This window comes from Streptomyces sp. NPDC014894, assembly GCF_043080985.1.
Taxonomy (GTDB): domain Bacteria; phylum Actinomycetota; class Actinomycetes; order Streptomycetales; family Streptomycetaceae; genus Streptomyces.
In genome coordinates this window covers 234,188-349,530 of record NZ_JBIBWD010000006.1, presented here as the reverse complement: position 1 = coordinate 349,530, position 115,343 = coordinate 234,188, and the positions used below count along the sequence as shown (strand labels likewise).

Annotated in this window: 95 protein-coding genes and 1 pseudogene (2 of these 96 running past the window's edge); 47 read left to right on the top strand and 49 right to left on the bottom strand. The window is 73.1% G+C overall.

Annotated features, from left to right (window positions below; all coding sequences use genetic code 11):
- Positions 1 to 549, top strand: the 3' portion of a protein-coding gene (locus ACF089_RS17365) for a GNAT family N-acetyltransferase (RefSeq protein WP_392026922.1). It extends 354 nt beyond the left edge of the window; the window shows 549 of its 903 coding nt (coding positions 355-903); its start codon lies off the left edge, out of view; it ends in the stop codon at positions 547 to 549.
- Between the two features lie 191 nt (positions 550 to 740).
- Positions 741 to 2,486 carry a malto-oligosyltrehalose trehalohydrolase gene (treZ, locus tag ACF089_RS17360; protein WP_392026920.1) on the top strand — a complete coding sequence of 582 codons (1,746 nt, stop codon included), beginning with the start codon at positions 741 to 743 and terminating at the stop codon, positions 2,484 to 2,486.
- Positions 2,487 to 2,558: 72 nt separating this feature from the next.
- Here treZ and ACF089_RS17355 read toward each other — a convergent pair whose 3' ends face one another.
- Positions 2,559 to 3,509 (bottom strand): hypothetical protein, encoded by a 951-nt coding sequence (locus tag ACF089_RS17355; protein WP_392026917.1) that lies wholly within the window; start codon positions 3,507 to 3,509, stop codon positions 2,559 to 2,561.
- A gap of 125 nt (positions 3,510 to 3,634) precedes the next feature.
- A complete protein-coding gene (locus ACF089_RS17350) occupies positions 3,635 to 4,258 on the bottom strand; it encodes a nucleoside/nucleotide kinase family protein (RefSeq protein WP_392026914.1) in 624 nt (207 codons plus the stop codon).
- 227 nt (positions 4,259 to 4,485) lie between these two features.
- Here ACF089_RS17350 and ACF089_RS17345 point away from each other — a divergent pair, with 227 nt between their 5' ends.
- On the top strand, positions 4,486 to 4,881 hold the full coding sequence (locus tag ACF089_RS17345) for a VOC family protein (protein ID WP_392026911.1): 396 nt from the start codon (positions 4,486 to 4,488) through the stop codon (positions 4,879 to 4,881).
- 40 nt (positions 4,882 to 4,921) lie between these two features.
- On the opposite strand, the gene msrB is transcribed toward ACF089_RS17345, so the two are convergent.
- The 4 genes from msrB to ACF089_RS17325 all read right to left on the bottom strand — a co-directional run bounded on the left by msrB (position 4,922) and on the right by ACF089_RS17325 (position 8,179).
- Positions 4,922 to 5,329, bottom strand: coding sequence for a peptide-methionine (R)-S-oxide reductase MsrB (msrB, locus tag ACF089_RS17340; RefSeq protein WP_392026909.1), 408 nt, complete (start codon positions 5,327 to 5,329; stop codon positions 4,922 to 4,924).
- A gap of 13 nt (positions 5,330 to 5,342) precedes the next feature.
- Complete coding sequence (murC, locus tag ACF089_RS17335; protein ID WP_392026907.1) at positions 5,343 to 6,737, bottom strand: UDP-N-acetylmuramate--L-alanine ligase; 1,395 nt, start codon at positions 6,735 to 6,737, stop codon at positions 5,343 to 5,345.
- A gap of 87 nt (positions 6,738 to 6,824) precedes the next feature.
- A complete protein-coding gene (locus tag ACF089_RS17330; RefSeq protein WP_392027216.1) occupies positions 6,825 to 7,277 on the bottom strand; it encodes an indole-3-glycerol phosphate synthase in 453 nt (150 codons plus the stop codon).
- A 122-nt stretch (positions 7,278 to 7,399) separates the two neighbouring features.
- The gene (locus ACF089_RS17325; protein WP_392026906.1) at positions 7,400 to 8,179 is read right to left on the bottom strand and encodes a pyrimidine reductase family protein; all 780 of its coding nucleotides are present in this window, start codon (positions 8,177 to 8,179) and stop codon (positions 7,400 to 7,402) included.
- 36 nt (positions 8,180 to 8,215) lie between these two features.
- On the opposite strand from ACF089_RS17325, the gene zapE reads away from it, so the two are divergent.
- The 3 genes from zapE to ACF089_RS17310 all read left to right on the top strand — a co-directional run bounded on the left by zapE (position 8,216) and on the right by ACF089_RS17310 (position 11,275).
- Positions 8,216 to 9,322, top strand: coding sequence for a cell division protein ZapE (gene zapE / locus ACF089_RS17320; protein WP_392026903.1), 1,107 nt, complete (start codon positions 8,216 to 8,218; stop codon positions 9,320 to 9,322).
- Positions 9,323 to 9,365: 43 nt separating this feature from the next.
- Positions 9,366 to 9,791: an OsmC family protein gene (locus ACF089_RS17315; RefSeq protein WP_392026900.1), complete on the top strand. Its 426-nt coding sequence runs from the start codon at positions 9,366 to 9,368 to the stop codon at positions 9,789 to 9,791.
- A gap of 125 nt (positions 9,792 to 9,916) precedes the next feature.
- Entirely contained in the window at positions 9,917 to 11,275 is a 1,359-nt protein-coding gene (locus ACF089_RS17310) for an alkaline phosphatase PhoX (RefSeq protein WP_392026897.1), read from the top strand.
- Between the two features lie 26 nt (positions 11,276 to 11,301).
- Here ACF089_RS17310 and ACF089_RS17305 read toward each other — a convergent pair whose 3' ends face one another.
- On the bottom strand, positions 11,302 to 12,162 hold the full coding sequence (locus tag ACF089_RS17305; RefSeq protein WP_392026895.1) for a class I SAM-dependent methyltransferase: 861 nt from the start codon (positions 12,160 to 12,162) through the stop codon (positions 11,302 to 11,304).
- A gap of 560 nt (positions 12,163 to 12,722) precedes the next feature.
- Entirely contained in the window at positions 12,723 to 13,205 is a 483-nt protein-coding gene (locus ACF089_RS17300; protein ID WP_392026892.1) for a hypothetical protein, read from the bottom strand.
- A 112-nt stretch (positions 13,206 to 13,317) separates the two neighbouring features.
- On the opposite strand from ACF089_RS17300, the gene ACF089_RS17295 reads away from it, so the two are divergent.
- Positions 13,318 to 14,199: a polysaccharide deacetylase family protein gene (locus ACF089_RS17295; RefSeq protein ID WP_392026889.1), complete on the top strand. Its 882-nt coding sequence runs from the start codon at positions 13,318 to 13,320 to the stop codon at positions 14,197 to 14,199.
- Positions 14,200 to 14,209: 10 nt separating this feature from the next.
- On the opposite strand, the gene ACF089_RS17290 is transcribed toward ACF089_RS17295, so the two are convergent.
- From ACF089_RS17290 to ACF089_RS17275, 4 genes are read right to left on the bottom strand one after another with little or no spacing between them, the layout of a single operon-like run.
- On the bottom strand, positions 14,210 to 14,401 hold the full coding sequence (locus tag ACF089_RS17290; RefSeq protein WP_392026887.1) for a hypothetical protein: 192 nt from the start codon (positions 14,399 to 14,401) through the stop codon (positions 14,210 to 14,212).
- Positions 14,402 to 14,427: 26 nt separating this feature from the next.
- Positions 14,428 to 15,111, bottom strand: a complete 684-nt coding sequence (locus ACF089_RS17285) for an ABC transporter (protein ID WP_392026884.1) — start codon at positions 15,109 to 15,111, stop codon at positions 14,428 to 14,430.
- Positions 15,108 to 16,085: an ATP-binding cassette domain-containing protein gene (locus ACF089_RS17280; protein WP_392027212.1), complete on the bottom strand. Its 978-nt coding sequence runs from the start codon at positions 16,083 to 16,085 to the stop codon at positions 15,108 to 15,110. The genes ACF089_RS17285 and ACF089_RS17280 overlap by 4 nt, the downstream gene beginning before the upstream one ends.
- Entirely contained in the window at positions 16,082 to 16,756 is a 675-nt protein-coding gene (locus ACF089_RS17275; RefSeq protein WP_392026882.1) for an AIM24 family protein, read from the bottom strand. The genes ACF089_RS17280 and ACF089_RS17275 overlap by 4 nt, the downstream gene beginning before the upstream one ends.
- Before the next feature lie 104 nt (positions 16,757 to 16,860).
- On the opposite strand from ACF089_RS17275, the gene ACF089_RS17270 reads away from it, so the two are divergent.
- The 5 genes from ACF089_RS17270 (at position 16,861) to ACF089_RS17250 (ending at position 22,945) form a co-directional block, all read left to right on the top strand.
- The gene (locus tag ACF089_RS17270) at positions 16,861 to 17,649 is read left to right on the top strand and encodes a peptidyl-tRNA hydrolase (RefSeq protein ID WP_392026880.1); all 789 of its coding nucleotides are present in this window, start codon (positions 16,861 to 16,863) and stop codon (positions 17,647 to 17,649) included.
- Positions 17,650 to 17,729: 80 nt separating this feature from the next.
- Entirely contained in the window at positions 17,730 to 18,512 is a 783-nt protein-coding gene (locus tag ACF089_RS17265) for a DUF4142 domain-containing protein (RefSeq protein WP_392026878.1), read from the top strand.
- 219 nt (positions 18,513 to 18,731) lie between these two features.
- Positions 18,732 to 20,054, top strand: coding sequence for a DUF692 domain-containing protein (locus ACF089_RS17260; protein WP_392026876.1), 1,323 nt, complete (start codon positions 18,732 to 18,734; stop codon positions 20,052 to 20,054).
- A gap of 3 nt (positions 20,055 to 20,057) precedes the next feature.
- The gene (locus tag ACF089_RS17255) at positions 20,058 to 20,972 is read left to right on the top strand and encodes a TIGR04222 domain-containing membrane protein (RefSeq protein WP_392026875.1); all 915 of its coding nucleotides are present in this window, start codon (positions 20,058 to 20,060) and stop codon (positions 20,970 to 20,972) included.
- 374 nt (positions 20,973 to 21,346) lie between these two features.
- A complete protein-coding gene (locus ACF089_RS17250) occupies positions 21,347 to 22,945 on the top strand; it encodes an alpha/beta hydrolase (protein WP_392026874.1) in 1,599 nt (532 codons plus the stop codon).
- Positions 22,946 to 23,027: 82 nt separating this feature from the next.
- Here the strand turns inward: ACF089_RS17250 and hemQ are convergent, their stop codons facing one another.
- Together hemQ and hemG are read right to left on the bottom strand one after the other, a co-directional pair.
- Positions 23,028 to 23,741, bottom strand: a complete 714-nt coding sequence (hemQ, locus tag ACF089_RS17245) for a hydrogen peroxide-dependent heme synthase (protein WP_392026872.1) — start codon at positions 23,739 to 23,741, stop codon at positions 23,028 to 23,030.
- A gap of 4 nt (positions 23,742 to 23,745) precedes the next feature.
- On the bottom strand, positions 23,746 to 25,194 hold the full coding sequence (gene hemG / locus ACF089_RS17240) for a protoporphyrinogen oxidase (RefSeq protein ID WP_392026870.1): 1,449 nt from the start codon (positions 25,192 to 25,194) through the stop codon (positions 23,746 to 23,748).
- A gap of 130 nt (positions 25,195 to 25,324) precedes the next feature.
- Here hemG and ACF089_RS17235 point away from each other — a divergent pair, with 130 nt between their 5' ends.
- The 6 genes from ACF089_RS17235 (at position 25,325) to ACF089_RS17210 (ending at position 31,314) form a co-directional block, all read left to right on the top strand.
- Positions 25,325 to 26,278, top strand: a complete 954-nt coding sequence (locus tag ACF089_RS17235) for a DUF4349 domain-containing protein (protein WP_392026869.1) — start codon at positions 25,325 to 25,327, stop codon at positions 26,276 to 26,278.
- 27 nt (positions 26,279 to 26,305) lie between these two features.
- On the top strand, positions 26,306 to 27,685 hold the full coding sequence (locus tag ACF089_RS17230) for an FAD-dependent oxidoreductase (RefSeq protein WP_392026867.1): 1,380 nt from the start codon (positions 26,306 to 26,308) through the stop codon (positions 27,683 to 27,685).
- Between the two features lie 173 nt (positions 27,686 to 27,858).
- Positions 27,859 to 28,014: a hypothetical protein gene (locus ACF089_RS17225; protein ID WP_392026866.1), complete on the top strand. Its 156-nt coding sequence runs from the start codon at positions 27,859 to 27,861 to the stop codon at positions 28,012 to 28,014.
- Between the two features lie 121 nt (positions 28,015 to 28,135).
- Positions 28,136 to 29,374, top strand: a complete 1,239-nt coding sequence (locus tag ACF089_RS17220; protein ID WP_392026864.1) for a hypothetical protein — start codon at positions 28,136 to 28,138, stop codon at positions 29,372 to 29,374.
- Between the two features lie 19 nt (positions 29,375 to 29,393).
- Entirely contained in the window at positions 29,394 to 29,918 is a 525-nt protein-coding gene (locus ACF089_RS17215; RefSeq protein WP_392026862.1) for a hypothetical protein, read from the top strand.
- A gap of 61 nt (positions 29,919 to 29,979) precedes the next feature.
- Positions 29,980 to 31,314, top strand: a complete 1,335-nt coding sequence (locus ACF089_RS17210) for an MFS transporter (protein WP_392026860.1) — start codon at positions 29,980 to 29,982, stop codon at positions 31,312 to 31,314.
- 217 nt (positions 31,315 to 31,531) lie between these two features.
- On the opposite strand, the gene hemE is transcribed toward ACF089_RS17210, so the two are convergent.
- Positions 31,532 to 32,608 (bottom strand): uroporphyrinogen decarboxylase, encoded by a 1,077-nt coding sequence (gene hemE / locus ACF089_RS17205; protein WP_392026858.1) that lies wholly within the window; start codon positions 32,606 to 32,608, stop codon positions 31,532 to 31,534.
- A 90-nt stretch (positions 32,609 to 32,698) separates the two neighbouring features.
- Here hemE and ACF089_RS17200 point away from each other — a divergent pair, with 90 nt between their 5' ends.
- The 6 genes from ACF089_RS17200 (at position 32,699) to ACF089_RS17175 (ending at position 40,198) form a co-directional block, all read left to right on the top strand.
- Positions 32,699 to 33,370 (top strand): DUF3000 domain-containing protein, encoded by a 672-nt coding sequence (locus ACF089_RS17200; protein WP_392026857.1) that lies wholly within the window; start codon positions 32,699 to 32,701, stop codon positions 33,368 to 33,370.
- A 341-nt stretch (positions 33,371 to 33,711) separates the two neighbouring features.
- Entirely contained in the window at positions 33,712 to 34,377 is a 666-nt protein-coding gene (locus ACF089_RS17195) for a LuxR C-terminal-related transcriptional regulator (RefSeq protein WP_392026855.1), read from the top strand.
- Positions 34,378 to 34,453: 76 nt separating this feature from the next.
- Positions 34,454 to 35,737, top strand: a complete 1,284-nt coding sequence (locus ACF089_RS17190) for a ribonuclease D (RefSeq protein WP_392026853.1) — start codon at positions 34,454 to 34,456, stop codon at positions 35,735 to 35,737.
- Positions 35,738 to 36,360: 623 nt separating this feature from the next.
- Positions 36,361 to 37,581: a thiolase family protein gene (locus tag ACF089_RS17185; RefSeq protein WP_392026851.1), complete on the top strand. Its 1,221-nt coding sequence runs from the start codon at positions 36,361 to 36,363 to the stop codon at positions 37,579 to 37,581.
- Positions 37,578 to 39,707, top strand: a complete 2,130-nt coding sequence (locus tag ACF089_RS17180) for a 3-hydroxyacyl-CoA dehydrogenase NAD-binding domain-containing protein (protein ID WP_392026849.1) — start codon at positions 37,578 to 37,580, stop codon at positions 39,705 to 39,707. Before ACF089_RS17185 ends, ACF089_RS17180 begins: the two co-directional genes overlap by 4 nt.
- Positions 39,708 to 39,784: 77 nt before the next feature.
- Positions 39,785 to 40,198 carry an NTP pyrophosphohydrolase gene (locus tag ACF089_RS17175; RefSeq protein ID WP_392026847.1) on the top strand — a complete coding sequence of 138 codons (414 nt, stop codon included), beginning with the start codon at positions 39,785 to 39,787 and terminating at the stop codon, positions 40,196 to 40,198.
- Between the two features lie 38 nt (positions 40,199 to 40,236).
- On the opposite strand, the gene ACF089_RS17170 is transcribed toward ACF089_RS17175, so the two are convergent.
- From ACF089_RS17170 to ACF089_RS17120, 11 genes are all read right to left on the bottom strand, one after another.
- Positions 40,237 to 41,766: an amino acid permease gene (locus tag ACF089_RS17170; protein ID WP_392026845.1), complete on the bottom strand. Its 1,530-nt coding sequence runs from the start codon at positions 41,764 to 41,766 to the stop codon at positions 40,237 to 40,239.
- Positions 41,767 to 41,910: 144 nt separating this feature from the next.
- Positions 41,911 to 43,854 carry a 1-deoxy-D-xylulose-5-phosphate synthase gene (gene dxs, locus ACF089_RS17165; RefSeq protein WP_392027209.1) on the bottom strand — a complete coding sequence of 648 codons (1,944 nt, stop codon included), beginning with the start codon at positions 43,852 to 43,854 and terminating at the stop codon, positions 41,911 to 41,913.
- Positions 43,855 to 44,201: 347 nt separating this feature from the next.
- The gene (locus tag ACF089_RS17160; protein WP_392026843.1) at positions 44,202 to 45,482 is read right to left on the bottom strand and encodes an ROK family protein; all 1,281 of its coding nucleotides are present in this window, start codon (positions 45,480 to 45,482) and stop codon (positions 44,202 to 44,204) included.
- Positions 45,483 to 45,798: 316 nt separating this feature from the next.
- On the bottom strand, positions 45,799 to 46,728 hold the full coding sequence (locus ACF089_RS17155; protein ID WP_392026841.1) for a carbohydrate ABC transporter permease: 930 nt from the start codon (positions 46,726 to 46,728) through the stop codon (positions 45,799 to 45,801).
- A gap of 11 nt (positions 46,729 to 46,739) precedes the next feature.
- Complete coding sequence (locus tag ACF089_RS17150; protein ID WP_392026839.1) at positions 46,740 to 47,663, bottom strand: carbohydrate ABC transporter permease; 924 nt, start codon at positions 47,661 to 47,663, stop codon at positions 46,740 to 46,742.
- Positions 47,664 to 47,712: 49 nt separating this feature from the next.
- Positions 47,713 to 49,161 (bottom strand): N-acetylglucosamine/diacetylchitobiose ABC transporter substrate-binding protein, encoded by a 1,449-nt coding sequence (gene ngcE, locus ACF089_RS17145; RefSeq protein WP_392026837.1) that lies wholly within the window; start codon positions 49,159 to 49,161, stop codon positions 47,713 to 47,715.
- A 1,365-nt stretch (positions 49,162 to 50,526) separates the two neighbouring features.
- A complete protein-coding gene (gene acnA / locus ACF089_RS17140; protein ID WP_392026835.1) occupies positions 50,527 to 53,241 on the bottom strand; it encodes an aconitate hydratase AcnA in 2,715 nt (904 codons plus the stop codon).
- A 276-nt stretch (positions 53,242 to 53,517) separates the two neighbouring features.
- Positions 53,518 to 54,525: an aminoglycoside phosphotransferase family protein gene (locus ACF089_RS17135; RefSeq protein ID WP_392026833.1), complete on the bottom strand. Its 1,008-nt coding sequence runs from the start codon at positions 54,523 to 54,525 to the stop codon at positions 53,518 to 53,520.
- A 127-nt stretch (positions 54,526 to 54,652) separates the two neighbouring features.
- Positions 54,653 to 56,095, bottom strand: coding sequence for an endonuclease/exonuclease/phosphatase family protein (locus tag ACF089_RS17130; protein ID WP_392026832.1), 1,443 nt, complete (start codon positions 56,093 to 56,095; stop codon positions 54,653 to 54,655).
- Positions 56,096 to 56,172: 77 nt separating this feature from the next.
- The gene (locus tag ACF089_RS17125; protein WP_392026830.1) at positions 56,173 to 57,771 is read right to left on the bottom strand and encodes a phytoene desaturase family protein; all 1,599 of its coding nucleotides are present in this window, start codon (positions 57,769 to 57,771) and stop codon (positions 56,173 to 56,175) included.
- A gap of 88 nt (positions 57,772 to 57,859) precedes the next feature.
- Positions 57,860 to 59,692 (bottom strand): NAD-binding protein, encoded by a 1,833-nt coding sequence (locus ACF089_RS17120; RefSeq protein ID WP_392026828.1) that lies wholly within the window; start codon positions 59,690 to 59,692, stop codon positions 57,860 to 57,862.
- A gap of 429 nt (positions 59,693 to 60,121) precedes the next feature.
- On the opposite strand from ACF089_RS17120, the gene ACF089_RS17115 reads away from it, so the two are divergent.
- Complete coding sequence (locus ACF089_RS17115) at positions 60,122 to 61,651, top strand: helix-turn-helix domain-containing protein (RefSeq protein ID WP_392026826.1); 1,530 nt, start codon at positions 60,122 to 60,124, stop codon at positions 61,649 to 61,651.
- Positions 61,652 to 61,774: 123 nt separating this feature from the next.
- Here the strand turns inward: ACF089_RS17115 and ACF089_RS17110 are convergent, their stop codons facing one another.
- From ACF089_RS17110 to ACF089_RS17095, 4 genes are all read right to left on the bottom strand, one after another.
- The gene (locus tag ACF089_RS17110) at positions 61,775 to 62,935 is read right to left on the bottom strand and encodes an MFS transporter (RefSeq protein ID WP_392026824.1); all 1,161 of its coding nucleotides are present in this window, start codon (positions 62,933 to 62,935) and stop codon (positions 61,775 to 61,777) included.
- Positions 62,932 to 64,743 carry a tripartite tricarboxylate transporter permease gene (locus ACF089_RS17105; protein WP_392026823.1) on the bottom strand — a complete coding sequence of 604 codons (1,812 nt, stop codon included), beginning with the start codon at positions 64,741 to 64,743 and terminating at the stop codon, positions 62,932 to 62,934. The genes ACF089_RS17110 and ACF089_RS17105 overlap by 4 nt, the downstream gene beginning before the upstream one ends.
- On the bottom strand, positions 64,743 to 65,279 hold the full coding sequence (locus ACF089_RS17100) for a tripartite tricarboxylate transporter TctB family protein (protein ID WP_392026822.1): 537 nt from the start codon (positions 65,277 to 65,279) through the stop codon (positions 64,743 to 64,745). The genes ACF089_RS17105 and ACF089_RS17100 overlap by 1 nt, the downstream gene beginning before the upstream one ends.
- 67 nt (positions 65,280 to 65,346) lie before the next feature.
- A complete protein-coding gene (locus ACF089_RS17095) occupies positions 65,347 to 66,357 on the bottom strand; it encodes a Bug family tripartite tricarboxylate transporter substrate binding protein (RefSeq protein WP_392026821.1) in 1,011 nt (336 codons plus the stop codon).
- A 136-nt stretch (positions 66,358 to 66,493) separates the two neighbouring features.
- Between ACF089_RS17095 and ACF089_RS17090 the strand changes: the two genes are divergently transcribed.
- The 3 genes from ACF089_RS17090 to prpB are packed head-to-tail and all read left to right on the top strand — an operon-like array spanning position 66,494 to position 69,639.
- On the top strand, positions 66,494 to 67,213 hold the full coding sequence (locus ACF089_RS17090; protein ID WP_392026819.1) for a GntR family transcriptional regulator: 720 nt from the start codon (positions 66,494 to 66,496) through the stop codon (positions 67,211 to 67,213).
- Positions 67,210 to 68,727, top strand: coding sequence for an MmgE/PrpD family protein (locus ACF089_RS17085; RefSeq protein ID WP_392026817.1), 1,518 nt, complete (start codon positions 67,210 to 67,212; stop codon positions 68,725 to 68,727). Before ACF089_RS17090 ends, ACF089_RS17085 begins: the two co-directional genes overlap by 4 nt.
- A 9-nt stretch (positions 68,728 to 68,736) precedes the next feature.
- Positions 68,737 to 69,639 (top strand): methylisocitrate lyase, encoded by a 903-nt coding sequence (gene prpB / locus ACF089_RS17080; protein ID WP_392026815.1) that lies wholly within the window; start codon positions 68,737 to 68,739, stop codon positions 69,637 to 69,639.
- A gap of 106 nt (positions 69,640 to 69,745) precedes the next feature.
- On the opposite strand, the gene ACF089_RS17075 is transcribed toward prpB, so the two are convergent.
- The 3 genes from ACF089_RS17075 to ACF089_RS17065 all read right to left on the bottom strand — a co-directional run bounded on the left by ACF089_RS17075 (position 69,746) and on the right by ACF089_RS17065 (position 72,241).
- The gene (locus tag ACF089_RS17075) at positions 69,746 to 71,293 is read right to left on the bottom strand and encodes an MFS transporter (RefSeq protein WP_392026814.1); all 1,548 of its coding nucleotides are present in this window, start codon (positions 71,291 to 71,293) and stop codon (positions 69,746 to 69,748) included.
- A 229-nt stretch (positions 71,294 to 71,522) separates the two neighbouring features.
- Positions 71,523 to 71,921, bottom strand: a complete 399-nt coding sequence (locus ACF089_RS17070) for a RidA family protein (RefSeq protein WP_392026813.1) — start codon at positions 71,919 to 71,921, stop codon at positions 71,523 to 71,525.
- Positions 71,918 to 72,241 (bottom strand): acyl-CoA dehydrogenase family protein, encoded by a 324-nt coding sequence (locus tag ACF089_RS17065; RefSeq protein WP_392026811.1) that lies wholly within the window; start codon positions 72,239 to 72,241, stop codon positions 71,918 to 71,920. Before ACF089_RS17065 ends, ACF089_RS17070 begins: the two co-directional genes overlap by 4 nt.
- Positions 72,242 to 72,379: 138 nt before the next feature.
- On the opposite strand from ACF089_RS17065, the gene ACF089_RS17060 reads away from it, so the two are divergent.
- Positions 72,380 to 73,186 carry a PaaX family transcriptional regulator C-terminal domain-containing protein gene (locus ACF089_RS17060; RefSeq protein WP_392026809.1) on the top strand — a complete coding sequence of 269 codons (807 nt, stop codon included), beginning with the start codon at positions 72,380 to 72,382 and terminating at the stop codon, positions 73,184 to 73,186.
- Positions 73,187 to 73,283: 97 nt separating this feature from the next.
- Here ACF089_RS17060 and argF read toward each other — a convergent pair whose 3' ends face one another.
- The 11 genes and pseudogenes from argF to ACF089_RS17005 form a co-directional block, all read right to left on the bottom strand.
- Entirely contained in the window at positions 73,284 to 74,291 is a 1,008-nt protein-coding gene (gene argF, locus ACF089_RS17055) for an ornithine carbamoyltransferase (protein ID WP_392026808.1), read from the bottom strand.
- A gap of 95 nt (positions 74,292 to 74,386) precedes the next feature.
- Complete coding sequence (locus ACF089_RS17050; RefSeq protein WP_392026807.1) at positions 74,387 to 75,619, bottom strand: arginine deiminase; 1,233 nt, start codon at positions 75,617 to 75,619, stop codon at positions 74,387 to 74,389.
- A gap of 137 nt (positions 75,620 to 75,756) precedes the next feature.
- Positions 75,757 to 78,339, bottom strand: a complete 2,583-nt coding sequence (locus ACF089_RS17045) for a polynucleotide kinase-phosphatase (protein WP_392026806.1) — start codon at positions 78,337 to 78,339, stop codon at positions 75,757 to 75,759.
- Positions 78,336 to 80,006 carry a 3' terminal RNA ribose 2'-O-methyltransferase Hen1 gene (locus ACF089_RS17040; RefSeq protein ID WP_392026804.1) on the bottom strand — a complete coding sequence of 557 codons (1,671 nt, stop codon included), beginning with the start codon at positions 80,004 to 80,006 and terminating at the stop codon, positions 78,336 to 78,338. The genes ACF089_RS17045 and ACF089_RS17040 overlap by 4 nt, the downstream gene beginning before the upstream one ends.
- Before the next feature lie 300 nt (positions 80,007 to 80,306).
- Positions 80,307 to 81,233, bottom strand: coding sequence for a homocysteine S-methyltransferase (gene mmuM, locus ACF089_RS17035; protein WP_392026803.1), 927 nt, complete (start codon positions 81,231 to 81,233; stop codon positions 80,307 to 80,309).
- A 5-nt stretch (positions 81,234 to 81,238) separates the two neighbouring features.
- Entirely contained in the window at positions 81,239 to 82,162 is a 924-nt protein-coding gene (locus tag ACF089_RS17030; protein ID WP_392026802.1) for an LLM class F420-dependent oxidoreductase, read from the bottom strand.
- Between the two features lie 522 nt (positions 82,163 to 82,684).
- A pseudogene (locus ACF089_RS17025) lies at positions 82,685 to 83,185 on the bottom strand (DUF6099 family protein); the annotation flags it as partial.
- Positions 83,186 to 83,383: 198 nt separating this feature from the next.
- Entirely contained in the window at positions 83,384 to 83,692 is a 309-nt protein-coding gene (locus ACF089_RS17020; RefSeq protein WP_392026801.1) for a nucleotide pyrophosphohydrolase, read from the bottom strand.
- A 266-nt stretch (positions 83,693 to 83,958) separates the two neighbouring features.
- The gene (locus ACF089_RS17015) at positions 83,959 to 85,155 is read right to left on the bottom strand and encodes an ATP-binding protein (protein WP_392026800.1); all 1,197 of its coding nucleotides are present in this window, start codon (positions 85,153 to 85,155) and stop codon (positions 83,959 to 83,961) included.
- Positions 85,156 to 85,211: 56 nt separating this feature from the next.
- Positions 85,212 to 85,625 (bottom strand): cell division protein SepF, encoded by a 414-nt coding sequence (locus tag ACF089_RS17010; protein WP_392026799.1) that lies wholly within the window; start codon positions 85,623 to 85,625, stop codon positions 85,212 to 85,214.
- A gap of 174 nt (positions 85,626 to 85,799) precedes the next feature.
- Entirely contained in the window at positions 85,800 to 89,510 is a 3,711-nt protein-coding gene (locus tag ACF089_RS17005; protein WP_392026798.1) for a BTAD domain-containing putative transcriptional regulator, read from the bottom strand.
- Between the two features lie 172 nt (positions 89,511 to 89,682).
- Between ACF089_RS17005 and ACF089_RS17000 the strand changes: the two genes are divergently transcribed.
- The gene (locus ACF089_RS17000; protein WP_392026796.1) at positions 89,683 to 90,570 is read left to right on the top strand and encodes a ParB/RepB/Spo0J family partition protein; all 888 of its coding nucleotides are present in this window, start codon (positions 89,683 to 89,685) and stop codon (positions 90,568 to 90,570) included.
- 326 nt (positions 90,571 to 90,896) lie between these two features.
- Here ACF089_RS17000 and sepH read toward each other — a convergent pair whose 3' ends face one another.
- A complete protein-coding gene (sepH, locus tag ACF089_RS16995; RefSeq protein ID WP_392026795.1) occupies positions 90,897 to 91,985 on the bottom strand; it encodes a septation protein SepH in 1,089 nt (362 codons plus the stop codon).
- Positions 91,986 to 92,438: 453 nt separating this feature from the next.
- Between sepH and ACF089_RS16990 the strand changes: the two genes are divergently transcribed.
- Positions 92,439 to 93,398, top strand: a complete 960-nt coding sequence (locus ACF089_RS16990) for a hypothetical protein (RefSeq protein WP_392026794.1) — start codon at positions 92,439 to 92,441, stop codon at positions 93,396 to 93,398.
- A 7-nt stretch (positions 93,399 to 93,405) separates the two neighbouring features.
- On the opposite strand, the gene ACF089_RS16985 is transcribed toward ACF089_RS16990, so the two are convergent.
- Together ACF089_RS16985 and ACF089_RS16980 are read right to left on the bottom strand one after the other, a co-directional pair.
- On the bottom strand, positions 93,406 to 94,728 hold the full coding sequence (locus ACF089_RS16985) for a D-arabinono-1,4-lactone oxidase (protein WP_392026793.1): 1,323 nt from the start codon (positions 94,726 to 94,728) through the stop codon (positions 93,406 to 93,408).
- Entirely contained in the window at positions 94,685 to 95,935 is a 1,251-nt protein-coding gene (locus ACF089_RS16980; protein WP_392026791.1) for an MFS transporter, read from the bottom strand. The genes ACF089_RS16985 and ACF089_RS16980 overlap by 44 nt, the downstream gene beginning before the upstream one ends.
- Before the next feature lie 184 nt (positions 95,936 to 96,119).
- Here ACF089_RS16980 and ACF089_RS16975 point away from each other — a divergent pair, with 184 nt between their 5' ends.
- On the top strand, positions 96,120 to 97,247 hold the full coding sequence (locus ACF089_RS16975) for a ferrochelatase (protein WP_392026789.1): 1,128 nt from the start codon (positions 96,120 to 96,122) through the stop codon (positions 97,245 to 97,247).
- A gap of 9 nt (positions 97,248 to 97,256) precedes the next feature.
- Positions 97,257 to 98,066, top strand: a complete 810-nt coding sequence (locus ACF089_RS16970; RefSeq protein ID WP_392026788.1) for an inositol monophosphatase family protein — start codon at positions 97,257 to 97,259, stop codon at positions 98,064 to 98,066.
- 173 nt (positions 98,067 to 98,239) lie between these two features.
- Here the strand turns inward: ACF089_RS16970 and ACF089_RS16965 are convergent, their stop codons facing one another.
- A complete protein-coding gene (locus tag ACF089_RS16965) occupies positions 98,240 to 98,437 on the bottom strand; it encodes a hypothetical protein (RefSeq protein ID WP_392027241.1) in 198 nt (65 codons plus the stop codon).
- Between the two features lie 303 nt (positions 98,438 to 98,740).
- Here ACF089_RS16965 and ACF089_RS16960 point away from each other — a divergent pair, with 303 nt between their 5' ends.
- From ACF089_RS16960 to ACF089_RS16945, 4 genes are all read left to right on the top strand, one after another.
- Positions 98,741 to 99,394, top strand: coding sequence for a response regulator transcription factor (locus ACF089_RS16960; protein WP_392026787.1), 654 nt, complete (start codon positions 98,741 to 98,743; stop codon positions 99,392 to 99,394).
- 4 nt (positions 99,395 to 99,398) lie between these two features.
- A complete protein-coding gene (locus ACF089_RS16955) occupies positions 99,399 to 100,637 on the top strand; it encodes a sensor histidine kinase (RefSeq protein WP_392026785.1) in 1,239 nt (412 codons plus the stop codon).
- A gap of 397 nt (positions 100,638 to 101,034) precedes the next feature.
- Positions 101,035 to 101,331, top strand: a complete 297-nt coding sequence (locus tag ACF089_RS16950; protein WP_005310959.1) for a DUF4193 domain-containing protein — start codon at positions 101,035 to 101,037, stop codon at positions 101,329 to 101,331.
- Between the two features lie 13 nt (positions 101,332 to 101,344).
- A complete protein-coding gene (locus tag ACF089_RS16945; protein WP_392026783.1) occupies positions 101,345 to 102,334 on the top strand; it encodes a hypothetical protein in 990 nt (329 codons plus the stop codon).
- A 101-nt stretch (positions 102,335 to 102,435) separates the two neighbouring features.
- Here ACF089_RS16945 and ACF089_RS16940 read toward each other — a convergent pair whose 3' ends face one another.
- Positions 102,436 to 102,882 carry a DUF3093 domain-containing protein gene (locus tag ACF089_RS16940; protein WP_392026782.1) on the bottom strand — a complete coding sequence of 149 codons (447 nt, stop codon included), beginning with the start codon at positions 102,880 to 102,882 and terminating at the stop codon, positions 102,436 to 102,438.
- 179 nt (positions 102,883 to 103,061) lie between these two features.
- On the opposite strand from ACF089_RS16940, the gene ACF089_RS16935 reads away from it, so the two are divergent.
- From ACF089_RS16935 to ACF089_RS16890, 10 genes are all read left to right on the top strand, one after another.
- Positions 103,062 to 103,604 (top strand): PaaI family thioesterase, encoded by a 543-nt coding sequence (locus ACF089_RS16935; RefSeq protein WP_392027206.1) that lies wholly within the window; start codon positions 103,062 to 103,064, stop codon positions 103,602 to 103,604.
- On the top strand, positions 103,604 to 104,119 hold the full coding sequence (gene dut / locus ACF089_RS16930) for a dUTP diphosphatase (RefSeq protein WP_392026780.1): 516 nt from the start codon (positions 103,604 to 103,606) through the stop codon (positions 104,117 to 104,119). Before ACF089_RS16935 ends, dut begins: the two co-directional genes overlap by 1 nt.
- 1 nt (position 104,120) lies before the next feature.
- Positions 104,121 to 104,915 (top strand): DUF3710 domain-containing protein, encoded by a 795-nt coding sequence (locus ACF089_RS16925; protein WP_392026778.1) that lies wholly within the window; start codon positions 104,121 to 104,123, stop codon positions 104,913 to 104,915.
- A gap of 111 nt (positions 104,916 to 105,026) precedes the next feature.
- On the top strand, positions 105,027 to 105,758 hold the full coding sequence (locus ACF089_RS16920) for an ABC transporter ATP-binding protein (RefSeq protein ID WP_392026776.1): 732 nt from the start codon (positions 105,027 to 105,029) through the stop codon (positions 105,756 to 105,758).
- A 336-nt stretch (positions 105,759 to 106,094) separates the two neighbouring features.
- Positions 106,095 to 108,638, top strand: coding sequence for an ATP-binding protein (locus ACF089_RS16915; RefSeq protein WP_392026775.1), 2,544 nt, complete (start codon positions 106,095 to 106,097; stop codon positions 108,636 to 108,638).
- A 142-nt stretch (positions 108,639 to 108,780) separates the two neighbouring features.
- The gene (locus tag ACF089_RS16910; RefSeq protein WP_190123740.1) at positions 108,781 to 109,470 is read left to right on the top strand and encodes a response regulator; all 690 of its coding nucleotides are present in this window, start codon (positions 108,781 to 108,783) and stop codon (positions 109,468 to 109,470) included.
- A 141-nt stretch (positions 109,471 to 109,611) separates the two neighbouring features.
- A complete protein-coding gene (locus ACF089_RS16905) occupies positions 109,612 to 109,965 on the top strand; it encodes an OB-fold nucleic acid binding domain-containing protein (RefSeq protein WP_392027202.1) in 354 nt (117 codons plus the stop codon).
- Between the two features lie 3 nt (positions 109,966 to 109,968).
- Complete coding sequence (locus ACF089_RS16900; RefSeq protein WP_392026774.1) at positions 109,969 to 110,730, top strand: DUF3159 domain-containing protein; 762 nt, start codon at positions 109,969 to 109,971, stop codon at positions 110,728 to 110,730.
- Between the two features lie 357 nt (positions 110,731 to 111,087).
- A complete protein-coding gene (locus ACF089_RS16895) occupies positions 111,088 to 114,552 on the top strand; it encodes an FtsX-like permease family protein (RefSeq protein ID WP_392026773.1) in 3,465 nt (1,154 codons plus the stop codon).
- A 1-nt stretch (position 114,553) separates the two neighbouring features.
- Positions 114,554 to 115,343, top strand: the start of a protein-coding gene (locus tag ACF089_RS16890) for an FtsX-like permease family protein (RefSeq protein ID WP_392026772.1). Its footprint extends 1,958 nt past the window's final position; the window shows 790 of its 2,748 coding nt (coding positions 1-790); the start codon lies at positions 114,554 to 114,556; its stop codon lies off the right edge, out of view.

The window sequence follows — 115,343 nt, the reverse complement described above, 5'->3', positions numbered from 1 at the left end:
GAGGCGGCCGGGATGCGGCTGCTGGTGGAGCGCTACCAGTACCGGTGGACGCCCGAGTGCGGGCTGCCCCGGCGGCCGGGCCGGCTGGTCTTCCGGCCCGAGCCCGACGACGGCGTCGTCTTCCGCATGCTCCGGGAGATCCACTCGGCGACGCTCGACGCGCACGCGCTCCTCGACATCGAGGAGGGCGGACTCGACCGGGCGGCCCAGGCGGAGCTGGACTACTTCCACGCGTGCGACTCGCCGCGCGAGTGGTGGCAGGTGGCCCGCACCGCCGACGGCGAGCCGGTCGGGCTGCACGTCCCGGCGCGCATCCACTCGGGCCCGTGCGTCGGGTTCATCGGCGTCCTGCCGGAGCGGCGCGGCCACGGCTACGCGTACGACCTGCTCGCCGAGTGCACGCATGTGCTGGCCGAGCACGGCGCGCGGCACATCCTGGCCGCCACCGACCAGGGCAACTTCCCGATGGCGGCGCAGTTCGCCCGCGCCGGGTATCCGATCGTCGACGAACGCGTCCATCTGGTGCCCGGCCCGGCCGGCGAACGGTAACCCGGCGGCCGCTCGCCCGGCGGCGGTGTGCGCGGGGCCGCCGGGCGGGCGTGCGGCGGCCCCGCGCGGCGCGCCCGGTGACCCCAATGGCGCAAGGACACCCGTTCCGGGGGCCGGAGTTGCCAGGATGGCCCCGCCGGGGCGCGGGCACGCGCCCCGGAGCCGTCCGGCCGACGACGAAGGGACCGCCAGTGCTGTTCGAGGTGTGGGCCCCGAGGGCCGTGGACCGGGTCGAGCTGTGGCTGGACGGCGCGCGGCGCCCGATGGCCCCGGACGGGGACCGGCCCGGCTGGTGGAGCGCCGAGGCTCCCGCGACCGGGGGCGCGCGATACGGCTTCGTCCTGGACGGCGGCCCGGTGCGGCCCGACCCGCGCTCCCGCCGTCAGCCGGACGGCCCCGAGGGCCCCAGCGCGGTGGTCCTCCCGGACGCGTACGTCTGGCGCGCCGACTGGCCGGGCCGGGATCTGCGCGGCGCGGTCCTCTACGAGCTGCATGTGGGCACCTTCACCCCGGAAGGCACCCTGGACGCGGCGGCCGCGCGGCTGGCCGACCTGGCCGGGCTCGGGATCTCGCACATCGAGCTGATGCCGGTCTGCCCCTTCCCGGGGGTGCACGGCTGGGGGTACGACGGCGTGTCGCCGTGGGCGGTCCACGAGCCGTACGGCGGACCCGAGGCGCTCAAGCGCTTTGTCGACACCGCGCACGGTCATGGGCTGGGGGTGGTGCTGGACGTGGTGCACAATCACCTCGGCCCGTCGGGCAATCATCTGCCCGCCTTCGGGCCGTACTTCACCGAGACCCACCGCACCCCGTGGGGGGCCGCCGTCAATCTCGACGCGCCGGGCTCCGACGAGGTACGCGCCTATCTGCTGGGCAGCGCGCTGACCTGGCTGCGGGAGTACCGGTTCGACGGGCTGCGGCTGGACGCGGTCCACGCGCTCGCCGACACCCGGGCGCTGACCTTCCTGGAGGAGCTGGCGGCGGCCGTCGACGCGCTCTCCGGCGAGCTGGGGCGGCCGCTGTTCCTGATCGCCGAGTCGGATCTGTGCGACCCGCGGACGACGACGCCGAGGAAGGCGGGCGGACTCGGGCTGCACGCACAGTGGAACGACGACTTCCACCACGCCCTGCACACCGCCCTGACCGGCGAGTCCCAGGGGTACTACGCGGATTTCGCGCGGGCCCCGCTCGCGGCCCTCGCCAAGACGCTCACCCGGGTCTTCTTCCACGACGGCACGTACTCCTCCTTCCGGGGCCGCGTCCACGGCCGTCCGGTGGATGTGACGGCCGTCCCCGCCCACCGCTTCCTCGGCTACGCGCAGACCCACGACCAGATCGGCAACCGGGCGCTCGGCGACCGGCTCTCCCAGAGCCTGGATCCCGGGCTGCTGGCGTGCGCGGCGGCGCTGGTGCTGACGGGCCCGTACCTTCCGATGCTGTTCATGGGCGAGGAGTGGGGGGCCCGCACGCCCTGGCGGTACTTCACCGACCACACCGATCCCCGGCTGGCGGACGCGGTGCGCGAGGGGCGGCGCGAGGAGTTCGCCGCGCACGGCTGGGACGCGCGGGAGGTGCCCGACCCGCAGGACCCGGCGACCCGCGACCGCTCCTGTCTGGACCGCTCGGAGCGCGACCGTGAGCCGCACGCCCGGCTGCTGGCCTGGCACCGCGAGCTGATCGCCCTGCGGCGGACCCACCCCGATCTGGCCGATCCGGACCTGTCGTCGGTGCGGACCGCCCACGACGAACGGGAGCGCTGGCTGGCGGTGCGCCGGGGCGAGCTGCGGATCGCCGTCAATCTGTCGGACGGGCCGGTCGCGATCCCGCTCGGCGGGTCCGGCCGGGTGCTGGCCTCCTGGGACCCGGTGACGGCCCCCGGGGCGGACGGCGTGCTGCGGCTGGGGGCCCGCTCGTGCGCGGTCCTGGCGGAGGACTGAGCCGGGGTACGCGGGCGGGGCGGGCGGCGAGCCGGGCCGGGCCCGGGGACGCCGGCGGGCCGGACGGGCGGGTCAGTTCCCGTCGCCGACCAGGCGCTGCAACAGGGCCTGGAACTCCTCGCCGACCACGATCCGCAGTCCGTCGCCCTCCTCCTCGCGATCGCTGAGCTGGGTCAGCGTGCCCGAGCGCCACCAGTAGACGTAGGGGCTGACGGCTCCGGGGGTGTCGACGAATCCGGAGGCGGCGAACGAGGCCATGGCGTTGAGCGCGGGGATCACTCCGGCGTCCCGGATGACATGGAAGGCGAGCTGGTGCCGGAAGGGCATCGCGACCAGCGCGCCGTCGGCGGTGAGCTGCTCCCCGGTGGTCTCCCGGACAACGCTCTCCAGGGTGAGCACCCGGCTCGCGGTGTAGAAGGAGTCGCCGAGGACCACCTCGAAGCGCATCCCGCCGTCGCCCTTGACGGTCTCGTGTCCCTCGATGGGCAGGCCGCGCAGATTGTAGAGCGACTGTTCCCGCAGGTAGGGAAGGTCTCCGAGGGGTGCGAGGGCGTCGTCGGTGAGCATCATGACGCTCTCGGGGAGGTCGAGCGCGATGATCTCGTGCAGTCCGGGCGCGGGCGAGCGGGCGTAGTCGAAGTTCTCCGGGTCGAAGCCCTCCGCGCCGAGGATCCGGGGGTAGAGCTGGGAGCGGATCTGCTCGGTGGAGAGGGTTTCGAGCGCGGAGGGGGCGTCCATGGTCCGCAGCACCATGCCGACATGGCGGCGGACCAGCTCGGGCCAGGCGCGAGGTCCCCGGTCGTCGTTGTGGAGGACGGCGGCGAGATTGGCGAGGCCGAACCGGCGGCCCGCGTTGTCGGAGACGACGTCGGCGTGGAGGAGCACCTCGATGCCCTGCTCGGCGAAGGCCTCGCGCACCAGGGCGCGGAACCGGGCGCCCTCGTCGGCGGAGAAGTAGGCGAACTCGGGGTCGCGGGGAGCGTCGCGCCCGTCGCGCTTCGGCCTTCGCCGGAACAGCCCCACGTCATCCGCCTTTCGTCTCCCCTCCCCGGCCGTCGCCCGGGAGATGTCGCCCGGGAGGTCCGCCCGCCTCGGCCCGCGCCTGTGAGAGTACCCACCCGGCGTCGTCCCACCCCGGGCAGGGCAGGTCAGGGCAGGGATACGACGAGGTCGGCGCGGTGTCTGCCGAGGACCGTCAGCCGGGCGTTGGGCTCGTCGGAGTGCTCCGCCCAGTGCTCGGCGCGGGCCCGTTCCCTGCCGTGCCGCACCTGGCGCTCGACGAGGCGGCGCATCCGCACGGCGCGGTCCAGCTCCAGGAACCAGACCTCGTCGAGGAGCGGCCGGACCGCCGCCCAGGGGCCGTCGTCGTGGAGGAGGTAGTTCCCCTCGGTGATCACCAGGGGGATCTCCGGCGGTACGGCGACGCTGCCCGCGACGGGCTCCTCCAGGGCGCGGTCGAAGGCGGGGGCGTAGACGGTGACGCCCGGCGCGGGGGTGCGCAGCCGGGCGAGCAGCGCGGTGTAGCCGTCGGGGTCGAAGGTGTCGGGGGCGCCCTTGCGCCCGGCCCTGCCGAGGCGCTCCAGGACCGCTCCGGCCAGGTGGAAGCCGTCCATGGGGACCTGTACGGCGCGGCCGTCCAGCGCCTCGCACAGCCGCGCCGCGAGGGTGGACTTGCCCGCGCCGGGGGCTCCGGCGATCCCCAGGATCCGGCGGCGGCCGGGGGCCGCGAGGGCGGCGGCACGGGCCAGCAGTCCGGGCGGGAGAGCGGTCATGAGCCCATTGTCCCAGGCCGGGCCCGCGCCCGGGAAGGGCCGGCGCTCCCGACCCGCGCCCGGGAGGGACCCGAGCCCCGGCCCGCACCCGGGAAGGGACCCGAGCCCCGACCCGCACCCGGGAAGGGACCCGTGCCCCCGGCCCGCACCCGGGAGGGACCCGCGCCCCCGGCCCGCACCCGGGAGGGACCCGTGCCCGGGGCTCGGGCGCGGCCTAGGGTGACCCCATGTCTCATATCCCCCTGGTCTCCCTCGTCGTCCGCGAGTACGACGAAGCCATCGCCTTCTACACCGGCGCGCTCGGATTCGAGCTGGTCGAGGACACCCCTCGCCCGGACGGCTCACGCTGGGCGGTGGTCCGCCCCTCGGGACCGGCCGGGGGCGCCGGGCTGGTGCTGGTCAGGGCGGCCGACGAGGCGCAGCGGGCGGGCGTGGGCGCGCAGACGCCCGGCCGGGTCGGCTTCTTCCTGCACACCGGCGACTTCGCGGGCGATCACGCCCGGATGACCGCGGCGGGCGTCCGCTTCCTGGAGCCGCCGAGGCATGAGCCGTACGGCACGGTCGCGGTCTTCGAGGATCTGTACGGAAACCGCTGGGACCTGCTGGAGCCGGCGGCCGGATAGGCGCGCCGGGCGGGGGCGGGCCCGCGGGCCCGCCCCGCGCTCAGCTCTCGTCGGGCGTCAGCCGCAGCGAGATGGAGTTGATGCAGTAGCGCTGGTCGGTCGGGGTCGGATATCCCTCGCCCGCGAAGACGTGCCCCAGGTGCGATCCGCAGCGCGCGCACCGGACCTCCGTGCGGAGCATCCCGTGCGAGCGGTCCTCGATCAGCTCGACCGCGTCGCTGTCCTTCGGGTCGTAGAAGGACGGCCAGCCGCAGTGCGACGGGAATTTGGTGTCCGAGCGGAACAGCTCGGAGCCGCACGCCCGGCAGGAGTACACGCCCTCGGTGGTGGTGTCGGTGTACTCGCCCCGGAACGCGGGCTCGGTCCCGGCCTGCCGCAGCACCTGGTACTCGGCGGGGTTCAGCTCCGCGCGCCACTGCTCGTCCGGCTTCTCGATGTCGTACGCCATGAAAACCGCTTCCTCAGCTCGACAGGCGGGCGAGGATCTCCGGACCGAGGTCCGTGACGTCGCCCGCGCCCATGGTGAGAACGAGATCGCCGGGCTTCGTCATTCCCGCGACCGTCTCGGCGATCCGCGCCGGCTCGGCGACGGCGGTGACGTCCGCGCCCGCCGCGCGCGCCGCGTCGATGATCAGTTCGCTGGTGACGCCGGGGATCGGGTCCTCGCGCGCCGGATAGATCTCCAGGACCAGGGAGGCGTCGGCGAGCGCGAGGGCGCGTCCCATCTCGGCGCCCAGCTCCTGGGTGCGGGAGAACAGATGCGGCTGGAAGACGACCAGCAGGCGGGCGTCGGCGGCCGCGCCGCGCATGGCCTCCAGGTCGGCGGTCATCTCGGTGGGGTGGTGCGCGTAGGAGTCGATCACCTGCACGCCGGCGGCCTCGCCCTTGAGCTGGAGGCGGCGCTTGACCCCGGTGTACTTGCCGAGCGCGGAGGCCAGATTGTGCGCCGGGATGCCGAGGGCGACTCCGGCGGCGAGCGCGGCGACCGCGTTGTGCGCGTAGTGCCGGCCGGGGACGGAGACGGTGAAGGTCAGGAAGCGGCCGTCGATGACGACGGTGACCTCGCTGGTCAGACCGCGCGGGGTGACCTTGTGGACGCGTACGTCCGCGTCCGCGGACTCGCCGTAGGTGACGATCGTGAGATCGGACCGGTCGCGGACCCGGGAGGTCAGCTCGGCCGCGCCCTCCTGGTCGGCGGCGATCACCAGGGTGCCGCCGGGGACGATCTTGCGGGTGAAGATCTCGAAGGACTCGTAGATCTCGTCCATCGAGGCGTAGTTCGCGTGGTGGTCCAGCTCCACATTGAGGACGATCGCGACCTCGGGGTCGTACTTCTGGAAGCTGCGGTCGCTCTCGTCCGCCTCGGCGACGAAGATCTCGCCCTCGCCGTGGCGGGCGTTGGTGCCGGGCCCCTCCAGGTCGCCGCCGATGGCGTACGAGGGATCGAGGCCGAGCGCGGAGAGCGCGACGGCCAGCATGGAGGTGGTGGTGGTCTTGCCGTGGGTGCCCGCCACCGCGATCGGGCGCAGCCCGGTCATCAGGGAGGCGAGCGCGTCGGAGCGGTGGACGACCGGGACGCCCAGCTCGGCGGCGCGCAGCAGCTCGGGGTTGTCGGCGCGGATCGCGCTGGAGACCACGACGGAGCTGGCGTCGTCGGCGAGGTGTCCGGCGCTGTGGCCGATGTGCACGGTCGCGCCCAGCTCGCGCAGGGCGTCCGCGGTCGGGGACTCCTTGGCGTCGCTGCCGGCAACCAGCGCGCCGCGCCGGGCGAGGATCTTCGCGATGCCGGACATCCCGGCGCCCCCGATGCCGATGAAGTGCGGGCGTTCCATGGCGCTGGGGATGGCGGGTGCCATGCGTGTGTCTCCAAGGGTGTACGACGATCGGTGCGGCCCGCTCCATGGCGTAGGGCCATAGCGATACGTCATGGAGCGGGGCCCAGCCTATTCGCTGTGCGCGAAGAGTTTGAGCACCGGTACGCCGACCTTGTGGCGGGCCCTGGAGGCCCAGTCCCGGTGGAAGAACTCCTCCACGTAGTGGGGCGCGGTCAGCACGATCACCTCGTCGGCGCCCTTCTCGGCCACGGCCGCGGTGAGCGCGTCCAGCGGGTGGTCCTCGACCACCCGCCCCTCGGCGGGGGAGCCCGCCGCGCGCAGGGCGGCCAGGGAGTGGGCGAGGCCGCGCTCGGCGGGGGCCTTGGCGTCGCCGCCCTCGGGTTCCTCGCCCTCGTGGACGGCGTCCTTCAGTTCGCCGAGCGCCACGTCGTCGATGGCGCGGAGCAGTACGTCGGCCTGGTCCCCCCGGGGCTGAAGCAGCACGACGAACGAGACCGCCTCGTCCCCGTGCAGGGTGGTGACGAAGTCCACGTCCTCGGGCGTGAGGGGCTTCTCGATCATCAGTACGCTTGTGAACACGTCAGGGCCCTTCTGCGGAAACCATCCTTCCCCGTGCCCGCACGGGGTGTGCAGAGTAAGTGTGCCCAGCCGAAGCTAACCGGAACGGCAAATTCCGCTGATTGTCAGATGCGACGGTAGCGGGTGAAAAGGAACCCCGCCTCCTCAAGGACGGAAGACAGCGCGAACCGCTCCGGAACGGCCGGCCCCGGGCCGCCCGCGATCCGCTGGGCGTCCCCGGCGGTCATCGTGGGCGAGACGGTCAGACACAGCTCGTCCAGGACGCCCGAGGCCACGAACTGCGCCAGCAGCCTCGGCCCGCCCTCGGTGAGCAGCCGCCGCAGCCCCTGCTCCGCGAGCGCCCGCAGCGCCTCGGCCGGGTCCGCGCCGGGGCCGTCCCCGGCGATCACCACCCGGGCGCCCGCCCGCTCGGCGGCCCGGACCCGGTCCTTCGGGGCGGCGGCCCCGGTGAGCACCACCGTCTCCACCAGCGGCTCGGTGAACAGCGGCAGCGAGAAGTCCAGCCGGAGCGAGGCGCTGACCACGACGATCGCGGGCGCCGGGCCCTGGCCGGCCGCCTTTCTGCGCGCGGCGAAGGCCTCCCGGGCGCGGGCCGGGCGGTACCCCTCCAGACGTACCGTTTCCGCACCCACGACCACCGCGTCGGCGAGCCCGCGCAGGGTGCCGAAGATCCGCATGTCGGCGTCGCAGGACAGCGGCTGCGAGCGGCCGTCGTGCTGGGCCGCGCCGTCGAGCGAGGAGACCATGTTGGCCCGCAGCCACACCCCCGGGCCCGGGCCGCCCTCGGCGGCGGCCGGATACGCGTAGGCGTCGGCCAGCTCGTCGAGGGACCACTCGCGGTCGTCGGCGGGTGTCTGGTCGGTCACAGGGAGCAGGCGTCGCATGGGGGCAGTGTGGCACGCCCCTTACAGTGGGGAATTGTGCCCTCCCGTACCTCAGGCCCCACCCCCGACGTCGTGCCGCAGTCGCTGTGCGAGCGCGAGCCCCGTGTCGCCGCCGACCGGCTGATCTACGAGATGGAGCCGCCGCCGCGCTTCGACTCCGTCAGTTTCGACAGCTATGTCCCGGATCCCAACCAGCCCAGCCAGATCGCCGCGGTCGCCGCCCTGCGCGAGTTCGCGGCCGGTCTGGGCGGGGCGCACGCCGTCGGCGGCGGCCGTTCGGGGTCCTCGGGGCTGCGCCGCTGGTTCGGCGGGGGCGCGCGGAGACCCGCCGCGCCCGCCGGCCCCCGGGGCGTCTATCTCGACGGCGGCTACGGCGTGGGCAAGACCCATCTGCTGGCGTCCCTCTGGCACGCCGCCCCGGCCGATCCCTCCCTCAAGGCCTTCGGCACCTTCGTGGAGCTGACGAATCTGGTGGGAGCGCTCGGCTTCCAGGAGACCGTACGGCTGCTGAGCGGGCACCGGCTGCTGTGCATCGACGAGTTCGAGCTGGACGACCCGGGCGACACCGTTCTCGTCTCCAGCCTGCTGCGGAAGCTGGTCGAGGCGGGCGTGGCGCTGGCGGCCACCTCCAACACCCTGCCCGGGAAGCTCGGCGAGGGCAGATTCGCCGCGGCCGACTTCCTCCGCGAGATCCAGGGGCTGTCCGCGCACTTCAAGCCGCTGCGGATCGACGGCGAGGACTACCGCCACCGAGGTCTGCCCGAGGCCCCCGCGCCCTACTCCGACGAGACGGTCGCGAAGACGGCGTACGCGGTCCCCGGCGCCTCCCTGGACGCCTTCCCCGCGCTGCTGGAGCATCTCGCGCGGGTGCACCCCAGCCGGTACGGGGCGCTCACCGAGGGGCTCACCGCCGTCTGTCTGACCGATGTGGGGCCGGTCCCGGACCAGTCCACGGCCCTGCGGCTGGTCGTGCTGGCCGACCGGCTGTACGACCACGAGGTGCCGGTGCTCGCCTCCGGCCTCCCCTTCGACCGGCTCTTCAGCGACGAGATGCTGAACGGCGGCTACCGGAAGAAGTACTTCCGTGCCATCTCCCGTCTCACCGCGCTGGCCCGTGACGCGAAGGAGCTGGCGGGGCAGTAGGTTCGGGTGCGTAACAGCTTTTCCGTCTGAAGGGATTCACACCATGGCCACCACGCGCACGGCACACACGGTCTGGGAAGGCGAACTGCTCAAGGGTTCGGGCACCGTCACCTTCGACTCCTCCGGCATCGGTTCGCAGCCGGTCTCCTGGCCGTCCCGCGCCGAGCAGGCCAATGGCAAGACCAGCCCGGAGGAGCTGATCGCGGCGGCTCACTCCTCGTGCTTCTCGATGGCCCTCTCGCACGGTCTGACCGGCGCGGGCAACCCGCCCACCCGGCTGGAGACCAAGGCCGACGTCACCTTCCAGCCGGGCGAGGGCATCACCGGCATCCACCTCAGCGTGCGCGGCGAGGTGCCCGGCCTGGACGCCGAGGCCTTCGGCGAGGCCGCCGAGAACGCCAAGAAGAACTGCCCGGTGAGCCAGGCGCTGACCGGCACGACGATCACGCTCTCGGCCGAGCTGGTCTGACCGCGGTGACGGCGGGATCCCGCCGTACCGCGTGAGGCGCCGTGGCCCGCACCTGTTCACGTACCGAGGGGTACGTACTACACACGTGCGGGTCACATCCCTCTCCGCCGGCAGGGAGTCGCCTCATGGCCACGACACGACGTCAACTGCTCGCGAGCACCGGCGCGCTGGGCGCCGGAATCGCTTTCACGGGCGCGTTCTCCGAACTCTTCGCCGGGACCGCCGCCGCGCGCGGCCGCCACGGCCACGGTCCGCTCGTCCCCGACCCGGCCGGTCTGCTCGATCTGCCGCAGGGCTTCTCGTACACCGTCCTCTCCCGCGAGGGCGAACCGCTGCTCTCGGGCGAGGGACCGGTGCCCGGCCGCCCCGACGGCATGGCCGCCCTGCCGGGACGCCACGGCCGGGTGCACCTCGTACGCAATCACGAGAACCGGCACACCTCCCCGCTCGGCGTGCCCGCCGTCGAGGGCCTGACCTACGACCCGGCCGCCCGGGGCGGCTGCACCGCCCTGGAGCTGGACGCCCGCGGCCGGGTCCGGGGCGAGCGGGTCGCCGTCGCCGGGACCGCCGTCAACTGCGCGGGCGGACCCACCCCCTGGCACACCTGGCTGACCTGCGAGGAGAACGAGGACAGGGCCGGGACCAACGGCTACACCAAGGACCACGGCTTCGTCTTCGAGGTGGACGGCGCCGATCCACGCCGCACCGGGGCCGTCCCGCTGACCGCGCTCGGCCGCTTCCAGCACGAGGCGGTCGCGGTCGATCCGCGCAGCGGGACCGTCTACGAGACGGAGGACGCCTTCCAGCGGCCGTTCGGGCTCTTCTACCGCTTCCTCCCGAACCGCCCGCTCGGCGGCACGGGCTCGCTGCGGGCCGGCGGGGAGCTTCAGGCGATGCGGGTCCCCGGGGTGCCGGACCTGTCGGCGGTCGACGAACCGGGCGTCCGCTTCGAGGACGTCCGCTGGATCCCCGTCCCGGACCCCAGGGCCGCGCGGACCCCGATCCGGCTCCAGGACTTCGGCCCGGGCGGCGTCACCCACGCCCAGAAGCTGGAGGGCTGCTACTGGGGCGGGCGCTCGGTGTACTTCGTCTCCAGCTACGCCCGCAGCGGCGAGGGCTCGGCGGGCGACCACTCCGGCCAGGTGTGGAAGTACGAGCCGGAGCTCCGCCGGCTCACGCTGGTGATCGTCTTCGGGCCGGACACGGACGTCGATCTGCCCGGGGAGTCCCCCGACAACATCTGCCTCGCCCCCGGCGGCGGACTCATGGTCTGCGAGGACGGCGGCGGCGCCCAGCACGTCTACGGGCTGACCCGGCACGGCGAGGTCTACCCGGTGGCCCGCAACCGCCAGAACACCGGGACGCCCGAGGCCCCCGAGTGGGGGGAGTTCGCCGGGGTCGAGTTCTCGCCGGACGGGACGACGATGTACGTCAATGTGTACCGGCCCGGGACGACCTTCGCGGTCACCGGGCCGTGGGACTGAGACGCCCTCGGCCCGGCGCCTCCGCCCTAGCTCCGCGCGCTCGCGAGCAGGGCGAAGAGGTGCGGGATCCGGGGGGAGGCGTCGGGCAGCCGCCACCAGCCGCTCGCGGTGCGTTCCATCTCCGGCCAGCGCGGCCAGGGAAGCTCGTCGTACTCCCGTAGCCGTTCGATCCCCAGACCCGCCCCGATCAGCGCGTTGACCACCTCGTCCAGGCCGTGCATCCACTCGTAGCAGTCGGTCTCGCCCTCGACGGGCGGGCCGTCGGTGTACGTGTGCGTCGCGTCCCGGAGCACCGCGCCCCGGCCGCCGAGGTAGTCGTGGCGCAGCAGGAGTTCGGAGGTGTCGCCGGGGGCGGGGGTGGGGCCGAAGGAGTTGAGGAGGGGGTGGAACTCCACGATGTAGAGCCGTCCGCCGGGGCGGAGCAGCCCGGCGACGGTCTCGGCCCACCTCGGCAGATCGGGGAGGTAGCAGAGCGCGCCCTTGCCGGTGTAGATCAGATCGAACCGGCGGTCGCCCAGGGCCTCGGCCGCGTCGTACACATTGGCGTGCACATAGTCGACGTCCAGGCCCGCCCCGGCGGCGATGTCCCGGGCCGCGGTCACCGCGGCGCCGGAGAGATCGAGGCCGGTGGCGCGTGCTCCGCGCTGGGCGAAGGCCAGGGTCTCGGTGCCCAGATGGCACTGGAGGTGCAGGACGTCCCGGCCGGGCAGCTCGCCCATGTCGGCCCACTCGAAGGGCGCGAACCAGCGGGCGGGGTCCGGGTCTTCGTCCAGCCCGTAGAACCGGCTGGCCAGGTGGATGGGGGTGCGGGCATCCCAATTGGCCTCGTTGGTGCGCATCTTGTGGGAGAGGTCGGCGGCGGCGGCTGGTTCCGTTGAGTCGCTCATGGGGCCATCCAACCGCGTGTCGGCCCGTCCCGGCACTGCCCAACACCCCCGGCGGTGCGCGCTCCCCCCTCCCGGCCCGCCCGACGCTTGATGCCGGACCCGCGCCACAGGGGCCCCGACCAGGCAAGGCCCGAACACCAGGAGACGGGCACACCCGGGGCTCCGCCCCGCCCCCGCGCCTCAAACGCCGGCGAGGCTGAACTTGCACACCGCACCGCAGACGGAGGCGCAGCCGGGATTGCACACCGCACCCGGCGACCGAAAACAGACCCGCACACCCAGCCCGTCCGGCGATTGAGGACGAACCCGCACCACCAGGCCCCGTACAGGAACAAGCACCGGCCCACCCAGCCCGTCCGGCGATTGAGGACGAACCCGCACCACCAGGCCCCGCACCGGAACAAGCACCGGCACACCCAGCCCGTCCGGCGATTGAGGACAAACCCGCACCGCAGGGGCCCCGACCAGGCAAGGTCCAAGCACCATGAGACGGGCACTCCCGGGGCTCAAGCGCCGGAGAGGCTGAGAGGCTGAGATTGGAACAGGGGCCGTGCGTGGGGTCAGGTGGGGAGGGGGGTGGCGCAGTGGGAGCAGAAGAGGGCGGAGGGGGTGTCGGCGGGGCGGTCGCAGGCGGGGCAGACGAGGTTGAGGAGGCAGGCGGGCTCGCCGCCCTCGGCGGGGGCGGCGGGCCGGATGCCGAGCCCCGGCCGCCGCCGGTGCGCGGTGACGTACGCCAGCCCCGCATCCCCCGCCCTCACCCCCCTCCGCACCCCCCGCGGCAGCCACACCACGCTCCCCGCCTCCAGCCGCTCCCACCCCGCCCCCGCCTCCAGCTCCCCGCCCCCGGCGACCACGCACAACAGCACATCGAGATCGGGCTCGACATGCCCGGCCACCTCCTCCCCCGCCGGGATCCGGATGAGATTGGCGTCCAGCTGCCGACCCTGTGCCGTCAGCCGCCACAGCGCGCCGCCCCGGTCCGCGGGCGCGGCGTCCACCTCCGCCGTCCCCGCCCGAACTGCGGCGGTCGAGGGCCTCTCCATGTGATTCCTCCTGGGCGCGGGTCCGATCGGGGCATCCTCCCAGACCCCGACACCACCCCAACGCCGATCAATATGTCCATTAAATTATGGAATGATCGTATATTTTCGCTCCGTGATCATTCCTGTGCGAAGACTGACCGCTATGGCCGTCCTGGGATCCCTGCTCGTCGCCTGCGGCGGTGAGCGAGGCGCCGGCAAGGATTCCCCCGGCCCCAAAACCTCCAGCCCCGCGGCGGCGGCCGGCCCGCGCGCCGCCAAGCTCCCGGCCGTGACCCCGGTGTTCAAGCGCGGCGCTCTCCCGAAGGACGCCGACGGCGACGAGTACAGCGAGGAGACGGACGAGAGCGAGATCGAGAACAAGACGGTCGCCCTCACCTTCGACGCCGACATGACCGCCGACCAGGGCCGGCGGGCCGTGCGCGGCGAACGCTTCGACAACCCCACCCTCATCGACACGCTGCGGAGGCTGAAGGTCCCCTCGACGGTCTTCATGACCGGCCGCTGGGCCGAGGAGTACCCCGACCAGGCCAGGGAGATCGGCGCCGATCCGCTCTTCGAGGTCGCCAACCACTCCTACAGCCACTACGCGTTCACCTCGAAGTGCTACGGACTCCCGCAGGTCGCGAAGAGCCGGATGCTCGGCGATGTGAACCGCGGCCTCGCCGCGATCCGCAGGACCGGGGCGCGCAATGTGGTGCCGTACTTCCGCTTCCCCGGCGGCTGCTACGACGAGAGCGCGCTGCGCGCCGTCGCCCCGGCCGGGGTGACGGCGGTCCAGTGGGACGTGGTCGGCGGGGACGCCTTCGCGACCGACGCGGAGGCCGTCGCCGAGCAGGTGCTGGAGGAGGTGCGGCCGGGCTCCGTGGTCGTGCTGCACTGCACCCGCAGCGCGGCCCCGGTCACCGAGGAGGCCATCCGCCTGATCGTGCCCGAACTGCGCGACCGCGGCTATCGCACGGTCAAGGTGTCCGAGCTGATGAAGCGCGAGCGCTGAACGGGCCCGCTCACCCGGAGCAGGCCGTGCGCTGGGCCTCCTGCCACTCGCAGACCGGGCAGAGCGTCACACCCTTGACCGACTCCGGATACTCGGTGGGCTCGCGGCAGAGCACGCATTCCGCGAACGGCCCCTCCCGGTCCGCCGGAGGACGCCCGGCGCCGCCGTCGGCGCCGGGCGTCTCGCAGTACGCATCGTCCATGTGTACGAGATTAGCGCGGGGCCCGGTCAGTCCGGGGCGGCCGAGCCGCGCCGGGACGTCAGCGCGCAGGCCGCCGCGACGGCGGCGGCCGCGAGCAGCAGCGCCCCGGCGAGGGCCGGCCAGGCGAACCGTACGCTCCCCGTCCGGGAGCCGGTGACCAGCGCGGTCACGGCGTGCTTGGCGGGGGATCCGGTGGTCACCAGGGCGAGCAGGGCGGCGAGCGCGGTGGCCGCGAGGGACCAGCCCCGGCCGTGCAGCAGGGGCCGGGTGCAGAGCGCGCCGACCGCCGCCCCGGTCAGTACGCAGACGGCGACGGCGAGCAGCCCGGCGGCGACGGCCTCCGGCAGCGGCACCGGGGTCCGGTCGTCGGCGCTCCGGGCCGTGCTGACGAGGGCGACCACCGCCGTCCCCGCGACCCCGAGCCCGGTCGCGCAGACCGCGGCCGCGCCGAGGGCGGCCAGATGGGCCCGGGGCGGTCCGGCCGCGGCGGCGACGACGGCGCGGGCGGCGGCGGGCTCCTGGGTCGCGCAGATCCGCACCAGCCAGGCGGTGACCGGGAGGAGTACGGCGGCGGCGTAGCCGAGGGAGTCCAGCACCGGGCGGCCCGTCTGGACGCCGATGGCGAGGAGCACCGCGTACAGCAGGAAGGGCGGCAGCCAGCGCTGTGAGCGCGCGAGCAGGGCGGTCTGATAGCCGATGAGGGCGGTCACACGGGCCTCGCCGGGGTCGAGTCGTTCGTCGGGACGGTCGCGGCGTTCGTCGTGGCGGCCGACGCGTTCGTCGGGACGTCGGTCGTGACGTCGGTCGTGACGTCGGTCGTGACGTCGGTCGTGACGGCCGGGGTTTTGGGGGCGCGGCGCTCGACCGCGTGGATGTGCCAGGGCGGCTCGGCGGCGAGCAGCGCGCGCAGCAGCGCGTCGGAGTGGGCGCCGGCCACGGTCAGCTCGGTGCCGCCGTCCGGTCGCGCGGTGTGCGCGGGCGAGCCGGGCAGTCCGTCCGGCGGGGGCGCGCCGGGCGGTCCGACGGCCACGATCCGTACTCGGCCGGCGGGCCGGTCCCGATCGGGTGCGGGAGCGGGCGCGGTGGTCAGGGCGCCGGCGGTCACCGCGTACACCGCGTCCTCGGACCCGCGCAGCCGCAGCGGGTCGTGGTCCACGAAGACCACCGTCCCCCCGGCGGCGACCCGTTCGGCGACGGCGCGGTCGAGTTCGCGGCGGGCGGCGGCGTCCAGGCCCGTCCACGCCTCGTCCAGGACCAGCAGCTCCGGCTCGGCGAGCAGCGCCTGGGCGACCGCGACCTTCTGCGCGCCGCCCTTGGAGAGTTCGGACAGGGGGGTACGGGCGTGGGCGGCGGCCCCGAAGCGCTCCAGCCGCTCGACGGCCCGCGCCCGGGCCTCCCGGCGGCCGAGTCCGTGCACCCGGCCCAGCCGGGTCAGATAGCCGAGCGCGGTGAACGGCAGGGCGACGGGGAAGCGCTCCGGGACGTACGCCGTGCGCGGCCGGCCCTCGATCCGGCCCTCGCTGGGCGCGTCGATGCCCGCGAGCAGGCGTAACAGGGTCGACTTCCCCGATCCGTTGGTCCCGGCGATCCGGACCAGTCCGCGGGGGGCGAGATCGAGGTCGATCCCGCGCAGCACCCACGGCCCGCGCAGACCGTAGCGGCGGCCGACCCGGTGGAGCCTCAGCTCGACGCCTTCTGCGGGACCAGCTCGCTGGGCCGCACGATGACGAAGCCCTCGCCCTGGAGCATCAGCTGCACGGCCTCGCCGGAGCCGCCGCGCACCATCGAGCCGAAGGACTGCGAGCGGTTCAGCGAGGTCTCCAGATGGGCGCTCCAGCCGACGACCGCGTCGGTGTCGACGCAGACCGGCTGCTGGGCGGTGACCGGGATCACGATGGGGTTGCCCTCGCAGATGATCGCGAGCTTGCCGTAGCCGGTGAAGACGCTGTTGAAGAGGCCGCCGCCGGCCGCGCCCGCGCCCTTCACCGTCTTGATCTCGTAGTTGAGGCTGGAGTCGAAACAGAGGACGTTGCGGCCGTTGACGGTGAGCGCGTCGCCCTGCTCGATGTCGATGATGAAGCAGTTCGCCGCCTCGTGCGCGAACCAGGCCTCGCCCTGTCCGCGTACGGTCATCACGGGCAGGCCCTCACCGGTGACGGCGCGCTTGAGCATGCCTCCTATGCCCTGGCTCTTCCGCTCGAACTGCAGATTGCCGCGGAAGGCGATCATCGACCCCTGCCGGGCCTGCATCTCGCCGTTGACGGCGTACTTGATCGACTTGGCGTTCTGCTGGGTCATTCCGGGAGCGGCGGCCTGCTGGGCCATGTTCTCCGAGGAGAAGAGATCGCTTTTCATGAGGTGCATATTTACCCGGAGCCGCTCGTTCCGACAAGAAAGCGCCGTGATCGCGGCATTCGGCGCAGCCCGGGCGGGCGGGCGCGGGCTGGCACACTGGCCGGGTGAGCAGCGACTTCCCCAGCACCGACAGCACTGACAGCACCCAGGGCCCCGAGGGCACCGCCGGCACCGCCGACGCCCCGGAGACCCCGAGCACCCCGGAGACCCCGGACACCCCGGGCGACGATCGCGACCGGGCTCCGCAGTTCGTGCTGCCGCTGGTGGTGCGCATCGAGAAGGACGCGCCCCCGGCCCGTACGGACGCGCTGGAGACGGCCGCCCGCGCCGTGCTCACCCTGCTCGCCGACGAACGCTCGCTCGGCGACGGGGAGTGGGCCGGGGCCGTACGGGACTGGCAGGACGCCCGGATCCGCAAGGTGGTGCGCCGGGCGCGCGGCGCGGAGTGGCGCAAGGCCTCGCTGCTGCCGGGGATCACCGTGACCGGCGCGGAGGCGGAGGTGCGGGTCTTCCCGCCCGTACCGCTGGACGGCTGGCCCAAGGAGCTGGCCAAGCTCCAGGTCTCGGGCACCGATCTGGACGATCCGAAGGACCCCGGCGAGCCCGCCGCCGGCGCTCCGGTGCTGTGGATGAGCCCCGCGGCGGCGATGTCGGCCGGCAAGGCGATGGCCCAGGCGGGCCACGGCGCGCAGCTGGCCTGGTGGGAGCTGTCGGACGCGGAGCGCGCGGCCTGGGCCGGCTCCGGTTTCGCGCTCGCGGTGCGGACGGCGGAGCCCGGGCGCTTCGACGGGCTCGCCGCGAGCGGGCTGCCGGTCGTCCGCGACGCGGGTTTCACGGAGATCGCGCCGAACACGGCGACGGTGGTCGCCGACCACCCCGCTCTGCGCCGCTGAGCCCCGGCGGGCGCTGAACGGCTGAACGGCGCGGGCCCGCGGCACGTATCTCTCGGCGGGACATCGGCTCGGGAGGCGCATTGCCGCGGTACGTCAACGGAACAGCCCTCGTCATCGCGGCGCTGGTGGCCACCGTGGGGGCGCTGGCGTTCCCCGTGTGGTCGTACGCGGACCGCTCCGGCACCGGCCGGGACCGGCTGGAGGCGGCGACGGCGGCCACCCCGTGGGGCCCGCTGTCCGCGACCGACCGCGACTTCCTGGTGAAGGTGCGGCTGGCCGGGCTGTGGGAGCTGCCGGCCGGACAGCAGGCCGTCGAGCGCGCGCCGACGCGGGCGATCCGGGACGCGGGCGACCATCTGGTGGTGGGTCACGCGGATCTCGACCGGCGGGCCCGCGAGGTGGCCGCGAAGCTCTCGGTGCCGCTGCCGAACCAGCCGAACGAACAGCAGCGGGGCTGGCTGCGGGAGCTGTCGGCGGCGAGCGGCGAGGAGTACGAGCGCCGGTTCGCGAATCTGCTGCGCGCCGCGCACGGAAAGGTCTTCGCGCTGATCGCCCAGGTGCGGCACACCACCCGGAACACGCTGATCCGGCAGCTGGCGACCGACGCCAATCAGACGGTGCTCGACCACATCACCATGCTGGAGGCGACCGGGAGGGTCGACTTCGACGCGCTCGCGCACGAGGCGGCCGAGGGGACGACGGCGAGCCCGACCGGCCCGCCCCCGCCGGACGGCGCGGCGCCGCCCGTCCCGGAGCCCGTCGAACCGGCGGCCGGCCACGCGCTGACGTCGAGGCCGTCGGCCGCGCCGACCGGGCACGCGCCGGTGAACACGGACCGGCCGGAGCCCGGTGTCAGCCCGTAGCCCGGGGCCGTGTCCCGTGGCCGTGGCCCGTGACGAGGGGGCTCGCCGCAGGCCCCCGGACGGCCCCGCACCGGCCCCTCGGGCGCGCTGCTCGCCCGCCTTCGCCGTTCGCGGGAACCTCAAATCATCCTCTGAACGTCCACCCTGTGGGTTCGGCAGCGGCCTGACGGGGTCATGACCCTTGCAGCCCGTGCCGCCCGGCGGGCGGAGGAGGGGGACATGGAGCAGCTCGGTATCGGAATCGGCTGGCGGCCGGAGATCGCGGAGGCGGTGGAGGCGCTCCCGGGCGTCGACTGGGTCGAGGTCGTCGCGGAGAACGTCTGCCCCGGCCGGCTGCCCGACTCGCTGGCCCGGCTGCGCTCGCGCGGGGTCACCGTCGTCCCGCACGGGGTGTCCCTGGGGCTCGGCGGCGCGGACCGGCCCTCGGAGCGCGGGCTCGCTGAGCTGGCGGAACGGGCCCTGGCGCTGGGGTCGCCGCTGGTGACGGAGCACATAGCGTTCGTCCGCGCCGGGGGCGCGCTCACCGCGTCGCCGCGGCTGGAGGCGGGCCATCTGCTGCCGGTCCCGCGCACCCGGGAGGCGCTCGACGTGCTCTGCGAGAACGTCCGGATCGCCCAGGACTCGCTGCCGGTCCCGCTCGCCCTGGAGAACATCGCGGCGCTGATCTCCTGGCCCGGCCAGGAGCTGACCGAGGGGCAGTTCCTGGCGGAGCTGGTGGAGCGCACGGGCGTGCGGCTGCTGATCGACGTGGCCAATCTCCACACCAACCGGGTGAACCACGACGAGGACCCGGCCGCCGCCCTGGACGCCCTGCCGCTGGAGGCGATCGCGTACGTCCATGTCGCGGGCGGCGTGGAGCGCGACGGCGTCTGGCACGACACCCACGCCCACCCGGTCGCCGAACCGGTCCTCGCGATCCTGCGGGAGCTGCGGTCACGGGTCTGCCCGCCGGGGGTGCTGCTGGAGCGGGACGACGACTTCCCGGCCGCCGGGGAACTCGCCGGGGCACTGGGCGGGGAGCTGACGGCGATCCGCGCGGCGGTCGCCGAGGGACCGCCCCCGGCGCGGGCGCGGGCGCGGGGCGGGCGCCCGGGCGGCCCCCGGAGCGGCCCCGGCCCGCGCGACGGCGTGGATCCGGCCCGGGAGCGGCTCGGGATCGCCCAGGCCGCGCTGCTCTCCTCGCTGGTCGCGGGCACTCCCGCCCCCGAGGGCTTCGACCACCGGCGGCTGGGGGTGCAGAGCCGGGCGCTCGCCGCCAAACGGGCCTCGATCGTCGCCCGGGTCGCCCCCGAGCTGCCCGGGATCCTCGGGGACGGCTACCGGCCCGCGTTCCTCGCGTACGCCCGGACCCGGCCGCTGCGCTCCGGATACCGGCGCGACGCCCTCGACTTCGCCGAACAGCTGCTGCTCGCGGGACAGCCCTCCGACGACAACGCCCGGCGTCTGCTCACCCGTTGGTGGGAGGATCGGGTCGCTCCCCGCCCGCCGCGGCGGGCCGGCCGGATCATGCGCGCCGCGCGCGCCGCTCTCGTACGGAGGTAACGCATGGTCGTCACACTCGTGTACATCCATCTCGTCGCCGTCTCCTGGTCGTTCGTACTGCTCCGGTGGCGACGGGCGATCCTGCGCGCCGAGCTGGCGGCGGCCCGCGGCGAGAGCGTCGAGGACGTGTACGAGGCGGCCTTCCTCAAGGGCGGGCCCGCGCGGGTGGTGGACACCGCGCTCGCCGTCATGCATCTGGAGGAGCGGCTGCGGATAGGCGGTCCGGGGATCGTCGCGGCGGGGACCGGGGAGCCGCGCGACGCCGTGGAGCGGGCGGTGCTCGACCGGCTGGCCGTCGCGCCGAACGGTTCGCTCGGCCAGGTGCGCGGAGCGGTGATGCGCGCTCCCGCCGTCCAGGGCATCGGGGACGCGCTCGCCGCCCGGGGGCTCATGAGACCGCCGGGGAAGCGGCCTACTGCGCTGCCCTTCCTCGGGCGGCTGCTGGCGACGCTCTCCGTGCTGGGCGTGCCCGTCGGCATCGTGCTCTCCGTCGTCCGGCCCTTCGACGAGTCGTTCGAGGTTCCGTTCGCCGTGCTGACGCTGCCCGCCGTCATCCTCGGCATCGGCGTCGGCGCCTCCGTGTCCGGCTTCGCCGACCTGAGGACCACCAAGGCCGGACGCCGGGCGCTGAAGGCCCACGAGGCGCGGCACACGAAGACGGAGGTCCCGGGCCTGCTCGTGGCCCTGAAGGGGCCGGGCGCGGTGTCGGACACGGCGCTGAGGACGGTGCTGGCGGCCGCCGCGCTCGCGCCCGTGGCGTTCGTCGCCGCGACGGCCGGCGGCGGTTCGCCGGACACCGCCGCCGCCCAGTGGTGCGGCGCGGCGCCGGGCACGAGCTGCGGTTCGGGCGACGGCGGCTCGGGCGGCGGGGACGGGGGCGGCTGCGGGGGCTGCGGCGGTTGCGGCTGCGGGGGCTGACCGCCCGGGGGACCTCCCGCTGCCGTACACCCGAAGCCCGGACCGCACCGGACCGCGCCGGACCGCCTGCCTCCGTACACCCGAACGCGCGGAACGCCGGCCCGCCGGCCCGCCGGCCCGCCTGCCCGCCTGCCGAACGCCCCCGCCGCGAGCGGCGTTCCCCGCACGGCGCGACAGCACCGCCGTACGCCCCCTGACGCACGCCGCGCGGGCGCACCGGCACGCGGCAGGGGCGCGGGGCGGGCGGAGAGGGCGTGCGGGGTGCGGGGAGGGCGCATCGGGGGCATGGGGCGCGACACCCTACGGCGGTGCTTTACACGCCCCGGCGCGCCGCGAAAGATCCTCTGACTGCCGTCGGCTCAGAGGGGAACGGGATGAGAGCAGTCGCGAGGTACGGGGCAGCGGCGGCGATCGGTCCGCTGCTCGCCGGGACGCTCGCCGCGGCCCCGGCCGCGGGCACGCCGGCGAACGCCGAGTCGCGCGGCACCGCGATCGCCGCCCGCCGGGCCGCGGCCGCGGGCGTCGGCTTCGGGAGCTGCCCCGCGTCGGAGCGGCTGCCGTCCTCCGTCGCCTGCGGCACCGTCGAGGTGCCGCTGGACTACGCGGAACCGGACGGGAGGCGGATCTCCCTGACGGTCAGCCGGATCCGGGCGACCGGCGAGCCCGGCCAGTACCAGGGCGCGTTCGTCTACAACCCCGGCGGCCCCGGGGCCTCCAGCATGTACTTCCCGCTCGCCGGCGGCCTGCCCGAGTGGAAGCGGATCGCCCGCGCCTACGACCTGGTGGGCTACGCCCCGCGCGGGGTGGGCCGGTCCGCGCCGCTGTCCTGCCAGGACCCGTCGACGTATCTCAAGGCCCCCACCCAGGCCCCGGTGCACCCCTCCCCCGCCGAGAAGCGGGAGCGGATCGCGGCGGCGAAGGCGTACGCGGCGGGCTGCGCCCGGCTGACGGGACCGGCGCTGCGCCACTACACCTCGCTCAACAACGCGCGCGACCTCGATGTGCTGCGGGCGGCGCTCGGCCAGCCCCGGCTGACGTTCATGGGGGCCTCGTACGGCACCTACTTCGGCGCGCTGTACGCGACGCTCTTCCCGTCCCATGTGCGCCGGATGGTCTTCGACTCGGCGGTCGACCCGTCGCGCGAGAAGATCTGGTACCGCAGCAATCTCGCCCAGTCGCTGGCGTTCGAGGGCCGCTGGGCCGACTTCCGCGCCTGGGCCGCCCGCCACGACGGGACCTTCGGGCTCGGCGGCACCCCCGAGGCGGTCGCCGAGAGCTACGAGCGGGCGCGGCTGCGGCTGGCGGCGAAGCCCGCGGGCGGTGTGGTGGGCCCCGGGCAGCTCCAGTCGGCGTTCCTGGGGACCGCCTACTACGACGACTACTGGGCGCCGCGCGCGAAGGCGCTGTCGGAGTATCTGCGGGGCAATGAGGAGCCGCTGATCGCGCAGGCCGCGCCCCGGCCGGAGAGCGCGAAGGGCGCGGAGAACGCCAACGCCGTCTACACCGCCGTGGAGTGCAACGACGCGCCCTGGCCGACCGATTTCGCGGTGTGGGACCGCGACAACACCGAACTCGCCCGCCGGGCCCCCTTCGAGACCTGGGACAACGTCTGGACAAATCTGCCGTGCGCCTACTGGACGGGGCCCCGGCAGCGGCCGCTGGAGGTGCGCACCAAGCGGGGCGCGCTGCCGCCGGTGCTGATCCTCGCGGCCGAGCGGGACGCGGCGACGCCGTACGCGGGGGCGAAGGAGCTGGCGCGGCGGCTGAAGGGCGCGGTGCTGATCACCGAGCGGGACGCGGGGACGCATGGCGTCGGCGGCGGCCCCAACGGCTGTGTCAACGCGCATCTGGAGAACTACCTGCTGCGCGGACAGACGCCGGTGCGGCGCGCTTCGTGCGCGCCGCACCCGGAGCCGGACCCGGTGTCGCTGGACCGGAGCGCGGCGCAGCCGAGGCTGCCGCACACCGTCTGATCTTCCGGGTCTGAGAGGCCGGGCCCGCTGGGTGCGCACCGGCCTTCGTTCTGTGAGGTGTCGCGTGGAGCGGTGTACGGGCTCAGGCGAGCCCGGCCACCAGCTCCGTGACCGACTTGCGGCGGCCCGTGTAGAACGGGACCTCCTCGCGGACGTGCATACGGGCCTCGGACGCGCGCAGATGGCGCATCAGGTCGACGATACGGTGCAGCTCGTCCGCTTCGAAAGCGAGGATCCACTCGTAGTCGCCGAGGGAGAACGACGCCACGGTGTTGGCGCGGACGTCGGGGTAGCCGCGGGCCATCTTGCCGTGGTCCGCGAGCATCCGGCGGCGGTCCTCGTCGGGCAGCAGATACCAGTCGTAGGAGCGGACGAACGGGTAGACGCTGACGTAGTCGCGGGCGTTCTCGTCGGCGAGGAACGCCGGGATGTGCGACTTGTTGAACTCGGCGGGGCGGTGCAGCGCCATGTTCGACCAGACCGGCTCCAGCGCGCGGCCGAGGCGGGTGCGGCGGAAGAGGCTGTAGGCGCTCTGCAGCTCGTCCGCGGTCTCCGCGTGCCACCAGATCATCACATCGGCGTCCGCGCGCAGCCCGGAGAGATCGTAGACGCCGCGGATCTTCACATCCCCGGCGGTGAGCCGGTCGAACAGCTCCTGGACCTCCTCGGCGTAACCGGAACGGTCCTCGGGCAGCACATCGCGCAGCTTGAAGACGGACCACAGCGTGTACCGGATGACCTCGTTGAGGTCCTTGGCCTTCTTGCCTGCGTTCGGGATCTTTTCGGGCGCACTCATACGGCTATTGTCCCGCGCCCTGATCAGTGCCCCGCGCCAGGGTCGGCGTGGCGAGAATCTCGTCGGCCGCGCGCTGCCCGTCGGCGATGCAGGCGGGGATGCCGACCCCGTCGTACACGGCCCCGCAGACCCGCAGTCCGGGCAGGAGCGCGATCTCCTCGCGGATGCGGTCGACCCGGTCGAGATGGCCCACCGGGTACTGCGGGAGCCCGTCGATCCAGCGGGTGACGCCGGTGGCGACGGGCCGGGCGGCCAGTCCCGCGGCCGCGCCGAGATCGCGCAGGGAGGCGGCGACGAGTTCGGCGTCGTCCCGGTGGAGCTGTTCCTCCTCGCCGTATCTGCCCAGCGAGGTCCGCAGCACGAAGAGGTCCGGGGCGGATTTCTCCACCCAGCTCCACTTCTGGCCGGAGAAGGTGGCGGCCTTGATGGCGCGGCCGTCGGCGGGCGGGACGAGGAATCCGCTGCCGGCGGGGATGCCGGGCAGGTCGGCGCGGCGGAAGGCGAGGGTGACCAGGGCCATGGAGGCGTACTCGACCCGGCCGAGCGCGGCCGCGGCGGCGGGCGACTCGGCGGCGAGCAGATCGGCGGCGGCCCAGGCGGGGGTGGCGACGACGACGGCGTCGGCGTTGATCAGCCGGCGGTCGGTGCGGACCTGCCAGCCGCGCTCGGTGCGGCCGAGTCCGAGGACGGGGGTGCCGGTGCGGATCTCGCCGCCCAGGGCGCGTACGGCGTCGGCGACCGCGCCGGGCAGGGTTCCGACGCCGCCCTCGATGCCCAGGAAGACGGGTCCCGAGCCCTGTTCCTCGCGGGTCTGCCGCTGGACCTCGTGGACCGCGTCGAGCAGATGGCCGTGCTTCCGCGCGGCCTCGAAGAGCCGGGGCACGGCCGCGCGCAGCGAGATGCGGTGGGCGTTGCCCGCGTACACCCCGCCGAGCAGCGGTTCCACCAGCCGGTCGACGACCTCGTGGCCGAGGCGTTCGGAGACGTACGCGCCGATGGCGACGTCGTCGCCGAGTTCGGCGGGGGGCAGCTCGCGCTCCTGGGCGATCCGGGCGACGCCCTCGGGGGTGAGCAGCCCGGCGAGGGCGTCCGGGGTGCCGGGGACGCCCATCACATGGCCCTTGGGCATCGGGCGCAGGGCGTCGCGGGTCCAGATGGAGGCGGTGGCGGTGGCGGGCGGCCGGAGCCGGTCGCCGAGGCCGGCGGCGCGGGCGAGGGCGATCGCCTCGGGGCGGCGGGCGAGCAGGGACTCCGCGCCGAGATCGACGGTGACTCCGGCGATCTCGCCCGTCCGCAGCTTGCCGCCGAGGTGCTCGGTGGACTCCAGCAGGGTCACCCGGGCTCCGGCGGACGCGAGCCGGTGGGCGGCGGCGAGTCCGGAGATCCCGCCGCCCACGACGACGACATGGCCGGCGGCGGGCGGGACGGGGTCCGTGGTCGAGGAAGACTGCATGGGCCCACTCTCTCAAACGCCGTACCGAGTCCCGACCGTGACCTGTTCGGGACCGGGTACGGGGATCCGGCGCGCGCCTCGGTTCGTCCAAGCGGCGGAATGGTCCGACGGTCGAGAAGGGGGGCTCGCCATGCGTGCACGGCGCGCGTTCACGGCAGTGGTGCTCATCGGTTCGTTCGCTCTCGCCGGCTGCGGGGCCGGCGGCGACGCGGGCGACGGGTCGATGGCGAAACCGGTTCAGGACGAGAGGCGGGCCGCCGCGGACGACCGGGGCAGCGGCTCCGCCGCCTCGCGGACGGAGGAGGAGGCAAGCGCCGGGAAGGGGGCGAAGGCGGACCGGGCGGCGCTGCCGGCGGACCACGTGATCCGCACCGTCGAGCTGGAGCTGGAGGTCGGTGACGCGGTGAAGAGCCTGGCCGGGGCCCGGCGGGCGGCGGTGGACGCGGGGGGCCATGTCGCGGACGAGTCCACCGAGCGGCTGGACGAGGGGCGGATGACGTCGCGGGCGGTGCTGCGGGTGCCCCGGCGGGAGTACGACAGGGTGCTGGCCGGGCTGGCGGGCGGCGGGAAGCTGTTGTCGCGGAAGGCCGACGCCAAGGACGTCACCGATCAGGTGGTCGATGTGCGGAGCCGGGTCGCCACCCAGCGGGCGAGTGTGGCGAGGGTGCGGGAGCTGATGGACCGGGCGGAGAAGCTGTCCGACGTGGTCACGCTGGAGGAGCAGCTCAGCGAACGGCAGGCGGAGCTGGAGTCGCTGCTCGCCAAGGAGGCCTCGCTGAAGGACCGTACGGCGCTGGCGACGATCACCCTCACGCTCACGGAGCCGGAGGCCGAGGTGAAGGAGCGGGAGGACGGCGCGCCGGGCTTCGCGGACGCGCTGGGCGGCGGCTGGGACGCGCTGGCGGCGACCGGGCGGTGGACGGCGGTGGTGCTCGGCGCGGTCGCTCCGTTCGCGGCGCTGCTGGGGCTGCTGTTCGGGGTGTGGCGGTGGGGGGTGCGGCCCCGGCTGCGCGGGCGGGGGCCCCGGGCGGTCGCGGCGGCGTCGGCGACCGGGCCGGCGGCGGACGGCCCCGGCCGGGAGTAGGCGGGGCGGCCCCGTAGCGTGGACCCCATGTCAGCTGAACGACTGGTGGTCATCGGGGGCGACGCGGCGGGCATGTCCGCCGCCTCGCAGGCACGCAGGTTCCAGGGGCCGGACGAGCTGGAGATCGTCGCGTTCGAGCGCGGCCACTTCAGCTCGTACTCGGCGTGCGGGATTCCGTACTGGGTGGGCGGTCAGGTCGGCGGGCGGGACGAGCTGATCGCGCGTACGCCCGCCGAGCACCGGGAGCGGGCGATCGAGCTGCGGACGCGCACCGAGGTCGTGGAGATCGACGTCGGGGGCGGCCGGGTGCGCTCCCGTGATCTGGAGAGCGGCGCCGAGGCGTGGACGGGCTACGACAAGCTGGTCGTGGCGACCGGCGCGCGGCCGGTGCGGCCCCGGCTGCCGGGGATCGACGCGCCGGGGGTGCACGGTGTGCAGACCCTGGACGACGGGCAGGCGCTGCTGGACACGCTCGCGGGCGTCGCGGACGGCGGGCGCGCGGTGGTGGTCGGCGCCGGGTACATCGGCGTGGAGATGGCCGAGGCGCTGCTGAACCGGGGTTTCGCGGTGACGGTGCTCAACCGGGGTGAGCAGCCGATGGCGACGCTCGATCCGGACATGGGCCGGCTGGTGCACTCGGCGATGGACGGTCTGGGCATCACCACGGTGAACGGGGCCGAGGTCACCGAGGTCCGCACGGGCGAGGACGGCCGGGTGCGGGCGGTGGTGACGCGGGAGGACGAGTATCCGGCGGATGTGGTGGTCCTCGGGATGGGCGTCGAGCCGGAGACGCGGCTGGCGCGGGAGGCGGGGCTGCCGCTGGGGGCGCACGGCGGGCTGCTGACGGATCTCGCGATGCGGGTGCGCGGCCACGAGAACATCTGGGCGGGCGGGGACTGTGTGGAGGTGCTGGATCTGGTCTCGGGCCGGGAGCGGCACATTCCGCTGGGTACGCACGCGAACAAGCACGGCCAGGTCATCGGGGCGAACGTCGGCGGCGGCTACGGCACCTTCCCGGGGGTGGTGGGCACGGCGGTCAGCAAGGTGTGCGAGCTGGAGATCGCCCGCACCGGGCTGCGGGAGAAGGACGCGGCCGAGGTGGGGCTGCGGTACGTCACGGTCACGGTGGAGTCCACGAGCCGGGCGGGCTATTACCCGGACGCCGCGCCGATGACGGTGAAGATGCTCGCGGAGCGCGGCACGGGGCGGCTGCTCGGCGTGCAGATCGTGGGCCGGGAGGGCGCGGCGAAGCGGGTGGACGTCGCGGCGGTGGCGCTGACGGCGGGGATGACGGTGGAGGCGATGACGGCGCTGGACCTGGGGTACGCGCCGCCGTTCTCCCCCGTCTGGGACCCGGTGCTGGTGGCCGCGCGCAAGGCGGTGGCGGCGGTACGGGCCGCGGGCTGACTTCTGGCTTGTACGGATATTTCGGACCGCCCGGCGGGGCTATACCGCCGGGCGGTCATTTTCATGAACGTTCTCTCATTCGAGAATCCATTGACATGAGCAAGCGATACTCCTAACTTCCAGTAAACGGAAGTGCGGCCACCGCCGCAGACCCGGATTAGCGGAGGTCCGATATGGAACAGCTCATCAAGAAGATGGCCCAGGACGACGTCTGGCGGGCCTGGAACTCCGCCAACTCGGCAGATGCCGCCGCCAAGTCCGGCTGTATCAGCGCCACACCCAAGACGGGCTGTATCAGTGCCACGCCCAAGGCCGGCTGTATCTCCTGACCGGCTGACCGGAAGGCCGGCCGGGTGGTTTTCACGGATACCGCCCGGCCGCTGCGGGAACTCCTCGCCCGTCTGATTCATCCGCTGCACAGCCGATTCAACCGTGGATTGAAGGTCAATCGTGGACGGCCAGCCCCATTCCGACATCATCGATCAGATCCGGGACATCCCCATCTATCGGACGTCGGTCGAGCAGGGGTACTTCCCCATTCTGGAGAAGCCGGAAATCGCCCGTGGATTTCCGGAGAACTGGATGACGCCCCGGCTCGCGAGGGCGCTGGAGGCGGGCGAGGCGGAGTTCGTGCTCTCCACCGGCACGAACCACGCGCGTATGCAGATCATCCGGCCGCCGTACTTTCTGCTGAAGTCCTACTACCGGCTGTGGAGCGAGCACCCCGACATCGCGGAGACCTGGCACCAGGGCTGTCGCCGCATCTCGCTGACGACCGTGCTGGCCACCGAGCACGTGGCCCGGGTCAACGCGAAGAAGCGGGACGGGGCCCCGGAGGCCGTCCCCGCCCTCGGCGACCGCCGGCTGGACGAGCGGACCGTCTATCTCAATCTGCGGCTCGACCCGGCGCTGTGGGACCGCGCGGACGTCGAGCGGATGCTCGGGGAGATCCGGGCGGAGCGAAACGCCCATCCGCTGGGCTGGTACCACCTCGACTGCTCCGGATACCACCTGGCGCATCTGGTGCGCAAAGCCCTCGCCTGGGGCCTTTGGGACGATTTCCCGCCCCCGGCGAGTGTCATCACCGCCTACGAGTACACCCCGGCCAATGTCCGCGAGTATCTGGAGCGGCATCTCGGCTGCCCGGTGGTGGATCTCTTCGGCAGCACCGAGCTGGGGTATCTGTACTACAGCGACCGCGGCGGCCGGTACCACCCGTATCTGGACCGGATGAGCCTGGAGCTGATCCCCGTCGCCCCCGGCAGCGGGATCCACCACCTCATCGTGACCAGTGTGCGCAATCCGCACATGCCGCTGATCCGCTACCGCTCCGGCGACTGTGTGCGCACCGTCGACGGCAGCGCCGACCCGACGAGGGTCTCGCGGTTCTGCGGCCGGGTGAAGGAACTCCTCCCGACGCCGAACGGCCCGGTCGCGCAGGGCGATGTGGACGGCTGTGTGACGGCCGGCTCGCCGGATGTGTTCCTCTACCAGCTGCACGCCTCGGGGCAGGAGGGCGTCCGGCTGCTGTACACGACCTTCGACCGGCGCCCACTGGCGCTGTCCGAGAGCGAGGCGACGGCCAAACTCATCGGCGAACTGACCGGACTGCCGTGCGAGACCGAGTACCGCACGCATATCCCCGTCGGGGCCTCCGGAAAGCACACCTGGCTTGTGACCGAGAGCTGAGACCCGTGTCTGGAGCACCATGAAGACTGAGCAGCAGCCGCAGCAGCTGATTTCGCCCGGCGATCTCAGGGAATTGCTCGGGGAAGAGCTTCACGCCGAAGTCGTCGAGTATTTCGTCAAGGAGACCGAGGACACTCCCGAGGATGTCAGCCGCCAGGTCACCGAATGCCTTCGCTATCTCTATCTGATCTCGCGTCATCCCACACAGCTCGGCGGTCTGTTCCTTCCGGTGGAACAGCACATCGACGAAATCTGGCACTATCTCATCCTGCAGACCCGGGAGTACCGGGCGCTGTGCGAGGAGCGGCTGCCGGGCGGGTTCTTCATCCAGCACCGGAGCATCGGCTATGCCGCGTATCAGCAGGAGCCGGGCCGGGAGCGGTCGATCGAGGAGGCGCTGCGCTGGATTCCGCTGTACTGCCGGGAGTTCGGCCCCTTCGACGAGGGCGCGCTGCCGCACTGGACTATTGTTCGCTTCCTGCATGAGCGCATGGACATGACACTGGCGGAGATCTCCCGTCTCCAGCCGGCGGACATGGGCTGACCGGCGACCGGCGGGCGGGCCGCCGGAACCCGTACCGCGGCGACGGCGAGGAGCGAACTGGATGAAGCCCCCGACACCGGAGACGGCGACGGAGCCGGAACACCCCGCGCAGCGGCGGATCCTCACCGTGCTGGTGGTGGCCCAGATGCTCAGCGGCGCGGCGCTGGCCGCCGGCATCACCATCGGCGCGCTGCTCGCCGAGGAGATGCTCGGCGCGACCGGTCTGGCCGGGGTGCCCAGCGCGCTGTTCGCCGCGGGGGCCGCGGGCGGCGCGGTGACCATCGGCCGGGCCTGCCGCCGCTGGGGCCGCCGGCCGGGACTCGCCCTGGGGTACGGGGCCGGGGCCCTCGGCAGTCTGGGCGTGGTCGCGGCGACCGCGTTCGACAGCGTCGCCCTGCTCTTCCTGGGGCTGCTGGCCTACGGCGCGGGGACGGCGTCCATCATGCTCGCCCGGTACGCGGGCGCCGATCTCGCCTCGCCCGCGCGCCGGGCCCGCGCCGTGAGCACCGTGCTGTTCGCCACCGCCGCCGGGGCGATCGCCGGGCCCGCCCTGGCCGGGGTCTCCGGCGATCTGGCCGAGTCCTGGGGCATCGACCGTCTGGCGGGGCCGTTTCTGCTGGCCCTGGCGGCGTTCGCGGCCGCCGCGCTGGTCGTGGCGGTCTTTCTGCGGCCCGACCCGCTGCTGCTGTCACGCCCGGCGGCCGCGGCGGATCTCGGGCAGGCGGCGGGTTCCGGTCGCCCGGCGGCGACCGGAACCGCGTCCGCCGACCGGCGGGGGCTGTTCATCGGCACCACGGTCATGGTCCTCAGCCAGCTGGTGATGATCGGGATCATGACGATGACGCCGGTGCACATGACCGGGCACGGGCACAGCACCGGGACCGCCGGGCTGGTCATCGGGGTGCATCTGGGGGCGATGTATCTGTCGTCGCCGCTCTCCGGGGCGCTCGCCGACCGGGTCGGCAGGCTGTTCACCGCGGCCCTGGCGGCCCTCACCCTCTTCGCCGCGGGGATGCTCGCCTCGTTCGCGCCGGGCGACTCCGCCCTCGCGCTGGCGGCGGCGCTCGTCCTGCTGGGCGTGGGCTGGAATCTGGGATTCGTCGCGGGTACGGCGATGATCACCGACGCGCTCCCGGCCGAGGGGAGGGCCTCGGCGCAGGGGCTGGTGGACGTCGGGATCTCGGTCGCGGGGGCCGCCGGCGGTCTGGCCTCGGGGCTGGTGGTCGCCGTGAGCGGCTATCCCGTGCTGGCGCTCTGCGGCGGGCTGCTGGTGCTGGCGCTGCTGCCGGTCTCCGCGCTGGCGGCGGCGCTGCCCCAGCCCCCGTCTCCGCCCCTGTCGCCCGCGCGGGCTCCGGCGGCGGCGGACGAGCCGCTGCCCGACCGCCGGGCGGGCTGAGCGACGGCCCGCGCCCTCTCCCGTACGACCGGGGGCGGCGACGGGCCGGGACCGTCACAGCGAGACCGAGAGACCGCAAGACCGAGAGGCAGCGAGACCGCGGAACCACAGTCCGCCATCGACCTCCGGCCCGGCCAACGGACAGCCCGGGCCGGACAGCGCCGGATCCCGCCGGGCCAGGCGGGGTCCGGCGCGAGCCCGCGCCTTGGGAAAGGATCTAGCGGGCCGTGCGCTCGTGGACGGAGGCGACCAGACGGGTCAGCGTGTCCGGGTCGGTGGTCGGCAGCACCCCGTGGCCCAGATTGAACACATGTCCCTCCAGGCCCTCCGCGGCGGCCAGGACCTCGGCGGTCTTCGCCTCGATCGCCTCGGGTCCCGCGAAGAGCACCGCCGGGTCGAGATTGCCCTGGAGCGCCTTGCCCGGGCCCACCCGGCGCGCGGCCTCGTCCAGCGGCACCCGCCAGTCGACGCCGACGACGTCCGCGCCGGCCTCGCCGAGGAGCCCGAGCAGCTCTCCCGTACCGACGCCGAAGTGGATCCGGGGCACTCCGTAGGAGGCCACCGACGAGAAGACCTTCGCGGAGGCGGGCATCACCGAGCGGCGGTAGTCCGCCGGGGAGAGCGCGCCGACCCAGGAGTCGAAGAGCTGTACGGCGCTCGCGCCGGCCTCGATCTGCACCCGGAGGAAGGCCGAGGTGATCTCGGCGAGCCGGTCCAGCAGATCCGCCCACAGCTGCGGGTCGCCGTACATCAGCGCCTTGGTGTGCTCGTGGTTGCGCGAGGGGCCGCCCTCCACGAGATAGCTGGCGAGGGTGAAGGGCGCGCCCGCGAATCCGATCAGCGGGGTGGCGCCCAGCTCGTCGGTGAGCAGCCCGATCGCCTCGGTGACGTACCAGACGTCCTCGGGGGTGAGGTCCCGCAGCCGGGCGAGGTCCGCGCGGGTGCGGATCGGCTCGGCGACGACCGGTCCGACGCCGGGCTTGATGTCGAGGTCGACGCCGATGGCCTTCAGCGGCACCACGATGTCGCTGAAGTAGATCGCCGCGTCGACCTTGTGCCGCCGCACGGGCTGGAGCGTGATCTCCTTGACCAGCTCCGGCCGCATGCACGACTCCAGCATCGCGGTGCCCTCGCGGACCTTGAGGTACTCGGGGAGCGAACGGCCCGCCTGGCGCATGAACCAGACCGGGGTGTGCGGCACGGGCTCACGCCTGCACGCCTTGAGGAAGGCGGAGTCGTACGGCTTTGGCTGCTGGCCCGTGGGGCGGCCCGAGGGGCGGTCGTTGGCGCTCACGCCCCAAATCTTCGCACGGACAAAGGAAGTGCCCGCGCCCCCGGGTGTCCTTCCCTGCGCGAGGGGCCCATTCCGCCTACTCTTCCCCGCATGGCTGCGGCTCAGGGACATTTTTCCGATCATTCCAACGGCGCCGACGACAAGGACGGCACGGAGAGCGATGGCGTCCCCCGGGCGTTCCGGCTCGCGGTCGACGCACTGGGGGCGGCTCGGCTGCGCCCCGGGATCGAGGTGGATCCGGCGCGCCCGCCGCAGCGCCTCGCGCCGCACGCGTACGCGCTGGAGGCGGCCGTCGTCGACGGCGAGGAGGATCTCGCCGACGGCCGGCTGGTGCTCCTGCACGACCCGGACGGGCACGAGGCCTGGCAGGGCACCTTCCGGCTGGTGACGCTGGTGCGCGCGGAGCTGGAGCCGGAGATGGCGGCCGACCCGCTGCTGCCGGAGGTGTCCTGGTCCTGGCTGACGGGCGCGCTGGAGGCGCGGGGGCTGTCCTACGGGGAGCCGAGCGGGACCGTCACCCGCGCGGGGTCTCACTATTTCGGTGGACTTGCCGAGCGGCGGCCGGCGACCCAGATCGAGATCCGGGCGTCCTGGACGCCGAAGGAGGGCCCGGGCGGGGTCCCGGACACCGCCGCGCACCTGGTGGCCTGGTGCGATCTGCTCTGCCAGATCGCGGGGCTGCCGCCGGCGCCGGCCGGTGCGGCGGACCCGGGGGCGGGTGTGGTGTCGCTGCCGCAGCGCCGGGGGCCGCAGCACCGGTGAGGCGGGCGGGCTCCGCGGGTCCCCGGGCCCGGGGAGACTGTGCGCGAGCCCGCTCCCCCCACGCCCCCGCACCTCCCCAGCTCCCTCGCGCGCGCCTCCGGGCCGCCCGTTCTCCCGTTCGCCGCGGCGCTCCCGTACGGCCTCATCGGTAACGCTGCGTCAGATTGATCACAAGATGATCGATCATTCGTCCGAATTGCACCAATTGTCACTCACTAAATCGTGATCTTTCTCTAAAGGCGATCAGGTTTGGTGCCGAAGAGGTCAGTGACCCTAACTGATCGGTTCGCCCCGGCCGCATCCCCGAGCCGGCCCGTCCCGCACCTTCCCCAGGAGGCCTGGTGTCCGTTCTTCTCGAGCAGCCCGCAAGCCTGGTCACCTACCGCCCGAACAAGCCGACGGCCATGGTCGTCGTGGCCGACCCACGCGTCCGCTCCACGGTCACCCGCCATCTGTGGGCCCTCGGAGTGCGCGACGTGATCGAGGCGTCGTCGATCGCGGAGGCCCGCCCCCGGGTCGGCAATCCGCGCGACATCTGTGTCGCCGACGTCCACCTGCCCGACGGTTCCGGACTGACCCTGCTGTCCGAAACCCGTGCCGCGGGGTGGCCCAACGGCCTCGCCCTCTCCGCGGCCGATGACATCGGCGCCGTACGCAACGCACTCGCGGGCGGCGTCAAGGGCTATGTCGTGACCGGAACCCGTACCAACATCGGACACCCCACCCGCCCCGGCGCCGCCCCCATCGGCGCCGCGGCGGCACGTCTCGGCCACCGCCGCCCCCCGGGCGCCCCGAGCCACCCGGGCGGCTACCGAGAGCTGTCCGGCCGAGAGGTGGAGGTGCTGCGACTGGTGGCGGAGGGCCAGTCGAACAAGGCGATCGGCGTCTCCATGGGGCTCTCGGCACTGACCGTGAAGAGCCATCTCGCCCGGATCGCGCGCAAGCTCGGCACCGGCGACCGGGCCGGAATGGTCGCCGTGGCCCTGCGCACCGGCATCATCCACTGACCGTATCCCCACCGCGCGCCTGTCGACGGAACGTTTCCGTCGACAGGCGCGCTCCGTTCACGGATACCCTTGACACGTGACCGACGCCCAAGACACCGCAGCAGAGACCGCACTGCGAACCGCCGGGGGCGCTCCCCCGGACGACGGCGTCGCAGCCGAAGAGGCTCCCACCCCGCTGTTGGAACCGCGCGAGGGCATCCCCCCGGTGGTCGCCGACGCCGAAGGGCTGGCTGAAGTGATCGCCGCCTTCGCGGCGGGCACCGGCCCGGTCGCCGTGGACGCCGAGCGCGCCTCCGGCTACCGCTACGGCCAGCGCGCCTACCTCGTCCAGCTGCGCCGCGAGGGCGCGGGCAGCGCCCTGATCGACCCCGTGGGCTGCCCCGACCTCTCCGAGCTCGGCGAGGCCCTCGCCGACGCCGAGTGGATCCTCCACGCGGCCACCCAGGACCTGCCCTGCCTGCGGGAAATAGGCATGGTGCCCACCAGCCTCTTCGACACCGAGCTGGCCGGACGGCTCGCCGGATTCCCCCGGGTCGGACTCGGCGCCATGGTCGAGTCGGTCCTCGGCTACGCCCTGGAGAAGGGCCACTCCGCCGTAGACTGGTCCACCCGCCCGCTCCCGGAGCCGTGGCTGCGCTACGCCGCGCTCGACGTGGAGCTGCTGGTCGATCTCCGGGACGCGCTGGAGAAGGAGCTGGACCGGCAGGGGAAGCTGGAGTGGGCGCACCAGGAGTTCGAGGCGATCGTCGCCGCGCCCCCCGCGCCCCCGCGCAAGGACCCGTGGCGGCGGACCTCCGGTATGCACAAGGTGCGCCGGCGGCGGCAGATGGCCGTCGTACGGGAGCTGTGGAACGCCCGGGACAAGGTCGCGCAGCGGCGCGACGTCTCCCCGGGGAAGGTGCTGAGCGACGGCGCGATCATCGAGGCCGCGCTCGCGCTTCCGCTGAATGTGCACGCGCTGACCGCGCTGCCCGGCTTCGGGCACCGGGCGGGGCGGCGGCAGCTGGAGCAGTGGCAGGCGGCGGTGGACCGGGCGCGGGCGCTGCCCGACGCGGAGCTGCCGCAGCCGGGTCAGCCGCTGAACGGTCCGCCGCCGCCGAGGGCGTGGGCGGACAAGGATCCGGTCGCCGCGGCGAGGCTGTCGGCGGCGCGGACGGCGGTGTCCGCGCTGGCGGAGGAGTTGAATCTGCCGCAGGAGAATCTGATGACGCCGGACACGGTGCGGCGGGTGTGCTGGGAGCCGCCGGCGGATCGGTCGGTGGCGGGTGTGGGGGCGGTGCTGGGCGCGCTGGGGGCGCGCCGCTGGCAGATCGACCTCGTCGCCCCCCTCCTCTCCCAAGCCCTCTCCGCCACCCCCTGACGCCCCCCGCCAGCCCCACTCCGGCCCGCCCGTCGATCGACGACGGCCCCGCACCCCGACACCCGAACCGAACGCCCCTCCCAGCGGCCGAGCCCCGCTCCTCAAACGCCGGAGAGGCTGAGAATCACAACCCAGCCCGCCCCGCAAACGACAACCCAGCCCGCCCGGCGATCGAGGACGAACCCGCACCCCGGGCACCCGAACCGAACGACCCGCTCGGGACTCCGCCCCGAACCCCGCTCCTCAAACGCCGGAGGGGCTGAGAATCACAACCCGGCCCGCGCCGCAAACGACAACCCAGCCCGTCCGGCGATTGAGAACGGACCCGCACCCCGGGCACCCGAGCCGAACGACCCGCCCTACGGCCGAGCCCCCGTCGGGGCTCCGCCCCGAACCCCGCTCCTCAAACGCCGGAGAGGCTGAAAGTCACAACCCAGCCCGTCCGGCGATCGAGGACGGACCCGCACCACGGGCGGACGGCGCGCGCCCCGGTGTGACCTTCACCGCTCCCCGGCGCGGGGCTGTGCACGATGGTTACTCGCAAGTAGCATGAGGGGCAGCAAGCGCGCGCTCATGGGCGTGCCCCGCGGCAGTGCCACCCTGCACCCTGGAGGAGAGCCATCGTGCCTCGTACCGTCAGGGACGTCGTCTTCGTCGACGGCGTCCGCACCCCGTTCGGCAAGGCGGGTCCGAAGGGCATCTACCACGAGACCCGGGCCGACGATCTCGTCGTGAAGGCCGTGCGGGAGCTGCTGCGCCGCAATCCCGGCCTCGATCCGGCTTTGATCGACGAGGTCGCGATCGCCGCGACGACGCAGATCGGCGACCAGGGGCTGACCCTCGGACGGACCGCCGGGATCCTCGCCGGGCTGCCGCAGTCCGTGCCGGGCTACTCGATCGACCGGATGTGCGCGGGCGCGATGACCGCGGTGACCGCGACCGCCGGGTCGATCGCGTTCGGCGCGTACGACGTGGTCGTCGCCGGCGGCGTGGAGCACATGGGCCGCCATCCGATGGGCGAGGGCGTCGACCCGAACCCGCGGTTCGTCAGCGAGAAGCTGGTGGACGAGTCCGCCCTGTTCATGGGGATGACGGCGGAGAATCTGCACGACCGCTACCCGTCCATCACCAAGCGGCGCGCCGACGAGTACGCGGTCCGCTCCCAGGAGAAGGCCGCCAAGGCGTACGCCGACGGCAAGATCCAGCAGGACCTGGTCCCGATCTCGGTGCGCCGCACCACGCCCGAGGGCGGGGAGACGGGCTGGGGGCTCGCCACCGAGGACGAGCCCATGCGCCCGGGCACCACGCTGGAGAACCTCGCGGGCCTGAAGACGCCGTTCCGCCCGCACGGCCGGGTCACCGCGGGCAACGCCGCCGGTCTGAACGACGGCGCCACGGCCTCCCTGATCGCCTCCGAGGAGTTCGCCCGCGAGGCGGGCCTGCCGGTGCGGATGCGGCTGGTCTCCTTCGCGTACACCGGGGTCGAGCCGGAGGTGATGGGCTACGGCCCCATCCCGGCCACCGAGAAGGCCCTCGCCAAGGCCGGGCTGTCCATCGGCGACATCGGTCTGTTCGAGATCAACGAGGCCTTCGCCGTCCAGGTGCTGGCCTTCCTGGAGCACTACGGCATCGCCGACGACGACGCCCGCGTCAACCAGTACGGCGGGGCCATCGCGTTCGGCCACCCGCTGGCCTCCTCCGGCGTACGGCTGATGACTCAGCTGGCCCGTCAGTTCGAGGAGCAGCCTCAGGTCCGTTACGGCCTGACCACCATGTGCGTCGGCTTCGGCATGGGCGCGTCGGTCATCTGGGAGAACCCGCACTTCGCCGGAGGCGCCAAGTGAGCACCACCACCGAACTCCTCCAGGGCGCGGCGCGGCTGTTCCCCGACGAGGTCGTCACCAGCGCGCACGTACGCCATCTCGACCTCCCCGCCGGGGCCGGCCGATTCGCGCTGATCACCCTGGACAACGGCCTGGACCACACCAAGCCGACCACCTTCGGACCGCAGTCGCTGGCGAATCTGGACGCGGCGATCGACCAGGTCGAGCGGGAGGCCGCGGAGGGCGCGATCACCGGCGTCGGTCTCACCGGCAAGCCGTTCATCTTCGCCGTCGGCGCCGACCTCAAGGGCGTCGAGCTGCTGCGCACCCATGACCAGGCCCTCGCCATCGGCCGGGGCGGTCACGAGGTGTTCAAGCGGCTGTCCGGGCTCGCCGTGCCGACGTTCGCGTACTACAACGGCGCGGCGATGGGCGGCGGCGTCGAGGCCGGGCTGCACTGCTCGTACCGTACGGTCTCCCGGGCCGTCCCCGCGTTCTCGCTGCCCGAGGTCTTCCTCGGGCTGGTCCCCGGCTGGGGCGGCTGCGCGCTGCTGCCGAATCTGATCGGCGCGGACCGCGCGGTCACGGTCATCATCGAGAACTCGCTCAATCAGAACCGCCAGCTCAAGGGCGCCCAGGTGTTCGAGCTGGGGATCGCCGACGCGGTCTTCGACGGCGCGGACTTCCTGGAGCGGTCCCTGGTGTGGACCGCGTCGGTGCTCAACGGCGAGACGGCGGTCGAGCGCACCACGGTCGACCGCGGCGACGCCTGGGACGCGGCCGTGGCGCGGGGCCGGTCCGTCGCCGACTCCAAGGTGCACGGCGCGGCCCCGGCCGCCTACCGCGCGCTGGAGATCATCGAGGCCGCCAAGGACGGCGACCTCCAGGCCGGTTTCGACGCGGAGGACCGGGCGCTCGCCGATCTGATCATGGGCGGGGAGCTGCGCAGCGGCATCTACGCCTTCAATCTGGTGCAGAAGCGGGCCAAGCGCCCGGCCGGGGCCCCGGACCGGAATCTGGCCCGTCCCGTCACCAAGGTCGGCGTCGTGGGCGCCGGTCTGATGGCCTCGCAGCTGGCGCTGCTGTTCCTGCGCCGGCTGGAGGTGCCGGTGGTGCTCACCGACATCGATCAGGAGCGCGTCGACAAGGGCGTGGGCTATGTCCACGCCGAGATCGACAAGCTGCTCGGCAAGGGCCGGATCCACCAGGACAAGGCCAATCGCCTCAAGGCCCTGGTGACCGGGGTGCTGGACAAGGCGGAGGGCTTCTCGGACGCCGACTTCGTGATCGAGGCCGTCTTCGAGGAGATGGGCGTCAAGCAGAAGGTGTTCGCGGAGGTGGAGGCCGTCGCCCCGGCGCACGCCATCCTCGCCACCAACACCTCCTCGCTGTCGGTCACCGAGATGGCGTCGCAGCTGAAGCACCCCGAGCGCGTCGTGGGCTTCCACTTCTTCAACCCGGTGGCCGTGCTGCCGCTGCTGGAGATCGTCCGCGGCGAGCGCACGGACGACGCCTCGCTCGCCACCGCGTTCGGGGTGGCGAAGAAGCTGCGGAAGACCGCCGTGCTGGTCAAGGACGCCCCGGCGTTCGTGGTGAACCGGATCCTGACCCGTTTCATGGGCGAGATCCAGAACGTCATCGACGAGGGCACCCCGGTCGAGGTCGCCGAGCGGGCGGTGGAGCCGCTGGGCCTGCCGATGTCGCCCCTGGTGCTGCTGGAGCTGGTCGGCCCCGCCATCGGCCTCCATGTCTCGGAGACCCTCAACCGGTCCTTCCCGGACCGTTTCACCGTCTCCCCGAATCTGGCGGCGGTCGTCGCGGCGGGCAAGCGCGGCTTCTACGTGTACGACTCCGGCAGGCCGGAGCTGGACCCGGAGGTCGCCGCCCTGCTCCGGCAGGGCGACACGGTCCTGACCGAGGAGGCGACCCGGGCGCGCGTCCTGGACGCGGTGGCCCAGGAGATCGGTCTGATGCTCGACGAGGGCGTCGTGGCCGAGGCCCAGGACATTGACCTCTGTCTGATCACGGGCGCGGGCTGGCCCTTCCACCTGGGCGGAATCACTCCGTACCTGGACCGGGAGGGCGTCTCCGAGCGGGTGAACGGCAAGCGGTTCCTCGCGCCGGGCGCGGCGAGCGTTCCCGCGTAACGGCGGATCCGCGGACGGGGCCGTACGGGATGTTCCCGTACGGCCCCGTCCCGCGTCCGCGGGTAGGCTCGCCGCCGATGACGGAAGAGCCGCGGACCACCCTGCTGATCGTCGACGGCGCGAATGTCGTCGGCTCCGTGCCCGACGGCTGGTGGCGCGACCGGCGCGGGGCCGCCGGACGGCTGAGGGACCGGCTGGCGCGGTACGCGGCCGAGGGCGTCGAGGGGGCTCCCGGGCCGCTGGACGTGGTGCTGGTGGTGGAGGGCGCGGCGCGCGGTCTCGCCCCGGTGCCGGGGGTGCGGGTCGAGGAGGCCGCGGGCAGCGGGGACGATCTGATCGCGGAGTTGGCGGCCGGGGCGGCGGGCCGGCCGTGTCTGGTGGTCACGGCCGACCGCGAGCTGCGCCGCAGGGTCGTCGCGGCGGGCGCCCGGACGGCCGGTCCGCGCACGGTGTACGGCCCGGGGGCCCCGGAGCCTCCCCAGGGGCCCTGACGCCCCCGGGGAGCCGCTCCGGGGCCCCTCCGGCGCTCTCAGGGGCTCTGAGGGCCCTTGTGGGGCACCTCGGCCCCGGGCTCCAGCCGGCTGTGGCGGCGGCCGTAGACGACGTACACGACCACGCCGAGGGCCATCCAGAGGCCGAATCGCAGCCAGGTCTCGCTCGGCAGATTGAGCATCAGCCAGAGCGAGGCGGCAACCGACACGATCGGCAGCAGCGGGACGAGCGGGGTGCGGAAGGCGCGCGGCAGATCGGGGCGGGTGCGGCGCAGGATGACGACGCCGAGCGCGACGACGACGAAGGCGAAGAGGGTGCCGATGTTCACCAGGGCGGCCAGCTCCTCGATGTTGGTCAGTCCGGCGACGATCGCGATGACCACCCCGAGGAGGAGGGTGGCCCGGTAGGGGGTGCGGTAGCGCGGGTGGGTCCGGGAGAAGAATCGCGGCAGCAGCCCGTCCCGGCTCATCGCGAAGAACACCCGGGTCTGCCCCAGCAGCAGGATCATGCAGACCGAGGTGAGCCCGACGACCGCGCCGAAGCTGATGACGCCGGCGTACCAGGGGTGGCCGGTGGACTTGAAGGCGTCGGCGAGCGGGGCGTCGACGGTCAGCTCGGTGTACTTCTGCATACCGGTGACGACGATCGAGACCGCGACGTACAGCACCGTGCAGATGAACAGGGAGCCGAGGATGCCCCGGGGCATGTCGCGCTGCGGCAGTCTGGTCTCCTCGGCGGCCGTGGCCACCACGTCGAAGCCGATGAAGGCGAAGAAGACCACGGAGGCGGCGGTGAAGATCCCCATCACGCCGAAGCTCGTCGGCGCGTAGCCGAACATCAGCTGGATCAGCGGCTGCTGGAGCCCCGAGTCGCCGGGCACATGCTCCGAGGGCGGGATGAAGGGGCTGTAGTTGGAGGCCTTGACGAAGAACGACCCGGCGACGATCACCAGCAGGACCACGCCCACCTTGATGGCGACGACCACCGTGGTGACCCGGGCGGAGAGCTTCATCCCGAGGACGAGGATGCCGGTGAGCAGCAGGACCAGCAGGAAGGCCAGCAGGTCGAAGCCGAAGCCGCTGACCGAGTTGGTCCCGGCGAGGGCCTCGGGCAGATGCCAGCCGGCGTTGTCCAGCAGGGAGCGGAGATAGCCGGACCAGCCGACCGCGACCACCGCCGTGCCCACGGCGAACTCCAGCACGAGGTCCCAGCCGATGATCCAGGCGGGCAGCTCGCCGAGGGAGGCGTAGGCGAAGGTGTACGCGGATCCCGCGACCGGGACCGTGGAGGCGAACTCCGCGTAGCACAGGGCCGCGAGGCCGCAGACGACGCCCGCGACGACGAAGGCGAGCGCGGTGGCGGGGCCGGCGGTCTCCTTGGCGACCGCGCCGGTGAGGACGAAGATGCCGGTGCCGATGATGACGCCGACCCCGAAGACGGTCAGGTCCAGCGCGGACAGGGAGCGTTTGAGCGCGTGCTCGGGTTCCTCGGTGTCGCTGATGGACTGTTCGACGGACTTGGTCCGGAAGACTCCCGCCCTGCTCGCGGGGTCTGTCTCTGTGCTCACCGTGCACCTCCACGCTGTGTCGTCCCCGTCATGATCGGGACGGCGGAGGGCTCACGGGCGGCCGTACGGACGGCATTCACACGAATGGCCGGGAGGGTCGCCCTTCATGGGTGACCCTCCCGGCCGGGGGCGCTCGCGCCGGCGTCAGTCGCGGACGGGCTCGACCGCCTCGCCGGGCGCGTCGGCCGCCGTGCCGAACCCGCCGCCGAGCTTGGCCACGAGACCGGTGACCTGGCGGGCGATGTCCGGGGCGGTCAGACCGATCTCGGCCATGACCTCCTTGCGGGTGGCGTGGTCGAGGAAGCGCGGCGGGATGCCGAAGTCGCGCAGCGGCATGTCGACGCCCGCGTCGCGCAGCGCCTGGGCGACCGCGGAGCCGACGCCGCCGACCCGGCTGTTGTCCTCGACGGTGACGACGACCCGGTGGCGCTCGGCGAGCGGGGGCAGGGCCTCGTCGACCGGCTTGACCCAGCGGGGGTCGACGACGGTGGTGGAGATGCCCTGCGCGTCGAGGAGATCGGCGATCTCCAGGCACATCGGGGCGAGCGCGCCGACGGAGACGAGCAGCACGTCGGGCCGCTCGGCGTCCGGGCGGCGCAGGACGTCCATGCCGCCGACCCGGCCGACGGCCTTGACGGAGGGGCCGACCGCGCCCTTGGAGAAGCGGACCACGGTGGGCGCGTCGTCGACGGCGACGGCCTCGCGCAGCTGGGCCCGCACCTGGTCGGCGTCGCGCGGGGCGGCGATCCGCAGACCGGGGACGACCTGGAGGATCGACATGTCCCACATGCCGTTGTGGGACGCGCCGTCGGTGCCGGTGACGCCGGCCCGGTCCAGGACGAACGTCACTCCGCACTTGTGCAGGGCCACGTCCATGAGCACCTGGTCGAAGGCGCGGTTGAGGAAGGTGGCGTACACCGCGAAGACGGGGTGGACCCCGCCGGTCGCGAGACCGGCGGCGGAGACCGCGCCGTGCTGCTCGGCGATGCCGACGTCGTAGACCCGGTCGGGGTAGGCCTTGGCGAATTTGTCGAGGCCGACCGGCTGGAGCATGGCCGCGGTGATCGCGACGACGTCCTCGCGCTCGGCGCCGAGCTCGACCATCTCCTCGCCGAAGACGGAGGTCCAGTCGAGGCCGGAGCTGGCGATCGGCAGACCGGTGTCCGGGTGGATCTTGCCGACGGCGTGGAAGCGGTCGGCCTCGTCCTGGAGGGCGGGCTGATAGCCGCGGCCCTTCTCGGTGAGACAGTGGACGATCACGGGTCCGCCGAACCGCTTGGCGCGGGCCAGCGCGGACTCCAGGGCCTCGATGTCGTGGCCGTCGATGGGGCCGACGTACTTGAGGCCGAGGTCCTCGAACATGCCCTGCGGGGCGATGAAGTCCTTGAGGCCCTTCTTGGCGCCGTGGAGCGTCTCGTACAGCGGCTTCCCGACGACGGGGGTGCGGCCGAGGATGTCCTTGCCGCGGGCGAGGAAGCGCTCGTACCCGTCGGTGGTGCGCAGGGTGGCGAGGTGGTTGGCGAGGCCGCCGATCGTCGGCGCGTAGGAGCGCTCGTTGTCATTGACCACGATCACCAGGGGGCGGTCCTTGGCGGCGGCGATGTTGTTCAGCGCCTCCCAGGCCATACCGCCGGTGAGCGCGCCGTCGCCGATCACCGCGACGACGTGGTCGTCCTTCCTGAGCACCTCATTGGCCTTGGCGAGGCCGTCCGCCCAGCCGAGGACGGTGGAGGCGTGGGAGTTCTCGATGCAGTCGTGCTCGGACTCGGCGCGCGCCGGGTAGCCGGAGAGGCCGCCCTTCATCTTGAGGCGCGAGAAGTCCTGGCGGCCGGTGAGCAGCTTGTGCACATAGCTCTGGTGACCGGTGTCCCAGAGGACCTTGTCCTTCGGGGAGTCGAAGACCCGGTGCAGGGCGATGGTGAGCTCGACGACGCCGAGGTTGGGCCCGAGGTGGCCGCCGGTCTTGGAGACCGCGTCCACGAGGAAGGTCCGGATCTCCGCGGCCAGCCGCTCGAGCTGCTCCGGGCTGAGCCGGTCCAGATCGCGCGGTCCCTCGATGCGGGTCAGCAGGTCCCACCCGTCGCCCACCACCACCCTTGAACGACGCGCTTCGCGCTGATCCTTCACTCTGCCTCCTTGCGTGTCGGGCTGGGCGTACTGAGCTGGGTCGGGACGCTGACGATGTTGACGATCTGGATGAGTCTAATGTTCCCCTGTCGGACATGGTCTTCGGGCGGGCGGTCCGGACTCGCGCGATTGGCGGATTACCCGGCGCACGGGCTCCGGATCCGGGAAAATGCCCCGGTCCAAGCGGTGAGCTGCGGATATCCGCGCCGGGCGGGGCGGGCGCGGCCGGTGGGCGGGCCGGGGCCGGTGATGGTTCCGGCGCGGGCCGTGGCGATGAGCACACCTATCGCCGGGGGATGGGCCCGGGTTCAAGGAGTGAAGGATCGGCCCGGGAGCGAGGCGCCGCGCCGGCCCCCGGCGAACCCGGCACTCCCGGCGAACCCGGCGCGCGCTCCCCCGGCCGCGCCCGCTCCCCCGGCTCTCCCGCCGATGAGGGGGGCGTCCCCCATCTCGCTGAGCACCAGGGCGAGCGCGCCCAGCACCTCGGCCCGGGGGCCGAGCGAGGCGGCGGCCACCGTGAGGCGCCGGGCGGCGCTCGGGATGGCGTAGCGCGAGACGGAGTCCCGGACGGGGCCGAGGACCAGCTCGCCCGCCTCGGCGAGGTCGCCGCCGAGGAGGACCCGGCTCGGGTTGAGCAGATTGCACAGACCGGCCACCGCGCTGCCGAGGTGGCGGCCGACGTCGGCGACGACCCGGCGGCAGCCCGGATCGCCGCCGCGGGCCAGCGCCACCACGCGCTCCATGGTGAGCCCGGGCCCGTGGGCGGGCGTCAGCAGCGGGAGGACGTGGCGGGCGGCGGCGAAGGTCTCCAGGCAGCCCCGGTTGCCGCAGCGGCAGACCGGGCCGGACTCGTCCAGGGTGATGTGTCCGATCTCGCCGGCGGTGCCCCCGGGGCCCCGGAAGATCCGGCCGTCGATCACCAGGCCGGCGCCGACGCCCGCCGCGACCTTGATGTAGGCGAGATCGCCCACGCCCCGGCCGCCGCCCCAGATCAGCTCGCCCAGGGCGCCGAGATTGGCGTCGTTGTCCACGAGGACGGGCACGCCGAGCCGGTCGGCCATCTCCTTGCCGGGGTCGGCCCCGGTCCAGCCCGGCAGCATCGAGGCGGGGCCGAGGGCGCCGGACTCGGCGTCGAGGGGGCCGGGGACGCCGAGCCCGGCGCCGATCACCTTGCCGGGGCCGATCCCGGCCGCCGCGAGCAGTCGGCCCACCAGGACCTCCGCCCGGTCGAAGCCCTGCTCGGCCGAGGCGTCCACATCGAGCGGCACGGCCTCCTCGGCCAGCACCCGGTGGGCGAGGTCGGCGACGGCGACCCGCAGATGGGTGTGGCCGAAGTCGATGCCGACGACCATGCCCGCGTCGGCGCTGAGCGAGATGCTGCGGGCCCGGCGGCCGCCGACGGAGGTCGGGGTGACGTCGACCGCGCCGCTCTCCTTCAGTTCGCGGACGATGTTGGAGACGGTGGCCGCCGAGAGGCCGGTGCTCCGGGCGATCTCGGCCTGGGTGAGCGCGCCCGCCATCCGGACGGCGCGCACCACCCGCTCCAGATTGGCCCGGTGCAGCGACGTCTGCGATCCCGGAGTCTCCATCGGCTCACTCACTCCCGCGCCCGGGGGACGCGAACGGCCCCCTCCGGCCGGGGACCCTGAACGGGAATCCCGGCGCTTCTCCAACTTGTGAAGCCCAAGCTCCACGGCGGGAGGTCATGGCGTCAAGAGCTGTGGACGGTCCGGGCATGACGGCGGCCCCCGGTGGAGTTCCACCGGGGGCCGCCGGACGCCGTGGCCGGACGCCGCTGTCGGAAACCGCTGCCCGACGCCGCTTCCGGAGACCGCCGCTCGACGCAGCCGGTGCCGCTGCCGGTCGCGCTGTCCCGACGCCGCCGCCGGGCGTCGCTTCCGGGCGTTACTTGATCGCGCCGGCGGTGAGGCCCGCCTGGACCTGGCGCTGGAAGATCGCGTACACGATGAGGACCGGGAGCATGGCGATCATCATGCCCGCCATCAGCGCTCCCCAGTCGTTCTCGTAGCCCTGCTGGAGGGCGATCATCGCCAGGCCCTGGGTGAGGACGTACTTCTCCTCCTGCTGGTTGAGGACCATCGGCAGCAGATACTGATTCCACTGGCCCAGGAAGTTGAAGATGCCGATGCTGATCAGGCCGGGCTTGGCCATCGGCAGCATCACCTGGAAGAACGTCCGGGTGTGCGAGGCCCCGTCGATCATCGCCGCCTCCGCCACCGAGTTCGGCAGGGTGCGGAAGAACGAGGTCATGAAGAAGACGGTGAAGGGCAGCGAGTAGGCGATGTAGACCAGGATCAGTCCGTGGTACGACGCCAGCAGCGAGCTGCCCGGGAAGTCCCTCAGCACGAAGAAGAGGGGGATCACCAGCATGAACACCGGGAAGGACATTCCGGCCACGAACAGGTAGTAGATAAACCTGTTCCCGGGGAAGGTGAAGCGGGCCAGCACATAGGCGGCCATGGAGCCCAGCACCATGGTGCCGACGACGGATCCGCCCACCACGATGGCGGTGTTGATGAAGTACTGGCCCATGTTCGCGTCGTTCCACGCGTTGGACCAGTTCTCCCAGTGCAGGGTGGTCGGCAGCCCCCACGGGTCGGTCAGGATGCCGTTGCTGTCCTTGAAGGCGCTCCACAGCACCCACAGCAGGGGAACGCCGACCATCAGCGCCCAGACGACGAGGATGCCGTGGGAGAAGACGTTCAGCACCCCGCCCTCCTCGCGGGAGCGTTTGCCGGCGGCCGGGGCGTTCGTTCCGGCGGCCCGGGCGGGCGCGTCCTGCTTCGCCGCCACTTCGATCTCTTCGGTCGTCATCCGCCGTACCCCTAGAACTCGATCCGCTCACGCCGCGCGAAGCGCATGGTGAGCAGTGCGAACGTCATCGTGACAATGAGCATCGCGATTCCCATCGCGGAGGCGTAGCCGAACTGGCTGTCGCGGAAGGCCGTGAGGTAGAGCCTCAGCGGCATGACGTCGGTCGCTCCGTCCGGTCCGCCCATGTTCACCGACATGATCTGGACCAGGGCGAAGGCGTCCAGGGCGATGATGCCCATGTACACCCAGCCGGTCTGCACCGTGTCCCACAGGAGCGGGAGGGTGATCCTGAAGAAGGTGTGGAAGCGGTTGGCCCCGTCCAGCAGCGCCGCCTCGTAGATGTCCCGGGGGATGGAGGCCATCGCCGCGGAGAACAGGACCACGTAGAAGCCGACATGGCTCCAGACCATCACCGCGCTGATGCACCACAGGGCGAGGTTCTTCTCGCCGAGCCAGGCGTTCTGGAGGCTGTCGAGCCCCACCGCGCCGAGCAGGGAGTTGAGCATGCCGTCGTCGGGGTCGGGGTTGTAGATGTTGAACCAGATGACCGCGACGATGGTGATCGAGATGACCTGCGGGAAGAAGAAGACGAACTTGTAGAACTTCGACCCGGTCACGCCCGTGACCACTTCGTTCTTCTTGCGCCGGCCGCCCACGTTGAGCATGAAGGCGAAGAAGAGGCCCAGTCCGAGGGTGATCACCGGAACCAGCGCCAGCATGTAGACGTTGTGCCGCAGCGCGTTCCAGAAGTCGTCGCTGTCCCAGAGCCGCTGGAAGTTCTCCAGTCCGATGAACTCGGCGCTGCCGACCAGTCCCGACCAGTCGGTCAGCGAGATCTGGAAGGCCTGGACGAACGGCGAGAGTACGAAGACGCCGTAGACGATCAAAGGTAGGGCCAGGAAGCCCACGATGAATCGGTATTTGCCGTGTTGCATGTGCTTCCCGGCCCTTCCCCTCTTCCTTCGGACTGATGCCGTGTCAGTGTCAGCTGGAGCGCTTGAACTTGGTGACGGAACTGTCCTTGGCCACCTTGTCGGCCTCCGCCTGGGTCTTCTTGATCCAGTCGGACGCCTTGAGGTCACCGGTGAGCAGCTGGCCGGTCAGGCCGCCGATCTTCTCGTCGGTGAGCGCCGGGTACCACTCCTGGAGCTGGAGGCTGATGAGGTTCTCACCGGCCGCCTCGACCGCCGCGCTCGCCGAGGCGAGGCCCGGGGAGAGGGTCATGCCCTCGGTGGCGTCGAGCACGCAGGTCAGCGACTTGACCTTGGTGGCGAAGTTCTGGGCGTGCTTCTTCGAGAGCATGATGCGGAGCAGCTCCATGCCCCCGATCGGGTTCTTGCCCTTGGCGGAGACGATGTACGGCTCGCTCGGCTCACCGCGCAGGGTGCCGCTCGGGAGCTTGTCGCCGGTGCCGTCGAGAAGGGCGCCGACGGACATCCCGAAGTCCTTCGGGGTGGTGGGGGCGGCCTCGTTCTCCACCCAGGAGCCGTTGGGGATGAAGACGGCCTTGCCCTTGGTCCAGGAGGTCTGGGACTGGATGTGGGTCAGGCCCTGGCTGCCCTCCAGGAAGTACTTCTTGGCGGCCAGCTCCTCGTAGTGCTCGATGACCTCCTTGACGGCGTCGTTCTTGGTCCAGGCGTTGGGCTCGAGGTTGTCGATCTCGATCCAGCCGGGCATGCCGCCGATCTTGGCGATCTGGGCGAACAGGTTGAAGTGGACGTAGTACGGGTACTTGCCGGCGTACGTCCAGGGCGCGATCTTCTCCTTCTTGATCTCGCCGCAGAGCTTGACCATCTCGTCGAGGGTCTTGGGGTACGTCCACCCCTTGCTCTCCATCAGCTTCTGGGAGTACCAGGTGCCGTAGATGGTGAAGGCGTAGTACAGCACGTCGAACTTGTCGCCGTGCTTGCCCTTCTCCAGCGTGCTGGGGTGGATGATGTCGCGGACCTTCTTGTTCGGGTCGTCCAGCGACGCCGCGTCCAGCAGCACGCCCAGGTCCTGGAGCTGCCCCTGGCTGGAGAGCTTGTTCATGTCCAGGTGGTTGGCGCCGGAGTTGTCGATGACGTCCGGCGGGTTGCCGCCCGCGAAGCGCGGGGTGAGCTTGGGGCCGACCTCCTGGGTGCCGGTGTGCTTGACCTCGGCCTGGTAGGTCGTCTTGTAATCGGCCTCCGCGTCCTTGGCGTACTGGTCGCCGAGGCCGCCCTTGAAGATGAACGCCTCCAGCGCGGTGCCGTTCTTCACACCGAGCGGGTTCTTCGCCGAGGTCTCGGCCTTGGGCTTGTCGCTCGCTTTGCCATCGTCGCCGCCGCCGCCGGTGGCGCAGCCGGACAGAAAGCCCATCGTGGGCACCGCGATCAGACCGAGCGCCGCGGAGCGCTTGATCAGATTACGACGGCCGAGACCCTCATTGTTGTGGGCGGAGGTGGATCCCATGCTCAAGTCCTCGCCTTCATCAGGACTCAGGCGGTGAACAAGTCGCCCGTACATATCGCCTCAGGCGAAGGGCCCCGCCACCGCAGTCAGTTGCTGTGTTTCCCCAGGGGGAAATCAGTGAAGCTTGGTTTGTACAGGGTGAGATGAGAAAAGATCGCGGGCAGAGTTGAGTACGCACACGGCTGTCCGTCTCCCTTGCCCCCGACCCGCGGCACTGTGTGCAACAGCCCTGCGGGGTGCCGACAGGTATAGTCCACTTCACATCAACGGAGCAAGATCGAAAGCATGGTTGGACGGCAGTCTTTCCCGAGTTGAGACCTCCCGGATATCTGAGCACTGTCCGTGCGCATTCGACCACATCGATCGTCGCGGAACGCATGGTTCCAGCCGAGACGCCCCGTCGAAACCCTTGACACCACTGGGCACTTGCCCCACCGGGACGTGCTGCGGCACTCCTCTGGCAACGTTGTCCGACGCCTCGGGGCGTACCGAAAAGGGGCGCGACTCGGTGTTCGGCGCGGCTGATTGGCCGCACTTCGCGCACAGTTGGCGAGGCGGTCGGCAATCAGAGCAATAGCGCCGACATCGGAGCAGAAGGCCGGAAAGGGGCTTCCGGTGTCGATGACGTCTCCGTACGGGGAATATCGGGCCATGTCGGGGACAAGGTCACGCGGATGCCCGCCGGGGGTGAAATCCCCGTCCGGGGAGGTTGGGGAGGTCCGGCCGGTCTCCGGTGACCGGGGATTCCGGTTCGTTCTGCGGTATGCCTTCGACCCGATATCGGTTGGCCGGAATTCCCTGACCGGGAGGCGGACCGGGTTTCGAACGCGGAATTGCGGGGAATGGGGAGCCGGCTTGGGCGTCGCGGGACCGGGCGTCGCGGGACCGGGCGTCGCGGGACCGGGCGTCGCGGGACCGGGCGTCGCGGGACCGGGCGTCGCGGGACCGGGCGCCGCGGGACCGGGCGCCGCGGGACCGGGCGCCGCGGGACCGGGCGCCGCGGGACCGGGCGCCGCGGGACCGGGCGCCGCGGGACCGGGGCGGCTCTGTGGGAGGCGTCGGCTGTTCGGCGGTGGGCGGTGGGGCGGGTGCGCGGCGCTCGGGCGGGCCGGGGGGCGCGCGGCGTATCCCGTCCGTCCTTCACGGTCCCGGAGCCGGGCACGGGTCCCCGCAGGCCGCCGGAGCCCGGCGCGTCCGCAGCCGTACGGCCGGGCTCCTCGGCGTGCCCCGGGCGGCTCCGCGCGGCCCTCACGGCACCGGGGAGAGCGGCCCGGGGGCGGGGGGCCGCCGGGAGGTCGTCGTCCGGCCCGGGAACGCCGAAGGGCCGCGCCCCCCTGCGGGGAGCGCGGCCCTCTGCGGCTCGGGTCAGCCGCGGATGAGGTTGCGGAGGACGTACTGCATGATGCCGCCGTTGCGGTAGTAGTCGGCCTCGCCGGGGGTGTCGATGCGGACGACCGCGTCGAACTCCACACCGGTGTCGGTGGTGACCTTGACCGTGCGGGGCGTGGTGCCGTTGTTCAGCTCGGTGACACCGGAGAAGGAGAAGGTCTCCTCGCCGGTGAGGCCGAGGGCCTCGGCGGAAGCGCCCTCCGGGTACTGGAGCGGGAGGACGCCCATGCCGATGAGGTTGGAGCGGTGGATCCGCTCGTAGGACTCGGCGATGACGGCCTTGACGCCCAGCAGCGCGGTGCCCTTGGCGGCCCAGTCGCGGGACGAGCCGGAGCCGTACTCCTTGCCCGCCAGGATGACCAGCGGAACGCCCTGGTCGATGTAGTTGCGCGAGGCGTCGTAGATGAACGACACGGGCGCGTCGGCCTGGGTGAAGTCGCGGGTGAAGCCGCCCTCGGTGCCCGGCGCGATCTGGTTCCGCAGCCGGATGTTGGCGAAGGTGCCCCGGATCATGACCTCGTGGTTGCCTCGGCGCGAGCCGTAGGAGTTGAAGTCGCGGCGCTCGACGCCGTGCTCCGTGAGGTACTTGCCCGCCGGGGTGTCGGCCTTGATCGCGCCGGCCGGGGAGATGTGGTCGGTGGTGACCGAGTCGCCGAGCTTGGCGAGCACCCGGGCGTCGGCGATGTCGCTGACCGGGGTGGTCTCCATCTGCATGCCCTCGAAGTAAGGGGGCTTGCGGACGTAGGTGGACTCGGTGTCCCACTCGAAGGTGTTGCCGGTCGGGATCGGCAGCGCCTTCCACTGGGCGTCGCCCGCGAAGACGTCCTGGTAGGACTTGTTGAACATGTCCTCGCCGATGGAGTTGGCGACGACGTCGTTGACCTCGGCCTCGGTGGGCCAGATGTCCTGGAGGTAGACCGGCTTGCCGTCCTGGTCGACGCCGAGGGCGTCGCGGGTGATGTCCACCTTCATGGAGCCCGCGATGGCGTACGCGACGACCAGCGGCGGGGAGGCCAGGTAGTTCATCTTGACGTCGGGGTTGATCCGGCCCTCGAAGTTGCGGTTGCCGGAGAGCACCGAGGTCACGGCCAGGTCGTTCTCGTTGACCGCCTTGGAGACCTCCTCCGGCAGCGGGCCGGAGTTGCCGATGCAGGTGGTGCAGCCGTAGCCGACGAGGTTGAAGCCGACCTTGTCGAGGTAGGGGGTGAGCCCGGCCTTGTCGAAGTAGTCGGTGACGACCTTGGAGCCCGGGGCGAGGGTGGTCTTGACCCACGGCTTGCGGGTCAGGCCCTTCTCGACCGCCTTCTTGGCCACCAGCGCGGCGGCGACCATGACGTACGGGTTCGAGGTGTTGGTGCAGGAGGTGATCGCGGCGACGGTGACCGCGCCGTGGTCGATCTCGTACGTGGACCCGTCGGGGGCCGTGACCGTGGTCGGACGCGACGGCACGCCGTTGGCCGAGGCCGGGGAGTCGGAGGCCGGGAAGGACTCCTTGCCCGCCTCCTCGTCGTCCGAGACGTAGTTGCGCACGTCGACGGCGAACTGCTGGGAGGCGTTGGCGAGGACGATCCGGTCCTGCGGGCGCTTCGGTCCGGCGATGGAGGGGACGACGGTGGCGAGGTCCAGCTCCAGCTTCTCGGAGAAGTCGGGCTCGGCGGCCGGGTCGAGCCAGAGGCCCTGCTCCTTGGCGTACGCCTCGACCAGCGCGACCTGCTGCTCGTCGCGGCCGGTGAGGCGCAGGTACTTCAGCGTCTCGTCGTCGATCGGGAACATGGCCGCGGTGGAGCCGAACTCCGGCGACATGTTGCCGATGGTGGCGCGGTTGGCGAGCGAGGTGGCGGCGACGCCCTCGCCGTAGAACTCCACGAACTTGCCGACGACGCCGTGCTTGCGCAGCATCTCGGTGATGGTGAGCACCAGGTCGGTGGCGGTGGTGCCGGCGGGCAGTTCACCGGTCAGCTTGAAGCCGACGACGCGCGGGATGAGCATGGAGACCGGCTGGCCGAGCATCGCGGCCTCGGCCTCGATGCCGCCGACGCCCCAGCCGAGCACACCGAGGCCGTTGACCATGGTGGTGTGGGAGTCGGTGCCGACGAGGGTGTCGGGGTACGCCTGGCCGTTCCGGACCATGACCGTACGGGCCAGGTGCTCGATGTTGACCTGGTGGACGATGCCGGTGCCGGGCGGGACGACCTTGAACTCGTCGAACGCCGTCTGGCCCCAGCGCAGGAACTGGTAGCGCTCCCGGTTGCGGCCGTACTCCAGCTCGACGTTCTGCGCGAAGGCGGCGTTGGTGCCGAACTTGTCGGCGATGACGGAGTGATCGATGACCAGCTCGGCCGGGGCCAGCGGGTTGATCTTCGCCGGATCGCCGCCCAGCTCCTTGACGGCCTCGCGCATGGTGGCGAGGTCGACGACACACGGAACACCGGTGAAGTCCTGCATGATCACGCGAGCCGGCGTGAACTGGATCTCCTGGCTGGGCTGTGCCTGGGAGTCCCAGCCGCCGAGCGCCCGGATGTGGTCGGCGGTGATGTTCGCGCCGTCCTCGGTGCGGAGCAGGTTCTCCAGGAGAACCTTCAGGCTGTACGGGAGGCGTGCGGAGCCCTCGACCTTGTCCAGCTTGAAGATCTCGTACGACTCGTCGCCCACGCGCAGCGTGCTGCGGGCGTCGAAGCTGTTCGCCGACACGACAGTCTCCTTCATCAATGTGCGCGTACTACGTCCATGCTGCCGCCACGACTCCTCGCCGATCCGCTAAGGTAGGGCTTAGTTAGGTTGCCCTTACCGAGGCGGCGGCCGCGGCACGTCTTCGGCAGATATCTCGATGTCGAGATAACTCTAGTACATCGGTGCGGATCGGTCATGCCCGGGCGGCCCATGTCCTTGATCAGCCGTGGTGCGCGCCGAGTGCCGCCGCCCTCGGACCGGCCGTGACGCGTGCGCCGGCGAGGCCGCTCCCCCGCTCTAGATCCATGGCTCGGTGAACAGTTCCCGCAGCCAGTCGGCGCTCTGCGCGGGGCCCGTGGCGGCCGCCTCCGGGGAGGCGCCGGGGAAGAGGCGGCCCCAGGAGCAGGCCCGGCCCAGCGCGGCGAGCCGCCACGCCAAGGACAGGGCGCGGCGCAGATCGGCGGTGGTGCGGCCCATTCCTGTCCACGGTTCGAGATAGGCGTCCCGGAGCCGTGGCAGCACATCGGGCCCGTACCGTTCACAGGCTCCGCGGGCCGGGACCAGGAAGCTGCAGAAGGGGTGGGAGACGGAGGCGTCGCCCCAGTCGAAGAAGGTGAACCGGCCCGGCGCCGGGTTGAACAGCTGACCGTCGTGCAGGTCGGAGTGGTCGAGCGAGTCCGCGACGCCCACGGCGGCCAGCTCCGCGCACCAGTCGGCGAGGCGCGGCCGGAGCGCGCGCAGCCGGTGGAGATCGTCCGCGCGGAGCGCGGTGTTCTCCGCGACGATCCGGTCGAAGACGGCGGGGAGCGCGGCGGTCCGCGCCCCGGGCACGCCGAGCCGCTCGATCTCGTCGGCGTACGGGGTCAGCGTGTGCTGCATTCGCGCGTAGCGGCGCAGCGGCTCCTCCCAGTCGCGCGGGTCGGCCGGGGTCCGGTCGAGTACGTCCCTGAACAGCTCGCCGCCGTCGGGGAGGAGCGACCAGCCCCGGCCGGCGTCGACGGCGAGTGGTTCCAGTACGTGTTCCGGAACCCAGCGGGCGAGGGCCGCGGTCAGCCCCGCCTCGAAGGCGCCGGCGGCCGGGTTGGCCTTGAGCCATACGGCTCCGTGCCCTTCGACCGGCATTCGCACCAGGACGGACCAGGGGCGCAGCCGCACGCTCCGCCGCCCGTTCTCGCGCAGGCCGCGGGCGGCCAGCTCGCCCCCGGCCCAGCCGAGGGCGGCGGCCCGCCAGGCCGGATCCTCCCAGGGCGTCGTCGCGTCGGGGTACTGGCCTCGGTCGACGGCCGTGGTCGTGTCATGTCCCATCGCGCCATCCCAGCACGGGGCCCATGGGGGCTCCAGCGGATTTCGGGGTCGGTGACGGGAGCGGTTCGGCGACCCGCCGGACGGGACGCCGAACCGCTTCCACCCTCCCCTTCCGGTTCCGGTTCCGCTAAGGCAGCGTGACCTTGCCGCGCACCGAGTGGTGGTCGGAGTGCGCGGAGGGCTTCACCGCACAGGCGCTCCAGACGCCGTCCGCCGGGCCGAAGACGTAGTCGATCTTCGCCGTCGAGGCGTCGGTGGTGCCGGTGGGCGTGGACGCGCTCTGGTCGCACTCCCGGTGGCCGGCGTCGTAGAAGGACACCGCCCCCGGCTGACCGGGGGTCGCGTTGAGGTCGCCGCCGAAGATCGTCCGATAGCCCTGGCCGGCCGCCGCCTCGATCTCGGTCCGCAGTTCGGCGGCCTGCGCCGTGCGGATCGCCGTGTCGGCGGTCCCGGAGCCGGGGCTGAAGTGCGTGGTGCAGGCGTGGACCGACCAGGACGGGACGGTGGCGCACAGCGCGGTGCGCTGCTCCACGTCGATCGCGGCGGGGGAGGTCAGCCGGTGGGCCTCGTAGAAGGTGTTCTCCTCCGGCACGGCGATCGCCACCCCGTACGCGCCCCGGTCACCGCCCGCGCTGTCCTGGACGCACGGCTTCTGGACCGTGAGGTCGCCGAGGGCCTGGTCGACCTCGGCGCGGTACTCGATGGGCGCGAACCGGACGTCCCACTTGGGGCCGCCGCCCGCCTCCAGCGCGTTCTCCAGCGGTCTCGCGTACTTCTCGCAGAACTCCTGGAGCAGGACGGCGTCGGGCCTGACCGTCCCGATGTGGCTCATGAACCGCTCGGTGAAGAGGGCGGGGGTGTCCTGGTAGAACGAGCACCGCTCGGTGCCGTCCGCCTCCCGTGCGCCGTTGTTGGCGCAGACGTTCCACGACATCACATCGAGGGTGCGCGGGGTGGCCGCCGGGGCCCGGACGAGGCTCCCGGGCCCGGCCACGGGCTCCAGGACGAAGGTCTCCCACCCCTTGACGTCCGCCTCGGGCACCATCGCCCGCAGCAGCCCGTCCTGGCTGTCGCGCGCGGACAGATAGGTCCCGGTCGCCGCGGACTTCAGCGCGTACGCGCCGTTCGGCCGGGCTTTGAGGGTGAAGCGCTCCCATCCGCCGACCGGGCCGTCGGTCCGGGCCCGGAGCATCCCCGTGTCCGGGTCCGGGTGGTCCCGTTCCGCGGTCACGAAGAGACCGTTCTGCGCGGACCGCAGCGAGATCGTCTCGCCGTAGTCGTGGGCCGAGGCGGCGCGCGAGGTGTGCAGCGTGAAGACGTACGGAAGTCCCGCCTTCCCGGCGGCGGGGGCGCCGGCGCGCGCCCGGAGGGCTCCTTCCCGCGCGCCCTGGTCTGTGCCCGAGAGCGTGACGTACTTGCCGGTGCCCACGACCTTCAGACGGAACTTCTGTCCGGCGCTCTTGGACAGTTCCGAGGGCTCCGGGAAGGGATCGGCCGCGGCGGCGGTCGGCGCGAGCAGTCCCAGCAGCGCCGCGCAGACGGCGAGCGTGCCGCGTATTCGGCTCTTCATACGAGTCCTCTCCTCGGTGGACCCGGTCGTGCCGAGGGCTGTCCGCCCAAGATCGTCGGCCGGGCCGGACGCGCACGCTACGCGGCGATCGGCCCCTGCGCGTCGATCAGCGCGGTGGCGACGATGTGCCCGGACACCCCGCCGAGGCCGGGCCCGGGATGGGTGGAGGCCCCGATGTGCCACAGCCCCGGCACCGGGGTCGCGTGCCGCCCGGAGCCGGGGAGCGGCCGCCACAGAAAGCTCTGGTCCAGTTCGGCGGAGCCGCCGTACGGATCTCCCCGCAGCGCGTTGGGGTTGTGGGCGGCGAGCTGTACGGGGGTGATGACGTCCACGGCGAGGATCAGCTCCCGCAGCCCCGGCGCGTGCGCGGCGACCCGGTCCAGGACGCGGTCGGCGTATCCGCGGGCCAGCTCCCCGGTCCAGCCGCGGGTGGTGTCCAGCTCCCCGGCCGCGTCCCCGGCCGGGGCGTACGGGACCTCCTGGAGCTGGAGCCAGAGGGCCGCCGCGCCGTCCGGGACCCGGGAGGGATCGAGGACGTACTGCCGGCCGACGGCGACCGTGGGACGCCGGGGCAGCAGTCCGGCCTCCGCCTCCGCGCAGGCGATGCCGGTGCCGCCGGACCCGTCGGAGAGATGGATCAGCGGGACCGCGCCGAGCCGCTCGTCCCGCCAGACGGGCGGGGCGGACAGGGCGACATGGATCTGCAGCGCGGCCCGGCCGGGGCGGAACCGGGCCGCCTCCTCGCGCAGGCCGCCGACGGGCACGTCCTCGGGCAGCAGCGTGCCGTAGAGCGCGGCGGGAGTGACGGAGGCGAGCACGGCGCGGCGGGCGCGGACGATCCGGCCGCCGACCGCCACGCCGACGGCCCGCCCCCGCTCCACGACGACGCGATCGACCTCGGCGCCGGTCTCCACCCGTACCCCGAGGGAGTCCAGCAGGGAGCGGAAGGCCGCCAGGAACCGGCCCGCTCCCCCGGCCGGCACGGGCAGTCCGCAGCCGTGCAGGGCAGCGGCGAACAGCTGCGTCATCAGGCCGCCGGAGGCGTGGTCCGGCGACAGCCCGGCGTGCAGCAGCCAGGGGGCGTAGAGATGGTCCACCTCGCCGCCCCGGTAGGCCGAGCGCGCGTACCCCCGCCCTCCGGCGGCCATCGAGCGCAGCCATCCCTCCAGTCCGGCGCGGCCGCCGTCGCGGGCGAGCCGGGCGAGGTGGCGCAGGGCCGTGAGCGAGCGCGGTTCGCCGCCGAGGAGTCCGCCGATCGGGCCCATGGCGTCCTGGAGGCGGCGGAGCGCGGCGAGGTAGGCGGTGCGGTCGGCGTCGTGGGCGAAGCCGGCGGCGGTGCGTTCGGGGTCGCGGTGGGCGAGGGTGGTCCGGCCGTCGTCGGCGACGCTCGCGGTGACCCACTCCTCGGTGTTGCGGTAGGTCAGACCGTGCTGTCGCAGCTGTTCGCCCAGGGCGGCGTGGGCCGGGCCGGAGACGAAGAGGGGATGCCAGGCGGAGTAGGTGTCGTGGAGATAGCCGGGCAGGGTGCGCTCCTCGGCGGCGATGAATCCGCCGATGTCGCGGGCGCGTTCCAGGAGGGCGACCGACCAGCCGGCGGACGCCAGCTCGGCGGCGGCCACCAGTCCGTTGATCCCGGATCCCACGACGACCGCGTCGACGTCTTCCCTCGGACGCATCGGATGCTCCTCGCTCGTGCCGCCGGGCCGGCGCCTGCCGGCCCTGGTGCCAACGTACGGCGCGGCGGGGCCGGTTCCGCGGATCCGCTCAACGCGCGGCCGGGCGGCGCGCCGCCGGGTCGGATCCGCTCCCGGACCGGGTGCTGAGCAGGTCGGCGAGGCCCTGGCGGGTGGTGGCGAGGACCATCCGGTCGTCGTGGCGCAGCACGTATCCGGGGTGGAGGTCGAAGAGCAGGCCGGAGGTGTGGCCGCCCTCGCCCTCGGGGTGTCCGGCGGAGAGGTCGGGGCGTCGGTCGTGGGGCTCGGCGGTGTCCAGGGCGAGCACCCGCCAGGCTCCCGGCCGGGTGGCCTCCTGGATGGTGCGGCCCTCGAATCGGGGCAGTTCGGCGACGTCGAAGGCGGCGAAGACCAGGACGCGGCGTTCGACCGGTATGGCCCCGAGGATCTGGCGGCCCATCATCGCTCCGGCGAAGGCGGGGGCGGCGAGGGAGGTCACACTGCGGCTGCGGGTGAGCGCGTCGGGGTGGGCGGCCCGCAGGGTGCGGTAGACGGCGGTGGCGAACTCGTCGTCGTACAGGCGCAGCGCCACGCGCAGCCGGGGGGAGACGGTGCGGGCGCACAGGGCCGCTTCGAGGTTGGTGGTGTCGGAGCTGGTGAGGGCGAGGAGGGCGTGGGCGCGGTGGATCCGGGCGGCTTCGAGGACGCCGTCCTGGGTGACGTCGCCGAGGACGACGGGGACGCGCAGGCCGCGGGCGAGGGCGATGCCCCGGGCCTCGGGGTCCTCCTCGACGCAGACGACGGGTATGCCCAGTTCGCGGAGGCGGGCGAGGACGCGGGTGCCCACCTTGCCGAGGCCGAGCAGCACGACATGGTCGTCGAGGCCCCGGGGCGGGCGGCGCAGGGTGGTGGCGGAGCGGAAGGAGCCGAGGGCCTCCAGGACGGCGGCGACCATGACCGGGAGCAGGAGGAGTCCGGCGAGACCGGCGAGGAGTTGCAGGACCTGGCGGTCGGTGGGGCCGTCGACGGCGGGTTCGTTGATGGCGAACAGGTCGAGGAGGGTGATGTAGGCGGCGTTCAGGGGGTGGGTGTCCTGGGTGATCCAGGCGGTGACGGCGAGGGCGGTCACGGCGAGCGCGAAGCCCGCGAGCGACCAGCGGACGCGTCGGGAGAAGAGTTCGCCGACGGGGAGCGCCGCGGCGCTGAGCCGCCGGGGCGGGCCGGTGGGTCCGGTCGGGGAGACCGTCTCCAGGACGATCGCGCCGCGGCCGGAGGCGGCGGCGACCTCCTCGTCGTCCGGCAGCAGCCTCGGTCCCTGGACGCCGCTGGCGTCGGTGCCCTCGGCGCCCGCCGGGTCGGTGGTGGTGGAGGAGAGCAGGGCGAGGGTGCACAGGCCCGGTTCGGCGCTCTCGCCCGGGGCCGGCGGGGGCCGCTCGGCGGCGCGCAGGAGCAGTCCGTCCGCCTGGACGATCTTGCTGGTGCCGGCGGCGGCGGTGGCGGCCAGCGCGGGGGCCGCGGTGTCGGCGTCGGAGAGGACGACGGTGAGCGATTGGGCGTCGGCCGGGCCGACCCCGGCCACCTGCGCCGCCTGGTCCAGCAGATCGGCCAGGTACTGCCCCAGTTTGCGGTTGTAGAGCCGGATCACCAGGCGCAGCCGGGGGTTGAGCCGGCGGGCCGCCATCGCCGCCCGGATATTGGTCTCGTCGTCCTCGTGGACCAGCGCGAGCGCGTCGGCCCGCTCCACTCCCGCGCCGCGCAGCGCGCCGGAGTCGGGCGTCTCGCACTCCACCACGCGCAGTGCGCCCGGCCGGGGTTCGGGCGCGAGGCCCGCGTCCGGGGTGAGGAGGGTCACCCGCTGCCGGTAGAGGCTGTGCAGTTCGGCGGCGAGACGGAGCGCGAGGGCGTCGTCGCCGCTGACGACCATCCGACCGGCGGTGGGCGGGACTTGGTGATGTCGCGTCGGGGAATCCACTGGGACAGCATGCCGTGCGGGGGTGGCCGGGGGGCGCGTGATCACGGGCGGGGGCGGGGCCCGGTCGCGGGTGGTGCTGTTGCGAGGGCCGGGGCGCACGGTCGCGCGCCGGGCCGGCGCGAGGCGGGCCGACGTGCGAGGCGGGCGAATGGGTGACGCTTTGTCCGATTTGCGGGGCGCTCGGGGCGGCGGCCCGACGGGGAGGCCGTACGGGGCCCGCCCCCGCCGGGACAGTGCCCGACACCCGTACGGCGGCCTCCCGTTTGACGGGCCGAACCCCCCGACGGATCGTCAAAGGGCGGCGCGAGGGAGTACGAGGTCTTCACCCGAACGCCACCCCCGGCGCGCAACTCATCTCATATCTGAGATAGCCTCAACCGCATGGCAGACGACTACCTCGAACGCATCGGCAAGCTCATCCGTGACGCCCGGCAGCATCGCGGCTGGACTCAGACGCAACTGGCCGAAGCTCTCGGCACCAGTCAGAGCGCAGTCAACCGCATCGAACGCGGTAACCAGAACATCAGCCTTGAGATGATCGCACGCATCGGCGAAGCGCTCGACAGCGAGATCGTGTCCCTCGGCTACGCCGGTCCCATGCATCTGCGCGTGGTCGGCGGACGCCGCCTCTCGGGTGCGATCGACGTCAAGACGAGCAAGAACGCGTGTGTGGCGCTGCTCTGCGGCACGCTCCTCAACAAGGGGCGTACGGTCCTGCGCCGGGTCGCGCGCATCGAGGAGGTCTTCCGTCTGCTGGAGGTCCTCAACTCCATCGGCGTCCGGACCCGCTGGATCAACGAGGGCGTCGACCTGGAGATCGTGCCGCCGGCCGAACTCGACATGGACGCCATCGACGCCGAGGCCGCGCGCCGGACCCGGTCGATCATCATGTTCCTCGGGCCGCTGCTGCACCGGCTGGACGTCTTCAAGCTGCCGTACGCGGGCGGCTGCGACCTCGGCACCCGCACCATCGAGCCGCACATGATCGCGCTGCGCCGCTTCGGTCTGGACATCACCGCGACCGAGGGACTCTACCACGCCGAGGTCGAGCGGGACACCGCCCCGGACCGGCCCATCGTCCTGACCGAGCGCGGCGACACGGTGACCGAGAACGCGCTGCTGGCCGCCGCCCGCCACGACGGCGTCACGGTGATCCGCAACGCGTCGTCCAACTACATGGTCCAGGACCTGTGCTTCTTCCTGGAGGCCCTGGGCGTACGGGTGGAGGGCGTCGGCACCACCACCCTGACCGTGCACGGCGTGCCCACCATCGACGTCGATGTGGACTACTCCCCCTCCGAGGACCCGGTCGAGGCGATGAGCCTGCTGGCCGCCGCCGTCGTGACGGAGTCCGAGCTGACCATCCGGCGGGTGCCGATCGAGTTCCTGGAGATCGAGCTGGCGGTCCTGGAGGAGATGGGCCTCGACCACGACCGCTCCTCGGAGTACACCGCCGACAACGGCCGCACCCGGCTGGTCGATCTGACCGTGCGCCCCTCCAAGCTGGAGGCGCCCATCGACAAGATCCACCCCATGCCGTTCCCCGGTCTGAACATCGACAACGTCCCGTTCTTCGCGGCGATCGCGGCGGTGGCCCAGGGCCAGACCCTCATCCACGACTGGGTCTACGACAACCGCGCCATCTATCTCACCGACCTCAACCGCCTCGGCGGCCGGCTCCAGCTGCTCGACCCCCACCGCGTCCTCGTCGAGGGCCCCACCCGCTGGCGCGCCGCCGAGATGATGTGCCCGCCCGCCCTCCGCCCCGCCGTGGTGGTCCTGCTGGCGATGATGGCCGCGGAGGGCACCTCCGTCCTGCGCAATGTGTACGTCATCAACCGGGGTTACGAGGAGCTGGCCGAGCGGCTGAACTCGGTGGGCGCGCAGATCGAGATCTTCCGCGACATCTAGCGTCCGGACGCCGCCGCACTCCTTCCGACCCGCCGGAAACGGGCTGGCCGGGGGTGCGGCGGCGTCTGCGTGACCTCTCCGGCGACTTCGCTCCCGGGCCCCGCCCCGTACCCCCGCGATCGCTCAGGGATCGTCGGCGATCAGGATCCGGGCCGTGGCCGCCGTGCCCAGGAGTCCGATTCCCGTGATCACGAAGATCCCGCTCGTCCCGATGCTGGCCGTGAACGCGCTGAGGACGGCCGGGATCACCGACTGGCCGACGCGATTGCCGCTCAGTCGCAGGGCGAGCCAGGTGGAGGTGGTGCCGGCGGGGGCCGCCGCGGTCACGATCGTCATCGAGAGGGGCTGGCCGATCCCGAGGGCGAATCCGGCGACGGCGAGAAGGATCCCCGCGACCGCCACCGGTCCCGGAAGGGCGAGGGCGGCCACGGCCAGACCGGCGGCGATCGTGGAGAGATGGGCGAGCCGGTTCCGTCCGACCCGGGCGGTCAGCCGTGCCAGGCCCAGTCGGGAGGCCATCGTCGCGGCAGCCCGCACGGCGAGCAGCACACCGATGGTCGCGGACGGGATCTCCCGTTCCACCCCGAGGGCGGGGAGATAGACCTGGATCAGGTCGACCGCCGCCAGTACGAGCATGCTGAGCAGCATGGCCCCCGTCATGGTGCGCCGGGTCGCCCGGGGCACGCGGAGGGCGGACCGCAGGGTACCCCCGTCGCCGGGGCGGCGGTCCGCCTTCCGCGCCGACGGCAGCAGACCGGTCACGGCGAGCAGGACCGCGCAGGTGACGGTGTAGATGACGAAGAGGAGCCCGGTGTCCGGGAGGACCGCGCTCCCCCCGACGACCGACAGCACCAGCGGGGCCGCCGCCTGGCCCAGGGATCCCACGAAGGTGTACGTGCCGAAGGCGGAGTCCAGCCGTTCCCGCCCCAGCTCGGCCACGAGCGTCTGCTGGCCGACGATCGCGAGCAGATGCCCGAGACCGACGACGGCGTTCCAGATCAGCAGACTCGCCAGGCTCCCCGACCACAGATGGATCCCCAGGCCCGCCCCGGTCATCAGCGCGCCGCCGATGAGAAGGCTCGGCAGCACATGTCCGCGGTCGTTCCAGCGGCCGACGGACACGGCGACGACGAGCGGTATGAGGGCGAAGCTCGCGGCGATCAGGCCCACCAGCTCCGGATCCACCCCCAGCTCGATCGCGCGATAGGCCGACGTGGGCCGGACGATGTACGCGGCGAGCTGGAGGAGGAACGCGTGGCAGAGGAGGGCGGCGGGGGATTTCAACGGTCCGAGGGCTCCCGGACGCCGGAGACCCCGTCGTCACGGTGACCGTCACCCCGGGTGTCGCCACCGCTGTCGCCACCGCTGTCGCGGCCGGTCCCGGCGCGCGCCCGGTCGTCCGGGCCCGTCCCGTTCCCGCCCCGTTCCGACCCCGCCCCGGCGGCGGACCGTTCGGCGCCCGCCCCCACGAGGGAGTCGTCCCGGCCGGTCCCGGCGGAGTCCTGACCCGTCCCGGCCGGGGACTCGCCGTGCCCGGACCCGCCGGGCGTACCGTCGTGGCCCGCCCCGCCGGCCGGGTCGGCGGGCCCGGATCCGCCCGTCGCGCCGTTCGCCGCCGACCTGCGCAGCAGAAACCCTCCGAGGAGGACGACGGCCAGCGTCAGGTACACGACGATCGTGAACGGCGTCGACACGAGGGTCGAGATGTCGCCGCCGGCGATGTCGAGCGCCCGGCGCAGCTGGACCTCCGCGAGGGGGCCGAGAATCGCGCCCACGATCATCGGAGAGACGGGGAAGCCGAACCGGCGCATGAGATAGCCCGCGACGCCGAAGAAGAGCAGTACTCCGACATCGAACGCGCTGCCGTTCACGGCGTAGGTGCCGAGCAGCGCGAAGACCATGATCCCGGCGAAGAGATAGGGCTTCGGGATCTTGAGGATCTTCACCCAGAGGCCGATGAGCGGCAGATTCAGACCGAGCAGGATGACGTTCGCGATGAGCAGGCTGGCGATGAGTCCCCAGACCAGCGCCGACTGGGTGTCCAGCAGCTGCGGGCCGGGCTGGATGCCGTACTGCTGGAAGGCGACGAGGATGACGGCCGCCGTCGCGGAGGTCGGGATGCCGAGGGTCAGCAGGGGGACGAGGGTGCCGGCGGCGTTGGCGTTGTTCGCCGCCTCCGGTCCCGCCACTCCCTCGATCGCGCCCTGTCCGAACTCCTTCGGGCGCTTCGACAGCTTCCGTTCGAGGGTGTACGAGAGGAAGGTCGGTATCTCGGAGCCGCCGGCGGGGATGACGCCGAGCGGGAAGCCGATGGAGGTGCCGCGCAGCCAGGGCCGCCAGGCGCGCCGCCAGTCGTCGCGCGTCATCCAGTGCTTGCCCTTGCGGACGGGCATGATGTCGAAGCGGCTCGACGTCTGGTGGGCGGCGACGTACAGCACCTCGCCCAGCGCGAAGAGCGCGACGATGAGCACGACCGTGTCGATGCCGTCGAGGAGGGCGACCTGTTCGAAGGTCAGCCGCTGCTGGCCGCTCTGGAAGTCGAGTCCGACGAGTCCGACGGTCAGACCGAGCGCCATCGAGACGAGTCCGCGCAGCGGTGAGCTGCCGACGAGGGCGCTGACGGTGAGGAAGGCGACCACCATGAGCGCGAAGTAGTCCTGGGCGCCGAGCTGGATCGCCACCTTGACCATCCAGGGCGCGAAGAACGCCAGCAGCAGGGTGGCGATGGTGCCCGCGATGAACGATCCGATGGCGGCGGTGGCCAGGGCGGCGGCGCCCCGGCCCTTGCGGGCCATCTTGTTGCCGTCGATGGCGGTGATGACCGAACCGGACTCACCGGGGGTCTTCAGCAGGATCGCCGTGGTCGATCCGCCGTACATGGCGCCGTAGTAGATGCCGGCGAACATGATGAACGCGCCGGCCGGCTCCAGCCCGTAGGTCATCGGCAGGAGCAGGGCGATGGTGAGCGCCGGGCCGATGCCGGGCAGTACGCCGATGAGCGTGCCGACGACGGTGCCGATCAGCGCGAAGAGCAGGTTCTCGGGGGTGATCGCGAGCGAGAGCCCGTGCAGAAGTCCTTCCCAGCCCGACATCAGAGGACCCCTTCCAGGACACCGGCGGCCAGCGAGATGCCGAGGGCGCGCGTGAAGACGAGATAGACCACGATCGACAGGACGACCGCGATCGCGGCGGACTTGAGGTGGCTCCGGGCCCCGCAGGCCCAGGCCGTGAGCCAGAACGCCAGCGCGGAGACGATGACGTAGCCGAGGGTGTCGACTCCGGCGATGAAGATCAGCACCGCGCCCGCGCAGACGGCGAGGGGGACCCACCGGGTGCTGCGGACGTCGACGTCGCCCTCCGCCTCATCGGCCTCTCCGCGTCTGCCGCGCGCCACCTGCACGCCGAGCGCCAGGGAGAGCGTGATGAGCAGGACGCCGACCACTTTGGGCATGAAGCCGGCTCCGACTCCCGACGCGGACGTCGAGGTGGCCTGTCCCAGGCCGTCGAGCAGCGTGACCACCCCGATGGTGAGGAGTCCGGCCGTCACGCCCCACTCGCCCAGCGCCACGCCTCGGTGGTCGCGGGGCCCGGGAGAGGCGGGTTCGGGCGGTGTCGGGTGGGTGCTCATGGGTGTGCCTTTCTCACGCCGGGCGGTGGGCGCCCGCGTACGGCGGGCGCCCACAACGGGTTTCAGTTCACTTCTTGGAGAGGCCGAGGCCGTCGAGAACCCCCTTGACCCGGGTGTTCTCCTCCTTCAGCCAGGTCGCGAACTCGTCGCCGGCGATGAAGTTGTCGTTCCAGGCGTTCTTCTGGAGGGTGTCCTTCCAGCCCTGCGAGGCGTGCATCTTCTTGAGCGCCTCGACCTGCTGGGTCTTGAGCGCCTCGTCCATCCCGCCCGGGGCCATCATCGAGCGCCAGTTCTGGAATTCGAGGGACTTGTCGACGTCGGCGGCGGTCTGGGCGAACTCGACCCCGTCGACGGGCTGCGGCGACGACACGAGGAGGCCGTTCATCGTGCCCTCCTTGATCTGCGCGGAGAACTCGCTGAGGCCCGAGACGCCCGCCTGGACCTTGCCGCCGAGGATCGCCGTGGTGGCCTCGCCGCCGCCGCTGTACGGGACGTAGTTGACGTCGGCGGGCTTGACGCCGTAGTGCTCGGCGAGCAGTCCGATGAAGATGTGGTCGGCGCTGCCGGCGGAGCCGCCCGCGATCGAGACCGACTTGGGGTCCTTCTTGATCGCCTTGAAGAGGTCCTCGACCGACTTGTAGGGCGAGTCCTTGGGCGTGACGATGACCTCGTACTCGCCCATGAGACGGGCGAGCGGGGTGAGGTCGTCGAGAGTGACGTCGGTGCCGTTGCTGATGACACCGCTCATCATGGCCAGACCCGAGGCTATCCACAGGTCCTTCTTGCCCTTCTGGGGCGCGACCTGGGCGAGAGCGACGGTGCCCGAGGCGCCGGGGACGTTCTTGACCTCGGGCGACTTCGCGAGCTTGGCGGATCTGAGCGAGTCCTGCACCGCGCGGGCGGCCTGGTCCCAGCCGCTGCCGGGCGCGGCGGGGGCGATGATCTCGATCCGGTCGAGCGTCTGAAGCTGCTTGCCCCCCTTGGGCTTGTCGCCCGAGGAGGAGTCGTTGCCGCTGCCGCATGCGCTGAGGGCAAGGACAGCGGCCGCTGAGGCAGCGACGATGCGGGTGATCTTCATGGAGACGGCCTTGTCTCTGAGGACGGAGTGTCTTTGGGAGACGGAATGTATACAGACCAGGGGGTGCCCACAAGAGTCTGTACGGATACAAGGTGATCTCGTGACCGAGAGGCCAACTCATGTATACACTCCGCCTATGTCGACCACTTCTCCCACAGCCGCGGAACGGGCCTACGAGCAACTGCGGTCGGAAATACTCGATGGCTCCCTGGCCCCCGGCGCGCCTCTGTTAGAAGTCGAACAGTCGGAACGTCTCGGGGTCTCCCGCACTCCGGTACGCGAGGCCCTGCGCCGGCTCGGCGCGGAGGGGCTCGTCGAGCCGTCGGGAAAACGGGGCCTCGTGGTCACCCAGATCGACCACCACGATCTGCGCAGCCTCTTCGAACTGCGCGCCTGCCTGGAGTCCCAGGCCGCCCAGCTCGCCGCCGTCCGCGGCGAACCCGCCGTCTTCGCCTCGTTCGGGGACGAGTTCACCCGGTGGCACGGCCTCTTCCGGGGCCCCGCCGTCTCCGAGGAGCAGGTGAGCGACTACTTCACGCTCATCCGCCGCTTCGACAGCGCGATCGGCGCGGCCACGGACAACTCCTTCCTCTCCGACGCGATCGAGAACCTGCGGACCCATGTCGCCCGGGTGCGCAGGATGGCCGGGCACTCCCGGGCCCGGCTGGAGGCCTCCGCCTCCGAGCACTCGCTGATCGCGCGGGCCATCGCCCGCGGCGACGCGGCGCTCGCCCTCCACGCCACGCACGTCCATCTGCACAACAGCGTCGAACACTTCCGGCAGTCCTGGCGCCCCGCCGAGCGGGACGCGCCCGAGGGACCCCGCCCGACCACAGCAACGGAGTCGCCCCGATGAAGAACCATCTCGTCCGATCCCACCGCAGTGAGGAGAACCTCCCCCGCGAGGAGCAGCTGGCCTGGAAGATGGCGCAGGTGGCGACGGACCCGGTCGAGGTCACCGAGCCCGTCGTCGAGATGATCGTCAATCGATTCATCGACAACGCCGCCGTGGCGGCCGCCTCCATAGGCCGCTCGGCCCCGTCGTCGGCGCGCGCCCAGGCGCTCTCGCACCCGCCGAGCCACGGCGGCGCGGGGGCGACGGTCCTCGGACTGGCGCCGGGCACGCGCACGAGCCCCGAGTGGGCCGCGTACGCCAACGGGGTCGCCGTCCGCGAACTCGACTACCACGACACCTTCCTCGCCGCGGACTACTCGCACCCCGGCGACAACATCCCGCCGGTCCTCGCCGTCGCGCAGCACACCGGCCGGGACGGGCGCGCGCTCGTACGCGGCATCGCGACGGGGTACGAGCTGCAGATCGACCTGGTGCGCGCGATCAGCCTGCACCGGCACAAGATCGACCACATCGCGCACCTCGGCCCGTCGGCCGCGGCGGGCGTCGGAACGCTGCTCGGTCTGCCCGCCGAGGTGATCCACCAGGCCATCGGCCAGGCGCTGCACACCACGACGACGACCCGGCAGTCCCGCAAGGGCGAGATCTCGTCGTGGAAGGCGTACGCGCCCGGCTTCGCGGGCAAGCTGGCGGTCGAGGCCGTGGACCGCGCGATGCGCGGAGAGACCAGCCCGGCCCCGGTCTACGAGGGCGAGGACGGCGTCATCGCCTGGCTGCTCGACGGTCCGGAGGGGCGTTACGAGGTGCCGCTGCCCGGCGCGGGGGAGCCCAAGGAGGCGATTCTGCTCAGCTACACGAAGGAGCACTCCGCGGAGTACCAGGCCCAGGCCTGGATCGATCTGGCGCGGAAGCTGCTGCGCGAGCACCCGGACGCGGCGGATCCGGCCAAGGTCGAGAGCATCGTCGTCCACACCTCGCACCACACGCACTACGTCATCGGCTCGGGCGCGAACGACCCGCAGAAGTACGACCCGGCCGCCTCGCGCGAGACGCTCGACCACTCGCTGCCCTACATCCTCGCCGTCGCCCTCCAGGACGGGCGCTGGCACCATGTCGACTCGTACGCCCCCGAGCGGGCCTCGCGCCCCGACACCGTCGCGCTGTGGCAGAAGATCACCACGGTCGAGGACCCGGTGTGGACGGACCGGTACCACGCGGGCGGCGACAGCCAGTCGTACGGCGGCCGTATCGTCGTGACGCTCAAGGACGGCCGTACCGTCGAGGACGAGATCGCCGTCGCGGACGCGCACCCCGCCGGGGCCCGCCCCTTCGCGCGGGAGGACTACGTCGAGAAGTTCCGCACCCTCGCGACGCCCGTGCTGGGCGAGGTCGAGGTGAAGCGGTTCCTCGATCTGGCGCTGCGGCTGCCGGAACTCGGGGCGGACGAGGTCCGGGAGCTGACCTTCGTCGCCCTGGCGGGGCAGGCGCCGGCCACGGGCCGGCCCGGAATCTTCTGAGGAGACGCGATGCTCTACACGACGCGAACCGACACCGACAAGCGCCGGGCCTTTCGCCGGCGGCTGGACTCCGGCGAACTGCTGCGCCTGCCGGGCGCCTTCAATCCGCTCTCGGCACGGCTGATCGAGCGCCGCGGCTTCGACGGCGTCTATGTGTCGGGCGCGGTGCTCAGCGCCGACCTCGGCCTTCCGGACGTCGGGCTGACCACGCTCACCGAGGTCGCCGGGCGTACGCGCCAGATCACCCGGGTCACCGATCTCCCCGCGCTCGTGGACGCCGACACCGGGTTCGGGGAGCCGATGAACGTCGCGCGCACCGTCCAGGAGTTCGAGGACGCGGGTCTCGCGGGTCTGCACATCGAGGACCAGGTGAATCCGAAGCGCTGCGGCCATCTCGACGGCAAGCAGGTCGTCGACGCCGGGACGGCCGTACGCCGGATCCGGGCGGCCGTCGACGCCCGGCGCGACCCCGACTTCCTCATCGTGGCGCGTACCGATGTGCGCGCGTCCGAGGGTCTGGAGGCGACGATCGAGCGGTCGCGGCGGCTGGTGGACGCCGGGGCGGACGCGGTCTTCCCGGAGGCGCTGCGGACGCTGGAGGAGTTCTCCCGGGTGCGCGCCGCGCTCGATGTGCCGCTGCTCGCGAACATGACCGAGTTCGGCAAGAGCGATCTCTTCACCGTCGACCAGCTCAGGGACGTCGGGGTCAACATCGTGATCTGGCCGGTCTCGCTGCTGCGGATGGCCATGGGGGCCGCGGACCGGGGTCTGAGCACCCTGCTGGACCAGGGTTCGCTGACGAACCGGCTCGACGAGATGCAGCACCGGCGCGATCTGTACGACCTCGTGGACTACGAGGGGTACAACCGCTTCGACTCCTCCGTCTTCGACTTCCGGCTGGACGCGAGCTGATCGTCGTCGAGTCCGTGCCGCCGGTCACGGGTTCGGACGGGCCTCGTCCGGACCGGTGGCGGCGGCGCGGGCGCGGCGTCCGCCGCGGCCGGGAGCGCCTCGGCGCTCAGCCGTCCGGCGCGGGATCGCCCCGCAGCCGTTCCAGGTCGGAGGGTCTGACCTGGATGACCACCAGGGCGATCACCGCCGCGACCACCGTGAAGATCGCGGCCACGATGAACGCCGCCGAGATGCCGCTCGCGAGCACCTGATCGCCCCACGGCGGCGGCAGCAGCCCGGTCCGCCGGAATTCGAGCCGCTCCGCCGGGGTCGCCCGCAGCAGGAACCTCGGGATCTCCTCCTGGGCGGAGTTGCGGCTCGCCGTGCCGAACACCGTCACCAGGATGGACAGTCCCAGCGAGCCGCCGATCTGCTGCATGGCGGCGAGCAGACCGGAGGCCGCGCCGGACTCCCGGCGGGCCACCCCGGAGAGCGCCGTCAGGGTCAGCGAGACGAACTGCATGCCCATGCCCAGGCTGAAGACCAGCATCGGCCCGAGGATGCTGCCCAGATAGGTGGAGTGCACATCGGTCAGGGTCAGCCAGCTGAGCCCGGCGGCGGCCAGCAGCGCCCCGCTCACCATGAAGGGCTTGGGGCCGTAGCGCGGCAGCAGCCGGGAGGTGACGGTGGCCCCCAGCGCGATGATGACGCTCACCGGCAGAAACGCGAGTCCGGCCTCCAGCGGGCTGAAGCCCAGCACGTCCTGGACGAACAGGGTCAGGAAGAAGAACATGCCGAAGATCGCGGCGGCCAGGCTCAGCATGATCCCGTAGGTGCCCGCCCGGTTGCGGTCGCGGAACATGTGCAGCGGCGTGATCGGCTGCCGGGAGCGCCGCTCGATCAGCACGAAGAAGCTGAGCAGCACCGCGGCGGCGGCGAACGAGGCGAGGGTCGTCCGGTCGCCCCAGCCGTGCTGGCCGGCCCGGATGAAGCCGTAGACGAGCGAGACCATGCCGAGGGTGGAGGTGAGCGCGCCGGCCAGGTCGAAGCGTCCGGGGTGGCGCTCGGACTCCTCGATGTGGCGCGGGGTCGCCAGCAGGATCAGCGCGGCGAAGGGGACGTTGACGAAGAACACCCAGCGCCAGTCGAGCCACTCGACCAGCACCCCGCCCGCCAGCAGTCCGATCGCGCCGCCGCCCGCGGAGACCGCGGCGAAGACCCCGAACGCCCGGTTGCGCTCGGGCCCTTCCCTGAAGGTGGTGGTGATCAGGGCCAGCGAGGTCGGCGAGGCGATCGCGCCGCCCACGCCCTGGAGGGCGCGCGCGGCCAGCAGCTGGCCGGAGGACTGGGAGAGCCCGCCGAGCAGGGACGCGATCGCGAAGAGCGCCACGCCGAACATGAAGACCCGGCGGCGGCCCAGGATGTCGCCGGCCCGGCCGCCCAGGAGCAGCAGTCCGCCGAAGGTGAGGGTGTAGGCGCTGACCACCCACGACAGGCTGGTGGTGGAGAAGTCCAGCGCGGTCTGGATGTGCGGGAGCGCGATGTTCACGATGGTGATGTCGAGGACCACCATCAGCTGCGAGGCCGCGATGACCAGGAGTGCGACGCCATGGCCGCCGCCCGGGGCCGGGGCGGCGACCGGGGCGGTGGCCGGGTCCGGTCGTGGAGTCGTCATGGCGGTTCGCACACAGGCGTCGGGGCGGGCGGACGAGGGTGTCCGCCGCCGTCCCGTCCTTCGACCGTAGACCCAGGCGGAACGGGCCACCAGTCGATCTCCCGGCGGTCCGAGCGGCACGGGCGCGGTACGAGCGATACCGGCGCGGTACGAGGGGTTCGGCCCGGGTACGAGCGATACCGGCGCGGTACGAGGGGTTCGGCCCCGGTACGAGCGGCGCGGGCGGCCGTCAGGGCAGCACGGCCGTGCCGTCCAGTTCGACCAGGGCCCGTTCGTCCCAGAGCCGGGCCACGCCGACGACGGCCATCGCGGGATAGTCGCGGCCCGCCAGCCGCCGCCAGATCCGGCCGAGTTCACCGGCGTGGGCGCGGTAGTCGGCGACATCGGCGGCGTACACCGTGACCCGGGCCAGGTCGTGCGGGGCCCCGCCCGCCGCCGCGAGGGCGGTGAGCAGATTGGCCAGGGCCGTTTCGAACTGTTCGGGCAGCGTCTCCCCGACCACCTCGCCCGCCATGTCCAGCGCGGTCTGCCCGGCGAGGAACACCAGCCGTGAGCCGGTGGCCGTGACCGCGTGGGAGAAACCGGAAGGGGGTGAGAGTTCGGCGGGGTTGAGGCGGTGCAGGCTCATACGACCTTCCCGTCCGGCTGGATGGCGTCCTCTGTGTTCTGGGCGTTCTGGGCGTCCTGGGCGTGCGGCCCTTCCGCGTACAGCCGCTCGGCGATGATCGGGCGCTGCGCGTCGGTCGCGCCCTCGTGGATCCGCGGGGCGCGCACCTCACGGTACAGACGCTCCGGCGGATGACCGCGTCGCAGCGCGCGGGCGCCGTGCGGCCGGACCGCGGTGTCCACCGCGTACCGCGCGGTCCCGGTGGCGGAGGGCTCGGCCGTCGCAAAGCGCCCGGGGACGTCCGCGGCCCCCGCGTCGCAGGCCGTCGCCGCCGTACACACGGCGGCCGGCGCACACCGACCGGCACCCCGTGCGGTCTGTTCCGGATCCGCCGTCCCGCACCCGCTCGCGGAAGGTCCCGGGGCGGTCGCCGCACGGCGGGCGGCCGGATTCCCGGGCGTACGACCTATGGTGATCACGTGGCCGACCAGCACTCTCCCCGCTCTCTGATCGTCACCCTCTACGGCGCGTACGGCCGCGAGCGGCCGGGGCCGCTGCCCGTCGCCGAACTCATCCGGCTGCTGGGCGCGCTGGGCGTGGACGCCCCGTCCGTACGGTCGGCGGTGTCCCGGCTGAAGCGGCGCGGGCTGCTGGAGCCCGCCCGCGCCGGGGACGGGACCGCCGGATACGCCCTCTCCCCCGACGCGCGCCAGCTGCTGGAGGACGGCGACCGGCGCGTCTACGACCGGCGGACCCCGCTGATGTCCGACGGCTGGGTCCTCGCGGTCTTCTCGGTGCCGGAGGCGGAGCGCGGCAAGCGCCATCTGCTGCGCTCCCGGCTGGGGCGGCTGGGCTTCGGCTCGGCCGCGCCGGGGGTGTGGATCGCCCCGGCGCGGCTGTACGAGGAGACCCGCCACACCCTGCGCCGGCTCCGGCTCGATCCCTATGTGGAGCTGTTCCGGGGGGAGCATCTGGGCTTCGCGGCGACGGCGGAGGCGGTGGCGGCCTGGTGGGACCTGGGCGCGATCGCCAAGCGGCACGAGGAGTTCCTGGACGCGCAGGAGCCGGTGCTGAGGGAGTGGACGTCGGGGCGGGAGCCCGAGCCGGAGGAGGCGTACCGGGACTATCTGCTCGCGCTGGACTCCTGGCGGCGGCTGCCGTACACGGATCCGGGGCTGCCGATGGAGCTGCTGCCCGAGGGGTGGCCCGGCGGGCGTTCGGCGGTGGTCTTCGGGGCGCTCCACGCCCTGCTGCGGGATCCGGGGGCGCGCTTCGCCCGGCTGTGAGCCGGGGCGGGCGGGACGGGCCCGGCGGATCCGGCCGGCCGCCGCCGCCCCGCCGCGAGTCCTCGGCGGGGCCGGCGGCGACCGCCCGGCGGGGCGCTCACCCGACGCGGGCGAGCGTCGCGACCAGCACCGCCTTGATGGTGTGCATCCGGTTCTCCGCCTCGTCGAAGACCACCGAGTGCTCGGACTCGAAGACCTCGTCCGTGACCTCCAGCTCGGTCAGCCCGTGCCGCTCGTGGATCCCGCGCGCCACGCTGGTGCCCAGATCGTGGAAGGCCGGCAGGCAGTGCAGGAACCGCACCCCCGGGTTCTCGGCGGCCCGGAGCACGTCCATGGTCACGGTGTACGGGCGGAGCGCCGCGATCCGCTCGTCCCAGACCTCCTTGGGCTCCCCCATCGACACCCAGACGTCCGTGGCGACGAAGTCCGCGCCCCGGACGCCCTCGGCGATGTCCTCGGTGAGGGTCAGCCGCGCGCCGCTGACCTCGGCGAGCGCGCGGGCCCGCGCCACGACCTCCTCGGCCGGCCAGTACGCGCGGGGGCCGACGATCCGTACGTCCATCCCGAGCAGCGCCCCGGTGACCAGATAGGAGTTGCCCATGTTGAGACGGGCGTCGCCGAGGTAGGCGTAGGCGATCTCCTGGAGGGGCTTGTCGCTGTGCTCGGTCATGGTGAGCATGTCGGCGAGCATCTGGGTGGGGTGCCAGTCGTCGGTGAGGCCGTTGTAGACCGGCACCCCGGCGAACTCCGCCAGCTCCTCGACCGTGGCCTGGGCGTCACCGCGGAACTCGATCGCGTCGAACATCCGGCCGAGCACCCGCGCGGTGTCCTTGGCGGACTCCTTGGTGCCGATGTGCGAGCCGGAGGGATCGATGTACGTGGTCGACGCGCCCTGGTCGGCCGCGGCGACCTCGAAGGCGCAGCGGGTGCGCGTCGAGGCCTTCTCGAAGATCAGCGCGATGTTCCGGCCGCGCAGCAGCGGGACCTCGGCGCCGGCCCGCTTGGCGGCCTTCAGGCGCGCGGCGAGATCGATCAGGCCGCGGAACTCCTCGGCCGTGAAATCCAGCTCCTTGAGGAAGTGGCGGCCTTCGAGATGTATCGCCATGGTGGCTGCTCCTGCGGTCGCGGATGCGGTGACCCGTGGAAGTCTATACGAGCACCCGCATCGATATACAGGCAATAGGCGAGATCCCTCCCTGGTCAGACCGCGTCCCGCTGCACCGGACAGCTCATGCAGCGCGGACCGCCCCGGCCCCGGCCCAGCTCGCTCCCGGGGATCTCGATCACCTCGACGCCCTGCTTCCGCAGATGCGTATTGGTAGTGACATTACGCTCATAGGCCACCACAACGCCGGGCTCGACGGCGAGCACGTTGCAGCCGTCGTCCCACTGCTCCCGCTCCGCCGCGTGCACGTCCTGGGTCGGGGTCAGCACCCGGATCTCCTTCAGCCCCAGCGCGGCGGCGATCGCGCTGTGCATCCGCTCCGGCGGATGGTCGCTCACCCGCAGCCCCCGCACCCCCTCGGCGGGCTCGATCGTGTACGAGCGGAGCATGCCAAGACCCGCGTACTGGGTGAAGGTGTCCGGGCCGACCATCGTCATCACCGTGTCGAGATGCATGAACGCCCGCCGCTTCGGCATGTCCAGGGCCACGATGGTGCGCGCCGACCCGGCCGCGAAGAGCCCCCGGGCGAGCATCTCCACCGCCTGCGGCGTGGTCCGCTCGCTCATGCCGATCAGCACCGCGCCGTGCCCGATCACCAGCACATCGCCGCCCTCGATGGTGGAGGGGTAGTCGTCCTGCCCCTCCGACCAGTGGTGGAACTCCCCGGCGAGCGGGCCGGTGAAGAGCGGATGGTGCTTGTAGATCGCCTCGAAGTGGACCGTCTCGCGCTGCCGGGCGGGCCAGCGCATCGCGTTGATGGAGACGCCGTCGTAGATCCAGGCGGAGGTGTCGCGGGTGAAGATGTGATTGGGGAGCGGGTCGAGCAGGAAGTCGTCCAGGTCCATCACATGGAAGCGGACCGAGGTCGGCTCGGGGTGCCGGGCGAGGAACTCGCGCTTGGTCATCCCGCCGACCAGCGCCTCCACCAGATCCGCGGTGGGCAGTTCGTCGAAGGCGGATCGGAGGTGGTCGGTGGCGAGCGGCCCGTACTCCTTCTCGTCGAAGACCCGGTCCAGCACGAGTCTTCGCGCGACCGGGACCTCCAGCGACTCACGGAGCAGATCGCCGAAGAGATGGACCTCGACGCCCCGGTCGCGCAGGACGTCCGCGAAACCGTCGTGCTCCTGCCGGGCGCGCCGCACCCAGAGCACATCGTCGAAGAGCAGAGCGTCCTTGTTGGTCGGCGTGAGGCGCTTCAGCTCCAGATCGGGCCGGTGCAGTATGACCCGGCGCAGCCGCCCGGTCTCGGAGTCGACGTGGAATCCCATGTCCCCATCCTCACCGCGCGGCACGCCCTTCACCCGGCGAACCGCGAGAGCGTCCCGCCCCGGCGCGGCCGGACCGGCCGCGCCCCCGCCCGTACGCGGCCCCCGGCCGGGGCGCGCCGCGCGGGCGGGGCGGCGGCTCACAGCCGGGGGTCGACCGGCTCCGACTCCAGGGCCAGCACGGCGAAGACCGCTTCGTGGACCCGCCACAGCGGCTCCTCGTCGGCCAGCCGGTCCAGCGCCTCCAGGCCGAGCGCGTACTCCCGCAGCGCCAGCGACCGCTTGTGGTGGAGATACCGGTCGCGCAGCCGCTCCAGCCGGTCCGGGCGGGTGTACTCGGGGCCGTAGACGATCCGCAGATACTCCCGGCCCCGGACCTTGACGCCCGGCTGCACCAGCCGGCCCTTCCCGTCCCGGGCGAGCGCCTGGAGGGGTTTGACGACCATGCCCTCGCCGCCCCGGGCGGTCATCTCCAGCCACCAGTCGACCCCGGACCGCACGGACTCCTCGTCGCCGGTGTCCACCACCAGCCGGCGGGTGACCCGGAGCAGACCGGTGGGGTCGTGCTCCACCAGCCGGTCCAGCCAGGCGAGCTGCCGGTCGTGCGGCTCGGCGGCGAGCGAGCGCCCCGGCGCGGCGAGGATCTGGAAGGGCGCGAGCCGCACCCCGTCCAGGCCCTCGGTGGGCCAGCAGTAGCGCCGGTACGCCTCGGTGAAGGCGGCGGCGTCGGCGGCCCGCTCCCGCTGCTCGGCGAGGAGTCCCTCGACCTCCACACCGCGCGCGACGGCGGCTTCGAGGGCCGCGGCGGCCTCCGGGAGGACGGCTCCCGCGGCGGCGCCGACCGCCGCGTACTGCGAGCGGAGCAGCCCGGACGCCTTCAGGGACCACGGCATCAGCTCGGCGTCGAGCAGCAGCCAGCCGCCCGTCCCGGAGCCGGGCGCGGCGAGTTCGTCCCAGAGCCCGGCGGCGGTGACGGCCGCCCTGAGCCGGCCGAGGATCTCCTCGGTGACGCTCTCGTCGTCGAAGAACGGCCGGCCGGTACGGGTGTAGAGCGCGCCGGTGGGTCCGTCGACGCCGAAGCGCTCACGGGCCGCGTCGGCGTCGCGGCACACCAGCGCCACCGCCCGCGAGCCCATGTGCTTCTCCTCGCAGACGACACGGGCGACGCCGTCCGCGCGGTACTGCGCGAACGCCTCCGCCGGGTGCTCCAGATAGCCGTCCTCCTTCGAGGCGGCGGTGGGGGCCATCGTCGGCGGCAGATAGGGCAGCAGCCGGGGGTCGACCGCGAACCGGCTCATGACCTCCAGCGCGGCCGCCGCGTTCTCCTCGCGGACGGCGACCCGGGCCAGGTGCCGGGTCTCCACGACCCGCCGGCCCCGTACGTCGGCGAGGTCCAGCGGGCGTCCCTCCCGGCTGCCCGGGGCCTCGGTGAGCAGCGGTCGGACCGGCTCGTACCAGACCTTCTCGGCGGGTACGTCGACCAGCTCGCGCTCGGGCCAGCGCAGGGCGGTCATCCGGCCGCCGAAGACGGCTCCGGTGTCCAGGCAGATGGTGTTGTTGATCCAGGAGGTGCTGGGCACGGGGGTGTGGCCGTAGACCACGGCGGCGCGTCCCCGGTACTCCTCGGCCCAGGGATAGCGCACGGGCAGGCCGAACTCGTCGGTCTCGCCGGTGGTGTCGCCGTAGAGCGCGTGGGAGCGGACCCGGCCGGAGGTGCGGCCGTGGTACTTCTCGGGCAGCCCGGCGTGGCAGACGACCAGTCTGCCGCCGTCCAGGACGTAGTGGCTGACGAGTCCGTCGATGAACTCGGCCACCCGCTCGCGGAAGACGGCGTCCTCCCGCTCCAGCTGCTCGACGGTCTCGGCCAGTCCGTGCGTCAGACGGACGTTGCGGCCCTTGAGATGACGGCCGAGCTTGTTCTCGTGGTTCCCCGGGACGCAGAGCGCGTGGCCCGCGGCCACCATGGACATCACCCGGCGCAGGACGCCGGGGCTGTCGGGGCCCCGGTCCACGAGGTCGCCGACGAAGACCGCCGTACGGCCCTCGGGGTGCACGCCGCCGCGGTAGCCCAGCTTGACGAGCAGGGTCTCCAGCTCGGAGCTGCAGCCGTGGACGTCGCCGATGATGTCGAAGGGGCCGGTCAGATGGGTGAGGTCGTTGTAGCGGCGCTCCAGGACGACCTCGGCCGACTCCGCTTCCTCCGCCCCGCGCAGGATGTGGACCTTGCGGAAGCCCTCGCGCTCCAGGCCGCGCAGGGAGCGGTGGAGTTCGCGCCGGTGGCGCTGGATGACATGGCGCGGCAGACCGGCCCGGTCGGGGCGGGCCGCGTTGCGCTCGGCGCACACCGCCTCCGGCAGGTCGAGCACGATGGCGATGGGCAGCACGTCGTGCTCACGGGCGAGGCGCACCAGCTGACGGCGGCTCTCGGGCTGCACATTGGTGGCGTCGACGACGGTGAGCCGTCCCGCCGCGAGCCGCTTGCCCGCGATGTAGTGCAGGACGTCGAAGGCGTCGCCGCTCGCGCCCTGGTCGTTCTCGTCGTCGGCGACGAGCCCCCGGCAGAAGTCGGAGGAGAGGATCTCGGTGGGCTTGAAATGACGGCGGGCGAAGGTGGACTTGCCGGATCCGGTCGCGCCGACGAGGACGACGAGGGACAGATCGGTCACCGGGAGCACGCGCTTCGCCGGAGCGGTGGTGGTGGTCGTGTTCGTGGTCCCGGTCATGCGGCCTTCGCCTGCTTCTTCTGCTCGGTGTGCCGGGTGCGCCCGGTGTGGTCGGTACGCCCTGTGTGCTCGCTGTGGCCGGTGCGGCTGGCGTGGTCGGTACGACCCGTGTGCTCGCTGTGGCCGGTGTGCTCGCCCCGGGCGTCCTCGGGGGCTCTGTCCTGGGGCCGGGCGTCCTCGTGCTGTCGGGCGTCCTCGGGGGCCGGTCCGCCGCGCGCGCCGTCCACGCGGGTGAACACGCCCATCTGGGTGGGCGGTCCCACCTCGGGGTCGTCCGGGCCCACGGGCTCGAACACGACGGTGTACCCGTGCCGCCCGGCCACGGCGGACGCCCAGCCGCGGAACTCCGCCCGGGTCCACTCGAACCGGTGGTCGCCGTGGCGGGCGCGGCCCGCGGGCAGGGTCTCCCAGCGGACGTTGTACTCGACGTTCGGCGTGGTCACGATCACCGTGCCCGGCCGGGCGGACCCGAAGACGGCGTACTCCAGCGCGGGCAGCCGGGGCGGGTCGACATGTTCGACGACCTCGCTCAGCACGGCCGCGTCATAGCCCGTCAGCCGCTTGTCGGTATAGGTCAGCGAGCCCTGGGTCAGCGAGACCCGGGCCGCCTGGCGCGCGCCCAGTCCGCCGAGTCCCAGCCTCCGCTCGGCGGCGGCCAGCGCCCGCGCGGACACGTCGACGCCGACGATCTCGCCGAACCGGACGTCCTTGAGGAGCGCCTGCACCAGCTGGCCCTGTCCGCAGCCCAGGTCCAGGACCCGGCTCGCGCCGCTCTCGCGCAGCACCCGGAGAATCGCCTCGCGCCGCCGCACGGCGAGCGGGACGGGCGTCTCCTCGGTGTCGGCGCTCTCGTCGACGGCGTTGTCCACGTCCTCGACGACGAGATCGTCCGCCTCGGCCAGCCGGACCAGTTCGAGCCGTTCCGCGGCCTGCCGGGTCAGCACCCGGCGGCGGGCCAGATAGCGGCTGGTGATCAGCTCCTGCTCGGGGTGGCCGGCGAGCCAGCCCTCGCCCGCGCGGAGGAGTTTGTCGACCTCGTCGGGCGAGACCCAGTAGTGCTTGCTGTCGTCGAGGACCGGCAGCAGGACGTAGAGCTGGCGCAGGGCGTCGGCGAGCCGCAGCTCGCCCTCCAGCGCCAGCCGGACGTAGCGGGAGTCGCCCCACTCGGGGAATCGCTCGTCCAGCGGCACCGGGAGCGCCTCGACCGTGCTCCAGCCCAGCGGCCCGAACAGCCTCCGCACCAGATCGGCGCCGCCGCGCGCGGGCATCGCCGGGACCTCGATCCGCAGCGGCAGCGCGGCCTCGGCCCGGTCGGGGCGGGCGGCGCAGACACCGCGCAGGGCGGAGCCGAAGACGCTGCCGAGCGCGACGGAGAGCAGCGAGGAGGCCGCGTAGGGCCGGTCGTTGACGTACTGCGCGAGCGCCGCGTCGGGCGCGCCGCCCCTGCCCTTGGCCCTGCCCTTGGCGCGCCGCGCCAGCGCCACCGGATCGACCTCCAGGAGCAGCGCGGCGGTGCAGCGCTCCGCGGTCGCCTCGGGGTAGAAGACGTGCGCCGTTCCGTGCGCCGTGGAGAACCGCTGCGCCTTCTCGGGATGCTTGTGCAGCAGGAAGCCGAGGTCGGTGGCGGGCAGTTCGGGGGTGCCGGTCGTACTGATCGTCAAGAACACCGTTCGATTATGGCCGGATTCACCCACTCCGCCCAGGGATTTTCCGGTACGGACCGAGCGGGGCCCTTCGGGCGGATCGGGCCGGGCAGCCGGCGCCCCGGCGGGATCCGGCGGGACGGAGCCGGAGCGCCCGGCCGGATCAGGCGGGCGGAGGTGGAGCGCCAGGCCGGATCAGGCGGGCGGAGGTGGAGCGTCCGATCGGATCAAGCCGGGCAGGGATGGAGCGCCCGATCGGATCAAGCCGGGCGGGGGTGGAGCGCCCGGCCCAACGGCGGGGCAGGGGTGGTGCGCCCGATCGGATCAAGCCGGGTGGGGCGGGGCGGTGCCCTTCGGGCGGATCCGGGCGGCCAGCGCGGCGGTCTCCCGGGGGCCCACCCGGCAGCAGCCGCCGATCAGCCGGGTGCCCGCCGCCGCCCAGCGGGGTCCCGCGCCGGGGTCGAAGACGGACCCGCCCCGCCAGCGGCGCGCGGACTCGTCCCAGCGCTCCCCGCTGTTGGGGTAGACCACCACGGGTCCGGCGGTCACGGCCGCCGCGAGGGCGACGGCTCGCTCCGCCTCCGCCGGGTCGCAGCAGTTCACCCCGACGGCGATCACCTGATCGCGGCCCGCGGCCAGTTCGAAGGCGGCCGTCAGCGGCTGTCCCGCCCGGGTGCGCCCGCCGGCGACGGTGTACGAGAGCCACACCGGCACCCCGCAGCCCTCGGCCGCCGCGAGCATCGCCTCGGCCTCGTCGACGTCGGGGACCGTCTCCAGCGCGAGGACGTCGGGGCCCGCCGAGGCCAGCGCCTCGATCCTGGGCCGGTGGAACCGTTCCAGCTCGCGCGCCGAGAGCCCGTACCGGCCCCGGTACTCACTGCCGTCGGCGAGCATCGCGCCGTACGGTCCCACGGAGGCCGCGACCCACACCTCCGCCGGGCCCTCCCCGGCGGCGCGCGCCAGTCCGACGCCCCGGGCGAGGAGCGCGGCCGCCTCGGCGCGCCCGGCGCCCGCGCGGGCGAAGCCCTCGAAGGTGGCCTGGTAGGTGGCGGTGGTAAGGACCTGGGCGCCCGCCCGCGCGAAGGCCCGGTGCGCCCTCTCGATCTGTCCGGGGTCCTCCCTCAGCGGCCGGGCCGACCACAGACCGCCGGAGAGGTCGCAGCCCTGCGCCTCCAGCTGTCCGGAGAGCCCTCCGTCCAGGACGAGGGGGCCCTCGGCGAGGGCGGCGGCGAGCGCCCGGGCGGGCCGCACCGGACTCAGCCCAGCTGGGACTGGACCTGGGAGGAGATCAGCTCCAGATGGTCCAGATCGTCGAGGTCCAGCACCTGGAGGTAGATCCGGGACGAGCCGGTGGCGGCGTAGCGCCCGATCTTGTCGACCACCTCGGCGGGCGATCCGGCGAGCCCGTTGGTGCGCAGCTCGTCCGCCTCGCGGCCGATGGCGGCGGCACGGCGGGCGACCTCGGCGTCGTCCTTGCCGACGCAGACGACCAGCGCGTTGGAGTACACCAGGTCGTCGGCGGGGCGGCCGGCGCTCTCGGCGGCGGCCCGGACCCGGCCGAACTGCCGCTCGCTGTCCTCGATCGAGGCGAACGGGATGTTGAACTCGTCGGCGTACTGGGCGGCCAGCCGGGGGGTGCGGGTGGCCCCGTGCCCGCCGATCAGGACGGGCACCTTGCCGTTGACGGGCTTGGGCAGGGCGGGCGAGTCGGTGAGCCGGTAGTGGGCGCCCTCGTGGGAGAAGGTCTTCCCGGGCTCGGTGGCCCACAGTCCGGTGACGATCGCGAGCTGCTCCTCCAGCCGGGCGAACTTCTCCTTCGGGAAGGGGATGCCGTAGGCCTTGTGCTCCTCCTCGAACCAGCCCGCGCCGAGGCCCAGCTCGATCCGGCCGCCCGACATCTGGTCGACCTGGGCGACCTGGATGGCCAGCACACCCGGGAGCCGGAAGGTGCCCGCGGTCATCAGGGTGCCCAGCCGGATCCGGCTGGTCTCCCGGGCGAGGCCCGCCAGGGTGATCCAGGCGTCGGTGGGGCCGGGCAGTCCGTCGGCGGAGCCCATGGCCAGGTAGTGGTCGGAGCGGAAGAAGGCGTCAAAGCCGAGGTCCTCGGTGGCCTTGGCCACGGTGAGCAGGGTGTCGTAGCTCGCGCCCTGCTGGGGCTCGGTGAAGATTCGGAGATCCATGCTCCCATCCTGCACCGTTCACGCGCACTCGACCGCGCCGTCCTCGCCGTCCGGGCGGCCGCGTCCCCGTGCCCGCCGGGCGGCCCCGGGCGGGTCGGCGCGGGCGCGAGCGGGCGGGGAGGCGCCGTCCGGGGAGGACCGGACCGACGACCACGCGCCGGGAGGGCAGACGGCGGGCACTCGGCGAACCTGCACACGGCGGGCGCACGGCGAACCGGAACAACAGGCGGCGGGCGGCGACCGCACGGCCGACCGGCCGATGAGCCGCGCCGGGTGAGAACCGTCACCCCGGACCGCGCCGAACCACCGGCGGCGCACCGAACAGACCCGGCGCGCTCAGGACGGGCGCGCCGCCGAACCCGCCACGTCCGGCATCTCCAGCAGGGCCATCGGGTCGGCGGAGCCGCAGGAGCCGGGCGGCCCCGAGCCGTCCGCGGGCCGGGGCGCGCCGCGCGAGGCGGACGCTCCCTGGGCGCGGGAGACGCCCGCCCGACCGGACCACGCGACGCCCGCGCCGGACCGGCCCCGTCCCGTGTCGGGAGGGCGGCCGCGGCTCGTGTCGGGGGGCCGGCCGCGGCCCGCGTCCCGGACCGCTAGCTTGCGCAGCATGGTGCGGATCCGGTCGCTCGACTCGTCGGCCGCGTCCGTCGCCTCGACGCACTGCCAGTACAGCCCCTCCTCGTCGGTGGCGCACGCGACGGCGACGAGGGCGATGCCGACCTCGCCGAGGAGCGCTCCCAGCGCCAGCAGGGTCGCGCGGGTGTCGGCCATGCCGGAGAGCCGCGCCGCCCGGATGCCGCCGCTGCGCACACCCGGGTGGTCCAGCGCTCCCACTCCGCGTGCGCCGGTCTCGGCGAGCCCGCGCGCCTCGCCTCTCAGCTCGGGCGGCCCGTACACGGCGAGGCGACCGCCGATCGCCTGGGCGAGGGCCTGGGCCTGCCAGGCCTCCGCGACGATGTCCGGTACTGCCCGGCACTGCGCCAGCGTGTGCCGGCTCGCGAAGATGAGTCGCTCCGCATCCATGGACGGCGCCCCCGTTCGTACGACTTACTGCCCACTCATTCCATTACCCAGAGTGAGGCCACTTGAGCCCAAACGCCAGAGGAATTCGGGAATTTGTGGACAGCAAGTCGATTGTGGAGAGATCCATGACTCCATAGAGTGACATTTTCTTGATCGACGGGCCAGGAGGTCCGGTTTCTCCCTCTTCCCACCCCGAACTCACGTCACCGGGAAGCGGTTCTCATTTCGGTCGATCTTGTCGGAGAGCGCCTCCAGCGCGTCCACCCCGAGCACATCGCAGAGCTGGAGCAGATACGCGAGCACGTCCGCGACCTCGTCCCGCACCCGGTGCGCGGACTCCTCCTCGTCCATCACCCGCGCGGACTGCTCGGGGGTGAGCCACTGGAAGATCTCCACCAGCTCGGACGCCTCCACGCTGAGCGCAGCGGCGAGATTCTTCGGGGTGTGGAACCTCCCCCAGTCGCGCGCCCGCGCGAACTCCGCCAGTCTGCGCTGGAGCGCGGCCACGTCCGGCGGCCCGGACTCCCCCGGCCGCCCGTCACCGCGCCCCGGAACACCCCCGTCCGCCCCGGAGCCGCCGCCCGCCCGGCCCGGACCGCCCGGACCGGGCCCCCGCGCGCCGTCCCCGGAGCCGCCGCCCGGCCCCGTCGCCCGCCCGGCCCCGGGACCGGCCCCAGGACCAGGCCCAGCCCCAGGACCGGCCCCGGTGCCGTCCGCCCCCACCTCCCGCCCCGTGCTCGATCCGCTGTCGTTCGCCCGTCCGTCCGTACTCGTCACGACACCAGATCTACCACTGTCACCCCGGCCACCCCCCGCGCGAAGGACGCGTCGGCGACCGCCCCCGCGAGCCGCACCCGTCCGCGTCCCGCCATCTCCGCCGCCAGCGACACCAGTTCACGGGCCTGGCGCGGATCGAGGCAGCGGTCGAATCCGTCGGCGAGGACGGTCAGCGACTGGCAGGCGGCCGGCACCTCGGCCGGCTGGTCCATGGCGAGCACCCCGGGGCCGGTGAGCAGCACCAGCGCGAGCGCCAGATAGCGCAGTTCGCCGTCACCGAGCCGCCCCAGCGGCGTGGGCCCGCGCCGGCCGCCGCGCGCGAGCAGCGCCCGTACCGTGCCGTCGGCGAGTTCCTCCACGGCCAGGTCGACCACGTCCCCCGCGCACCCGGCGCGCGCCGCAGCGGCCAGCCGGGCGTGTCTTCCGGTGCACTGCGCACGGGTCCGGTGCAGCACCTCGGCGAGGTTGTCGCAGCCGCGCCGCAGCAGGCCGTCCTCCAGCGGCACCGGCCCGCGCATCCCGGGCGGCTGCGGATCGCAGCAGAAGGCCGAACGCAGCGCCACCACCGTCTGCTCGGCCGCCGCGAGGACCCGCAGCTGGCCCTCCGTACGGCCCGCCACGCGCAGCGGCAGCAGCGCCGTGCCGAGCCGGTCGTCGGGCAGCGGCGCCCGGGTCATGCGCGCGGAGCCGGCCGTGTGCCAGGCGGCCTCCACCGAGGGCCGCCGCGGATCGCGCAGCGCGGTGGCCAGCAGGGTCCGCCCGCCGCAGGTCAGCCGCTCGCCCACGATGCGCAGTTCGGGCTCCGCCTGTACGGCGAGGTCCAGCCGTACGGGCCCGGCGGGGCCGTCGGCCGTACAGCCGATACGGAATCCTCGCCTCCCCTGCGCGTCGGCGTCCGCCCGCTCCGGGACGCATCGCCCCGGGTCGGGGAACGCGCGGCGCAGCCGGTCGCCCGAGGCGAGCCGCGCCAGAGCCTCGTACGCGGATAAGGCGCTCGACTTGCCGCAGCCGCTCGGGCCCGTCAGCAGGGTGAGGGCGGCGAGCGGAAGCGTACGGCCCCGGTGCGGTCCGAAGGCGGAGAGCCGCAGTTCGGTGACGGCGGGCCGCAGGGCCGATGCGCCTCCGGACGGCGGGCGGCCGGGAAGCGCGCGGGCGGGCAGCGGACGGGCGGGAGGATGCGACTCGGTGTCCATGCGGCGGACGGTACGCAGCGCGCCGTACGCCGAACCGTTCCGTCTCCCGGGCCTTCCTACGAACGGGGGACGGACCGGGTGAAGGTGTCGGTGGTCTCCACCATCCCGTCGACCTCCGTGCCGCTGGGGGCGAGCAGGAACACATTGCGGTCGACGCGGTGCATCCCGCTGCCGAGGCCGAAGACGACACCGCTGCTGAAGTCCAGGATGCGCTTGGCGACATCGCCGTCCGCGCTGGTCAGATCCAGCAGCACCGGGATCTGCGCGAGGAGGTAGTCGGCGACCTCGCGCGCGTCGGAGAACACCTGCACCCGCAGCACGACCATCCGGCGCTGTTCGGCGGCCGCGTCGTCCGGAACGGCGCGGTGGTCGATCCTCGACGGCCACTCGTTGCGGCCGCGCAGGGGAACGACCTGTGCCAGGCCCTCCCACTGCTCGTCGGTGGCGTCGTACCTCTCGTACCTACTCATATGTCCATCCTCGCGCGCCTCACCCGTTCAGCCCAACACCGACACGGACGGGGCGGGCACGGAATCTTTCGGATGCCGGACCCGCTCCTTCCCGGCGGAAGAGGCGATCCTCTCAAACCGTGCGGACGGACGGGCCCCCGCCCACCGGGACGACGGCCCCCGAACGCGCCGGGATCACGGACTCGGCTCCCCCTCCAGCACCGCCTGCCAGCGCCGGAACGACTCCTGGCTCTCGGCCGGGTCGAAGCCGCCGACCGGTCCTCCGTACGGCGATCGCACCGGCCGGTACCCGGTCGCCATGTGGATGGCCTCCGCCTGCCGGGCGGCCTGGCCCGCCGCCGCGGCGTCCCCGCGGCTCACCCGGGCGAGCGCGACGACCGTCTGCGCCTGCCCCTCCAGCAGCCGCAGCTGGGACTCCTGGGCGAGGGCGAGCGCCGCTCCCGCGTGGCAGAGCGCCTCCAGCTCGTCGCCGAAGCGGACCGCGCAGACCCCGAGGCCGAGCAGGGCCATGGTGCGGCCCTTGAGATAGCCGATCTCCTCGGCGATGGAACGGGCGATACGGAAGTGCTCGTACGCCCGCGCGAACTGTCCCAGCTGGTAGCGGGCGTGACCCATCGCCAGCATCGCCTCCATCTTGAGGCGCGGGCGGCCGGCGGCCCGGCTCAGCCGGCAGGCGACGAGACCGGACCGGAGCGCCGCGGGCCCGTTGCCGCCCTCGGCCGCGATCATGGCGAGCGCGCAGACCGCCTCCGCCTCGCCCGCCAGATTCCCGATGGCCTGGAACCCCTTGCGCGAGGCCGAGGCCAGCTCGTGGGCGGTCTCCAGCTCGCCGAGGTCCACCGAGATCAGCGCCAGCGTGGTGCTGATCCGGGCGATGCTGTCGGGGGCCGATATCTTCCGGGAGAGGGCGAGCGCCCGCCGGCAGAGCCGCTCGGCCTCCCGGAGACGTCCCATTCCGTAGAGGACCTCGCTCAGCCCCTGGAGCGGCTGGTGCGGTGTGCGCCGCAGCCTGCGGTCGATGGTGATCGACTGGTCGTAGTACTCGGCGGCCTGGCTCAGCAGCCCCAGATCGGCGGAGATTCCGGCCAGGTTGGAGAGCGCGACCGACTCGCACACACCCCAGTCGGCCCGCCGGGCCAGCTCGATGGCCTGTTCGAAATGGCTGCGGCCCAGCTCCAGATCGCCCTTGGTGAAGGCGGCGAGACCCAGGCTCTGATGGGCGGCGGCCTGCCCCCGGACGTCCTCGGCCCGATGGGCCGCGCGCAGCCCGACGGTGGCGATCGCGATCCAGGTCTCCGCGTTGCGGCGGAGCCAGAAGTAGCCGCGCAGGGTGTCCGCGAGGATCCACACTGCGGGGCAGGGATCCCGCTCGGCCGTCGCCTCGGCCTCGATCAGCCGGACCAGGTCCATGTGCTCGGCGTCGAACCAGGCGGCGGCCAGCTCCGGTTCCTCGAAGGTCTCCGGGCGCGCCCCCGGCTCCAGCCCGTCGACCTCCAGCCGCAGGATCTGCGGATACAGGCTCCGGGCCGCCGCGTCCGCCGATGCCGTGTACCAGTGCAGCAGCCGTCGGCGGGCCTCCTGATGGACCGTCCGCTGCTTCTCGGCGTCGACGAGCAGCCGGGCGTACCACCAGATCAGATCGTGCAGCCGCAGCCGCTCCTGGTCGTTGCGCTCCACCAGGTGCTCGGCGAAGAGCCGGTCCAGGAGGTGGTACGCGGAGCCCGGGGAGCGCCCCAGCAGGGCCGCGACGGCGGCGACGGTGGTGGTGGGTCCCGGCAGCAGGCCCAGCATCCGGAAGGCCTCCGCGGCCTCCGGGTCGAGACGCCGGTAGGAGAGTTCGAAGGCTCGGCGGACGGCCGAGTCGGGGTCGCCCGCGACGGCCAGGCTCTCCAGCGGATTGCCCGAGCGCAGATCGCGGACGTGGTCGGCGATCCGGAAGTCGGGGCGCAGCGCCAGATTGGCCGCCGCGATCCGCAGGGCCAGCGGGGTGCGTCCGCAGATGGCGACGAGTTCGGCCAGCGCCTCGGGCTCGGCGGCGGCCCGGTCCGCGCCGACGACGCGGCGGACCAGCTCCTCGGCCTCGTCGGAGGCGAGCGGGCGCAGCGGCAGCATCGCCGCGCCATGGCTGACGATCAGCGCGCCGAGCCGGTTGCGGCTGGTGACGAGGGCGAGGCAGCCCGGTTCGTACGGCAGCAGCTGCCGTACCTGGTCCGCCGATTCGGCGTTGTCGAGGACGATGAGCACGCGCCGCCCGGCCAGGGTGCGCTGATACAGCTCGGTCATCACCGCGAGGTCGGAGGGGATGTCCTGGTAGGGCATGCCGAGCGCCCTGAGCATGCCGGAGAGGGCCTCCTTGGTGCTCATCGGCCGCTCGTCGCTGTGGCCGCGCAGATCGAGGAAGAGCTGGCCGTCGGGGAACTCGTCGTTGGCGCCCCGGCACCACTGGAGGGCGAGGGCCGTCTTCCCGCTGCCCGCCGGGCCGACGATCATGACGACGCCCGAGCCGCCGCGCGCGCTCGCGGCGAGCGCGGTCAGCCGTTCCAGTTCATGGGCGCGGCCGATGAAGGCGCCGGTGCGGGAGACGCGTTGCACGGTCTCGGCCTCGGTGCGGCCGAAGGCGGTGTCGGGGCCCTGCGGGCAGAAGGCCCCGGCGGGCCCCTCCCGTGCCGCCGCCCGGCCGCGGGCGTCGCCGCCGTCGGGCGCGCGGACCGGTTCCGCGCGCTCCCACGAGCCGCCGTCGTCGGCCCCCCAGGTACGGGTCTCGCGGTCGTCCGCGTCCCAGGAGCGGGGCTCGCGGCCGTCCGCGTCCCAGGGGCGGTCGTCGCGGTGTCCGCCGTCATAGGCCCCGTCACGGCGGTCGGCGGGCCACGACCGTCCGTCACGGCCGTTGCGGACATGGGCGCTTCGCCCGTCGGCGGTACGGTCGCCGGGCGGGCGGCCGTGGTCCGCGCCGCCCGGCGGACGGTCGGGGTCCACTCCGCCGCCGTCGCCGTGCCGCCAGTTCGTCCGGCCGTGCCGGGCCGTTCCGTGCGCCGGTCCTTCCTGCCCGGTACGGCTCTGCCGGGCGCGCTGCTCGGCGGCCGTGCCGCGGTCCTGGCCGGGCACCGCGAACGCGTCGAGCAGGGCGGTGTCCGCGCGCAGTATGCGGCCGTGGACGCTGCGCAGATCGGCGCCCGGATCGAGCCCGAGGTCCTCGGCGAGCCGGGCCCGGGTCTCGTTGTAGACCTCCAGCGCCTCCCCGCGGTGATCCGCGCGATAGAGCGCCACCATCCGCAGCATGGCAAGGCGTTCGTGGTGGGGGTGCTCCGCCGTGGCCCTGGCCAGCTCCTCCAGGAGCAGTCCGCGCTGGCCCAGCGCGAGCCGGGCCTCGGCGCGCTGGGTGATGGCGGAGAGATACAGCTCGTCGAAGCCGGTGCCGAGACGGCGGACCAGCCCGTCCGACGCGGTGCCGGCGAGCACCGGCCCGCTCCAGTCGCCCAGGGCGCGCTCGATCAGCCGAAGTCGCTCCTGAGCGTCATCCGTTCGTTCCGCTTGGAGCACCAGACTGCGGAATCGATGCAGATCGACGGCGAGCGGATCGCCTTCGAGCAGGTATCCGTCGCTGGCTCGGGCGAGGACAAAGCCATGACTCTCGGCTTCCGCTTCCAGGAAGCGGCCGCGCAGACGCGAGACATGGACCTGGAGGCTGCCCCGTGCGCTGGACGGCGGTTCCCTCTCGTCCCAGAGCAGGTCGATCAGCCGGTGGTCGGGGACCACCCGTCCGATGTCGAGCAGCAGTAAACCCAGCAGCAGTCTCTCCCGGCGACGGCCGATCGTCAGCGAAACGCCCTGGGAGTGCCACTCCAGTCCCCCCAGAACGCGAAACCGCATTCCCCCATCACTCATGCCACGCATCCATCGGTCATGTCCTGCATCCTCTGCAATCGCTTGCCATGTGGCAAGCGGATGGCAAGGGCATGGCCAGGCTGTGGCCGGTAGTACCTGGGAGTTTGCCAGTCTGCCCGGGGTTGAAGGCGGGGAAACCGGGCTGCTGGGCAAGAGGAAGGGTTCCATCAGCATGTCCTCAGAGATGTTCACCGAGCTCGACCAGGGGCAGGCCCACTCCGAGGCGGCTCACCGGCTGCCGTCGGAATTGCCATTGAGCTGGATCGGCCAGAACCCTGACAATCCACGCGAAGCACTGCGCGATCTGGAGCCGTTGACCACCAGCATCAGGGAAATCGGTCTCGTCAACGCGATCACCATCGCCTCGGTTCCGGCGTATGTACGGGAGCGTCCGGCGCGCGCCGCCGAACTCGCGCCCGGGGCGCGTTACATCGTGGTCGACGGCCACCGCAGGCTGGAGGCGGCCCGGCTCGCGGGTCTCACCCATGTCCGGGTCAGCGTCGACGACGCCCTGGTCTCCACCGACCGCTCGCTGCTGGAAGCGGCCTTCGTCGCCAATGTCCACCGTGACGACATGAATCCGCTGGAACAGGCGTACGCCCTGAAGAAGCTGGTCGAGTTCTACGGTTCGCAGAACAAGGCCGCCAAGCGTCTCGGCATCGCCCAGTCGACCATCTCCTCCAAGCTCTCGGTCCTCGAACTCGGCCCCGAACTCCAGGCGGACCTGCTGGCGGGCCGCCGGAAGGTCGTCCATGTCCGCAATCTCTCCCGGCTGAGCCCGCAGCAGCAGAAGCAGCGGGCGGACGCGCGCGCCGCGGCCACCGAGTCGCGTTCGTCCGAGGCCCGGCACCACCCGCCGGGCGGGGTGACCAATCCGCTGGCGGCGATCCCCCGGCAGCGCGCCACTCTCACGATGCCCTGGGCCGACGGGGTGGCCTGCGCGGAGATCGCCATCTCCCGGATGCGCCCGGCGGAACGGGCGCGGATGCTGCGCCGGCTCTGGCAGGAGGCGGAGAAGGAGGCCCGCGCGGCCCGGCTGGTGGCCCCCCGGCGGGCCTGAGCGGCGTACGGGCGGCCCGGCGGGACGGGGTACGGGGGTTGACCGCCCCGCTCCCCCGGGCGGCCCGGAGCACGGCCCCGACGGACCCCGGCGGCCGTGAGTCGCCGACGGCGCCGACGGGGTGCGGAGAAGTCTCCGACGGGGGTACGGGGTGACGGGCCGCGGGCCGGACGGGGCGACTCCGGTCCGGCCCGCGGCCATGAGGTCATGCGGCCAAGCGGTGCGAACGGCGGTGGCCCCGCTCCCTCGTCCGGGGAGCGGGGCCACCGCCGTTCGCCGTGCCTCCGACCCGGCCCGAAAGACCGGGCGGACCGGGCGGAAAGGCCCTAGTCCTGCTTCTTGCGCCGGGTGCCGAAGACGATCTCGTCCCAGCTCGGCACGGCGGCCCGGCGGCCCGGGCGGACGCCGTCCGCCTCCGCCTGACGGTCCGTCGTCCCGGTGAGCCGGTCCCGGTGACCGGCGACCGAACGGGGCATCAGCACGTCCGCGTACGCCGAACCCGCGCCGGCCGAGGCCGCGGGGGCCACCGGCTCCTGGTCGTCGGCCTCCTGCTCGTCCAGCTCCTGGTCCTCGTCCTCCGAGACGTCCGCCGGGGCGGTGCGCTCGGGCACGACCATGTCGCCGCGGAAGCTCGGCACCGCCTCCAGAAGGCTGGTCAGGGAGTCCCGCTCGCCGTCCTCCGCCGTCGCGGGGCCGCCCGCGGCCGCCCGGTCCGCCGGGCGGTCGAGCGTGCGGTCCAGCGGCCGGTCCCGGGGCAGCCGGGCGATCCTCGGCACGAAGGGGAAGCTCGGCTCCTGACCGGCGATGGTGTCGTCGGTCTCGCCGATCAGCGCGCGCGCCTCGTCGTCCACGGCCTTCACGAGCCGCCGGGGCGGATCGTAGGTCCAGCTCGCGGAGTGCGGCTCGCCCGCGACCCGATAGATCAGCAACACTTCCCAGGTGCCGTCGTCGCGCCGCCAGGAGTCCCACAGCAGGGTGTCCTTCTCGGCGCCGCGCAGGGTGAGGCGCTCCTGCACCGCCTCGCCGAGCTGGGGTCCGGTGTTCTCCCCGGGACGGCGTACGGGAGTCTTGCGGGCCCGCTCCGCCATGAACGCGCGCTCGGCCAGCACCGGCCCCTCGAAGCGGCGCACCCGCTCGACCGGGATCCCGGCGAGCTGGGCGACCTCTTCGGCGGAGGCTCCGGCCCGTATCCGCGCCTGGATGTCCCGGGGGCGGAGATGGCTCTCCACCTCGATCTCGATCTGGCCGAGGCGGGCACGGTCGTTCCGCACGGCGGCGCGCAGCCGCTCGTCGATCGGAAGGGTGTACTCCGTACTGTCGGCAGCTTTGAGCACCAGTCGTGTGCCGTCATTGGAGACGGCCACGACACGCAGTTCGGGCATGGGGACCTCCCGGGTGGTGCCTGCCGACGTCACCTGTCGCGTCGCTGCTTCCGCTAGTCGAGTGTGGCCTGCCCGGGTGCAGCCTGCCACAACCTTGCCGAGTTGCCCGGCGTGTCGGGCACAGGCCCTTGATCGCCGTTATGGCAAGGTTACCCGTTTGCCACTCAGTGTGACCAATCGGTCACTCCGAGTGCGGATATCCCAGCGATATCGCGGCGCCGCCGGTTCGAGCGCCACATTCGGCCCCCTCCCCGGATTCCAGGCACCCGTGAGGGAGCCCAGGCCCAGGGCTCGCCACAGTACTCCATTCGGGCCATCCGAGCGGACTGCCGCGCCGCCGAACTTCTCCCCGCGCACGACGGTTCGCTGTGGGCACTGGGGTGACGGGTGTCCTGATTCACAGAATCTTCCCAAAGGGAACTATTCACTTCTCCCATTTGTCCCTCATGGGTACGCAAGGGACAGAAGGGCGACCAGGGACTGAAGATGCATCAGAGGCCGGACACCGGAACGGACGAGACGGAAGAGCGGGGGCGACGCCTGGATCTGAGCGTGCCCCAGGTGGCCGGAAGCGCCCTGGCCGCGGTGGCGGCGGCGGTGCTCGCCTCCCGGCTCGGGGTCTACGGGACCATCATCGGCGCGGGCGTGGTCAGCGTCGTCGCCACCTGCGGCGGATCGGTCTTCCAGCATCTGTTCAGCCGTACCGGCGAACAGCTGCGGGGCACCGCGCAGGGACGGCCCAGGGACGGCGGACCGGCCGCCCCTGAACACCGGGCCTTCCCCGCGGGACCGGGCGGACCGAACGACCGGGCGGACCACGGACCGGCCGACCCCGGACCCGACGGCGCCCCGGGCCCGGCGGCGCACACGGGACCCGACGGCGGATTCGGCGCGGCCAGCACCCACGGCACCCGGGTCCGGGGCCGGCGGCGGCCGCTCATCGCCGCCGCGGTCGTCTTCGGCGTGGCCATGGCGAGCATCACCGGTTTCGAACTGGCCTCGGGCTCCGAGCTGGGCGGGGGCGGCGGCACCACTGTCGGCTCGGTCGTGCGCGGCACCTCCGACCGGCCGGCGCCCGACGAGCAGCCGGCGCGACCGCCCGAGGGTCCCCGGGAGGAGACCGGCCCGGGCGACGGACCCGGCGAGCGCGGGTCCGGGTCCGAGAGCCCCGACCCCGGCGAGCGGCTGCCGGAGCGGCCCTCGACCACGGCGCCGACCGGGCCGGACGCGCCGGACGCCTCGGAGAGCGGACGGCCGACCGTCCCGGAGCCCGGCGCCTCCACCCCCGGCGGCGGCTCCCCGAGCACTCCCGGGACACCGCCCCCGGGCGGGAGCCCGGCCCCCGACGCCACCCCGTCCCGGCCCGGTTCCGCGCCGACCGACGGCAGCGGCGGCGGTGGCGCGGCCGGGCGGGACTCCGCGGGCGGCGCGAGCACCGGTCCGTGACACCGGCTCAGTCGCCGAGCACCCGGCGCAGATGGTCGTTGCCGAACCGCCGTTCGGGGTCCAGCCGGTCCCGTACGGCGGTGAACTCGCCGAACCCCGGACAGGCCCCGGCGAGATACTCCGCGTCCCGGGTGTGCAGCTTGCCCCAGTGCGGCCGGCCGCCGTGCGCGACCATGATCCGCTCCACCGCGGTGAAGTAGGCGCGGTGGGGCGTGCCCCGGTACAGATGCACGGCGAGGTACGCGGTGTCCCGGCCGGAGGCCGCGGAGAGCGGGATGTCGTCGGCGGGGGCGGTGCGGACCTCCACGGGGAAGCCGACCTTCAGCGGCGAGCACTCGATCATGGCCCGCACCTCGCGCAGCGCGGCGACGGCGGCCTCCCGGGGCACCGCGTACTCCATCTCGACGAAGCGAACCCGGCGCGGGGAGGTGAAGACCTTGTACGGGATGTCGGAGTAGGAGCGCGCCGAGAGCGCGCGGCTGGCCACCCGCGCCAGGCCGGGGACGGCGGCCGGGACGGCCCGGCCGAGCGAGCAGGCGAGCTGGAGGAGTCCGTTGGAGATCAGTTCCCGCTCGACCCAGCCGGCGATCGCGCCGGGCGGTTCGGCGGGTCCCGCGGAGCGGTTGTTCCGCTTGGTGACGCAGTTGCCGGTGTGCGGGAACCAGTAGAACTCGAAGTGCTCGTTCTCGGCGTGCAGGGCGTCGAACTCGGCGGTGACCCGGTCGAAGGACATCGGTTCCTCGCGGGCCCGCAGCAGGAAGAGCGGCTCCACGGCGAAGGTGATCGCGGTGATCACGCCGAGGGCGCCGAGCCCGAGCCGGGCGGCGGCGAAGATCTCCGGATTCTCCTCGGCGGAGCAGGTCAGCAGCGAGCCGTCGGCGGTGACCAGCTCCACCTCGGTGATCTGCGCAGAGAGGGAGGCCGAGTCGCGGCCGGTGCCGTGGGTGCCGGTGCTGACGGCCCCGGCGACCGTCTGCTCCATGATGTCGCCCATGTTGGCGAGGGAGAGCCCCTCCCGGGCGAGGGCCTTGTTCAGCCGCTTCAGCGGGGTGCCGGACTCGACGGTGACGGTCATCGCGGCGCGGTCCACCCGGCGGATGCCGGTGAGCAGATCGGGGCGGATCAGCACTCCGTCGGTGGCGGCGACGGCGGTGAAGGAGTGGCCGGCGCCGACGGTCTTCACCCGCAGCCCGTCCTCGGCGGCCCGGCGTACCGCGTCGGCGACCTCCCCGGCCGTGGCCGGGGTGACCTCCCGGGCGGGGCGGGCGGCGACGGTGCCCGCCCAGTTACGCCATATTCGGGTCTCGCCGCTCCTGCTGACCGTGCTCATCGGACCGCTGTCCCTCCCGCGTCGGCGCCGGCCCGTTCAGCCGGCGGTACCCCAGGAACGCCACTCCGACCGCGGCGGCCCCCGCGATCGCGGGCACCGCGTAGGCCGACTCGGCCCCGTACCCGTCGACCGCCCAGCCCCCGGCCGAGAAGCCGAGCGCCACGCCGACCGCGAGGCCGGTGCTGACCCAGGTCATGCCCTCGGTCAGCGCGGAACGCGGCACATGGTCCGCGACCAGGCCCATCGTGGTCACCATCGTGGGTGCGATGGCCAGGCCCGCGACGAAGAGCGCCACGGCCAGGACGGTGAGATTCCCGGCCAGTTGGAGGGGGATCATACTCAGGGCCATCGCGCTCACTCCCACCAGCCACCGCCGGGGCGCCGGGCCGCGCGGGGTCAGCAGTCCGAAGACGACGGCGGCGAGACAGGAGCCGAGCGCGTAGACGGCGAGGACCAGTCCGGCGATCGCCGTGTTCCCCCGCTCCTCGGCGAAGGCCACGGTGACGACGTCGACCGAGCCGAAGACGGCGCCGGTGGCCACGAAGGTGATCACCAGCACCCGGAGTCCCGCGGAGCGCAGCACCGAGCGTCCGCCGTGCTGTTCGCGCGGGTGGACGGGCGGTTCGGTGGCGCGCTGGGCGGTCAGCCAGAAGACGCCGGTGAGCAGCAGCACCACGGCGAGCAGCGGTCCGGCGGCGGGGAACCAGGCGGTGGAGAGGCCGATGGCGAGGGTGGGGCCGCAGATGAAGCACAGCTCGTCGACGATGGATTCCCAGGAGTACGCGGTGTGCAGCTCGCGCGGGGAGTCCCGGAAGATCTCGGCCCAGCGGGCCCGGACCATCGAGCCGACGCTCGGCACACAGCCGGCGGTGGCGGTGAACAGGAAGAGCGTCCAGGTGGGCGCCGACCGCGTGGCGCAGATCAGCAGTCCGCCCACGGAGGCCGCGGCGACGAGGGCGGCGGGGCGCAGCACCCGGGCCTGGCCGTGCCGGTCGACGAGCCGGGATATCCGGGGTCCGAGGATCGCGGTGGAGAGCGCCACGGTCGCCGAGAGCGCGCCGGCGATCCCGTAGCGGCCGGTGAGCTGGGAGACCATGGTGACGATGCCGATGCCCATCATCGCCAGCGGCATACGGCCGAAGAGCCCCGCGGCGGAGAACTGTCCGCTGCCGGGCACGCCGAAGAGGGCGCGGTAGGGGCTGGCCAAGGAGGACTCCGGTAAGGCGTATGGGTGGCGTACGCAGATTACGCCGGGTGGGGCGGCGCGCGCACGGGGTTCGCCCGGCGATGTGCGTCACGGTCCGGGCGGCCCGGCCCCGCGCGGCCGGATTCCGCCGCGCGGCGGCGGGTGGGTGGTGGGCGGGCGGACGGCGGGTGGCAGGATCGGAGTCATGTCCGATGCGCACGACCCCACCCCTTACGACGCTCTGCTCCTGCTCTCGTTCGGCGGCCCCGAAGGCCCGGACGATGTAGTTCCGTTTCTTCGGAACGTGACCCGCGGCCGGGGCATCCCCGAGGAGCGGCTCAAGGAGGTGGGACAGCACTACTTCCTGTTCGGCGGGGTCAGCCCCATCAACGACCAGAACCGCGCCCTCCTGGAGGCCCTGCGGAAGGACTTCGCCGGGCACGGTCTCGATCTCCCGGTGTACTGGGGCAACCGGAACTGGGCTCCCTATCTGACCGACGCCCTGCGCGAGATGACCCTGGCCGGGCACCGCCGGGTCGCGGTCCTCGCGACCAGCGCGTACGCCTCGTACTCGGGCTGCCGGCAGTACCGCGAGAATCTCGCGGACTCGCTCGCGGCCCTGGAGGCGGAGGGGCTGGAGCCGCCCCGGGTCGACAAGCTGCGGCACTACTTCGACCATCCCGGCTTCGTCCGCCCCATGATCGACGGCGTGCTGGCGTCCCTGGCGGAGCTGGACGAGGAGGTGCGCGCCGGCGCACATCTGGCCTTCACCACGCACTCCATCCCCACCGCCGCGGCCGACTCCTCGGGTCCGGAGGAGGGCCACGGCGACGGCGGGGCCTATGTCCGCCAGCATCTGGAGACGGCCCGGCTGATCGCCGGCGCCGTACGGGAGGAGACCGGCGTCGACCGCCCCTGGCGGCTCGTCTACCAGTCGCGCAGCGGGGCCCCGCACATCCCCTGGCTGGAGCCGGACATCTGCGACCACCTGGAGGAGCTGAGCGCCGAGGGCGCGTCCGCCGCGGTGATGGTCCCCATCGGGTTCGTCTCGGACCACATGGAGGTGCTGTACGACCTGGACACGGAGGCCGCCGCGAAGGCCGCCGAGCTGGGGCTGCCGGTGCGCCGCTCGGCGACGGTGGGCGCGGATCCCCGGTTCGCCGCCGCCGTGCGCCAGCTGGTGCTGGAGCGGGCCGCCGCCGAGCGCGGGGCGGCCGTGGAGCGCTGCTTCCTGGGGTCGCTCGGCCCGTCGCACGACCTCTGCCCGATCGGCTGCTGCCCGGCCCGGGCTCCCCGGCCCGCCGCCGCGGGCGCCGACAGCCCCCGTCCGTGAGGAGTCGCCATGACCGGCGTCAGTGACCGTCTGCTGTCCGAACTGCTCGATCTGGCCCTGGAGGCCGCCGCGCGGGCGGGCGCGCTGCTGCGCGACGGCCGCCCCGACGATCTGGGGGTCGCCGCCACCAAGTCCAGCCCCATCGACGTCGTCACCGAGATGGACATCGCCGCCGAGAAGCTGATCACCGGCTTTCTCTCCGAGCACCGGCCGCACGACGGCTTCCTCGGCGAGGAGGGCGCGTCCGTCCCGGGCACCAGCGGGATCCGCTGGGTCGTCGATCCGCTCGACGGCACGGTGAACTATCTCTACTCGCTGCCGACCTGGGCGGTCTCCATCGCCGCCGAGTACGAGGGCGAGACGGTCGTGGGCGTGGTCGAGGTCCCGATGCGCGGCGAGAGCTTCCGCGCGGTGCTCGGCGGCGGCGCGTACTCGGGGGACCGGGCGCTGCGCTGCCGTCCGCCGGCCCCGCTGGCGCACTGTCTGGTCTCGACGGGCTTCAACTACGTGGAGTCCGTCCGCACCCGCCAGGCCGAGGTGGCCCGGCGGCTGATCCCGAGGCTGCGGGACATCCGGCGCGGCGGATCCGCGGCGGTCGATCTGTGCGACGTGGCCGCGGGCCGTCTCGACGGGTACTACGAGCGCGGGCTCCACCCCTGGGACCTGGCGGCGGGCGATCTCATCGCGCGCGAGGCCGGGGCGCTGACCGGCGGCCGGCCCGGACAGGGGCCGTCGTACGACCTCACGGTGGCGGCGGGCCCCGGCGTCTTCGAGCCCCTCCGGGAGCTGCTGGAGGAGTTCGGCGCCTGGCACGACTGACCGGCCGGACCCGGCGCACGGCGCACGGCGCACGGACCGGCTGTACGCGGTACGGCCCGGTCGGCGCGGCTCGGGCGGTGCGGGCGCGGGCCGCTTCCGTACGGTCCCGCGGTACGGAGAGACCCCGGCGCGATGTCCGCGCCGGGGTCTCTCGGGTCGTCCGGGGCCGAAGGCTAGGCCGCCCTGACCTCCACGCCGTGCTCGGCGGCCAGGCGGTGCAGATCGTCGAGCTCAGCCTGCTCGACGTCCGCGAGGAAGTCGTCGCCCGTCTCGCGGGCCAGCGTGAGGTCCGTCTCCGCGGCCTTTATGCGCTGCAGCAGTCCTGAGGTGAATGCGTCCATGTGCGCCCCCTCGTCGTGGGTCGGTGGCACGGGGGTGTGCCTGGGGTGTCCCCGCCTCGACGGGGGACAGGATGATCACTGATGACACCGCTCGGGAGATGTGCCATTACGGGGCGTGATCGCGGGTGTCTTCTCGTCCTCCCCCGGCCTTCCCGGGGAGAAACCTCAACTCGCCCGGAATTCCGGCCGATTCCCCGGGCCGCGGACCGGCCACCGGGGTCCGACCACGCCTTACAGCCGGTTTACGCGCGTAACGGGCAGGATGGATACGCACAGCCCGTGCGCAAACCCGCCCTGATCATGACTGACGGGCCCGGAGGAAGGAATCGAGACGTGCGCGTACTCGTCGTCGAGGACGAGCAGCTGCTCGCCGATGCGGTGGCCACCGGACTGCGCCGGGAGGCCATGGCCGTCGACGTCGTGTACGACGGGGCGGCGGCGCTGGAGCGGATCGGCGTCAACGACTACGACGTGGTCGTCCTCGACCGCGACCTCCCGCTCGTCCACGGTGACGACGTGTGCCGCCGGGTCGTCGAGCTGGGAATGCCCACCCGGGTGCTGATGCTGACCGCGTCCGGCGACGTCAGCGACCGGGTGGAGGGCCTGGAGCTGGGCGCGGACGACTATCTGCCCAAGCCCTTCGCCTTCACCGAGCTGATCGCCCGGGTCCGGGCGCTGGGACGGCGCACCACCGTGCCGCTGCCGCCGGTCCTGGAGCGCGCCGGCATCAAGCTCGACCCCAACCGGCGCGAGGTCTTCCGCGAGGGCCGGGAGATCCAGCTCGCGCCCAAGGAGTTCGCGGTCCTGGAGGTCCTGATGCGCAGCGAGGGCGCGGTCGTCTCGGCCGAGCAGCTGCTGGAGAAGGCCTGGGACGAGAACACCGACCCGTTCACCAATGTGGTGCGGGTGACCGTGATGACGCTGCGCCGCAAGCTCGGCGAGCCCCCGGTGATCGTCACCGTGCCCGGCTCCGGCTACCGGATCTGACCGGGTGGCCTCCGCACCGGCGCCCCCCGCGGCGCCCCCGAAGCCGACCTGGGACCCGCGCGACCCCGTGCGCCCTCTGCTGCGGCCCACCATCCGGATACGGCTGACGCTGCTGTACGGCGGGATGTTCCTGATCGCCGGGGTGCTGCTGCTGTCGATCATCTATCTGCTCGCCGCGCAGGCGCTGAACTCCGGCAGCTCGCTGCCGTTCAAGCTGCTCCCCGACAGCAAGATCCAGCGGACCAACGACTCCTGCCCCGCGCTGGCCCCCGGGCTCTCGGCGGAGCAGGCCAACGCCGTCCTGTCCTCGTGCTTCGCGCACGAGCGGGACGTGGCGCTGGACGATCTGCTGCGCCGTTCGCTCTTCGCGCTGCTGGGCCTGAGCATCATCGCCTTCGCCTTCGGTTACGCGATGGCGGGCCGGGTGCTCTCCCCGCTGGGCCGGATCACCCGGACCGCCCGCCAGGTGGCCGGATCGGATCTCTCCCGGCGGATCGAGATGGACGGGCCGGACGACGAGCTGAAGGAGCTGGCCGACACCTTCGACGAGATGCTGGACCGCCTCGGCCGGGCCTTCACCGCCCAGCAGCGCTTCGTGGCCAACGCCTCGCACGAGCTGCGCACCCCGCTGGCGATCAACCGCACCCTGCTGGAGGTCCACCTCTCCGACCCGGGCGCGCCCATGGAGCTGCAGCAGCTGGGCAAGACGCTGCTGGCCACCAATGAGCGCAGTGAGCAGCTGGTGGAAGGGCTGCTGCTGCTGGCCCGCAGCGACAATCAGACCTTCGAGCGCAAGCCGGTGGATCTCGCGGAGGTCGCGAGCCACGCGGTCGACCAGACCCGCGCCGAGGCGGACGCCAAGGGCGTGGAGATCCTCGGCGAGCAGGAGCCGGCGGTGGTCCAGGGCAACGGCGTGCTGCTGGAGCGGATCGCGCTGAATCTGGTGCAGAACGCCGTGCGGTACAACGTCCCGGAGGACGGCTGGGTGCGGGTGACCACGGCGGTCGAGCACGGGCAGGCGGTGCTGGTGGTGTCGAACACCGGACCGGTGGTGCCCGCCTATGAGATCGACAATCTCTGGGAGCCGTTCCGGCGGCTGCGGGCGGACCGTACGGGGAGCGACAAGGGCGTGGGTCTCGGACTTTCGATCGCCCGGTCGGTGGCGCGGGCCCATCGGGGACGTATCATCGCGGAGCCCCGTGAGGGGGGAGGGCTCGTGATGCGCGTCACGCTTCCCCTCTGAAGAGTGTGTTCGACGCCAGACACCCCGTTCGCTTTAGGCGGAATTTTCGGGACTCCTTCCGGAGTTGTGTCTGTGTGATCGATCACAGAGGCGGCTTTCAGGCCATCTACTCTCCGTGATCAGGTCCCTTTCCGGAAAGCCGGTAAAAGTCCGGGTTTCCGGGTGCCAAGATGACGGGAAGTACACGGGGTGGCACCCGTGAGCTGCAGCATTGGGATCGTGTACGGTCCCCATCGCCATCCAAGCCGATCACCCTCGGGCGATCCGGTTGGGTGTCGATTGAGTAACAGACCTTGATGTGAGGCAAAATCTCCGCCTCAGGTCGGGCACAAGTCCGGCCTCTCACGCGTTACGTGCGCTGGAGACACCCGCAACCACCCAGGAGGGGGAGAGCGACATGGCAACGGATTACGACACCCCACGCAAGACCGACGACGACGTCGATTCCGACAGTCTTGAGGAACTCAAGGCACGGCGGAACGACAAGTCCACCTCGACCGTCGACGTCGACGAGTTCGAGGCAGCCGAGGGCATGGAACTGCCCGGCGCGGACCTGTCCAACGAGGAGCTGGCCGTCCGGGTCCTGCCCAAGCAGGCGGACGAGTTCACCTGCATGAGCTGCTTCCTCGTGCACCACCGCAGTCAGCTGGCCCGCGAGAAGAACGGCCAGCCGATCTGCCGCGACTGCGACTGAGGTCCGGTCCGCCGTGGCAGACGAGACACCGTCCAGGAAGCGGCTCTTCCGGCGTCAGAAGCCGTCGGAGGCGCACCAGGGCGGCACAGGACCGGTGGACGGCGTCACGCCCTCCGCCGAGGACTCTGCCGCCCTCCTGCCCGCTCACGAGGGAGACGCCGGGCGAGGCCACCCGGCCCCGTCCGGCGCGCTCCCGCGCGAGACCGCCCTCGAGGCGCTCCCCCGGGAGTCCGCCCTCGAAACGCTGCCCGAGGAGGCGGCGGACGGGCCGGAGCGGGGAAGCACCAGATTCCGGCGGCTCGCCGCCGTCCGCCAGGGCGTCCGCCGCAGCGGTGAGAGCGCCAAGGCCGCCGTCGGCTATGTCGCCGACCGGATCATCGACAACGCGCCGCGTGTGCCGGTGCGCGATCTGGCGACCCTGCGCGCCCAGTTCCCCGGACTCACCCCCGAGCAGCTTGCCGACAAGCTGGTCGCGGGCGCGTCCAATGCCACCGCCACCGTCGGCGCGGGCATCGGGGCCGCCGCGATGCTGCCGGTGCCGCCGGCGATGCCGGCCGAGCTGGCCGCGGAGATCACCGGAGTGGCGGCGATCGAGCTGAAGCTCATAGCCGAGCTGCACGAGGTCTACGGACTGCGTCCCGAGGGCGGTCTCAAGGACCGCACGACCGCGTATCTGACCGCCTGGTCGGAGGAGCGCGGCATCGAGGTGACCAAGCCGAACACCTACAAGAACGCGGCCGTGAGCCGCGGCCTCAAGCACGAGCTCCGTCAGCAGATCATGAAGCGCATGATCCGCAACCTGCCGAACCTGATGCCCTTCATGGTCGGCGCCGCCGTCGGAGCGGTGATGAACCGGCGGGACACCCGCCATCTCGCGGACCGTGTCCGCAAGGATCTGCGCGCCCGGCAGATCGCCTGGAACGCGCTGCCCTCGCTCCCGCCGCTGGAGCAGCCCGAGCAGCCGCTGGAGGGTGTGCCGAGGCGCCCCGAGCTGGAGAGCTGACCCGCCGGCCCCGGCTCCCGTCCGCGCCCCCGCGCGCTCGCCCGTATCCGGTCCGCCGGACACGTCCGGTCCCGGACGGCCGGCCCCGTCGGAGACGGCCCTCAGGCGGTCAGCGCCTCGGCCAGGCCCTTCGGGTCGCGGGTCGACAGATAGACGTACGGAGTCGGGTCGGCCGGATCGGTGATCTCGACCCGTACGGCCGTCGGGACATAGCTGCGCAGCAGCATGAAGGCGCGCGGGTCGGCCTTGTGGGAGCGCCAGGCCAGGGCCTCGTCGGCGTCCAGCACCTCGGGCGTCCCCAGCGCCGTCAGCGGGATCCGGGCGTCGCCCGCGACCAGGGAGCCGGCCACCACCCGGATGCGGGCCGAGCCGTACGAGCTGACCACCACCGCCGCGAGCGCGCCGGACACGACCAGTCCGCCCAGAGTCGGCAGGGTGCCGAGCGGGAAGGCGACCAGACCTCCCGAGAGGGCCAGGAGAGCGGCGATGGCCCACCAGGTCCGGGGAGCGGTCAGTCGTTCGTCGTAGCGCGGGGCGGAAGGCTGCATGGCCCAAGCTTGGCACGGGGCACGGGCCCCGCTTCCGGGCGGGTGCTCCCCGCGCGGGGAGCCCGTCGGCTCGCTTGGGTCGGGCCGCCCGACCGCGGGTAAGGTCTGCGCCTGTGAGCACTGCGAATCGCCGGGGGGCGAACCCCGGGCCCTCGGCCCTGACACCGCCGCCGGACGCCATACCGCCCGTACGCCATCCCGACGCGCCCGCCCCCGGCGAGCTGCTCGGCGCGCACTACGACCACTGCTTCGGCTGCGGCGGCGGCCAGCCCCACGGTCTGCACCTCCAGGCGCGGGCCGGGGACGGGGTGAGCATCACCGCCGAGTTCACCGTGAAGGCCGCCCACCAGGGCGCTCCGGGGCTCGCGCACGGCGGTGTGCTGACCTCGGCGCTGGACGAGACGCTGGGCTCGCTGAACTGGCTGCTGCGCACGATCGCGGTGACCGGCCGGCTGGAGACCGACTTCGTCCGGCCCGTGCCCGTGGACACCGTGCTCTTCCTCCAGGCCGAGGTGACCGCCGTGGCCGGGCGCAAGATCTACTCCCGTGCCGTGGGCCGGATCGGCGGGCCCGACGGCCCCGTCGCCGTCCGCGCCCAGGCCCTGTTCATCGAGGTCAAGGTCGATCACTTCATCGACAACGGCCGCCCCGAGGAGATCGAGGCCGCCATGGCCGATCCCGACCAGATCCGGCGCGTACGCGCCTTCGAGGTGAACCCCTGATGGTCCAGACGCCCGTCGACGTACTGATCCGCCGGGTGGATCCGGAGGTGCCGCTGCCGGTCTACGCGCACCCCGGCGACGCCGGCGCCGATCTGGTGACCTGTGAGGCCGCGGAGCTGGCCCCCGGGGAGCGCGCCGTGCTGCCCACCGGGGTCTCCGTCGCCCTCCCCGACGGCTACGCCGCCTTCGTCCACCCGCGCTCCGGGCTCGCGGCCCGCTGCGGTGTGGCCCTGGTGAATGCCCCGGGGACGATTGATGCCGGGTACCGTGGGGAGATCAAGGTGATCGTGGTCAATCTCGACCCGCGCGAGACGGTGCGGTTCGAGAGGTTCGACCGCATTGCGCAGCTGGTCGTCCAGCAGGTCGAGAAGGTGCGCTTCCACGAGGTGGCGGAGCTTCCCGGCTCGGCGCGGGCCGAGGGGGGCTTCGGGTCCACCGGCGGTCACACCGCCGTGGACGGCTCAACGGGTGGGAATCGATACGCTTCCGTCGTATCCGACCGGGAAGGACAGTGACGTGTTCGGACGTCGCAAGAAGAGTGGTTCCGCGGGGGACGCGGACGCAACGGGCGAGGCCGGGCAGGTCGTCGACGAGCGTGACGCTGAGACCGCCGGTGACAGCGGTGACGAGGACGCCGGCGCGGGAGGCTCCCGCCGGATGAACCTTCCGCCGGCCCCGCGCCCCGACGGCCCCTGGGACGCCTCCGAGGTGTCCAGGCCCGGCGAGGGCCGGGTCGACCTGGGCGGTCTTTTCGTGCCCGGGGTCGAGGGCATGGAGCTGCGGGTCGAGGTCGCGGGCGACGCGATCGTCGCGGCGACGGTGGTGCTGCGCGACAGCGCCGTACAGCTGCAGGCCTTCGCCGCGCCCAAGAAGGAGGGCATCTGGGGCGAGGTCCGCGACGAGATCGCCTCGGGCATCACCCAGCAGGGCGGGATCATCGACGAGGTCGAGGGCCCGCTGGGCTGGGAGCTGCGGGCGCAGGTGCCCGTACAGCTGCCGGACGGCACGGGCGGGGTGCAGCTGGTGCGCTTCGTCGGCGTGGACGGGCCCCGCTGGTTCCTGCGCGGAGTGATCTCCGGGCAGGGCGCGGTGCAGCCGGAGGCCGCCGGCCTGCTGGAGCAGGTCTTCCGGGACACGGTCGTCGTCCGCGGCGACGGTCCCATGGCGCCGCGCGACCCGATCGTCCTCAAGCTCCCGGAGGACGCGCAGATGGTCCCCGAGGGCGTTCAGCAGGAGGACCAGGAGAATTCCCGCTTCTCCGGCGGGATGGGGCAGCTCCAGCGCGGCCCCGAGATCACCGAGATCCGCTGAGGCACGCCTTCCGGTGGGCCGCACTCCCGTGAGGGGGTGCGGCCCACCGGCGTTTCGCCGTACTGTGCCGATCACCGAGGTCAGACATGTGTACGAGGCGAGGGGGGCCGGATGGCCGAGCACACCGAGGTCCGCGCGGGGACGGCGACGGCCGGGGAGCGTACGTCCGGGGCCATGCTCCGGGTGGAGGGGCTGCGCCGGTCCTACGGGTCCGGGGCGGGCGCCGTCCACGCCCTGCGGGGCGTCTCCTTCGAGATCGGGCGCGGTGAGCTGGTCGCGCTCAAGGGGCGGTCCGGCTCGGGCAAGACCACCCTGCTCAATCTGGTCGGCGGGCTCGACTCCCCCGACGGCGGGCGGGTGACCGTCGACGGCGCCGATCTGGCCGGCCTCGGCGAGAACGGACTGCTGGAGCTGCGCCGGGACCGGATCGGCTTCGTCTTCCAGTCCTTCGGGCTGATCCCGATCCTGACCGCCGCCGAGAACATCGGCGTCCCGCTGCGGCTGCGCCGGGCGCCCGCGCGCGAGCGCGAGGAGCGGGTGGGACTGCTGCTGGCGCTGGTCGGGCTGGCGGATCACGCGGCCCAGCGGCCCGGGGAGCTGTCCGGCGGCCAGCAGCAGCGGGTCGCCATCGCCAGGGCGCTGGCCAACCGGCCGGCGCTGCTGATCGCCGACGAGCCGACCGGTCAGCTGGACGCGGAGACCGGGCTCGCGGTGATGGAGCTGCTGCGGGCGGTGGTGCGCACCGAGGGGGTGACGGCTCTGGTCGCGACCCATGACGCCCAGCTGCTGGGCCTGGCGGACCGGGTTCTGGAACTGAGCGACGGCGAGATCACCGAGCGGTAGGGCCCGACCGCCGGGCGGGCGCGGCCGGGACGCGGAGCGGCCCTGGACCGGACGCGGAGCCGCCCCCGGGACCGGACGCGGAGCGGCCCGGGACCGGAAGGGACGGGTCCGGACGCGGAGGCGGCGGGCGCGGCGAGAGAGCGGTCCGGGCTTCGTGAGGGAGCGGTCCGGGCGCGGAATCGACGGGTCCGGCCATGGAACGTTCGTATCAGAATCCCGTCAAGGAGAAGGTCAGCGCCCGCACCGCGCCCGTTTTGCCCGAGTCGCTCGCCGTATGGTCGTCGCAGCGCACCAGCCGCTCTCCACGACCGGCTGCTCCTGAAAGACAATGAGGCCATGGGACGCGGCAAGCTACGGATCTATCTCGGCGCGGCGCCGGGCGTCGGCAAGACGTACGCCATGCTCTCCGAGGCCCACCGCCGGGTGGAGCGCGGCACCGACTGCGTGGTCGCCTTCGTGGAGCACCACGGCCGCCCGCGGACCGAGGTCATGCTGCACGGGCTGGAGCAGATCCAGCGCCGGGAGCTGGAGTACCGGGGCTCGGTCTTCACCGAGATGGACGTCGACGCGGTGCTGGAGCGCGATCCCGCCGTCGCCCTCGTGGACGAGCTGGCGCACACCAATGTGCCCGGCTCGCGCAACGCCAAGCGCTGGCAGGACGTCGAGGAGCTGCTGACCGCGGGCATCGACGTCATATCGACCGTCAACATCCAGCACTTCGAGTCGCTGGGCGACGTCGTGGAGTCGATCACGGGGGTGCGTCAACGCGAGACCGTCCCCGACGAGGTGGTCCGCCGCGCGGACCAGATCGAGCTGGTCGACATGTCGCCGCAGGCGCTGCGCCGGCGGATGGCCCACGGCAACATCTACCAGCCGGACAAGGTCGACGCGGCGCTGTCCAACTACTTCCGCCCGGGGAATCTGACCGCGCTCCGGGAGCTGGCCCTGCTCTGGGTGGCCGACCGGGTCGACGAGTACCTCCAGCAGTACCGCGGCGAGCACAACATCCGCTCCACCTGGCAGGCCCGCGAACGGATCGTGGTGGGACTCACCGGCGGGCCGGAGGGCCGCACCCTGATCCGCCGCGCGGCCAGAATGGCCGCCAAGGGCTCCGGGAGCGAGATCCTCGCCGTCTACATCGCCCGCAGCGACGGGCTGACCTCGGCCTCCCCCAAGGAGCTGGCCGTCCAGCGGACCCTGGTGGAGGATCTCGGCGGCACCTTCCACCACGTCATAGGCGACGACATCCCGGCGTCGCTGCTCGACTTCGCGCGCGGCGTCAACGGCACCCAGATCGTGCTGGGCTCCAGCCGGCGCAAGGCGTGGCAGTACATCTTCGGCCCCGGCGTGGGCGCGACCGTGGCCCGTGACTCCGGGCCCGACCTCGACGTCCACATCGTCACCCACGACGAGGCGGGCAAGGGGCGCGGGCTGCCGGTGGCGCGCGGGGCGCGGCTGGGCCGCTCCCGGATCATCGCGGGCTGGCTCACCGGCGTCGTCGCCCCCGTACTGCTGTCGCTGCTGCTCACCGCCTTGAACGACTCGCTCGGCCTCGCCAACGATGTCCTGCTCTTCCTCTTCCTGACCGTGCTCGCGGCGCTGCTCGGCGGGCTGCTGCCCGCGCTCGCCTCGGCCGCGGTGGGCTCGCTGCTGCTGAACTTCTACTTCACCCCGCCGGTGCGCACGCTCACGGTGTACGACCCGAAGAACATCGTCGCGATAGTGATCTTCTTCGCGGTGGCGGTCGCGGTGGCCTCCGTGGTCGACCTGGCGGCCCGCCGCACCCATCAGGCGGCCCGGCTGCGCGCCGAGTCGGAGATCCTGTCCTTCCTCGCGGGGAGCGTGCTGCGCGGCGAGACGACGCTCGACGCCCTGCTGGAGCGGGTGCGGGAGACCTTCGGGATGGAGTCGGTGGCCCTGTTGGAGCGCAAGAGCGATGTGGAGCCCTGGACGACGGCGGGCAGCGTGGGGCCGGAGTCGGTGGTGCGGCCCGAGGACGCCGATGTGGACATGCCGGTCGGCGACGACATGGCGCTGGCGCTCTCCGGCCGGGTGCTGCCGGCCGAGGACCGGCGGGTGCTGGCGGCGTTCGCCGCGCAGGCGGCCGTGGTGCTGGACCGGCAGCGGCTGGTCGGCGAGGCCGAGGAGGCCCGCCGGATGGCCGAGGGCAACCGCATCCGTACGGCGCTGCTCGCCGCCGTCAGCCACGATCTGCGGACCCCGCTGGCCGCGATCAAGGCCGCCGTCTCCTCGCTGCGCTCCGACGATGTGGCCTGGTCCGAGGAGGATCAGGCAGAGCTGCTGGAGGGCATCGAGGACGGCGCGGACCGGCTGGACCACCTCGTGGGCAATCTGCTGGACATGTCCCGGCTCCAGACCGGCACCGTCACCCCGCTGATCCGGGTCACCGACCTGGACGAGGTGGTGCCGATGGCGCTGGTCTCCGTGCCCGACGAGAGTGTGGAGCTGGACATCCCCGAGACGCTGCCGATGGTCGCCGTCGACCGGGGCCTGCTGGAGCGGGCGGTCGCCAACATCGTCGAGAACGCGGTGAAGTACAGCCCCGACGGAGTCGCCGTCACGGTGGCGGCGAGCGCGCTGGGCGACCGGGTGGAGGTGCGGGTCGCCGACCGGGGGCCCGGCGTCCCCGACGACGAGAAGGACCGGATCTTCGAACCGTTCCAGCGGTACGGGGACGCCCCGCGCGGCGCGGGCGTCGGTCTCGGTCTCGCGGTCGCCCGCGGTTTCGTGGAGTCCATGGGCGGCACGCTGAGCGCCGAGGACACGCCCGGCGGCGGTATGACCATGGTGCTCACCCTCAAGGCGGCGCCCGGGCTGAAACCCGCCTGCCCCGACCTTCCCGCGCAGGTGACCTCGTGACCGGGCGGAAGGCGCGGCGCGGACGCGGCACGGGGGCGGCGTCCCGGGCGTCGGGGGCGGCGTCCCGGGCGGCCGGGTCATGGACGACAGTGGATCGGATGACGGTGAAGCAGCGCAGTCTGCGCAGAGAGGCGGGCCCGCGATGACGAGGGTGCTGGTGGTCGACGACGAGCCGCAGATCGTACGCGCCCTGGTGATCAATCTGAAGGCGCGGAAGTACGAGGTGGACGCGGCCCCCGACGGCGCGACCGCGCTCCAGCTGGCCGCCGCCCGCCACCCCGACGTGGTGGTGCTGGACCTCGGTCTGCCCGACATGGACGGGGTCGAGGTGATCAAGGGGCTGCGCGGCTGGACCCGGGTGCCGATCCTGGTGCTCTCGGCCCGGCACACCTCCGACGAGAAGGTGGAGGCGCTGGACGCGGGCGCGGACGACTACGTCACCAAGCCCTTCGGGATGGACGAGCTGCTGGCCCGGCTGCGGGCCGCGGTCCGCCGGGCGGAGCCGGTGGGCGGCGGGGAGGACGACGTGGTGATCGTGGAGACCGCCGGCTTCACCGTCGACCTCGCGGCCAAGAAGGTCCACCGGGACGGGCGGGACGTACGGCTCACCCCCACCGAGTGGCATCTGCTGGAGGTGCTGGTCCGGAACACGGGCCGGCTGGTGAGCCAGAAGCAGCTGCTCCAGGAGGTGTGGGGGCCCTCGTACGGCACGGAGACCAACTATCTGCGGGTCTACATGGCGCAGCTGCGGCGGAAGCTGGAGGCCGATCCCTCGCACCCTCGGCACTTCGTCACCGAGCCGGGGATGGGCTACCGCTTCGAGCGGTCCTGAGGCCGCGGCCTCGGCCCTTGACGGCCCGCCCGCGGTGTCGGCGGCGGCCGGTACGCTGGGTTCATGAGTGCGCTACCCCCTCCGGGGGACGATTCCGGGAAGGCCGGCCGGACCGAGAGGACCGCCGGCCGCTTCCGCCGTATGCTCGACCGGCTCTCCAGCTCCCAGCAGGATCTGGAGTCCGAGGAGCTGCGGGAGGAGTCCGCCCGGGCTTCGGGGTGCACCCGTATCGCCGAGTGCGGTGACCGCCAGATCGTCAGGGTGACTGGTACCTTGCGCACGGTCACTCTGCGTCCGCGGGCCGGGGTGCCCGCGCTGGAGGCGGAGCTGTTCGACGGCACCGCTCCGCTGGACGTGGTCTGGCTGGGCCGCCGCTCCATCGTGGGCATAGAACCGGGCCGCAGGCTCATAGCCTCCGGCAGGATCTCCATGAGCCAGGGCCGCCGTGTGCTGTTCAATCCCAAATACGAACTCCGACCGCTCGGACAGGAGTAGCCGGTGACGTCTGTCGACAAGCCGACCACCACGACCAACACCGATCAGCACGGGTCCCCGGAGGGATCCGAGGGGGCGGGCGACTCCAGGGCCGTCACGGAGGCCGCGCTCTTCGAGGCCTTCGGCGGCGTGCGCGGCATGGTGGAGACGGTCGTCCCCGGGCTGCTCTTCGTCACGATCTACACGATCAACAAGGATCTGCACATCTCGGCGATCGCCGCGCTGGCGGTCTCGCTGGTGCTGGTCGCGGTCCGGCTGGTCCGCAAGGACACCGTGAAGCACGCCTTCAGCGGCGTCTTCGGGGTGGCCTTCGGCGTCGTCTTCGCGATGATGACCGGCAATGCCAAGGACTTCTATCTCCCGGGGATGCTCTACACCCTCGGTCTGGCGCTGGCCTACATCGGCACCGCGATCGCGGGCGTGCCGCTGATCGGGCTGATCCTCGGCCCGGTCTTCAAGGAGAACCTCTCCTGGCGGACGAGGAACCCGGGCCGCAAGGCCGCGTACACCAAGGCGAGCTGGGCCTGGGGCCTGATCCTGCTGACCAAGTGCGCGATTCTCTTCCCGCTCTACTGGTGGGCCGACACCACTCAGCTCGGCTGGGTGCTGGTGGCGCTGAAGATCCCGCCGTTCCTGCTCGCGGTCTATCTCACCTGGGTGTTCCTGGCCAAGGCCCCGCCGCCGATCGATGTGTTCGCGGAGCTGGAGGAGCAGGACCGCGCCAAGCGCGAGCGCGCGTCCGCCGCCGACCGCCCCGAGGTCTGAGGCTCCCGCCTCCTCCGCTCGTCGGTCCGCCCGCCTGATCCGCCCGTACGGGCGGGCCGGCGGGCGGACTCATGAGCGAGGCGGGACGGCCGACCGGCGGGCGAGTCCCCGGGGGCCGACGGGCGGAGCGGGCCGGCTGTCCCGGGGACGGCGGGGGACGGCGGGGCGCGGGGTACGGGGCGCGGCCCGCGGGGTACGGCGCGGGGCGCGGCCCGCGGCGACCTGCTGCCAGAAGGCCCCGGCGGCGGTCACGATCTCATCAAGTCCTCCCTGAGAGCGTTCTCCTGGCTCCTTCTCCTCTGAAATCATCCTGTTACCCATGGGATTTCGGGGGACACAGGGCAACGGGGGGCAGTAGTGACGGGGTTTCTGTTCCTCCGCGCGCGCGGACATCGGCTGCTGCTGGCCGCGGCCCTGCTCGCGATCCTGCTCACCACCGCCGTACTGACCACCCTCACCTCCTTCGCCGGCTCCGTCGGCGACGCCGGGCTGCGGCACGCGCTGCGGACCCGGGACGCCGCGGCCGCCGCGCTGATCATCACCTCGGAGAGCCCCGGCGAGGACCGGGCCGCCGCCGCGCGGGACGCCCGGCGCGGCGCGCAGCGCGCCTTCGACGGGCTGCCGGTGACCCTGCGGCAGTTCGATCTCTCCGGGCCCTACGCGCTGCCCTCGTCGCTGCGGCCGAAGGACCGGCGCGCGGGCGACCCCGATCTCGCCACCTTCGCCGTCGTGGACCGCTCCCGGGTGCGGATGCTCTCGGGCGACTGGCCCGCTTCCGCTCCCGGCGGGGCGGGCGGGGTCGCGGAGGTGGCCCTGCCCGAGGCCGCGGCCCGGGAGCTGAAGCTCTCACCCGGGCCCCGGGTGCTCACCCTGAAGGACCGGCTCGGCGGTGAGCCGGTCCGGATCCGGGTGACCGGCGTCTACCGCCCCGCCGACCGGGCCGACCCGTACTGGCAGCTGGACGATCTGGCCGGGCGCGGGGTGCGCAAGGAGAGCGACTTCAGCTCCTACGGGCCGCTGCTGACCGATCCCGCCGTCTTCGGCTCCGGGCGGATCAGCCGGGGCGAGCTGGCCTGGCTCGCCGCCGCCGACTTCACCGCCCTGACCGCCGACCGGATCGGACCGCTGCGGGACTCCGCGAAGGAGAGCCAGCGGCTGGTCGCCACCCAGCCCTCGCTGAAGAGCGGCGTCACCGTCCGCACCGCGCTGCCGGACGCGCTCGACCGGCTGGAGCGGGCGCTGCTGGTGTCCCGGGCGACCCTGCTGATCGTCTCGCTGCAGCTGGTCCTGCTCGCCGGGTACGCGCTGCTGCTGGTGGCCCGGCTGCTGAGCAGCGAGCGCGCGGGCGAGACCCGGTTCCTGCTGGCCAGGGGCGCGTCCCGGGGCCGGATCGCCGGGCTCTCCGCCCTGGAGGCGCTGCTGCTGGCGCTGCCCGCCGCCGCCCTCGCCCCGCTGCTGGCCGGTCCGCTGACCCGGCTGCTCGCCGGCCGGGGGCTGCTGGCCAGGATCGGGCTGCGGATCGAGACCGGGGCGACCGTCTCGGCGTGGCTGACGGGCGCGGCGGTGGCGCTGGCGTGCGCGGCGGCGGTGGTCGCCCCGGCGCTGGCCGCGGCCCGGGCCCCGCGCGGCCGGGCCGGTTCGCTGCCCGGTCCGCTGCGGGCCGGGGCGGATGTGGCGCTGCTCGCGGTGGCCGGGGTGGCGTTCTGGCAGCTGGAGCGGCGTACGTCCGGCAGCGGCGCGCTGAGCGGCGACCGGGCCGGGGAGCTGGGCATCGATCCGCTGCTGGTGGTCGCGCCCGCGCTCGCGCTGCTCGCCGGGACCGTGCTGACCCTGCGGCTGCTGCCCCCCGCGGCCCGTTTCGCTGAGCGCCGCGCCGCCCGGGGCCGGGGGCTGACCGCGCCGCTCGCGGGCTGGCAGTTCAGCCGCCGGCCGATGCGCGGCGCGGGTCCGGTGCTGCTGCTGGTGCTGGCGGTGGCGATGGGCATGCTGGCGATCGGCCAGGGCGCTTCGTGGGACCGCTCCCAGGACGATCAGGCGGACTTCGCGGCCGGGTCCCCGGTGCGGGTGCTGGACGGCGGCGCGGTGCCGCCGTTCGGGCAGAGCGGGGCGTACGACGGGATGAAGGGCGTGCGCGCCGCGCCCGCCGCCCGGGGCTCGATGTCGCTGTCGGGCGGCAAGGAGGCGACCGTACTGGCGCTGGACGCCTCGGCGGCCGACGGGCGGCTGCGGCTCCGGGGCGATCTCGCGGGCGACGGCGGTCCGGACCGGTTCCTGGCTCCGCTGCGGCCCGGGGGCGCCGCCGGGGAGGCGTCGCGGAGCGAGGCGGGGCACACCGGCGAGGGCTCCCGGAGCACCCCCGGGACCGAGCGGCGCGCCGGGATCGTGCTGCCCGCCGGGAGCGAGCGGCTGACGCTCGACCTCACCCTCCGCGCGCCGCCGGGCACTCCGGGGCCGCCGGACGTGGACGGGGTCCCGGAGACGGCCGAGGCCGCGCTCACGGTGACCGTCGAGGACCGTTTCGGGGTGCCGTACCGGATGCCGCTCGGCACGGTCCGCCCGGACGGCGAGCGGCGTTCGCTGACGCTCGACCTCGCCCGTGCGGCGGGGGCCCCGGCCGGCAGGCCGGCCGGTCCGCTCGCGCTGACGGCGGTGGAGTTCGAGGAGGGCGACTACCTGGACCGGATCGTGCCCAAGCGGTTCACGCTCCACGGTCTGCGGGCGGCGGGCGGCGACGGCGCCTTGCGGCCGGTCGCGGCTCCGGAGGGCACGGTCTGGAAGGCGCGGGCGAGCGCCAATGTGGAGCCCGGTCTCACCGACGGGACGGAGGCCCGCCCGGCCGTGACGGGGGTGCGCTCCCCCGCCGGCGACCTGATGGACATCTCGTACCACACGGGCAAGGCCGTCCCCGAGTGGCCCGGCGGCCGCGTGGTGACCGTACGGGCCTCGGTGAAGCGGCCCGCGCCCGCCGTGCCGGCCGCGCTGGCGGACCGGCGGTTCCTCGAATCGGCCGCCGCGAAGGTCGGTTCGGTGGTGAACGTGCCGATGCCCGGCGGCGATGTCGAGGTGCGGATCGCGGGCGAGCTGGCGCACCTGCCGACGACGGGCCCCGGGGTGAGCAGGGCGCACGGCGGCACCATGGACGGCGCGGTCGGCGGCTCCGGCGCCGGACCCGCCGCCACCGACGGCGGCGCGATCCTGCTCGATCTGCGGGCCGTCAACAGCGTCCTCGCCCAGCGCCCCGACGCCGCGCTCCCGGCGACCGAGTGGTGGCTCTTCACCGCGCCCGGCGCGGCCGCCGGGGTCGCCGCCGAGCTGCGCGAGCGGCCCGAGCTGGATCCGGGCCAGGTCCTGGTGCGGGACGAGATCGCCGACGAGCTGCACGACGATCCGCTGGGCGCGGGCCCGCAGTCCGCGCTCCTCGCGGTGACGCTGGCCGCCGCCGCGCTGGCCGCGGTCGGGTTCGCGGTCTCCACGGTGGGCGCGCTGCGGGAGCGTTCGGCCGAGTTCGCGGTGCTGCGGGCGCTCGGCGCGCCCCGGCGGCAGCTGGCGTCGCTGCTGGCCGCCGAGGGGTTCCCGCTGATCGCGCTGGCCCTGGGCATCGGCGTCGCCATCGGCGCGGTGCTGACCCGGGCCGTGGTCCCGCTGATCGTGCTGACCGGGCGGGCCGCCCAGCCGGTCCCCGCGGTGCTGGTGGAACTGCCCGCGGGCCGGGTCGCGCTGCTGCTGGCCGTGATCGCCGCCGCGCCCGTGCTGATGGTGACGGCGCTGGCGCTGCGACGCGGCGACCCCGCGTCGGCGCTGCGCGTCCAGGGAGGGGAATGACGTGACCGACCCAGCCGACCGGGGGGCGCCGCCCGCACGCGGGGCCGTCGCGCCATGGGTGCGCACCCGGCTGCGCACCGCGCCCGGGGCCGCCCTCTCGCTGGCCCTGCTCGTCCTCGTCACCTCCTTCCTCGCCGGGGCGTTCCCGCGCGCGGTGGAGGCGTACGAGGGCGAGGGGCTGAGCCGTGCGATGAGCACCGCCGCCCCCCAGCAGAGCGTGATCGGGCTGTCGGCCGCCCCGGCGTCCGACGACCCGCCGGGGCGGAAGGCCGCCGCGCTGCGCGGGGAGCGGCTGACCGAGCGGTACCGGAAGATCCTGGACCGGCTGCCGGAGCCGCTGCGGGCCGACGGCGCGCAGTCCGCGTACGGGGCGCGCACCGTCGCGCCGGTCTCGGCGGACGATCCCTGGCTGCCCGAGCTGGAGGGCGGCGCTCCGGTGTTCACCGTCAGCTCGCAGTCCGGGCTCGAACGGCACTCCGCGCTCCGCTCGGGCAGGCTGCCGAAGGCCGGAAGCACCGGGCCGACGACCGCCCGGGTGGAGGGCGCGGTCACCGTGCGGACGGCCGCCGCGCTGCGGATCGAGGTCGGCTCGACCGTCCATCTGCCCCGGGACGGGAACGAGGGCCCGCTCGCGGTCACCGTCACCGGCATCGTCGAACCGCTGCGCCCCGGGCTGAGCTACTGGAGCGTCGAGCCGGTGCTGGCCGTTCCCGCGAAGCGGTGGACGTCGGGACCGTCGCCCGCGCCCTACTGGCACGGCGCGCTGCTGCTGCCGCCCGAGGCCGCCCCCG

What these genes read in the sequence shown, in the direction of transcription:
- ACF089_RS17125 (WP_392026830.1), bottom strand. Translation starts at nt 57,771, where the DNA reads ATGCGTCCGAGGGAAGACGTCGACGCGGTCGTCGTGGGATCCGGGATC.
- ACF089_RS17230 (WP_392026867.1), top strand. Translation starts at nt 26,306, where the DNA reads ATGTCAGCTGAACGACTGGTGGTCATCGGGGGCGACGCGGCGGGCATG.
- ACF089_RS17155 (WP_392026841.1), bottom strand. Translation starts at nt 46,728, where the DNA reads ATGACGACCGAAGAGATCGAAGTGGCGGCGAAGCAGGACGCGCCCGCC.
- ACF089_RS17250 (WP_392026874.1), top strand. Translation starts at nt 21,347, where the DNA reads ATGAGAGCAGTCGCGAGGTACGGGGCAGCGGCGGCGATCGGTCCGCTG.
- ACF089_RS17045 (WP_392026806.1), bottom strand. Translation starts at nt 78,339, where the DNA reads ATGACCGGGACCACGAACACGACCACCACCACCGCTCCGGCGAAGCGC.
- ACF089_RS17290 (WP_392026887.1), bottom strand. Translation starts at nt 14,401, where the DNA reads ATGGACGATGCGTACTGCGAGACGCCCGGCGCCGACGGCGGCGCCGGG.
- ACF089_RS17100 (WP_392026822.1), bottom strand. Translation starts at nt 65,279, where the DNA reads ATGAGCACCCACCCGACACCGCCCGAACCCGCCTCTCCCGGGCCCCGC.
- ACF089_RS17075 (WP_392026814.1), bottom strand. Translation starts at nt 71,293, where the DNA reads ATGACGACTCCACGACCGGACCCGGCCACCGCCCCGGTCGCCGCCCCG.
- ACF089_RS17050 (WP_392026807.1), bottom strand. Translation starts at nt 75,619, where the DNA reads ATGGGATTCCACGTCGACTCCGAGACCGGGCGGCTGCGCCGGGTCATA.
- ACF089_RS17210 (WP_392026860.1), top strand. Translation starts at nt 29,980, where the DNA reads ATGAAGCCCCCGACACCGGAGACGGCGACGGAGCCGGAACACCCCGCG.
- ACF089_RS16970 (WP_392026788.1), top strand. Translation starts at nt 97,257, where the DNA reads ATGACCGGCGTCAGTGACCGTCTGCTGTCCGAACTGCTCGATCTGGCC.
- ACF089_RS16940 (WP_392026782.1), bottom strand. Translation starts at nt 102,882, where the DNA reads ATGCAGCCTTCCGCCCCGCGCTACGACGAACGACTGACCGCTCCCCGG.
- ACF089_RS16915 (WP_392026775.1), top strand. Translation starts at nt 106,095, where the DNA reads ATGGGACGCGGCAAGCTACGGATCTATCTCGGCGCGGCGCCGGGCGTC.
- ACF089_RS17275 (WP_392026882.1), bottom strand. Translation starts at nt 16,756, where the DNA reads ATGAAAAGCGATCTCTTCTCCTCGGAGAACATGGCCCAGCAGGCCGCC.
- ACF089_RS17260 (WP_392026876.1), top strand. Translation starts at nt 18,732, where the DNA reads ATGGAGCAGCTCGGTATCGGAATCGGCTGGCGGCCGGAGATCGCGGAG.
- ACF089_RS17160 (WP_392026843.1), bottom strand. Translation starts at nt 45,482, where the DNA reads ATGGAGACTCCGGGATCGCAGACGTCGCTGCACCGGGCCAATCTGGAG.
- ACF089_RS17305 (WP_392026895.1), bottom strand. Translation starts at nt 12,162, where the DNA reads ATGAGCGACTCAACGGAACCAGCCGCCGCCGCCGACCTCTCCCACAAG.
- murC (WP_392026907.1), bottom strand. Translation starts at nt 6,737, where the DNA reads ATGGCACCCGCCATCCCCAGCGCCATGGAACGCCCGCACTTCATCGGC.
- ACF089_RS17345 (WP_392026911.1), top strand. Translation starts at nt 4,486, where the DNA reads ATGTCTCATATCCCCCTGGTCTCCCTCGTCGTCCGCGAGTACGACGAA.
- ACF089_RS17015 (WP_392026800.1), bottom strand. Translation starts at nt 85,155, where the DNA reads ATGGACACCGAGTCGCATCCTCCCGCCCGTCCGCTGCCCGCCCGCGCG.
- ACF089_RS17315 (WP_392026900.1), top strand. Translation starts at nt 9,366, where the DNA reads ATGGCCACCACGCGCACGGCACACACGGTCTGGGAAGGCGAACTGCTC.
- dut (WP_392026780.1), top strand. Translation starts at nt 103,604, where the DNA reads ATGGTCCAGACGCCCGTCGACGTACTGATCCGCCGGGTGGATCCGGAG.
- ACF089_RS17070 (WP_392026813.1), bottom strand. Translation starts at nt 71,921, where the DNA reads ATGAGCCTGCACCGCCTCAACCCCGCCGAACTCTCACCCCCTTCCGGT.
- ACF089_RS16985 (WP_392026793.1), bottom strand. Translation starts at nt 94,728, where the DNA reads ATGAGCACGGTCAGCAGGAGCGGCGAGACCCGAATATGGCGTAACTGG.
- ACF089_RS17115 (WP_392026826.1), top strand. Translation starts at nt 60,122, where the DNA reads ATGGCAGACGACTACCTCGAACGCATCGGCAAGCTCATCCGTGACGCC.
- ACF089_RS16905 (WP_392027202.1), top strand. Translation starts at nt 109,612, where the DNA reads ATGCTCGACCGGCTCTCCAGCTCCCAGCAGGATCTGGAGTCCGAGGAG.
- ACF089_RS17255 (WP_392026875.1), top strand. Translation starts at nt 20,058, where the DNA reads ATGGTCGTCACACTCGTGTACATCCATCTCGTCGCCGTCTCCTGGTCG.
- ACF089_RS16920 (WP_392026776.1), top strand. Translation starts at nt 105,027, where the DNA reads ATGGCCGAGCACACCGAGGTCCGCGCGGGGACGGCGACGGCCGGGGAG.
- ACF089_RS17090 (WP_392026819.1), top strand. Translation starts at nt 66,494, where the DNA reads ATGTCGACCACTTCTCCCACAGCCGCGGAACGGGCCTACGAGCAACTG.
- ACF089_RS17310 (WP_392026897.1), top strand. Translation starts at nt 9,917, where the DNA reads ATGGCCACGACACGACGTCAACTGCTCGCGAGCACCGGCGCGCTGGGC.
- ngcE (WP_392026837.1), bottom strand. Translation starts at nt 49,161, where the DNA reads ATGGGATCCACCTCCGCCCACAACAATGAGGGTCTCGGCCGTCGTAAT.
- ACF089_RS17000 (WP_392026796.1), top strand. Translation starts at nt 89,683, where the DNA reads ATGTCCTCAGAGATGTTCACCGAGCTCGACCAGGGGCAGGCCCACTCC.
- ACF089_RS17030 (WP_392026802.1), bottom strand. Translation starts at nt 82,162, where the DNA reads ATGGATCTCCGAATCTTCACCGAGCCCCAGCAGGGCGCGAGCTACGAC.
- ACF089_RS17150 (WP_392026839.1), bottom strand. Translation starts at nt 47,663, where the DNA reads ATGCAACACGGCAAATACCGATTCATCGTGGGCTTCCTGGCCCTACCT.
- ACF089_RS17010 (WP_392026799.1), bottom strand. Translation starts at nt 85,625, where the DNA reads ATGAGTAGGTACGAGAGGTACGACGCCACCGACGAGCAGTGGGAGGGC.
- hemQ (WP_392026872.1), bottom strand. Translation starts at nt 23,741, where the DNA reads ATGAGTGCGCCCGAAAAGATCCCGAACGCAGGCAAGAAGGCCAAGGAC.
- ACF089_RS17105 (WP_392026823.1), bottom strand. Translation starts at nt 64,743, where the DNA reads ATGTCGGGCTGGGAAGGACTTCTGCACGGGCTCTCGCTCGCGATCACC.
- ACF089_RS16950 (WP_005310959.1), top strand. Translation starts at nt 101,035, where the DNA reads ATGGCAACGGATTACGACACCCCACGCAAGACCGACGACGACGTCGAT.
- ACF089_RS17095 (WP_392026821.1), bottom strand. Translation starts at nt 66,357, where the DNA reads ATGAAGATCACCCGCATCGTCGCTGCCTCAGCGGCCGCTGTCCTTGCC.
- ACF089_RS17225 (WP_392026866.1), top strand. Translation starts at nt 27,859, where the DNA reads ATGGAACAGCTCATCAAGAAGATGGCCCAGGACGACGTCTGGCGGGCC.
- ACF089_RS17130 (WP_392026832.1), bottom strand. Translation starts at nt 56,095, where the DNA reads ATGAAGAGCCGAATACGCGGCACGCTCGCCGTCTGCGCGGCGCTGCTG.
- msrB (WP_392026909.1), bottom strand. Translation starts at nt 5,329, where the DNA reads ATGGCGTACGACATCGAGAAGCCGGACGAGCAGTGGCGCGCGGAGCTG.
- argF (WP_392026808.1), bottom strand. Translation starts at nt 74,291, where the DNA reads ATGGCGATACATCTCGAAGGCCGCCACTTCCTCAAGGAGCTGGATTTC.
- ACF089_RS17005 (WP_392026798.1), bottom strand. Translation starts at nt 89,510, where the DNA reads ATGAGTGATGGGGGAATGCGGTTTCGCGTTCTGGGGGGACTGGAGTGG.
- ACF089_RS17300 (WP_392026892.1), bottom strand. Translation starts at nt 13,205, where the DNA reads ATGGAGAGGCCCTCGACCGCCGCAGTTCGGGCGGGGACGGCGGAGGTG.
- ACF089_RS17215 (WP_392026862.1), top strand. Translation starts at nt 29,394, where the DNA reads ATGAAGACTGAGCAGCAGCCGCAGCAGCTGATTTCGCCCGGCGATCTC.
- ACF089_RS17200 (WP_392026857.1), top strand. Translation starts at nt 32,699, where the DNA reads ATGGCTGCGGCTCAGGGACATTTTTCCGATCATTCCAACGGCGCCGAC.
- ACF089_RS17350 (WP_392026914.1), bottom strand. Translation starts at nt 4,258, where the DNA reads ATGACCGCTCTCCCGCCCGGACTGCTGGCCCGTGCCGCCGCCCTCGCG.
- ACF089_RS17325 (WP_392026906.1), bottom strand. Translation starts at nt 8,179, where the DNA reads ATGCGACGCCTGCTCCCTGTGACCGACCAGACACCCGCCGACGACCGC.
- hemG (WP_392026870.1), bottom strand. Translation starts at nt 25,194, where the DNA reads ATGCAGTCTTCCTCGACCACGGACCCCGTCCCGCCCGCCGCCGGCCAT.
- ACF089_RS16910 (WP_190123740.1), top strand. Translation starts at nt 108,781, where the DNA reads ATGACGAGGGTGCTGGTGGTCGACGACGAGCCGCAGATCGTACGCGCC.
- ACF089_RS17135 (WP_392026833.1), bottom strand. Translation starts at nt 54,525, where the DNA reads ATGGGACATGACACGACCACGGCCGTCGACCGAGGCCAGTACCCCGAC.
- ACF089_RS17175 (WP_392026847.1), top strand. Translation starts at nt 39,785, where the DNA reads ATGACGGAAGAGCCGCGGACCACCCTGCTGATCGTCGACGGCGCGAAT.
- ACF089_RS17120 (WP_392026828.1), bottom strand. Translation starts at nt 59,692, where the DNA reads ATGGTCGTCAGCGGCGACGACGCCCTCGCGCTCCGTCTCGCCGCCGAA.
- prpB (WP_392026815.1), top strand. Translation starts at nt 68,737, where the DNA reads ATGCTCTACACGACGCGAACCGACACCGACAAGCGCCGGGCCTTTCGC.
- ACF089_RS17235 (WP_392026869.1), top strand. Translation starts at nt 25,325, where the DNA reads ATGCGTGCACGGCGCGCGTTCACGGCAGTGGTGCTCATCGGTTCGTTC.
- ACF089_RS17085 (WP_392026817.1), top strand. Translation starts at nt 67,210, where the DNA reads ATGAAGAACCATCTCGTCCGATCCCACCGCAGTGAGGAGAACCTCCCC.
- ACF089_RS16975 (WP_392026789.1), top strand. Translation starts at nt 96,120, where the DNA reads ATGTCCGATGCGCACGACCCCACCCCTTACGACGCTCTGCTCCTGCTC.
- ACF089_RS17330 (WP_392027216.1), bottom strand. Translation starts at nt 7,277, where the DNA reads ATGATCGAGAAGCCCCTCACGCCCGAGGACGTGGACTTCGTCACCACC.
- ACF089_RS16990 (WP_392026794.1), top strand. Translation starts at nt 92,439, where the DNA reads ATGCATCAGAGGCCGGACACCGGAACGGACGAGACGGAAGAGCGGGGG.